The sequence below is a fragment of the Streptomyces sp. NPDC059010 genome (assembly GCF_042740355.1).
GTDB lineage: Bacteria > Actinomycetota > Actinomycetes > Streptomycetales > Streptomycetaceae > Streptomyces.
This window is the reverse complement of sequence record NZ_JBHYJA010000052.1, coordinates 1-81,795: the sequence shown is the minus strand read 5'-3', so window position 1 is coordinate 81,795 and position 81,795 is coordinate 1. Positions and strand designations below refer to the sequence as shown.

The window sequence follows — 81,795 nt, the reverse complement described above, 5'->3', positions numbered from 1 at the left end:
CAGCGCGCGTCCCGCGCCCTGGCCGAGTTCCAGGTCGAGGGCATGGCCACCGCCATCCCCTTCCACCGCGCGGTCGTCACCGACCCCGCATTCGCGCCCGAAACACATGACCAGGACGGCCCGTTCACGGTCCACACCCGCTGGATCGAGACCGAGTTCGTCAACGACATCAAGCCCTTCGCCGCCCCCACCGACACCGAACCCGACACCGATCCCGGCCGGGACACGGTCGTCGTGGAGGTCGGCGGCAAGCGCCTGGAGGTCTCCCTGCCGGCCTCCCTCGGCATGGCCCTGGCCCGTACCGGCCTGGCCGCCGGAGCGAGGCCGAAGCGGCGGGCGGCTCGGAACTCCGGGCCCGTGGTCTCCGGGGACACGCTCGCCTCGCCGATGCAGGGGACCGTCGTCAAGGTCGCGGTCGAGGAGGGCCAGGAGGTCGAGGAGGGCGACCTGATCGTCGTACTCGAAGCGATGAAGATGGAACAGCCGCTGAATGCGCACAAGTCCGGCACCATCAAGGACCTGTCCGCCGCGGTCGGCGCCTCTCTCACCTCCGGTGCGGCCATCTGCGAAATCAAGGACTGAAAGTCCCCAGGGAGGTGTGACGCACATGTACTTCGAGACGCGGGACGACGACGAGTTCGACGCGCCCCCGCCCCCGCCCCAGGCGCCCGCCTGGCGTCTGGCCGGTGAGGACGACGAGTACGACAGCGACCATCCGCACATATGCCGGGGCATCGACTGACGCCGGCCCCTTTTCCGAATTCCAAGGAGAGTTCATGCACAGCACCTTGATCGTGGCCCGGATGGAACCGGGCTCGGCGGTCGATGTCGCCAAGTTGTTCGGCGCGTTCGACGAGACCGAGATGCCGCATCTGATGGGCACCCGGCGCCGTCAGCTCTTCCGCTACCGGGGCCTGTATTTCCATTTGCAGGACTTCGACGCGGACAACGGCGGTGAGCTCATCGAGAAGGCCAAGTCCGACGAGCGTTTCGTGCGCATCAGCGAGGACCTGAAGCCCTACATAGAGGCGTACGACCCCGCCACCTGGCGTTCCCCGGCCGACGCGATGGCCACGCGCTTCTACAACTGGGAGGCGTCCCGATGAGCGGAGGTCGCGGCGGCCGTCGGGTCGTCATCACCGGGATCGAGGTCCTCGCGCCCGGCGGCGTCGGCAAGGACGACTTCTGGACCATGCTGAGCGAGGGCCGTACCGCGACGCGCGGGATCACCTTCTTCGACCCGAGCCCCTTTCGTTCGCAGGTCGCGGCGGAGATGGACTTCGATCCCGACCAGCACGGGCTCACCCCGCAGGAGGTCCGCCGGATGGACCGGGCCGCCCAGTTCGCGGTGGTCGCGGCACGCGGCGCGGTCGCCGACAGCGGCATCGACCTCGCGGCCCACGAGCCGCACCGGGTGGGTGTCACCGTCGGCAGCGCGGTCGGCGCCACGATGGGCCTGGACGAGGAGTACCGGATCGTCAGTGACGGCGGCCGGCTGCACCTGGTGGACCACGAGTACGCCGTACCGCATCTGTACAACTACTTCGTCCCGAGCTCCTTCTCGGCCGAGGTCGCCTGGACGGTCGGCGCGGAGGGCCCCAACACCGTGGTGTCCACGGGCTGCACCTCCGGTATCGACTCGGTCGGTTACGCGGTCGAGCTGATCCGCGAGGGCTCGGCCGACGTGATGGTCGCCGGTTCGTCGGACGCGCCGATCTCGCCGATCACCATGGCCTGCTTCGACGCCATCAAGGCGACGACCCCGCGCAGGGAGGACCCCGAGCAGGCCTCGCGCCCGTTCGACGGCACCCGCAACGGGTTCGTGCTCGGCGAGGGCTGCGCGGTGTTCGTGCTGGAGGAGCTGGAGAGCGCCCGGCGGCGCGGGGCGCACATCTACGCCGAGATCGCCGGCTACGCCACGCGCAGCAACGCGTACCACATGACCGGTCTCAGGCCGGACGGCGCGGAGATGGCGGAGGCCATCACGGTGGCGCTGGACGAGGCGCGGATGAACGTCGACCAGGTCGACTACATCAACGCCCACGGCTCCGGCACCAAGCAGAACGACCGGCATGAGACGGCCGCGTTCAAGAAGAGCCTCGGCGACCACGCCTACCGCACCCCCGTGAGCTCCATCAAGTCGATGGTGGGGCACTCGCTGGGCGCGATCGGCTCGATCGAGATCGCCGCGTCCGCGCTGGCCATGGAGCACCACGTGGTGCCGCCCACGGCGAACCTGCACACCCCCGACCCGGAGTGCGACCTCGACTACGTGCCGCTCACCGCTCGTGAGCAGCTGACCGACGCGGTGCTGTCGGTGGGCAGTGGGTTCGGCGGTTTCCAGAGCGCGATGGTGCTCGCCCGTCCCGAGAGGAGCTTGGCATGACCGCGGTGGTGGTGACGGGGCTCGGCGTCACGGCCCCCAACGGCCTGGGCGTACAGGACTACTGGGAGGCGACGCTCGCCGGGAAGAGCGGCATCGGGCGGATCACCCGCTTCGACCCGTCGCAGTACCCGGCGCGGCTGGCCGGTGAGATACCCGGCTTCGCGGCCGAGGAGCATCTGCCGAGCCGGCTGCTGCCGCAGACCGACCGGATGACCCGGCTGGCACTGGTCGCCGCCGACTGGGCGCTCGCGGACGCCGGGATCCAGCCGAAGGAACTGCCCGAGTCCAGCATGGGCGTGGTCACGGCGAGTTCGTCGGGCGGCTTCGAGTTCGGCCAGGGCGAGCTGCAGGCGCTGTGGAGCCGGGGCAGCCAGTACGTCAGCGCGTACCAGTCGTTCGCCTGGTTCTACGCCGTCAACAGCGGCCAGATCTCCATCCGGCACGGGATGAAGGGCCCGACCAGCGTGCTCGTCAGCGACCAGGCGGGCGGGCTGGACGCGGTGGCGCATGCCCGCCGGCAGATCCGCAAGGGGACCGCGGTCGTGGTCTCCGGCGCGGTGGACGCCTCCATCTGCCCGTGGGGCTGGGTCGCCCAGCTCGCCGCGCAGCGGCTGACCACCCGGGACGAGCCCAGCCAGGCGTATCTGCCCTTCGACGGGGCGGCCGACGGGTATGTGCCGGGCGAGGGCGGCGCGCTGCTCGTCATGGAGTCCGAGGAGTCGGCGCGTGCGCGCGGTGCGCGGATCTACGGCGAGATCGCCGGGTACGCCGCCACCTTCGACCCCGCGCCGGACAGCGAGCGTCCGCCGGGTCTGCGCCGGGCGATCGAACTCGCCCTGGACGACGCCGGGTTGGGCGCCGACGAGGTGGACGTGGTGTTCTGTGACGCCGCGGCCGACCCCGAGCTCGACCGGATCGAGGCGGACGCGGTCACCGCGGTGTTCGGCCCCGGCGCCGTCCCGGTCACCGCACCGAAGACCATGACGGGCCGCCTCTACTCGGGCGCGGCACCGCTGGACCTGGCCACCGCCTTCCTGGCCATCCGCGACGGGGTCATCCCGCCGACGGTGAACGTGACCCCGTCCCCCGACTACGCCCTCGACCTGGTGGTCGACCGGCCCCGCGAGGCCCCCGGCCTGCGCACGGCGCTGGTCCTGGCCCGCGGCCACGGCGGCTTCAACTCGGCCGCGATCGTACGGGCCGCCGCCTGACCGACCACCCCGTCACCAACCGCGAATACCGCACATGACCTGAGAGGAACCCCACGTGGAAACGCAGCAGTTCACCCTCGACGACCTCAAGCGCATCCTGATCGAGGGCGCCGGCGCCGAGGAGTCCGTCGACCTCGACGGCGAGATCCTCGACGAGGACTTCGAGCACCTCGGCTACGAGTCGCTGGCCCTGCTGGAGACCGGCGGCCGGATCGAGCGCGAGTACGGCATCGTCCTGGACGACGACGTCCTGTCGGAGGCCAACACGCCGCGCGCTCTGATCGACGCGGTCAACGCCCAGCTGGGGGGCGGGTCCCAGGCGGCCGCCTGACGGTGCCGCCCGACGCTTCGCGATACCCGACATTTCATGATCCTGCCGCCGCCGGTACCCCATTCGACCGGCGGCGGCGTCCACCCGAGGGAGTTGGAAGAAACATGCCGCAGCAGACGCAGCGGGTCGCACTGATCACCGGGGCCACCAGTGGCATCGGACTGGCCGCGGCCCGGCAGCTGGGCGCCGCCGGGCACCGTGTGTTCATCGGCGCGCGGAACGCCGACAACGTGGCCGAGACCGTCAAGCAGCTCCAGGAGGAGGGCATAGAGGCGGACGGCGCCGCCGTCGACGTCCGTTCGCCGGACGCGGTCCGCGCCTTCGTGCAGGCCGCCGCCGACCGGTTCGGTGCCGTCGACATCCTGGTCAACAACGCCGGCCGCAGCGGTGGCGGAGTGACCGCCGACCTCGCGGACGAGCTGTGGGACGACGTCATCGACACCAACCTCAACAGCGTGTTCCGGATGACCCGCGAGGTGCTCAACACCGGCGGCATGCGCGACCGCGGCTGGGGCCGGATCATCAACATCGCGTCCACCGCGGGCAAGCAGGGCGTGGTCCTCGGCGCCCCCTACTCCGCCTCCAAGCACGGCGTCGTCGGTTTCACCAAGGCTCTCGGCAACGAGCTCGCGCCGACCGGCATCACCGTCAACGCCGTCTGCCCGGGCTATGTCGAGACGCCCATGGCGCAGCGCGTCCGCCAGGGATACGCCGCCGCCTACGACACCACCGAGGACGCGATCCTGGAGAAGTTCCAGGCCAAGATCCCGCTCGGCCGCTACTCCACGCCGGAGGAGGTCGCCGGGATGGTCGGCTACCTCGCCTCCGAGCCCGCCGCCTCCGTCACCGCGCAGGCGATCAACGTCTGCGGCGGGCTGGGCAACTTCTGAGCCCCGCGCCGGCCCTCTGCCCGATCCCCGCGCCGGGCCCCTGCCCGATCCCCGCCCGGACCGCAACAGCACCCAACCAGACGAAGAGGACGAGGACGTGACCACGACGGAAGCAACGACCCGCGAGGTGGCGCACGAGATCACCGTCTCGGCCCCCGCAGACGCCGTCTACCGCCTGATCGCCGAGGTGGAGAACTGGCCGCGGATCTTCCCGCCCACCATCCATGTGGACCACCTGGAGAAGGGCGAGCGCGAGGAGCGCATCCGCATCTGGGCCACCGCCAACGGCGCCGCCAAGAGCTGGACCTCCCGCCGCACCCTGGACCCCGTCAGCCGCCGCATCACCTTCCGCCAGGAGGTCTCCGCACCCCCGGTCGCCGCGATGGGCGGCGCCTGGGTGATCGAGGAACTGCCGGGCGGCGAGTCACTGGTACGGCTGCTGCACGACTACTCCGCCATCGACGACGACCCCGAGAGCCTCACCTGGATCGACGAGGCCGTCGACCGCAACTCCCGCTCCGAGCTCGCCGCCCTGAAGGAGAACGTCGAGCGGGCCCACGCCACCCGCGAGCTGACCTTCTCCTTCGAGGACACCGTGCTGATCGAGGGCTCGGCGAAGGACGCCTACGACTTCATCAACGAGGCCGACCTCTGGGTGGACCGGCTGCCGCACGTGGCCCGCGTCCAGTTCGAGGAGCCCACGCCCGGTCTCCAGGTGCTGGAGATGGACACCAGGGCCAAGGACGGCTCGACCCACACCACCAAGTCGTACCGGGTGACCTTCCCGCACCGCGCGATCGCCTACAAGCAGGTCACCCTGCCGGCCCTGATGACCCTGCACACCGGCCTGTGGACGTTCGAGGAGTACCCGCGCGGCGTCGCCGCCACCTCGCAGCACACGGTCGTGCTCAACCCGGACAACATCCAGCGCATCCTCGGCCCCGACGCCACCGTCGAGGACGCCCGCGAGTACGTCCAGGGCGCGCTGAGCACCAACAGCCGGGCCACGCTGGGCCACGCCAGGGACCACGCGGAGAAGAGCCGCTGACCATGGCCACCGACACCTCCCGGGCCACCCGGGTCATCGTGGTGGGGGCGGGCCCGGTGGGCCTGTTCCTGGCCGGCGAGCTGCGCCTCGGCGGCGCCGACGTCGTCGTACTGGAACGGCTGCGCACCCCCACCACGGAGTCCCGCGCCTCCACGCTGCACGCCCGCACGGTGGAGCTGTTCGACTGCCGGGGTCTGCTGGACGCGCTCGGCGACCCGCCGCGCGAGCCCCGCGGCCACTTCGGCGGCGTACCGATGGACCTGACCGTGCCCGGCCCGTACTCGGGCCAGTGGAAGGTGCCGCAGACCAGGACCGAGGAACTCCTCCAGGACTGGGCCGGGGCCCTCGGCGCCGACATCCGGCGCGGCTGGGAGGTACGCGAACTCACCCAGTCGGACGGCGCCGAGGGCGAGGACGGGTTCGTGGAGGTCACGGCCGACACCCCGGACGGCGTACGGCGGCTGCGGGCGGCGTATCTCGTCGCCTGCGACGGCGAGGACAGCACCGTGCGGCGGCTGACCGGGGCGGCGTTCCCCGGCAGCCCGGCCGGGCGGGAGCTGCTGCGGGCGGACATCGCCGGGGTGGACATCCCGAACCGGCGGTTCGAGCGCCGGGAGCACGGGCTGGCCATCGCGGCCCGGATGCCCGGCGGGGTCACCCGGGTGATGGTGCACGCCTTCGGCCACCCGGCCCGGCGGCGCACGGGTCCGCCGGAGTTCGCCGAGGTCGTCGACGTATGGCGGCAGGTCACCGGAGAGGACCTGAGCGGTGGCCGACCCGTGTGGCTCAACGCCTTCGGTGACGCCAACCAGCAGCTGGAGCGGTACCGCCACCGGCGGGTCCTGTTCGCCGGGGACGCCGCCCACCGGCAGATGCCGAGCGGCGGCCAGGCCCTCAACCTCGGCCTCCAGGACGCGGCCAACCTCGGCTGGAAGCTGGCCTCGGTGGCCTGCGGCCGGGCCCCCGAGGCGCTGCTCGACACCTACGACGACGAGCGGCACGCGGTCGGGCGCCGGGTGCTCGCCAACATCAGGGCCCAGGCGCTGCTGCTGCTCGGCGGGCCCGAGGTGGAGGCGGCGCGCACCCTGCTCGGCGAACTCATCGCCGCAGGTCCGACACGGGACCACCTCGCGGCGATGATCACCGGGCTCGACATCCGCTACCCCGTGGGCGGCGGCACCCACCCCCTGCTCGGCGCCCGGCTGCCGCTCGGCACGCTGCCGACACCGGACGGCCCGGTCGGCGTCGCCGGGCTGCTGCGCGACGGCCGCGGACTGCTGCTCGTCTCCGACTCCGCCCGGGCCGAACTGCGCTGGGTCGGCAAGGTCTGGTCCGACCGCGTCACCCCGGTGGCGGTACGACCGGACACCGCCGAACCGCTGCACGGCGCCGAGGGCCTGCTGGTCCGTCCCGACGGCCATGTCGCCTGGGCGGGCGCGGACCCGTGGGCGGTGACGGCGGCGATACGGCACTGGTTCGGGCGGCCGGATCCGGGGCTGTGACCCTGCGCGATCTCAGAACACCAGAAGTCAGCGCAAGTCGTACATGATCATATTTGGGCGATGCTCAGAGAGGGAAGCACTGTGGACACGGATGTGATCGTCGTCGGTGCCGGGCCGACGGGCCTGATGCTGGCCGGAGAACTGCGACTGGGCGGCGCCCGGGTCGTCGTGGTGGAGAAGCTGGCCGAGCCGACCGGGCAGTCCCGGGGGCTCGGGTTCACCGCCCGCGCGATGGAGGTGTTCGACCAGCGGGGGCTGCTGCCGCGCTTCGGCACGCTGGAGAAGAGCCCGATGGGCCACTTCGGCGGCGTCCAGTTCGACTACACCGTCCTGGAGGACGCCCACTTCGGCGCGCGCGGTGTCCCGCAGTCCCGGACCGAGGCCGTGCTGGAGGAATGGGCCGCCGAGCTGGGCGCGGACATACGGCGCGGCTGGGAGCTGACCAAGCTGGCCGACGACGGCGACGGCGTCGAGATCGTGGCCGCCACCCCCGAGGGCGAGCAGCGGGTGCGCGGCGCCTACCTGGTCGGCTGCGACGGCGGACAGAGCGTCGTACGCAGGGCGGTCGGGTTCGACTTCCCCGGGCTGCCGGCCACCCGCCGGATGTATCTCGCCGACGTCACCGGCTGCGACATCCGGCCCCGCTTCCTGGGGGAGCGGCTGGACAACGGCATGGTGATGGCCGCGCCGCTGGCGCCCGGCGTCGACCGGATCATCGTCTGCGAGGACGGCACCCCTGCCGGGGACCGGCCGCAGGCGGTCGAGTTCGACGAGGTCGCCGCCGCCTGGGAACGCATCACCGGCGAGTCGCTGGCCGGGGGCGGCGCCGACTGGGTCAGCTCCTTCACGGACGCCACCCGCCAGGTCTCCGCCTACCGCAAGGGCCGGGTGCTGCTCGCCGGGGACGCCGCGCACGTCCATCTCCCGGCCGGGGGACAGGGGCTCAGCACGGGCGTGCAGGACTCGGTCAACCTCGGCTGGAAGCTGGCCGCCGTGGTCCGCGGGGACGTCGCGGACACCCTCCTCGACAGCTACCACGACGAACGGCACCCCGTCGGCGCCCGGCTGCTGATGAACACCCGGGCGCAGGGCATGATCTTCCTCGGCGGCCCCGAGGCCGACCCGGTGCGCAAGGTGTTCGGCGAGCTGATGGAGCTGGAGGACGTCCGCCGCCGCCTCGCCGGCGTGGTCAGCCACCTCGACGTCGCCTACGACTTCGGCTCCCGCCCCGGCAGCCACCCCCTCGTCGGCCGCCGCCTCCCCCCGCGCCCGCTCCAGCTGCCCGACGGCACGCGGACCACCACGACGGCCCTGCTCCACCCGGCCCGCGGCGTCCTGCTCGACCTGGCCGACGACGCCGGCCTCCGCGAGAGCGTGGCCGGTTGGGCCGACCTGGTCACCGTCGTCACGGCCACACCCGAGAGCGCCGAGGTGTTCTCCGGGGCGACGGCCCTGCTGGTGCGCCCGGACGGGCACGTGGCCTGGGCGGCGGGCGGGGACGACCCCACCCCCGAGGCCGCCGACGCCGACCTGTCCACCGACCTGGCTGCCGGCATCGACAGCCTCGTAACCGCCCTGCACCACTGGTTCGGCACCCCGGAGGTGGCTTAGCACGATGACCATCACGTCCCTGTCCGTCGGCCCGAGCGTGCGGCGGATCACGCTGGATGCCGCCGGGCACACCCTGTCGGCCCTGCTCAGCGCACCTCAGGGCACGCCGCCGCGTGCCACCGTCGTCGCGCTGCACGGGGCCGGGATGAGCGCGGGGTACTTCGACGGCGGGGCCCGGCAGGACGCCTCCCTCTGCGCGTTGGGAGCGCATCTGGGGTTCCAGGTCCTCGCCGTCGACCGGCCCGGCTACGGCGACTCCGCCGCCGGGCTGCCCGACGGCCTGGGCCTCGCCGGGCAGGCCCGTGTCCTGCGGGCCGCGCTCGACGGCTTCGCCACCGAGTACGCCGTCGGCACCGGCACCTTCCTGCTCGCGCACTCCTTCGGCGGCAAGCTCGCCCTGACCCTGGCCGCCGAGGCCCCGCCGCCCGGGCTGCTGGGCCTGGACATCTCCGGCTGCGGCCACCGCTACGCCGAGGGCTCCGCGGAACTGCTCAACGGGACCGACCGGGCCCGCTGGAGACACAACTGGGGCCGCCTCGGCCTGTATCCGCCCGCCACCTTCCACAGCAGCGCCGACTTCGTGAAGCCGGTCCCGCAGCGGGAGTTGCGGGACGCCTCCGACTGGCCGGAGGCCTTCGACGTGCTCGCGCCACGCGTGCGCGTGCCCGTGCGTCTGACGTTCGCCGAGCACGAGCTGTGGTGGCGGCACGACGCCGACGCCCTCGACGACCTGCGGGCGAGGCTGAGCGCCGCGCCGCGCGTGGTCGTCGACCGGCAGCCGGACGCCGGGCACAACATCAGCCTGGGCCGCACGGCCCGCGCGTACCACCTGCGCGCGCTCGCCTTCTTCGAGGAGTGCCTGCCGGAGCGGGACGGTCCATGACTCCGTCCGAACGGTCCATGCCCCCGCCCGAATCCAAGCCCCGAGGACTGTCACGCAGGCTGCTCGCGACCGGCCTGCGCTCGCTCACCGTACGCAACTTCCGCCTCTTCGCCACCGGCCAGATAGCCTCCGCCACCGGCACCTGGATGATGGTCGTCGCCCAGGACTGGCTGGTGCTGGAACTGACCGGCGACTCCGGCACGGCCCTCGCCACGGTCACCGCGCTCCAGTTCACGCCGATGATGCTGCTGACCCTGTACGGCGGCCGGATCGCCGACCGCTACGACAAGCGCGCCCTGCTGACCGGGGCCAACGTCGTCTCCGGGGTGCTGGCGCTGCTGCTCGGCCTGCTGGTCACCGGTGACGCGGCCCGGCTGTGGCATGTCTACGTGTTCGCGCTGGCCCTCGGTGTGGCCAACGCCGTGGAGGTGCCGGCCCGGCTGTCCTTCATCGCCGAGCTCGTCGGACCGGAGCTGGTGCCCAACGCCTCCGCGCTCAGCGGCGCCTACTTCAACATCGCGCGCGTGCTGGGCCCCTCGCTGGCCGGGCTGCTGATCGAGGCGGCCGGCACCGGCACCGTGATGCTCCTGAACGCGGCCAGCTACGCGGCGACCGTGGCCGGACTGCGCGCCATGCGGCCGGGCGAGCTGCACCGCCCGCCCCGGCCCGCAGCCCGCGACGCCAAGGTCACCGAGGGGCTGGCCCATCTGCGGTCCCGGCCCGACCTGGTGGCGACGCTGTCCCTGCTCGCGGCGGTGTCGCTGTTCGGCCTGAACCTCCAGCTGACCCTGCCGCTGATGGCCCGCACCGTCTTCCACACCGACGCCGCCGCCTTCGGCCTGCTCACCGCCGCGCTCGCCGCCGGTTCACTGCTGGCCGCCTTCACCGGCACCCTGCGCCGGGGCCGCCCCCGGGCCCGGCTGGTCATCGGCTGGGCCTGCGCGTTCGGCACCCTGGCGGCGGCCACCGGCTGGGCGCCGAACCTGCCGACGGCACTGGTGCTGCTCGTACCGACCGGCTTCGCCTCCCTGTACTTCGCACAGGCCGCCAACCACCGCGTCCAACTGGGCAGCGACCCCGCCTACCGGGGCCGCGTGATGGCCCTCTACACCCTGATCCTGCAAGGCAGCGCCCCGCTCGGCGCCCTGTTCGTGGGCTCCGTCACCCAGTACCTGGGCACGCGCTCCGCGCTCTGGGCGGGCGGCCTGCTCTCCCTCGCCGCCGCCCTGGTCGCGGCGCTCACCGACCGCAGCGACACCCGGGCCGCGGCAGCGCCACCCAAGGCCGAGCGGACCCAGCACCACCCGACCGAAACCGGGAGCCGCCCATGAACCTCCCCCGCATACCGAACACCCCCCACGGCTCCCGGCAGTTGGGCCCGTCGGACCTGCACCTGTGGCTGCTGCCACCGCCCGACTCACCACGCGCCGCCCCGCTCGCCGAACTGGACGTGCAGGAGCGGCAGCGCGCCGCCGCCTACCGCCGCCACAGCGACCGCCAGATGTACGTCGCCGCCCATGTGGGCCTGCGCCGGGTGCTGTCGGTGTACACCGGCATCGCACCACACCGTCTGGTCATCGGCCGGGAGTGGTGCGAGGAGTGCGGGGAACGGCACGGGCGGCCCGTCCTGGTCGACGTACCGGGCGCCCCCGAGTTCTCCCTCTCGCACAGCCACGGCCTGGCCCTGGTCGCCGTGGCCCGCACCCGGGTCGGCGCCGACGTCCAGGCGCTGCCGTCGCCCGGAACCGTCGACACCTGTCTGCCCCTGCTGCACCCGGCCGAGCGCCAGGAGATCACCCGCATACCCACCGAGCCCGCCGACCAGCGGCAGTTGGCCTTCGCCCGGCTGTGGTCCCGCAAGGAGGCCTACCTGAAGGGCCTCGGCACCGGACTCGCCCGCGCCCCCGACCTCGACTACCTCGGCGAGGCCGCCGAGTCCTGGCGCCCGACCGGCTGGACGGTGCGCAACATCCCGCTCTGCGAGGGCCATGTCGGCGCGGCGGCGCTGGCCGGCGACAAGGACTGGCGGGCCGCCCTGCACCCGGTGCCCGCCGACTGGCTCCACACCCGGGACGCCGTGGAGCGGATCGCCGCCATCCAGCCGGGCCTGCGCACCGTGCTGCGCGCCCACGACCCGTCCGCCGTCCGCACCCACGCCCTCATCGACACCAGGAACAGGAAGGAAAGGGCCCAGGCATCATGACCGTCACCGACCCGGAAGCTCCCGCGGCTCCCGCGCCCACCACCACCCCGGACGCCCCCGAGGCGGACCGGCTCACGGAACTGCGGACCCTCAAGGAACTCGCCCATGCGGGCCCCGACCCCAAGGCCACCGAACGCCAGCACGCCAAGGGCAAGCTCACCGCCCGCGAACGCATCGAACTCCTCCTCGACACCGGCTCGTTCACCGAGGTCGAGACCCTGCGCCGACACCGGGCGACCGGCTTCGGCCTGGAGGCGAAGAAGCCGTACACCGACGGTGTCATCACCGGCTGGGGCACGGTGGAGGGCCGCACGGTCTTCGTCTACGCCCATGACTTCCGCATCTTCGGCGGCGCCCTGGGCGAGGCCCACGCCGCCAAGATCCACAAGCTGATGGACATGGCGATCGCGGCGGGCGCCCCGCTGGTCTCGCTCAACGACGGCGCGGGAGCCCGTATCCAGGAGGGCGTCTCGGCCCTCGCCGGGTACGGCGGCATCTTCCAGCGCAACACCAAGGCGTCCGGCGTCATCCCGCAGATCAGCGTCATGCTCGGCCCGTGCGCGGGCGGCGCGGCGTACAGCCCGGCGCTGACGGACTTCGTCTTCGCAGTGCGCGAGATCTCCCAGATGTTCATCACCGGCCCGGACGTGGTCAAGGCCGTCACCGGCGAGGAGATCACCCAGAACGGCCTGGGCGGCGCCGACGTCCACGGCGCCACCTCCGGAGTCGCCCACTTCGTCTACGACGACGAGCGCACCTGCCTCGAAGAGGTCCGCTACCTCCTCTCCCTGCTCCCCTCCAACAACCGCGAACTGCCGCCCGCCCACCCCGCCGACGACCCGGCGGACCGCCCCGGCGACGCCCTGCTCGACCTGGTCCCCGAGGACGGCAACCGTTCCTACGACATCCGCAAGGTGATCGAGGAGATCGTCGACGACGGCGACTTCCTGGAGGTCCACGCCGCCTTCGCCACCAACATCGTCTGCGCACTGGCCCGCCTCGACGGCCACGTCGTCGGTATCGTCGCCAACCAGCCCGCCTCCATGGCCGGTGTGCTCGACATCAGGGCGAGCGAGAAGGGCGCGCGGTTCGTGCAGTTCTGCGACGCCTTCAACATCCCGCTGGTCACCCTGGTCGACGTGCCCGGCTTCCTGCCCGGCGTCGACCAGGAACACGAGGGCATCATCAGGCGCGGCGCGAAGCTGCTGTACGCCTACTGCAACGCCACCGTGCCCCGCGTCTCGGTCGTCCTGCGCAAGGCCTACGGCGGCGCCTACATCGTCATGGACTCCCGCTCCATCGGCGCCGACATCGCCCTCGCCTGGCCCACCAACGAGATCGCCGTGATGGGCGCCGAGGGCGCCGCCAACGTCGTCTTCCGCCGGGAGATCGCGGCCGCCGACGATCCCGAGGCGATGCGCCGCCAGAAGATCGAGGAGTACAAGACCGAACTGGTCCACCCCTATTACGCGGCCGAACGCGGCCTGGTCGACGACGTGATCGACCCCCGCGAGACCCGCCTGATCCTCAGCCGAGCCGTGACGATGCTCGCCGCCAAGTCCGCGGCCCTGCCCACCCGCAAACACGGCAACCCGCCCCAGTAGGAGACACCATGAGCGCGACGCCGACCCAGACTCCGACCCCGACGACCTCCGACATGCTCGCCGCCACGTCCTTCCGGGTCCTGCGCGGCGAGCCGAGCGCCGAGGAACTCGCGGCGTTCACGGCCGTGTTGACCCTGCGCCTGACGGCCCCGGACGAACCGACCTCACGACGCCCGACCACGGCGGGCTGGTCCCGCCCGGAACGCCTTCGCGCCTACAACTGCCCGAGGGCTTGGCACAGTTGAGGCGTCAGCCGCAGCGCTGCCCGTAGCTGTCCGTTGTTGCACGACGGCACGCTGTAGCCGGTGGTATCTGCGGCTGTGACGCACCTTTTGGGTGCGTCCTCCCTTCCGGGTCCCGTCCCCTCGGGGCCCGGCCCGATGAGAGCGGCTCCGGGACCGTGGCTGGCCGCCTCACATCGAAGGGAGGACGCCCCGGCATGGGCTGTCACGAGGAGCGGAAACCGACTCTCGTCATGCGGCTGCTCCGGCTTCTGCCGGAGCGTGCGGCAAGGCATGCGAGGAGGTGGCTGCTCTGGTGGCTCAGCAGGTAGCCGGATATCCCCATAGGGCCTGGGAAAGTATGTGCGACCCCGGGGTGAGTCAATGGGACCGCGTGGGAATCGGAGTGCCATGACGATGACGACAACAGCCACGCGGGCCCCGATCGTGACGGGCAGTCCGCTACTGGGCTCGATGAGCGACCTGCTGAACGATCCCCTCGCCACCTATCTGCGGGCCCGCCGCGACCACGGCGACGTCGTGCGCTTCCGGGCCGGGCCGCCCGGGCTGCGGTCCGACATCTACGCGGTGTTCTCCGCCGAGGGCGCCCAGCAGATACTGGCCACCCAGGCCGCCAACTTCCGCAAGGACAACGTCTTCTACGAGGAACTGCGCCGGTCGGTCGGCAACGGGCTGCTCACCAGCCAGGACGACACCTATCTACGGCAACGCCGCCTGATACAGCCGCTGTTCACCCGCCGCCGGGTGAACGGCTACGCCCATCAGGTCGCCGAGGAGGCGGCCGCCCTGGCGGACACGTGGCGTGCGGCGCCCGAGGGGCCGCAGGGCCGGACCGTCGAACTGGTCGGTGAGATGCACCGGTTCGCCCTGCACGTCGTAGGCCGGATCCTGTTCGGCACCGACGTGGACAAGGCGTACCAGGTGATCGAGCGCAGCCTGCCCCCGCTCCAGGAGTACTCGCTCAAACGCGGCTTCTCGCCGGTCAAGGCGCCGCGCAGCTGGCCGACCCCCGCCAACCGCCGGGTCGGCCGCCTCCAGGCCGAGCTGCACGCCCTGTGTGACGGCATCATCGACAGCCGCCGCGACCGGGACGACCAGGACGACCTGGTCACCCTCCTCGTGCACACGGAGAACGCCGAGGACGGCAGCCTGGACGCCGCCGAACTCCGCGAGCAGGTCCTGATCTTCCTGCTGGCCGGCCATGAGACGACCGCCACCGCGCTCGCCTTCGCCCTGCACCTGCTCGCCCGGCACCCCGAGGAACAGCGGCGGGTACGGGACGAGGTGGGCCGGGTGCTCGGCGGTCCGGGCGGACGGGCGCCGACCGCGGCCGACATGGACGAACTGCCGTATCTGACCATGGTGGTGAAGGAGGCCATGCGGCTGTACCCGTCCGCGCCCGTGATCGGCCGCCGCTCGGTCGCCGACGCGGAGGTGGACGGCGTACGGATACCGGCCGGGGCCGACGTCCTGGTCAGCCCCTGGGTGACGCACCGCCACCCCGACCACTGGCCGGACCCGGAGCGCTTCGATCCCACCCGCTTCACCCCGGAGGCCGAGGCGGGCCGGCCGCGCTACGCATGGTTCCCCTTCGGGGGCGGGCCGCGTGCCTGTATCGGCCAGTACCTGTCGATGCTGGAGTCGGTGCTCGGGCTGGCGGTGCTGGTGCGGGAGTTCGGGTTCGAGGACGCGGAGGCGGGGGCCGTGCCGCTGGGGGCGGGGATCACGCTGATGGCCAAGGGCCCTGTGCGGGTTGCGCTCCGCTAGGAGGGCCGGGAGGGGTTGTGTTTTGTGGGCGGCGCCGTTGTGGCTGGTCGCGCAGTTCCCCGCGCCCCTGAGGGCGTTGCTGCCAGCGCGATCAGCAGTGCCGCTGCCGCTGCCGTGATCGGTACTCCGTACCCGGCCGTCGGCGACAGATGCTCCGCCATCCATCCTCCGGCCGCGCTGCCGCAGGCGATGCCGCCCAGCAGTGCGGTCACCGCGAGGGTCATGCCCTCGTTGAGGCGGCCCTCCGGGGTGCGGCTCTGGACCAGGGACATGTTGGTGATCATCGTCGGGGCGGTGGCCATGCCGGAGATCAGCAGGGCGGCGGACAGGAGCAGGAGGGAGCCGGTGAGGGACGTGGCGAGCAGGGGCAGCGTCAGCAGTGCGGTCATCGCCGCCAGGCACCACGGGTAGCGGCGCTCGGCGGGGCCGGCCGGCTTCAGCGCGCCGTACAGCAGTCCGGCCGCGCAGGAGCCGGCCGCCTGGAGGGCGAGGATGGCGCCGGCCGCCGTACTGTGCCCCCGCGCGTCCGCGAACGCGATCGTGACGACCTCCATGGACCCGAACACGGCACCCATGGCGAGGCAGGCGGCGAGCAGCGGAGGCATGCCGGGTGCGCGGTACGGCGGCTCGGCGGCCGTCGCGGACGGCCGGACCGGCGGCTCGGTCGAGCGCTGGGCGGTGAACAGGGTCATGCCGGAGACCAGGAGTACGACTCCCACGAGCGTGCCCGCCTCGGGAAAGAAGGTCCCGCACAGGAACGCCGCCAGGACCGGGCCGAGCATGAAGCACAGCTCGTCCGCGGCCTGCTCGAAGGAGTTCGCGGTGTGCAGCGCGGCCGGGTCGCCCTCCAGCAGGTGGGCCCACCTGGCCCGGGACATGCCGCCGGTGTTGGGGGTGGTCGCGGTGGCGGCGTATGCGGCGAAGAGGGTCCAGGCGGGGGCGCTGTAGCGGGTGCAGACCAGCAGCGTGAGGCCGCCCAGCGCCGCGAGGAGTGTGGCGGGCAGGGCGACGCGGGACTGTCCGTACCGGTCGACGAGCCGTGCGGTCCAGGGGGCGACCAGGGCGGTCGCGGCCAGGCCGACCGCGACGACGGAGCCGGCGAGGGCGTACGACCCCCGGGTACCGGCGATCATCACCACCGCGCTCACGCTGAACATCCCCATGGGAAGACGGGCCAGGATGCTTCCCGCCAGGAACGAGCGGGCGCCGGGCAGGGCGAACAGCGCGCGGTAGCCGGCGGTCGGCTGCGGTATGGAGCGGGAGGCGGATTGCGGCATGGAGCAACCGTCACCCGGAGTGGATCAAGGGGTCCAACACCTGCTCGGCACGGATTCACGCACCTGTGTTGTAAGTCCGCCTTGTAAGTTCGCCGCATGTCCGCTCCCACCCATCTCGACCCCCGTCTCCTGCGCGCCTTCCTCGCGGTGGCGGAGGAGCTGCACTTCACACGCGCCGCGGCCCGGCTGTACGTCGCCCAGCAGGCGCTCAGCCGGGACGTGCGGCGGCTGGAGCGGGAGCTGGGTGCCGAGCTGTTCGTGCGGACGACCCGGCAGGTCACGCTGACCGCCGACGGCGAGCGACTGGTGCCGCACGCCCGCCGCGCCCTCCAGGCGCAGGACGACCTCCTCGCCGCGTTCGGACCGGCCCGCGCCCTGCTGGTGGACCTCAACTCCCCGGGCCTCGGCACCCCGCGCCGCGTCCTGCACCGGGCCCGGGAACTCGCCCCCGAGCACGAGCTGATGGCCCGCTACGAGAGCGGTCTGGCGGGAGCGGTCGGCGAGCTGGTCGCCGGACGGCTGGACGCGTCGTTCGGCCGGTTCGCGGGCCTGGACCCGGCGCTGCGGGCGGGCCTCGACCATCAGCCGGTCCGCTACGAGCCGATGGCGATCCTGCTCCCCGAGGGCGATCCGTTGGCCGAATCGGACCGGGTGCCGCTGGCCGCGCTGGCCGGCCGGACCGTGTACGCCGGGGCCGGCAACGCCCGTACGCCGGAGTGGACCGACCTCGCGCACCGGTTGTTCGACGGACGGGGCATCGAGGTCGCCGCGCCCTCCCCGCTCGCGGTGGGTGACGAGGAGTTCCAGCGGATCATGGCCAAGACACCGACCCCGATCCTCGTCGTCGTGGACTTTCCGGCCATGCCCCGGACCGTGCTGCGCCCGCTGATCGATCCCGTGCCGCTGTCGCCGGTGTCACTGGTGTGGCGAAAGGGCCTGGTGCACCCAGCATTCGACGCCCTTCGACGGGCGGCGGCGCAGATCGCGGCCGAGGAGGGATGGCTGCGGCGACCCGCCGAGGGATGGATTCCAGCCATCGATTTGGCCACGATGAATGTCCACAAGTGACACGCGGCAACCACGAAACCTCCGCGTGCGCTACATTCGTGGCCTGAGCACGGTGTGGTAAAGGGGGGCGCTCGGCCGGGTGGGGGCTCGGTACGACGACGGGTGCTCAGTGTCGTGCGCGCACCCGGAACGGTCCCGTGGGGGGATGTGCGTGCGCGTGAAGAAGTGGCGAGAAGAAGCCCAACCGGAGTGGCCCGAGGTGGTCTCGGGGTCCGGTGGCGGTTCTTCCGCAGAGGGTTCGAGGGGTGACACCCAGGCCTTCCCGGCGACCGGGGAGACCGGGGTGCGGGGTCAGGGCCATCGCTCCCGACCCGAGGCAAGGGAGACGGAGATACTCCACGGTGGCGGGCGTTCTTTTTCGAACGCCGACGAGACCCAGTTCATCCGAGGCGGTTCCGCGGCGTCCGCTTCCGACGCCGACGAGACCGCGGTGCTGCCGACGGTCGGGAGACCGGCGGACGCACACCGGCCCGCCGGTAGATGGGACGCGCACGGGCCGACCGGCAGACCGGACGCGCACCAGCCCACCGGCAGACCGGACACCACCCGGCCCACCGGCATGACCGACGGCTGGTCGGCCTTCGACCGTCCCTCGGCCGCCGCTTCCGGTCCGAGAAGAAACGACTCGGTCCCGCCTTCGCCTTCCGTGAACGACACCTTCGCGGTGCCCCGCGACACCCAGGTGTTCCCGGCGACCCCCGGCGAGACGACGCGTACGCCCGTGGCCCGCGACCCCTGGGCGGAGCCCGAGGCGTCCGGGGAGTCCGAGGGCCAGGCGCGTACCGCCGCCCCCGGCGGCGCGACCCACGACCCGCACGAGGTCACCATCCAGCTCGACAGCGTCGGCCTGCAGCTGGACGGCAGGCTGCGCGCGGCCAAGGACGCCCCGGGCGGCGGCGACGGCTCCGAAGGGCCCGTGTTCGTCGACGAGTCGGGCCGCCGCAGCCGGCTCTACCGCCGGATCGGCATGGCGGTCGGCCTGGCCTGCGCGGTCTACGCCCTCGTCATCGTCGCCACCCTGCTGTCCGGCAACTCCGACGCGCCCTGGCTGCCCGTCGAGAACCCCAAGGAGCAGCCGGCCGGGCAGGTCGACACCCCGCCGCTGCCCGCGGAGTCGGCACCGCAGCCCTCCGGCACCGGCAGCGCCTCCCCGGGCACCTCCCCGACGGCCAGTGCCGACACGTCCCTGTCCCCGGGCGCCGACACCACCGCGCCCGGCGCGTCCGCGAGCACCGGCACCGGCAGCTCCGCCGCCCCGAAGCCGAGCGCCACCAAGTCCACCACGAACCCGGGCACGAATCCCACCGCGGACCCCGAGCCGACCACCGACCCCACCGTCCCCGACCCCGACCCGACCCCGACGGACGGCGGCGGCCCCACCGAGGGACCCACCGACCCGCCGACCACCGTCGACCCCGCCACCGACACGGTCGCGGACGGTCCGAACAACCCGAACCCCATCGCGCTGGAGCCGGACGACACCGCCTCCTCGTCCGCCCCGTCCCCGGAGTACACCCTCTGATGGCATCCCGCTCCCGCCGTCACGGGCCCGCGAAGGGAGCCCCCGACGGCTCCCGGCGCCGCCGCGTGCCCATGCGCCTGCTGCTTCCCTCGCTCGTCCTCGTCGCATTGATGGCGATGCTGATGCTGCGGGGGTACGTGCACAACGAGATCCTGGCCGACCACCGCGTCCAGCCCGCCTCGGCCTCCGACAAGGTGCCGCAGAAGATCCTGGAGGGCGGCCCGGTCATCGACACCCGCAGCGGCCGCACCGAGAGCCTGCGCCTCCAGGACCACCGGCTGGTCCTGACCTTCGACGACGGCCCGGACCCGACGTGGACCCCCAAGGTCCTGGACATGCTCAAGAAGCACGACGCGCACGCCGTCTTCTTCGTCACCGGCACCATGACCTCGCGCTACCCGGACCTGGTCCGGCGCATGGTCGAGGAGGGCCACGAGGTCGGACTGCACACCTTCAACCACCCCGACCTCTCCTACCAGTCGAAGAAGCGCATCGACTGGGAGCTGTCCCAGAACCAGCTGGCGATCAGCGGCGCGGCCGGTATCCGTACGTCCCTGTTCCGCCCGCCGTACTCCTCCTTCGCCGACGCCATGGACAACAAGTCCTGGCCGGTGACGGAGTACATGGGCAGGCGCGGCTACATCACGGTCGTCAACAACACCGACAGCGAGGACTGGCAGAAGCCCGGCGTCGCCGAGATCATCCGCCGGGCCACCCCCAAGGGCGGCAAGGGCGCGATCGTCCTGATGCACGACTCCGGTGGCGACCGGCACCAGACGGTGCAGGCGCTGGACAAGTTCCTTCCGCAGATGCAGGCCGAGGGCTACGAGTTCGACAACCTCACCGAGGCCCTCGGCGCCCCCAGCGCCCACACCGAGGTCACCGGCCTCGACGAGTGGAAGGGCAAGGCCTGGATCTTCCTGGTCCAGGCGTCGGACAACATCACGGGCGTCCTCGTGGTCGGCCTCGCGGTGATCGGCTTCCTGGTCATCAGCCGCTTCGTGCTGATGCTGCTGCTGTCCGGCATCCACGCCCGCCGGGTGCGCCGCCGGGGCTTCCGCTGGGGCCCGCCGGTCACCGAACCGGTGTCGGTGCTGGTCCCGGCGTACAACGAGGCCAAGTGCATCGAGAACACCGTCCGTTCCCTGATGGCGAGCGAGCACCCGATCGAGGTGATCGTCATCGACGACGGATCGAGCGACGGCACGGCACGCATCGTGGAGGCGATGGGCCTGCCGAACGTCCGCGTCGTCCGCCAGCTCAACGCGGGCAAGCCCGCCGCGCTCAACCGGGGTCTGGCGAACGCCCGTTACGACATCATCGTGATGATGGACGGCGACACCGTCTTCGAACCGGCCACGGTCCGCGAGCTGGTCCAGCCCTTCGGCGACCGGCGCGTGGGCGCCGTCGCCGGCAACGCCAAGGTCGGCAACCGCGACTCCCTCATCGGCGCCTGGCAGCACATCGAGTACGTGATGGGCTTCAACCTGGACCGTCGTATGTACGACATCCTGCGCTGTATGCCCACGATCCCGGGCGCGGTGGGGGCCTTCAGGAGGTCCGCCCTCGAACGGGTCGGCGGCATGAGCGACGACACGCTCGCCGAGGACACCGACATCACCATGGCGATGCACCGGGACGGCTGGCGCGTCGTCTACGCCGAGAACGCCCGGGCCTGGACCGAGGCTCCCGAGTCGGTCCAGCAACTGTGGTCACAGCGCTACCGCTGGTCGTACGGCACGATGCAGGCGATCTGGAAGCACCGCAAGGCCCTGGTGGAGCGGGGCACCTCGGGCCGCTTCGGGCGGGTCGGCCTGCCGCTGGTGTCCCTCTTCATGGTCCTGGCCCCGCTGCTGGCCCCCCTGATCGACGTCTTCCTCCTCTACGGCCTGATTTTCGGCCCGACGCAGAAGACGATCGGCGCCTGGCTGGGCGTCCTGGCCATCCAGGTGGTCTGCGCGGCGTACGCCTTCCGCCTGGACAAGGAACGCATGACCCACCTCATCTCGCTCCCGCTCCAGCAGATCCTCTACCGCCAGCTGATGTACGTCGTCCTGCTCCAGTCCTGGATCACCGCCCTCACCGGCGGCCGCCTGCGCTGGCAGAAACTGCGGCGCACGGGCGTGGTGGAGGCCCCGGGAGGTCCCGTACCGCGGCAGCGGGCGGCGGGTACGGCGGGCACGCGTGACGGTGATCGGAGGCCGGTGGGATGACGCACGGATATCAGCCGACGGCGCCGTACGGCGTCCCGCAGCAGCGCACCGAGCCGGAGCCGGCCCCTGTCGCTCCCGCCGAGGCGCCCGCGCCGAAGAAGCCGGGCCGGGACCGCTACCTGGACCTGCTCCGCTCCATAGCCCTGGTCCGAGTCGTCGTCTACCACCTCTTCGGCTGGGCCTGGCTGACGGTGCTGTTCCCGTCCATGGGCGTGATGTTCGCGCTGGCGGGCTCGCTGATGGCCCGCTCCCTGAACCGCCCGGCGTGGGGCGTGATCAGGGGCCGTGTCCGCCGCCTTCTGCCTCCCCTCTGGGCGTTCAGCGCGGTGGCGCTGGCGCTGATGTTCGGGGGCGGCTGGAACCCTCTGAAGGACCCGGACCACGGCGGCGGCACCTGGGTGCTGCTCGACCTGATCAACTACATCATCCCCGTCGGCGCACCCCCGTTCCCCTGGCACATCGGCTCCAAGTCGGGCCTGCTGGAGGACACCTGGGCGGTACAGGCCGCGGGTCCGCTGTGGTACCTGCGGGCCTACCTGTGGTTCGTGGTGGCATCCCCCGTACTGCTGTGGGCCTTCCGCAGAGCCCCTTGGCCGACGCTGCTCGCTCCGCTCGGCCTGACGGCGGTGGTGGGCACGGGACTCGTCTCCATCCCCGGCGAGACGGGCAACGCGGTCACGGACTTCGCCGTCTACGGCGGCTGCTGGATCCTGGGCTTCGCCCACCACGAGGGCGTCCTGGCGAAGATCCCGCGCTATGTGGCGGTGTCCTGCGCGGCCCTGGTGATGGCCTTCGGCCTGTGGTGGGCCTCGGGCCACCTGGGCCCCGACGGCTGGGACCTGAACGACATCCCACTGGCTCAGGCGACCTGGTCCTTCGGTTTCGTCGTCATCCTGCTCCAGTACTCCCCGTCCTGGCAGGAGCTGCCGGGCAGACTGGCGAAATGGGACAAGCTGGTCACGCTGTCCAACAACCGCGCGGTCACCATCTACCTCTGGCACAACCTCCTGATCATGGCCACGGTCCCGATCCTCGACCGCCTCTACGACCTCCCCTTCATGCAGGACGAGCGAGCGACGGCCGCGCTCGACTCGACGTACATGATCTGGATGTTCTTCCTGGTCTGGCCACTGATCGGCCTGATGATCGTGGCAGTGGGCTGGATCGAGGACATCGCGGCCAAGCGCAAGCCGCGACTCTGGCCGAACGGCGCCCGGAAGAGACGCACACACGCCAGGTAGCGCACGCCGGGCCCCTGTTGTGCGGGGGCACCCGGCCGCCGGTCTCCTCGACTGGCGGCCGGGTCCCACGTCATCCGAGCCATCCGAATCATCCGATCGCGATGCGTGTCTTCCAGTAACCCGCCGGCGCGATGATCTCCGCCCCGGACCCCGCCACCACGGCGGTCCGGCCGCCCGAGTAGAGCCGTACGGATCCGTCCGACCGCACGCCCCATATGTCGGGGACGGCGTCGCCGTTGACGTCGGGGGTGCCCATCACCAGCGGAAAGTTGCTGACCGCCCAGCCGGCGGCGGCGTACTCGGTGTCGACGCCCCCGGCCGAGCTTCCGGCGTTGCCCAGGGAGCCGAGGCCGACCCCGCCGCCCGACGCGGCGATGCCCTTGCGCAGCAGGAGCCTGCCCGTGTCGGACCGGTAGACGAGGTCGGTGACGCCGTCGCCGCTGACGTCCAGCGCGGTGACGATGTCCCGGCTCGTCCAGCCCGAGGCCGACAGTCGCGTCGCCTGGTCGATGGACGCCCCGTGGTAACCGGTGAACGCCCACAACTCGTCGCCGATGGTGGCGAAGAAGTCGGTCCGGCCGTCTCCGGTTGCGTCGCCCGCCGACACGAACTGGGTCAGGTCGGCGGGGCTGGGAGCGCCGTCGGGGAGGAGGATCTCGCGGCGCTTGTCGATGTTGACGGCGCCGTAGCCGTCACCGGGGTACACCCAGAGCTTTCCTCCGACGCGGACGACCAGGTCCTGGAGGCCGTCACCGCCGTAGATGTCGCCGTTGTGGGTGATCAGGGCTCCCTTGAAGTGACCGCCCGGCGCGGGCACATAGGGCGGCAGATCGTCGCCGTTGGGGTCTTTGTCGGGGTTGCCCCGGTAGGCGCCGGGCATCGAGTAGTTGAGGTCGCCGGTGCCCTTGTTGAGGTCGGTGGTGCTGGCCTCCGAGGGATACATGCCCAGGTTGCCGGCCTCGGTGACGACCATCATGTCGGGCAGCTTGTCGCCGGTGAAGTCGCCGGGGGAGTCGGCCTGGTCGCGGGGCGTGACGTAGAAGAAGTACTTCGTCGGTTCCGAGGGGTTGCCCGCGCTGTCGACGGCCCTGACGTAGAGCACGTTGGGCCCGGCCGCCGGCGGTTTGGCGTTGGAAAGGGTGGCACTGACGCTGGTGGCCGTGCCGACGGTGCGGGGGAGGCTGTTGGAGTAGGTGGGCGAGTTGTAGCCGTACTCGTAGCGCGCGACGTCGCTGTTGAGCGCGCGGACCGTGAACGACCCGGGTGTGCCGAATTTCTTGGTGGACCAGTTGGCGTCCTCGGCGTCGTTGCCGAAGCCGTTCTCGCTGCCGTCGGCGTTGGGGAAGTCGGTGGAGCTGACCTTCGGCGGCCGGGGCGCGGTGGTGTCGAGGACGAAGCGGCAGGGCGTCTTGGCCGGCGCGTAGCCGGAGCTGGTGCCGGCGTCGTCGACGGCGCGCACTCGCCACGAGTAGAGGGTGCCGTTGGTCAGTTTGCTGGTGGAGAAGCCCGTCGTCGTGCGTAGTGCGGTGTCCTTGTCACCGCCGACGGAGACCTTGCCGGCTGAGCCCAGCAGGTCGCCGGTCGTCCCCCACTTGCCGTGCGGCCACAGGTCGAAGTCGAGGTGGTCGAGGTTCTTGTCCTTGTCGGACGCCCGAGCGGTGAACGTCAGGTCGCCCGAGCCCATGCGGACGTACGGCTGCGTGGTGGTGCACTTGCCGTCCGGGCCGAGATCGAGCGACTTGGCGTCCACGGTCGGTCTGCGGTTGTAGACGAGCTCCACCACAGGTGCGTGGTCCCCGTTGGCCTGGAACTTCTTCCACGCGTACTGCGAGTGCTCGTCCCGTGCCCGCAGGCCGAAGGTGATCGTGTCCTTGCCCTGGTCGGCCTGCTTCTGGGCCGCCTTGCGCACATCGAACTCCTCGTACGCGTCCCGGCAGCCGGACTTGTATCCGTGCGCGAAGCTCTTGGTCGCGAACTTGTTGCCGTCGTGCAGCCTGGGTGCGTTCTTCCAGTTGGTCCTGGCGCTGACCGGGCCGGTGAGGTGCACGCTCATCGAGCGGGCGCTGCAGGACCAGGAGTACGTCTCCAGCATGCGCAGCTTCGCGCTGGTGATCTTCGTGCCCTTGAGGTCCTTGTCGAAGGCGATGTTGAAGTACGAGCGCGAGGTGCCCCAGGTGTCCGACTCGAAGCCGACGCGGGCCTCGTGCGTTCCGCCCTTGTTGAAGCCCTTGCCGTTGTAGAACGTGGCGTTCGGATGGCGGCTGTAGGCGGTCGTCCAGTTCTGGGTGTGCTTCTTCACCGACGGGTCGATGAAGACCGGGTACGTGGTGGCGGGGTCGTCGAGGAAGGCCAGGTCGGGGGTGAGGGTCCAGTTCGCCCCGGTCAGGCTGGGCTCCACCAGTTCGCCGCGCGAGTCGGGCGAGGGCCCGTCGAGCCCGGGAAGACCGAGCGTGGCCGCCGAGCCGGTCTGCGAGGGGGCGGGCGTCGGCTCGGCCGGGGCGGACGGCAGCGGGGACTCGGCGACGGAGGGCTCGGGGCCGTCGGTGGCCGCCGGCAGGGTCTCGGGGGCGGTGTCCGCCTGCTCGTCGGTCTCGATGAGCTCCTCGGTCGGGCTCGGGCTCTCGCTCGGCCCGTCGGTGGCCGACTCGGCCGGTGCGGGGCTCTCCGACGCGGTCGGCTGGGCGGTGGCGCCGACCGACCCGTCGGTGACGGCCGGCCGGCCGCTGTTGTCCCACATCAGCGGGGTCGGCGACATCGCGACCTCGTTGGCGAAGGCGTCCTCGGCGGTGAGGACGCCCGTGACCGGATCCAGCCGGAAGTTCAGCTGGGCGGAGGTGATGCCGTACGAGATCTGCCGCGCCCGCGGATCGGCCGCGGCCTGCCGGTTCTTCAGGACCAGCAGCTGGGCGAACCCGTCGTCGTCGGCCGTCAGCACCAGGTCGGCGCCCGGGAAGATCTCGGGGTACAGGGCGCGCGAGCCGTCGATGATGGGGGTGGGCACCGTGCCCGGCCAAGTGAGCTGTATCTCGTGGCCGTCGACGGTCAGGGCGACCAGGGGGCTCGCGGTCTCGTCGGCGGCGCTCTTCGGCCCTTGGGCCAGGGAGACCCGGCGCACGCCGGAGCGTGAGGCCCGCTGTTCCCCGTCGTGTGCCCCGGAGCCGGCCGAGAACACCATGCGCGTGTTCGTGGCCCTGGGCTCCCAGCCGGCCTTCGTGCGGTGGAGGTCGTAGTCGATGCCCCGCCATTCGCCGCCCACCTTGGCGTGGACCGGCGACGAGTACAGCTTCTTGGCCAGCTGGCCGTCGGGCCGCGCCCACGTGCTGGAGCGCGCGGTGCGCAAAGCGGTGACCTCGACGGACTTGCCGGTCTTCGTCGCCCGCGCGATCGCGGCGGCCTCGGTCACGGGCCTCGCCTTCGCCTCCCGGTCCGACCCGTCACGCGAACCCGGGTCGTCCAGGCCGAGGCCGATGAAAGTGATGCCGGTGGCGACGAGCGCCGCGGTCAGTACGGCGGCGGTGGTCCGACGTCCGGGCACACGGCGCCAGTTGCGCGTCTTGCGCGTCATCGGGCGAGCTCCCCTTCCCCCCTTGGAACCGGCACGGCACAGGGTGCGGCCGGGCGACCAGATGATGACCCATGAGCGGCCTGTCGTCACGCTTCGGATACCGGCGGCCGAGCTGAGTCGATCAACCGGGCGAGCCGTAAAGGTGGTTGGGCGTGCCGGTCCACAACTGGTCGGAGCCGCACCGCCCTTGGGGCAAATCGCCGCGAACCCTCCCCCAAGTTCCGGAATTCCGGGGCTATTTATCAGTGAGTCGGATGGATTGGGCGAATGATCGCGGAGCGGTGAGGGTGTCCGTTAACTCGGGAAAGCGCTGCCTGTTCCCTCACATTCCGCTATGAATCCTTACGCACCGTGATGGTCATCACATTCGCACAGTTGATCTAGCGGAACTCCACGGCATCGTCACAAAATCTGCCATCTGATACGCCATCACGCGTGGTCCGATCCCGGTCCCGCCTCAGTGGTCCGGGGGGACCTCGTCGTGTTCGGTCGTTCTTCGCATGTCCGTCGCCGTGGCCGTCGTCTGCGTCGTCTGCGCACGGCCGTCGTACCCGCCCTCGGCGCCGCCCTGCTGGTGGGTCTCCTGCCCGCGCAGTCGCTGGCGCTGCCGCCCGACCCCGCGGTGGAGGAGAAGGGCCGCGAGACCCTGGACCTGGAGACGCTCGACCAGGACGAGCCGGTCGTCGGCGAGACCTTCCGCCAGGACTTGGAGACCCTGAAGGTCGAGGTCCCGGAGGACCAGGAAGCGGCTCCCGCGGGTACGGCCACCGCTCCGGCCGCCGGCTCCGGGACGATCAGCTTCGGCTCCACGGCTTCGGCCGCGACCCAGGCCTCGGCCCGCACGGGCACGACCGCCCGGCAGGTCGCCCTGAGCCCCGTCGAAAACCTCCCCGTCAGCCTCGGACAGGCCCCGGACCAGCCGGCCCCCACCGGCACCTGGTCCGTCCAGGTCTTCGATCGCACCGCGCCCGTCTCCCAAGGCGTCGACGGCGCCGTAGTCAAGGTCCAGGCCCCGGACACCGGTTCGGTCCCGATCTCGGTCAAGCTCGACTACGCCAAGTTCAAGAACCTGTACGGCGCCGACTGGGCCTCCCGGCTGCGCTTCGTCCAGTTCCCCGAGTGCTACCTGACCACGCCGGACGTCGAGGCGTGCCAGACGTACGAGGAGCTGGAGACGACCAACGACACGAAGACCCAGTCGATCACGGCGACGGTCGACACCGCGGCAGACGGCACCGTGACGCCGGCCTCGGCGCCGACCGGCGACTCCGACGGCGGCCCGTCCATCGCCCAGGCCGCGTACCGCACATCGGCCACCCCGGTTGCGGCGACCGGAGACGCCGCGGTCGTCGGCGCGGTCGACTCCGGCGGCGGCGCGGGCGGCACCTTCAAGGCCACGCCCCTGACCTCCAGCGGCAAGTGGGAGGCGGGCGGTTCCTCCGGCGCGTTCAGCTGGTCGTACCCGCTGCTGGTGCCCGCGGCCCCGGCCGGCCCGGCCCCCGCCATCTCCCTCAACTACAACTCCCAGACGGTGGACGGCCGTGTCGCGGTGTCCTCCCCCCAGGCCTCCTGGATCGGAGAGGGCTGGGACTACGACCCCGGCCACATCGAGCGCCGCTACCGCACCTGCCAGGACGACCGCAAGGCGTTGAAGTCCGGCACGCCCAACAACACGGCCAAGAAGGACAAGACGTCCGACCTGTGCTGGGTGTCGTACAACGCGGTGATGTCGCTGGGCGGCCGGAGCGTGGAGCTCGTGCGAGACGCACCGGCGGGCAGCAACCCCGAGACCGACACCGAGATCTACCGCCCCCAGAGCGACGATGGAACCCGTGTGGAGCGCCGGACGGGCGGCAGCAACGGCGACGACAACGGCGAGTACTGGATCGTCACGCAGAGGGACGGCACGAAGTACTACTTCGGCCTCGACCAGGTCGGCGGCGGCCACGCCGACACGACCTCCGTTTCCACGGTCCCGGTCTTCGGCAACCACCCCGGCGAACCCTGCCACGCCACAGTCTTCGCCGACTCCCGCTGCGGCGCCGGCAAGAAGCAGGCCTGGCACTGGGGCCTGGACAAGGTCGTCGACGTGCACGGCAACACGATGGTCGTCAACTGGAAGCAGGAGACGAACCACTACGCCGTCAAGAAGAAGTTCACGGCTCCAGAACAGTACGACCGCTACGCCTACCCGATGTCGATCGAGTACGGCATGCGCCCGTCCGACCTGACCAAGCCGTCCGCCACCGTCGAGTTCGGCGCCGAGCAGCGCTGCCTGAAGTCGGTGGCCGCCTGCGCCTCGACGAACTTCGCCAAGACCGACGACCCGGGCGCGTACCGCCCCTGGTGGGACACGCCCGGCAACCTCAACTGCAAGGCCACGTCGAAGCTGTGCCCGTCGTTCCCGTCCTTCTGGACGCAGATGCGCCTGGACACGGTGACGACGAAGGCCGCCCGCGCGGGACAGACCGGCCTCGGCAAGGTCGACACGTACCAGCTCCACCAGTCCTTCCCCGAGGACTGGTACGACACGGCCCCCGGCCTGTGGCTCAACTCGATCACCCGTCGCGGCTTCGCCCCCGGCGACACCACGGGCACCCTCCAGCACGGGGACGGAGTCAGCTTCGCCGAGTACTCGGTCGGCTCCACCTCGCCCCTGCGCGACCGCCTGAAGGATCGCCAGCTGCCGAATCTCGTGCCGAGCGGCCGGAACGACCAGCGCCCCGCGTTCACCCGCCCGCGCATCGGCACGGTCGCCACGGAGTACGGCGGTGACATCGAGGTCGAGTACACGGGCGGCTGCGCCACCGAGCCGTCCGAGGACAAGGGCGAGCGGAACGGCACCTGTTACCCCGTCCGCTGGTCGCCCGACGGCGACGAGAAGACACCCGCGAAGTCCTGGTTCAACAAGTACGTCGTCGACTCCGTGACCGAGACCGACAAGGTCACCTCCCACGGCAAGCCCGTCCACACCACGTACAGGTACACGGACCCCGCCTGGGCCAAGAACGACGACGAGTTCACCCGCCCGTCCCTGCGTACGCACAGCGTCTGGCGCGGCTACCGCCAGGTGGCCGTCACCAAGGGCAGCAGAACCAGCAACCAGCTGAACTTCCCGCAGGCCCAGTCGTACTCCGAGACCCGGTACTTCCAGGGCGTGGGCGGGACGGTCAAGGACTCCACGGGCACGTACACGCTGCTCGCCGACGACGCACCGCAGTACGCGGGCATGACGGCGGAGACCATCAGCTACCGGGACGCCGACAAGCGGCTCCACAAGCGCACGCTCAACTACCCCTGGTCCAAGCAGACCGCGTCACGCTCGCGGGAGGCCGAGAACGGCACGGACATGGATCCGCTGCTCGCACACCGCAGGGGGGTCGAGCGTACGGAGGAGATCCAGCCGGTCGACAAGGGCTGGCGGGCGGTCCGGACGCTGACGACGGTCGACGACACCTACGGCCTGCCGGTCCAGGTGGAGACCGCGGTGGTCAAGCCGAACGGCAGCGCCGGTGAGACCCTCTCCGACCAGACCTGCACCAAGACGTCGTATGTGCACAACACGTCCGCGTGGCTGATCGGTCTGCCGAAGGAGCAGCGCAGCACGGGCACCTCCTGCGCGGCCCACGACACGGCGGACCCGGCTACCAAGCTCATCAAGGCGGTGCGGAACAGCTACGACGACCTGGGGTACGGCGAGACACCGACGAAGGGGCGGGTCACCTCCGCTGCCGGGATCAACGGCGCCGGAACCTCCTACTCGGTCGTCACCAAAACCACGTACGACCCACTGGGCCGCACCCGCACCGTCACCGAGCCGGAGGTCGGCACCACAGAGACGCAGTACACGCCTGCGGACACGGGCGGTCCGGTCACCTCGGTGAAGACGATCAACGCCAAGGGCCATGCCGTCACCACGACCTTCGACCCGGGCCGCAGCCTGGCGCTGACGGTCACCGACGCCAACGGCCGGGTCATGCGCCACGAGTACGACGCCCTCGGCCGCCTGGTGAAGGGCTGGTCGCCGTCCCGTTCCTCGGGCGGCAAGTCCCCGGACGTGGAGATCGCGTACCAGGCGGCGGTGGCCACCTCAGCCGAGACCAGGCCCGCCGCTGTCACCATGAAGACGCTGAAGGACGACGGTACGTACAGCCGTCAGGTGGCGATCTACGACGGCCTGATGCGCCAGGTCCAGACCCAGTCCGAGGCGCACGGCCCCGGCCGGATCATCACCGACACGAAGTACGACGACCATGGCCTGGCCCGTGAGCAGACGAGCGGCTACCTCGCGAAGGGCGAGCCGACGGCCGAGTTGTTCGAGCCGAGATCGAAAGCGCTGATCCCGAGCCGTGTCACGTACGGCTACGACGGTCTGGAACGGCCGGCGATCCAGCTGACGTACCACGGCGATGCCTACCGGTACGCGGCGTACACCTTTCACACGGACACCAGCGCCTTCACGGACCCGGCGGGTTCGACCGCCCCGCAGACGCGCACATACACCGACGCCCTCGGCCGGGTCACCGCGATCCGCCACTACAAGGACAACGCGGCCACGACCAACTGGGAACCGGCCACCTCCGAGAGCAGCGGCCGCAAGACGACGTACGAGTACGACGCCCGCGGCTACCGCACGAAGGTCACCGACCCGGCGGGCAACACCTGGACCTACACGTATGACGCCCGGGGCCGAGTGACGTCGACCACCGACCCGGACACCGGCAGGACGGAGACCTCGTACGACGACGCCGACCGTCCGGTCAAGGTGACGGACGCCGAGGCGCGGACGACGTACACGGACTACGACGAACTCGACCGGGTCACGCTCGTCCGTGAGGGCTCGGCAACCGCTCCGCCGGTCAAGTCGTTCACATACGACTCCCTGCCGGGCGCGCTGGGCCAGCCGGTCGCCTCGACCCGGCACACGTCGGGCGGCGACTACATCAACCGGGTCACCGGCTACGACACCGACTACCGGCCCACGGGCAGTGAGACGGTGATCCCGTCGAACCCGCTGACGGCAGGTCTGGCGGGCACCTACCCGTCCGCATACACCTACACCCAGACCGGCAAGCCACAGTCGGTCACCTTGCCCGCCGTGGGGGGACTGGCGAAGGAGAAGGTCGTCACCCGCTACAACGGCGACGGCCTGCCCGAGTCGACCTCGGGACTCGCCTGGTACACGTCCGACGCGACGTACTCGCCGTACGGCGAGGTCCTGCGGACGGTGTCCAGCTCCCAGCCCTACCGGGTCTGGACGACCAACTTCGTGGACCCCCACACGGGCAGCCTCCACCGCACGGTCACCGACCGCGAGACCTCCGGACCGCACCGCATCACGGACAGCTACTACTCGTACGACGCGTCCGGCACCATCACGTCCAACTCCCGCAAGCTGTCGGAGGCTTCCGGTTCGACGTGGGACACCCAGTGCTTCACGTACGACGTGATGGGCGAGCTGGTGAACGCCTGGACGTCGAACATCACCCCGGGCGGCAACGCCACCGGTTGCAAGGCGTCGAACGGCACGACGTGGGGCTATCGCACTGACTACCGCAACTCCTCCGGCCCGGTGGCCCACGCCCCGGACACCGCGAGCGACAAGTCGAGCCCGGACGCGTCCTTGTCGTCGACCCTGGCGGCTACGGCTCCCGACACGACGACTGTTGCCTCGGGCACGACGGCGTACCACCAGTCCTTCACCTTCGACTGGCTGGGCAACCGCGCCACGCTGACGGAAAACGACCCCGCGGACGCGACCAAGAACGTCACCTACACGTACGGCTACGGCACCACCGCGCAGCCGCACACCATGAAGTGGATCAGCTCCAACCCGTCGGGCAAGGGCAGCAGTTACACGTACGACGACGTCGGCAACACCGAGACTCGTGATCTGCCCGCCAGTACGCAGAGCCTGACCTGGACGTCCGAGAACAGGCTCGACACGATCACCGACGACGGCAAGAAGACGACGTACGTCTACGACGCCGCCGGCAACCGCATCCTGGAGAACTCACCGTCGGGATCGACGCTCTACCTGGGCGAGACCGAGGTGACGACGAACTCCACGGGTGCGATCACCAAGGCTTCCCGCTCCTACGCCCAACCCGGCGCACCTACGGTGACCCGCACCACGAGCAACGGCGCGACGACGGGCCACAAGCTGAACGTCCTCCTCGCGGACCACCTCGGTACGGCGAACACATCCGTGGAAGAGTCCACCGGCCAGCCCGTCACCCGCCGCGAGTCCAAGCCGTACGGCGAGCCCCGGGGCACCAAGCCGACCAACTGGCCCAACAAACGCGGCTACCTGGGCGTGGGCATCGATGACGCGGCCACCGGCCTGACCCACATCGGCGCCCGCGAGTACGACCAGAACTCCGGCCGTTTCCTGTCGGCGGACCCGGTGATCGACTTCGCGGACCCGCTCCAGATGAACGGCTACATCTACAGCAACAACAGCCCGGTCTCGCACGCTGACCCCACGGGCCTGTGGATCGACGACGGAACGGGCCACAGCGAGCCGCATCCCGAAGCCACTTCGCGGCCGAACAACCCTGGTGTCCCCACCGGTGGTACCGGCCCCGGTGGCTGCTACTACACCTGCGGGGACTCCGTTGGCAATGGTGGAGGAGGGCAGTCCGTCGCCGTCGACCTCGGCAACGGCAAGCCTGCTCTGCCGCCGAAGAAGATCTACCAGCAGTACCAGAAGAAGCTCCCAAGCATTGGACAGCTTCAGCGGAACAGCGTCTACTTCAGTGACCTCAGCTATGAGTTGATGGTCGAGCTCTATTTCCGTGAGCGATGCACGGCCGGTACCAGCGCGATTGACGAGTGCGGCGCACTCCGCAAGTTCTACGACGGCTGGAAGCACGTCGACAGCATCAACACCATTGACACATGTCCGATATGCGGCAACGTGGGCTTCCAGTCGATCATGACGTATCTCGGTGCGCGCGGGGTCGGGAAGGTGAAGTGGGGCTGTGCCAGGTGCTTCCTGGCCGGCACGGATGTCCTCATGGCCGACGGCACCACCAAGGACATCGAGGACGTCGAAGTCGGCGACAAGGTCCTGGCTACTGACCCACAGACCGGCAGGTCGGGCCCCAGAAAAGTCACCCGCCTCATCGTCACCGAGGACGACAAACACTTCAACGAGCTGTCCATCGCAACAGCGGACGGCATCGAGAAACTGACGGCCACGCATGAACACCCGTTCTGGTCCCCGTCGGAGCGAGAGTGGGTTGCAGCGAGGAACCTCAAGCCGGGCATGACCCTGCTCACCGACAAGGGTGACACCGTCATCGTCACGGCCAACCGGTCTTTCACCAGGCATGCACGAACTTACAACCTCACAGTTGATGACCTGCACACGTACTATGTGCTGGCTGGGGCAACTCCGGTCCTCGTTCATAACAGCAACTGCCTCTTCGGCTCCCCGCTCAAGGAAGGGATCTTCGGCCAGAGCAAATCCGCAACCCGGAGCAGAGTCCAAGAGGTCGTTGACTTCTATGACATGAATGGGCGACCGCCTGCCATGACGCATCAGGGCGGCCGGAGGGGTCGACCTGCCGGAGAGTACGGCAATGGAAATAGGCAGCTTCCCGATAGGCCGCTCGGCTACTACACGGAGAGCGATGTTTGGCCTTCCGGTAGAGGGACGGGAAATCGAGGGATGGAGCGTCTCGTATTCGGGCGGAAGGGTGAGGTGTATTACACCTCCAATCACTACGACAATTTCATCCGGCTTCGATGAGGGGTTGGCGAAAGGTTGAGGGAACGTGCAGTGGCGACCGATCTCTAGTGTCATCCCAGGGCTGTCTGCCCCGCCCTATCTGCTTCCAGAGGTTCGCCAGGATGAGGTCAGGCGTCGCGTAGAAGGCCAGGGATTCGGGGTCCGATGCGTCGATGCCTCACGCTTCCAATCCGAGCGTGACGCCTCTCTAGCGGTTGGGCGGGAGCTTGACTTCCCGAGCTACTTTCGTGGTGGCTGGGATGGGTTCTTCGACTTGCTGTCTGCCGAGTTTCAGGAGAAGCCGCGCCGATTGGTCGTGGGACTTCTGAACTCGGATGTTCTTGCGGGTTGGGATTTGCGCCTGTTCGTCAACACGTCGTGGCATCTTCAGAATGCGTCGGAAACGATCGAATCTGAGGGTGGCGGTGAATGGCAGCTGGAATTCTTCTACTGGGGGACTTGGCGCCCAGAGGGGGAGTGAGGTTGGCCCTCAGCCCGTGATCGCGTCGTGAGCGATAGCGAACTATAGGCCCCGCCGGAGCCTTCCGGTGGGGCCTGTGCGGTGTCTGACGGCAGTAGTTGACGGCAACGTCAGCGGACGATGGCTCCGCACAGTGGCGGGTCGTTGCCGTCGTCGCGGGTCGGATCGTGGCCAACAGGACCGTCGAGCCCCGATGTGGGCGTGACCCAACAGCTCCTTGATCACGACGAGGTTGACGCTGTTCCAGGAGCAGGGTGGCGGTCGAGTGGCGCAGGTCGTGGAGGCGGATGCGCCGGAGCCCGGCCCGGTCAAGGAAGTTGAGGAAGCGGCGGGTGGGGTTGGCTCTTGTTCCTGCTGCTGCTTGTGCTCCTTGAGGGAGTGGGTGCACTCGGTCGGGAGGTCGATGTGGCGTTCGGAGGCTCGGGTTTTGGTGGGCAGGTGGGTGAGGCCGCCGGTTCGGGTGCGCTGGAGTGAGTGGCGGATGGCGGCGGTGCCTGAGTTGGGGGCCAGGTCGTCCCAGTGGAGGCCGAGGAGTTCGCCTTTCGGAGGCCGGTGCGCAGGGCGAGTTCGTACAGTGCGTGCAGCCGGTCGGCCCGAGCTGAGTCGTCGAGGAGTGCGGGGTTCGAGCTCCCCTTCAATATCTGAACTGCGAATCTGGTTTGGCTTATGGGGCCTCACTGGAGCTTTCCGGTGGGGCCCCGCAGGTCATCGGTGTCGACGGTGGCGGAGCTTCGCCAAGCGATGTGATGACGACGGAGGACACCGACTGCTCGGATGCCGGCCGCCTCTCCGCATGATCCGCGAAACCGACACTTCATCCCTGCGGCGAGGTTCCACCAAGACCCTGTGAAGCACCGCCACCCAGGTTCCGACCCTCAGACCCCGTGAAACACTGACGATGGTACGGAAGTGAACGGGGCCCCAGGGTGGCCCGGTGGGGAGTGGACGGCGATGAGTAAGCGGCAAGTGCAGAAGATGCTGCGGCTGATGGCGGGCGGGGGGCCCGTCGAGCTCACCAGTCCCATGGCCTCCGTGAAGAAGCTCGCCACGCTCGCCTTCACCGCCCAGCAGTTCGGGTACGAGTACGTGGACGTACGGCAGAGCGGCGGCCGCAACAACGCGCTCGTCATGATGATCGCGCCCGACCCCAGCCCCCAGGCCCGTGCCCGCGCCGCGCAGAACTGGGCGCAGTATCCGGACGCCCACGACGGGGTCTCCGTACCGCCCCTCGTGCCCGACGCCTTCGAGCTCCTCAAGGCCCGCATCAACTTCGACCTCACCGGCAAGCACGCCGAGAAGCGGATGGGCTACGCGGCCATCGGCCTCACCGTCGGCGCCGGGATCCTGGGGGTGCGGCTCGGCGCGGACGCCGGCGCCTGGGTCGCGGCGTTCCTCACCTGGGCGTTCTTCATGGCGATCGTCGGCATCGGCTTCGCCGTCAACCGCAAGCGCAACGTCAAGTTCGCGGCCCGGCTCCAGGCCGCCGGGTTCATGCCGATCACCGACGAGGGCGGTCGGGTGCGGTATCTGCCGCCGGGTGCGCAGATGCCGGGGCAGTACGCGGGGCAGGCACCCGGGCAGATGCACGGGCAGGGGAACCCCTTCGCCGCCGGGCCCTACGGCCGGCAGGCCCCCGGCGCCTACCCGGGTCAGCCCGCCGCCCAGGCCCCGGGTGCGTACCCTCCCCAGCCCGCCGCCCCGGGCCAGTACGGCAACCAGCCCGCCCCGGGCCCCTACGCCACACCGCAGCAACCCCAGCCCCAGCCGCCCTACGGCCAGCCCCAGCCGCCCTACGGCCAGCCCCAGCAGCCGTACGGCCAGCCGCAGCCCTACCCCCGACAGGCTCCCCAGCAGCAGACCCCCCAGCCCCCATACCCCCAGCCGCCGTACCCCCAGCAGAACCCCCACTGGCAGCCCCCGCAGCGCTGACGCCCCCGTCCCTATATCTCGCCCTTATATAGGGACGACTGCCACAACCTCTCATCCGCCCTTCCCGCCGGGTGAGAGCAAAGTTCCCTTCCGGTCACCCGTCGCCACAGCCCGGAAACGAGCCCTCCCTACCTTCGGGACCAGCCACTCATAGCGAGACCGAGCCCCGAAGCACCGTGGAGGCGTCATGACAGCCCCTAGCACAGCCCCCGCCGCAAGCAGGGGAGGCCGCTGGATCGATCACTGGGACCCCGAGAACGAGACGTTCTGGAACGAGACCGGAGAGAAGATCGCCCGCCGGAACCTCTTCTTCTCCGTCCTCTCCGAGCACATCGGGTTCTCGATCTGGACCCTGTGGTCCGTGATGGTGCTCTTCATGGGACCGGAGTACGGGCTCACCCCCGCCGACAAGTTCTTCATCGTCTCGATGGCCACGCTGGTCGGCGCCATAGTCCGCGTGCCCTACACCTTCGCCGTCGCCATCTTCGGTGGCCGGATGTGGACGGTCATCTCGGCGAGCCTGCTGCTCCTGCCGACGGTCGCCGCGTTCGCCGTGATGGAACCGGGGACCTCGTTCAACACCTTCCTGCTGTGCGCGATGCTGGCCGGCGTCGGTGGCGGTAACTTCGCCTCCTCCATGACCAACATCAACGCCTTCTTCCCCCTGCGCAAGAAGGGGTGGGCGCTCGGGCTCAACGCCGGCGGCGGCAACATCGGCGTACCCGTCGTGCAGCTCGTCGGTCTCGCGGTCATCGGTGCCAGCGGCGGCCCGCGTCTGCTGCTCGGGATCTACATCCCGTTCATCGTGATCGCCGCCGTCCTCGCGTGGCTGAACATGGACAGCATCTCGTCCGTGAAGAACGACACCGGCGCCGCCAAGGACGCCGCGAAGGACGCCCACACCTGGATCATGTCCTTCCTCTACATCGGCACGTTCGGTTCGTTCATCGGCTACAGCTTCGCGTTCGGACTGGTCCTGCAGACCCAGTTCGGCCGTACGCCGCTCCAGTCCGCCTACGTCACCTTCATCGGCCCGCTGCTCGGCTCCCTGATCCGCCCCGTCGGAGGCTGGCTCGCCGACCGGTACGGCGGTGCGAAGATCACGCTGTGGAACTACGTCGCCATGGCCGCCGCGACCGGGGTCGTCGTCGTGGCCTCGATGCAGAAGTCGCTGCCGCTGTTCACCACCGCGTTCATCGCCCTGTTCGTCCTGTCCGGCCTCGGCAACGGCTCGACGTTCAAGATGATCCCCGGCATCTTCCACGCGAAGGCCCTCGCCAAGGGGCTCGAAGGTGAGGAAGCCGCGGTGTACGGCCGCCGGCTCTCCGGTGCCTCCATGGGCCTCATCGGTGCGGTGGGCGCGCTCGGCGGACTCGGCATCAACCTCGCCTTCCGCCAGTCCTTCCTCACCGTGGGCTCCGGCACCGGCGCCTTCGTCTCCTTCCTCGCCTTCTACGGCCTCTGCTTCGTGGTCACCTGGGCCGTATACCTTCGCCGCCCGGCCGCCTCCGAGACCCACGCCACATCAGCGACCGAGGCAAAGCCGCAGCTCAGCTACGCCGAGGTGTGACGTAACACTGCCGACATGAAGTCGAACCGAGCCTGTCACGCACCGTTGACAGGCTCGTTCGGCATGCAGGTGGACCACTCTGGGTGAAGTCAGGAACTCCCTCGGTGCAACCGCCTGGCGCAAGGCACCACAACTCAAGTGCGGGACGAGAGTTTATGTACGACGAACAGCAGCAACCGGAACACGGCCCGCTCGCGGGATTCACCGTGGGCGTGACCGCCGCGCGCCGGGCCGACGAGCTCGGGGCGCTGCTCCAGCGCCGCGGCGCCGCCGTCCTGCACGCCCCTGCCCTGCGGATCGTGCAGCTCGCCGACGACAGTGAGCTGCTGGCCGCCACCAAGGAGATCATCCAGCGCACGCCCGATGTCGTGGTCGCCACGACCGCCATCGGGTTCCGGGGCTGGATCGAGGCCGCCGACGGGTGGGGACTGGGCGAGGACCTGCTGGCGCGGCTGCGCGGGGTCGAGCTGCTCGCGCGCGGGCCGAAGGTGAAGGGCGCGGTCCGCGCCGCCGGGCTGACCGAGGACTGGTCGCCGTCCAGCGAGTCCATGGCCGAGGTGCTGGACCGGCTGCTGGAGGAGGGCGTCGACGGGCGCCGTATCGCCATCCAGCTGCACGGTGAGCCGCTGCCCGGGTTCGTGGAGGCGTTGCGGGCCGGGGGAGCGGAGGTGCTCGGGGTGCCGGTGTACCGGTGGCTGCCGCCGGAGGACATCGGCCCGGTCGACCGGCTGCTGGACGCCGCCGTGTCCCGTGGCGTCGACGCCATCACCTTCACCAGCGCCCCGGCCGCGGCCTCGCTGCTGTCGCGGGCCGAGGAACGCGGGCTCCTTCCCGAACTGCTCTCCGCCCTCCACCACGACGTCGTTCCGGCCTGCGTCGGTCCGGTCACCGCGCTGCCGTTGCAGGCCCGCGGCGTCGACACGGTCCAGCCCCAGCGCTTCCGGCTCGGGCCGCTGGTCCAGCTGCTGTGCCAGGAGCTGCCGACCCGGTCGCGCTCGCTGCCGATCGCCGGGCACCGGGTGGAGATCCGCGGTCACGCGGTTCTGGTCGACGGGGCGCTGCGTCCCGTGCCGCCCGCGGGCATGTCCCTGCTGCGGGCCCTGTCCCGGCGGCCGGGATGGGTGGTGGCGCGGGCGGAACTGCTGCGGGCCCTGCCGGGAGCCGGCCGCGATGAGCATGCGGTGGAGACCGCGATGGCCCGGCTGCGGACGGCTCTCGGGGCGCCGAAGCTGATCCAGACGGTGGTGAAGCGGGGGTATCGCCTGGCGTTGGATCCGGCGGCGGACGCGAAGTACGCGGACGCGTGAGCGAGGCACCCGGCGTCGGTGTCGCCCTCGCCGGGGGCTGCCGCCCCCAGACCCCCGCTTCGGCCCTGAAGGGCCTCGTCCTCAGACGCCGGACGGGCTGAGAGATACCGACCGACCCCGGCCGTATCCCACCAGCGCCCTCGCCAAGCACCCCGACGCCACCGTGGACAAAGCCCCCCGCACCCCGTTCCACACCACCCAGGGCCCCTCGAACTCCTCCCGCAGCGCCCCCGGATCACCGGCCCCCGCAAGCCCGTCGTTCAGCGGGATGTTGAAGGCGACCGTGACCACGAAGGCCAGCGCGTACGCGGCCGTCGCCGCCCACACCCAGCGCCGGTACGGCTCCCCGCGCAACTGCCACGCGGACACCGCCGTCAGCACCAGCGCCCCGAGGAAGCTCAGCAGGAACACCGGGTTCTGGATGACGTCGTTGATGTCGCGCATGACCTCGACGTAGACCCGGTCGTCGCTGCGCGCCAGCCCCGGCATCACCGCGCAGGCGAAGACATAGAAGGCCCCGGCGATCAGGCCCATGGCGACCGTGGCCGCGCCCAGTACGGTTCCGGCGATCCTGTCGTTTCGTGTCATGCCCCTCAGTCAACGGACCCGGCCGCTCCCGGAACATGGCCGTCACGCGCAGCCGCACACGCGGTCGTCCAGCGCCCCTCGACCGGTACGAGGGGTTCCGGCCCCGAGAGCGGGCAGGCACTGTTAGAGGGAAACGGTCCCCCAGCCCTCCTGACGGCAGCACGGCACGCTCGGCAGCACGGCACGCACCATTCCGGCACGCACCAATTCAGGGCCCGCACCAATTCAGGGCACGCACAGCATTCACGGCATTTCACGGCACGCACGGCACCTCACCGACCCCTCCTGACCGGGCTAACCCCCTAGGCGGTGACAGGCACATGGCACTGGCTACGGCCACGGACGCGTACGAGCTGCGGTTCGACGCCGGGCGGATCTGTCTGGATCTCCTCGCGACCACGCACCCCGAGGAACGGTTCGACTCGGCGGAGGTGCTGCGCACCTGGATCGCGCGGTCCGGACTCGTCCCGCCGGACACCCCGCTCGCCCACGCCGACGCCACCTGGCTCGTCGGGTTCCGTGAACTGCGCGGACTCGTCGGCCAGTTGGTGCGCGGGGGTCTCAATCCCGAGCCCTGGCCGTCGTACGACATCGCGCTCGCCCGGGTGAACGACATCGCCCGTGCCGCGCCGCCCGCCCCGCGTGCCGTACGCCGTGAAGACGGCACTCTCGTACGTGAGTTGGATCACCCGCCCGAGTGCGCCGCCCTGCTCGGTGCCGTCGCCCGGGACGCTCTGGAACTGCTCACCGACCCCGTCGCGCGGGCCGGTCTGAGGGAGTGCGAGGGCGACAACTGTCCGATCGTTTATCTCGATACGTCCCGGGGGCGCAGGAGGCGTTGGTGCTCCAGTGAGGTCTGCGGGAACCGGGAAAGAGTCGCCCGGCATCGTCGCCGTGCCGCTCTCTCGCGCGCCTGACAGTCCGTTATGCGGCTTCTGTGAAACGGCTGTCGAAGTGATTTCGATTACACGTCGTTTACCTACGCCACCGTAGGGAAGCCGCGGATCGATCTTGCCGATGTGGTGGAAATGTAAAGATCGCACGGTGGGAATGTGCTGCCATGTCCCGCTCGTCACGTCATCCCGAAGAAAAGTGTCGCCTCACTTTGAACACCCAACGGACCGCTTGCGTATGGGTGATCGAGCGACCGACTGGGGGAACCCCCGGACATCGGAGGTGGGCGTGCGCAAGGATTCCGTCGTGGCCAATGAACGTGGATCGAGGGCCCGACATCGCATGTCCCAGCCCTCGGAACCTGATGAGGAGCTGATGCGTGCGCTGTACAGAGAGCACGCCGGACCCCTCCTTGCGTATGTCCTTCGACTGGTCGCCGGTGATCGGCAACGAGCAGAGGACGTCGTGCAGGAGACGCTCATCCGTGCCTGGAAGAACGCCGGACAGCTCAATCGAGCGACCGGATCGGTACGCCCCTGGCTGGTGACGGTCGCCCGGCGCATCGTCATCGACGGCCACCGCAGCCGGCAGGCCCGGCCGCAGGAGGTCGATCCGTCGCCGCTGGAGGTCATCCCCGCGGAGGACGAGATCGACAAGGCGCTGTGGCTGATGACGCTGTCGGACGCACTCGACGACCTGACGCCCGCCCACCGCGAGGTGCTCGTCGAGACGTACTTCAAGGGACGTACCGTCAACGAAGCGGCCGAGACGCTGGGCATACCCAGCGGAACCGTCCGCTCCAGGGTGTTCTACGCCCTGCGGTCGATGAAGCTGGCTCTGGAGGAGCGGGGGGTGACGGCGTGATGAGTGTTTACGGGGGAAACCAGGGATTCGGGATGGGCGGTTCGGGTATGTCTGGACCCATGCAGGGACATCCGGTTCCGAGCGAGCACGAGACCGTCGGCGCCTATGCCCTCGGGATTCTCGACGACGCCGAGGCAACCGCTTTCGAGGCACATCTCGCGACCTGCGAATGGTGCGCCCAGCAACTGGACGAGCTCGCCGGGATGGAACCGATGCTGGCCGCGCTCGCGGACCTGCCCGGTTCCGGGTCGCCCGCCATCGGCGAGTCCCTGTCGGCGAAGCCCAGCCCGCGGCTGGTGAACAAGCTGGTCGACGAGGTCGCCGAGCGCCGCGCCCAGAAGCGCCGGCGCAGCTTCTACATGGTGGCCGCGGCGGCCGCGCTGATCGTCGGCGGCCCGTTCGCCGCGATGGCGGCGAGTGGCGGAGACAGCGGCGGTGCCGAGGGCAACCGGGTCCTGTCGACCGCCAACCCCGCCAAGGACCTGTTCACCGGCATCAAGAACAAGGTCTCGGGCAGCGACTCCAAGACCGGGGTCAGCGCGACCGTCGCCCTGGACGAGAAGCCCTGGGGCATCCAGACCGGTCTTGAGCTCAAGGGCGTCAAGGGGCCGCTCAAGTGCTCCCTGATCTTCGTCGGCAAGGACGGCCAGCGCGAGACGGCCGCCTCCTGGTCCGTCCCGAAGTGGGGCTACGGCATTCCGGACGCCAAGACCGAACAGGCCAGGAACCCGCTCTACGTCAGTGGCGGCGTGTCCATGGCCCCGGACGACGTCGATCATGTCGAGGTCATGGACTTCGACGGAAACAAGCTCGTCGAGGTCGACGTGTAGTCGCCGTAGCTTTTCCGGGTCCCCTTCGCGTACGGTTGACGGCTGCCCAGCACGTCAGAAGGGGGCCCGGTGGCCGCTCAGGCTCAACAGGAAACCGCGCTCGAAGACTCCCTCAGAGATCGCGAGATCAGCGTCGAACAGGAACACCTGGACCGGGTGTACCGACGCCTTGAGGAGAAGATCCACGAGGCCGAGTTCCTCATGAACGACGCGGCCAAACGCGGCCAGGTCGGCACGCCCGGAGCGCTCGCCGAGCGGGACGCCCAGGTCTTCCGGGCCGGCGTCCACCTCAACCGGCTCAACAACGAGTTCGAGGACTTCCTCTTCGGCCGGATCGACCTGCTGCTCGGCAAGGACGGCAAGAAGGGGCCCGACGGCGCCTACACCGCCGTCGAGCCCGCCGAGGGCGCGGTCCGCGACGACAACACCGCCGACATCGCCGAGACCCTGCACATCGGCCGCATCGGTGTGCTCGACCAGGACTACGCCCCGCTGGTCATCGACTGGCGGGCCCCGGCCGCCGCGCCCTTCTACCGCTCCACCCCGGTCGATCCGGGGCGGGTCGTACGGCGCCGGGTCATCCGCTCCAAGGGCCGCCGCGTGCTGGGCGTCGAGGACGACCTCATGCGCCCCGAGCTCAAGGCCTTCCTCGACGGCCGCGAACTGGCCGTCATCGGCGACGGCGCCCTCATGGCCGCCCTCGGCCAGGCCCGCGGCCACACCATGCGGGACATCGTCGCGTCCATCCAGGCCGAGCAGGACCTGGTCATCCGCGCCCCCGCCGCCTCGGTGACGTACGTCGAGGGCGGGCCCGGCACCGGCAAGACCGCCGTCGCCCTGCACCGCGCCGCCTACCTGCTCTACCAGGACCGGCGCCGCTACGCCGGCGGCATCCTGATCGTCTCGCCGACCCCGCTGCTGGTGGCGTACACCGAGGGTGTGCTCCCGTCGCTCGGCGAGGAGGGCCAGGTCGCCATCCGCGCCATCGGCTCCCTGGTCGACGGCGCCGAGGCCACCCTGTACGACTCCCCGTCCACGGCCCGCGCCAAGGGCTCGTACCGCATGCTCAAGGTGCTGCGGAAGGCGGCGCGCGGCGCGCTGGAGCTGGGGCCGGGCGGCGCGGCCGCTCCCGGCCGACGGGCCTCCGGTCACGCGGGGGCGAACGGCACGGGCCAGCTCGCCTTCGGTGACGACGGCGACACGGACACCGCCGCTTCCCCGCAGACCCCCGCCGGACCGCCCACCCGGCTGCGCGTCGTCGCCTTCGGGCGCCGCCTTGAGCTGGAGGCCGACGCGCTGGACCGTATCCGCCGCAACGCCCTCAGCGGCACGGCACCCGTGAACCTGCTGCGCCCGCGTGCCCGCAAGCTGCTGCTCGACGCCCTCTGGGAGAAGTCCGGCGGTCCGAGCCGCCACAGTGACCCCGAGCTCGCCGCCGAACTGCGCTCCTCCTTCGACGAGGACGTGACCACGGAGGACAGCTTCATCGGCTTCCTCGACGCCTGGTGGCCGGAGCTCACCCCGAAGGCGGTCCTGGCGGCCATGGCCGACGAGCGTCGCCTCGGCCGCTGGGCCCGCCGGATCCTCAACCCCGGCGAGGTCCGCAAGGTGGCCCGCTCCCTCAAGCGGGACGGCCTCACCGTGCACGACATCGCCATGCTGGACGAGCTCCAGGCCGTCCTCGGCGTCCCGGCCCGCCCGAGGAAGAAGCGCGAGCTGGACCCGCTCGACCAGCTCACCGGCCTTGAGGAGCTGATGCCGGTGCGCGAGGAGACGCAGCGCGAGCGCGCCGAGCGGCTGGCGGCCGAGCGCACCGAGTACGCCCACGTCATCGTGGACGAGGCCCAGGACCTCACGCCGATGCAGTGGCGGATGGTCGGGCGCCGGGGCCGGCACGCCACCTGGACGATCGTCGGCGACCCGGCCCAGTCGTCCTGGTCCGACGTGGACGAGGCGGCCGAGGCACGCGACGAGGCCCTCGGCACCCGCCCGCGCCGCCGCTTCCAGCTCACCGTGAACTACCGCAACCCGGCCGAGATCGCCGACCTCGCGGCCAAGGTCCTGGCCCTCGCCATGCCGGGCTCGACGGCCCCGTCGGCGGTGCGCTCCACCGGCGTACAGCCGCGCTTCACGGGCGTGCGGGATTCCCTCGCGCAGACGGTCCGGGAGGAGGCCGCCCGCCTCCTCGACCAGGTCGACGGGACGGTCGGCGTGGTGGTCGCCATGCAGCGGCGCGAGGAGGCGGCCAAGTGGCTGGCCGGACTCGGCGACCGGGTGGTGGCGCTCGGCAGCCTGGAGGCCAAGGGCCTGGAGTACGACGCCACGATCGTCGTCTCCCCGGCGGAGATCGCGGACGAGTCCCCGGCCGGCCTGCGCGTGCTCTACGTCGCGCTGACCCGGGCCACCCAGCAGCTGACGGTGGTGTCGAGCGAGCGGGACGAGCCGGACGCGTCCGGGGTGCCGGACCTGCTCCGGGATTGATCCGGATGCGCCATCGAGCGGATGAACCCACCGGGACGGGAATGGCCTTACGGGATCGGTTTGTTAGCCTGGGTGTGGCACCGGCTCGATCCAAGCCCCCGGGCCCAACCTTCGTCGCTACGAGCGACCACTTGCCGCGAGGCGAGCATGGCGGGCCGGTGTCATGAACGATGGAAAGGGACCCACGTCACCATGTGACGTGGGTCCCTTTTCTTGGGAAGACGTGGCGAACAATACGTTCGCAATCCACGACCGGCTAACTCCTACTCAGCGGTAGGTGCGACGATCGGACGGCATACCAGCCACACGGTGAAAGCAGAGGAAGTCGGCCATGGCAACGGCGCCCAGCGTCTCCTACTCGATGACGGTCCGGCTGGAGGTGCCCGCGAGCGGAACCGCGGTCTCCCAGCTCACCACGGCCGTGGAGTCCCACGGAGGCTCGGTCACCGGCCTCGACGTCACCGCCTCCGGGCACGAGAAGCTCCGGATCGACGTCACCATCGCCGCGACCTCCACCGCGCACGCCGACGAGATCGTCGAGCAGCTGCGCACCATCGAGGGCGTCACGCTGGGCAAGGTCTCGGACCGTACGTTCCTGATGCACCTCGGCGGCAAGATCGAGATGGCGTCCAAGCACCCCATCCGCAACCGTGACGACCTGTCCATGGTCTACACGCCCGGCGTGGCCCGCGTCTGCATGGCCATCGCCGAGAACCCCGAGGACGCCCGCCGCCTCACCATCAAGCGCAACTCCGTTGCGGTCGTGACGGACGGCTCGGCCGTGCTGGGCCTGGGCAACATCGGCCCGAAGGCCGCGCTGCCCGTGATGGAGGGCAAGGCGGCCCTCTTCAAGCGGTTCGCCGGCATCGACGCCTGGCCGATCTGCCTCGACACCCAGGACACCGACGCGATCGTCGAGATCGTCAAGGCGATCGCCCCGGGCTTCGCGGGCATCAACCTGGAGGACATCTCCGCGCCCCGCTGCTTCGAGATCGAGGCGCGGCTGCGTGAGGCCCTCGACATCCCCGTCTTCCACGACGACCAGCACGGCACCGCGATCGTCGTCCTGGCCGCCCTCACCAACGCACTTCGCGTGGCGGGCAAGGCCATCGAGAACATCCGCGTCGTCATGTCCGGTGCCGGCGCCGCCGGTACGGCCATCCTCAAGCTGCTGCTCGCCGCGGGCGTGAAGAACGCCGTCGTCGCCGACATCCACGGCGTCGTGCACGCGGGCCGCGAGGACCTGGTGGACGCCGCGGCCGACTCGCCGCTGCGCTGGATCGCCGACAACACCAACCCCGAGGGCCTGACCGGCACGCTGAAGGAGGCCGTGCGCGGCGCCGACGTCTTCATCGGCGTCTCCGCCCCGAACGTGCTCGACGGCGACGACGTGGCCGCCATGGCCGAAAACGCGATCGTGTTCGCGCTCGCGAACCCGGACCCCGAGGTCGACCCGGCAATCGCCCGTCAGACGGCCGCAGTTGTGGCCACGGGCCGCTCCGACTTCCCGAACCAGATCAACAACGTGCTGGTCTTCCCGGGTGTCTTCCGCGGTCTGCTGGACGCTCAGTCCCGCACGGTCAACACCGACATGATGCTCGCGGCCGCGAAGGCGCTGGCGGACGTGGTGACCGAGGACGAGCTGAACCCGAACTACATCATCCCCAGCGTCTTCAACGACAAGGTCGCCGGCGCGGTGGCCGGGGCGGTGCGGGAAGCCGCGAAGGCGGTGTCCGCGACGTCGGCCGAGTAGCCGGCCGGTGACGGTGCCTCACAGCCCGGGAAGGGCCCCGGAACAGCCCGGAATGGCCCGAAAAGTGTGTGTGGGCTGTGAGGATCGCCACGGCAAGCCCTTGTGACGGCGCGTCGTGGAACCTGGGGCCTCCGACAGCCGTTTATCGTGACGGCCAAGCTCAGGCCCTCTCTTCGTGTGACTCCCAAGGGTGTTCTCACGACTCCTCCGGGCGCCGGATTGGCTTTCCCGCCGCAGGTAGGGGCAGGATGCGTCCCTGGGCGCGAGGGTCAGACCAAGGACCCGGGTCCGGGGACCCACCGAGGACCCTGGCAGCATCGACATCGCTGTGCCCGACATGCGGCTCCGCCGCGTGGCACGCCTCAAGGCAAATGAACACGGGAGTAACAACATGAACCGCAGTGAGCTGGTGGCCGCGCTGGCCGACCGCGCCGAGGTGACCCGCAAGGACGCCGACGCCGTGCTGGCCGCGTTCGCCGAGGTCGTCGGCGACATCGTCTCCAAGGGCGACGAGAAGGTCACGATCCCCGGCTTCCTGACCTTCGAGCGCACCCACCGTGCCGCTCGCACCGCCCGCAACCCGCAGACCGGCGACCCGATCCAGATCCCGGCCGGGTACAGCGTGAAGGTCTCCGCGGGCTCCAAGCTCAAGGAAGCCGCGAAGGGCAAGTGACCTTGCCGTCTGTATGCCACGGGACGGCGTACGGCTTGTAGAACGCCAATGGGGCGGCCCCCGGTTATCGGGTGCCGCCCCATCGTGGTTTCGCTTGCCAACGGCCTCATGCGCCGGCCGGGCTGGGGGCTACCCCAGCGCCTTGCCCGGCAGTTCGACCTTCGCGCCCAGCTCGACGAGCTTCTCCATGAAGTTCTCGTAGCCGCGGTTGATGAGGTCGATGCCGTGGACCCGGGACGTGCCCTGGGCGGCCAGGGCCGCGATGAGGTACGAGAAGCCGCCGCGGAGGTCGGGGATGACCAGGTCGGCGCCCTGGAGCTTCGTGGGGCCCGAGACGACCGCGGAGTGTAGGAAGTTGCGCTGGCCGAAGCGGCAGTCGGAGCTGCCCAGGCACTCGCGGTAGAGCTGGATGTGGGCGCCCATCTGGTTCAGCGCGGAGGTGAAGCCGAGGCGGGACTCGTAGACCGTCTCGTGGATGATCGACAGGCCCGTCGCCTGCGTCAGGGCCACCACCAGCGGCTGCTGCCAGTCCGTCTGGAAGCCCGGGTGCACGTCCGTTTCGAGCGCGATGGACTTCAACTGGCCACCGGGGTGCCAGAAACGGATGCCCTCGTCGTCGATCTCGAAGGCACCGCCCACCTTCCGGTAGGTGTTGAGGAACGTCATCATCGAGCGCTGCTGGGCGCCACGGACGTAGATGTTGCCCTCGGTCGCCAGCGCCGCGGACGCCCAGGAGGCGGCCTCCAGCCGGTCCGGCAGGGCGCGGTGGTTGTAGCCGCCCAGCTTGTCCACACCGGTGATGCGGATCGTGCGGTCGGTGTCCATCGCGATGATGGCGCCCATCTTCTGCAGAACGCAGATGAGGTCCTCGATCTCCGGCTCCACGGCCGCGTTCGACAGGACGGTGACGCCTTCGGCGAGCACGGCCGTCAGCAGCACCTGCTCGGTCGCGCCGACAGACGGGTACGGCAGCCGGATCTTCGTGCCGCGCAGCCGCTGCGGGGCCTCCAGGTACTGCCCGTCCGCCCGCTTCTCGATCGTCGCGCCGAACTGGCGCAGCACCTCGAAGTGGAAGTCGATGGGCCGGCCGCCGATGTCGCAGCCGCCGAGACCGGGGATGAAGGCGTGGCCGAGGCGGTGCAGCAGCGGGCCGCAGAACAGGATCGGGATACGGCTCGAACCCGCGTGGGCATCGATGTCAGCGACGTTCGCGCTCTCCACGTGCGACGGGTCCATCACCAACTCGCCGGGTTCCTCACCCGGACGGACCGTCACCCCGTGCAGCTGGAGCAGGCCGCGTACGACACGGACGTCACGAATGTCCGGCACGTTGCGCAGTCGACTTGGCTCGCCGCCCAGCAGAGCGGCGACCATCGCCTTCGGTACGAGGTTCTTCGCACCGCGGACACGGATCTCGCCCTCCAGCGGGGTTCCGCCGTGGACAAGCAGGACATCGTCGTTGACGGTCATGTATCTCGCGTTCCGATGAGTTGGGCAGGGGCCAGGAGGGAAAGGGTAATCGCCGCCGACCCCCCTTCAGTAAGCCCAAGACCGGCTCAGGTACGTCATAGCTCTGTCACAACACGAACGGTTCCGCGTCGGGCACGAGCGGTGACCATGGCGGCCGTGCGCCGTGGACGCTTCTTTCCGCCCTGAGCTGCGTTCACGCGCGAACCGGGATTGCCTCCCCAAGGGAAGGGAAGATGCGGGATCATGTCTGGCATGACCGAGGTGTCCTCGCTCACAGGGCGGCTGCTCGTGGCAACGCCCGCCCTGGCGGACCCGAACTTCGACCGCGCGGTGGTGCTCCTTCTCGACCACGACGAGGAGGGCTCCCTCGGTGTCGTCCTCAACCGTCCGACCCCCGTCGACGTGGGCGACATCCTGGAGGGCTGGGCGGACCTCGCCGGCGAGCCCGGCGTCGTCTTCCAGGGCGGCCCGGTGTCCCTCGACTCGGCGCTCGGCGTCGCCGTCATCCCCGGTGACTCGACCGGCGAGAGCGCCCCGCTGGGCTGGCGCCGGGTGCATGGCGCGATCGGGCTCGTGGACCTGGAGGCCCCGCCGGAACTGCTCGCCTCGGCCGTCGGCAGTCTGAGAATCTTCGCCGGATACGCCGGCTGGGGGCCCGGCCAGCTGGAGGACGAGCTGGTCGAGGGCGCCTGGTACGTCGTCGAGTCCGAGCCGGGCGACGTCTCCTCGCCGTCCCCGGAACGGCTGTGGCGCGAGGTGCTGCGCCGCCAGCGCAACGAGCTCGCGATGGTGGCCACGTACCCGGACGACCCTTCGCTCAACTGAAACAGGTCAGCTTCAGTACTCTTGGCGTTATGAGCACTCTTGAGCCCGAGCGCGGGACTGGTACGGGGACCCTCGTAGAGCCGACGCCACAGGTGTCCCACGGCGACGGTGACCACGAGCGCTTCGCCCACTACGTCCAGAAGGACAAGATCATGGCGAGCGCCCTCGACGGCACCCCCGTCGTGGCGCTCTGCGGCAAGGTCTGGGTGCCTGGTCGCGACCCGAAGAAGTACCCGGTGTGCCCCATGTGCAAGGAGATCTTCGAGTCCATGGGTGCGGGCGGCGACGACAAGGGCAAGGGCGGCGACAAGAAGTAGTCCTGCCTTCGGCCTGAGGTTCTTTTCGAGGCCCCCGGGGCGCGTTCCAGCGCGCCCCGGGGGCTTTTGCCGTGTCACGAATGTTGTGTCACGAAGTGGTTGAGACCTCTTGTCGGCATGTTCATGTAGTCCATAGCCTCCGTTGTGCAGAGCGAAACAGTCATTGCACATGTTGCAACGCACTCTCGGAGGGCCACTCCATGAAGCTGTCCCCACGCCTCGCCGTCCTGCTCTCGGCCCTGGTCGTCACGGCCTGCGCCCCCCAGACCTCCGACAACTCCGCCTCCGACAAGGACGAGAAGAGCGGCACCCTGCGTGTGTGGCTCTTCCAGGAGGTCGGCAACCAGCCCAAGGAGAAGGTCGTCGACTCCGTCGTCGCCGCCTTCGAGAAGGAGCACACGGGCACGAAGGTCGAGGTCGAGTACATCCCGGTCGAGACCCGCGCCCAGCGCGTCAAGGCCGCCTTCAACGACCCGAAGTCCGCTCCCGACGTCATCGAGTACGGCAACACCGACACCGCCGGCTATGTGAAGGACGGCGGACTCCTCGACGTCACGAAGGAGTTCGGCGACTGGAGCGAGGCGAAGGACACCGACCCCACGGCCAGGCAGTCCGTCACCGTGGACGGCAAGGTCTACGGCGCGCCCTTCTACGTCGGTGTCCGCGCCCTGTACTACCGCACCGACATCTTCGAGAACCTCGGCCTCGAAGTGCCGAAGACCATGGCCGAGTTGGCGACCGCGGCCCGCAAGATCCGCGCCGCCGAGCCCGAGCTGTACGGGCTCGTGGTGGGCGGGGCGTACACCTACGGCGCGATGCCGTTCGTCTGGGCCAACGGCGGTGAGATCGCCACCGGCAAGGGCGGCTCGTACGCCTCGGCGATCGACAGTCCGGCCGCCCAGAAGGGCATCAAGGCGTACACCTCCCTCTTCTCCGACGACAACTGTCCCGCCGCCAAGTGCGCCGGCATGGGCGGCAACGACACGGTCACCGCGTTCGCGGCCGGCAAGGCGGGCATGGCGATCGGAGGCGACTTCAGCCATGCCGCGGTGGAGGCCGGGAAGGTGAAGGGCAAGTACGCGGTGGTGCCGCTGCCGGGAGTGAAGGCCGGGTCCGTCGCGCCGGCCTTCGCCGGGGGCAACAACATCGGGGTGCTGAAGAGCACGTCGCACCGGACGCTGGCGGTTCGGCTGATGGAGCGGTTGACGTCCAAGAAGACCCAGGCCTCCATGTTCGAGGCGATGGGCTTCCTGCCGACGTTCGGGGACGTGCGGGAGAAGGCGGCGAAGGAGGAGCCGTTCGTGAAGCCGTTCGTCGAGACCCTGTCGTCGGGGACGAAGTTCGTTCCCGCCTCGCCCGCGTGGTCCGAGATCGACTCGTCGCTCGTGCTGCCGACGATGTTCCAGGAGGTCATCAGCGGTAAGAAGGATGTCGCCGGGGCTTCGGGGGATGCGGCGAAGAAGATGGACGCTGCGTTTGGCTCCGCCGGATGACGCCGGTGACGCCTAATAGCTCGGGGGTCGTGGAGCGTCGGCGGGTGCGGGTGGATCGTGGTTTCTCGCGCAGTTCCCCGCGCCCCCAGGAGCGTCCCCGTCGCCGGAATCAGAAGACACCCTGGCTCTATCTCGCCCCCGCCCTGGTCGTGCTCGGTGGGCTGCTCGTCTATCCCGTCTATCAGCTCGGGCTGATCTCGTTCTTCGAGTACACGCAGGCCCAGGTCAGTGGCGGTGAACCCACCACCTTCCAAGGGTTCGGGAACTACTCGGCGCTGTTCTCGGACCCGCAGTTCTGGCAGGTGCTGCTGGCGACCGTGCTGTTCGCGGCAGCGTGCGTCGTGTCCACCCTCGCCGTCGGGTGTGCGCTCGCCGTGCTGCTCACGCGCGTGCGTGCCGTGCCGCGGCTGGCGCTGATGCTGGCCGCGTTGGGGGCGTGGGCGACGCCTGCCATCACCGGGTCGACGGTGTGGCTGTTCCTGTTCGACCCGGACTTCGGGCCGGTGAACCGCATGCTCGGGCTCGGTGACTTCTCCTGGACGTACGGGCGCCTCAGCGCCTTCTTCCTCGTCCTGCTCGAAGTGGTGTGGTGCTCCTTTCCGTTCGTGATGGTCACCGTGTACGCCGGGATTCGTGCCGTGCCCGCCGAGGTGCTGGAGGCCGCCGCGCTGGACGGCGCCTCGCAGTGGCGGATCTGGCGGTCGGTGCTGGCGCCGATGCTGCGGCCGATCCTGGTGGTCGTGACCATCCAGTCGGTCATCTGGGACTTCAAGGTCTTCACGCAGATCTACGTCATGACGAACGGCGGCGGCATCGCGGGGCAGAACCTCGTGCTGAACGTGTACGCCTATCAGAAGGCGTTCGCTTCCTCGCAGTACAGCCTGGGCTCGGCGATCGGCGTGGTGATGCTGCTGATCCTGCTGGCGGTGACGCTGGTGTATCTGCGGTTGCTGCGCAGGCAGGGGGAGGAGCTGTGAGTTCCATGAGTTCCATGAGCCCGGCGAGGTTCGTACGGCGTCCCTGGCGGCTGCTGGCCGAGGCGTCCGCGCTGCTGATCGCCGTAGTGGTGGCCTTTCCGCTGTACTGGATGGTGCTGGGGGCCTTCAAACCGGCCGGGGAGATCGAGTCGAGCGAGCCGCGGCCGTGGACGCTGGACCCTTCCCTGGATTCCTTCCGGCGGGTCTTCGAGCAGAACGAATTCGGCCGTTACTTCGTCAACAGTCTTGTCGTCGCGTGCAGTGTCGTGATCGTCTCGGCGTTGATCGCGTTTCTCGCGGCGACCGCGGTGACACGATTCCGGTTCCGGTTCCGGACCACCTTGCTGATCATGTTTCTGGTGGCCCAGATGGTGCCCGTGGAGGCCCTGACGATCCCCCTGTTCTTCCTCATGCGGGACTTCGGCCAACTGAACACGCTGGGCTCGCTGATCCTGCCCCACATCGCCTTCTCGCTGCCCTTCGCGATCTGGATGCTGCGAGGGTTTGTGAAGGCCGTTCCGGAGGCCCTGGAGGAGGCCGCGTACATCGACGGGGCGAGCCGGTCGCGATTCCTGTGGCAGGTCCTTTTCCCGCTGGTCTTCCCGGGGCTGGTGGCCACAAGCGTTTTCTCCTTCATCTCCGCCTGGAACGACTTCCTGTTCGCCAAGTCCTTCATCATCAGCGACACCTCGCAGTCCACCCTGCCGATGGCCCTGCTCGTCTTCTACAAGCCGGACGAGCCGGACTGGGGTGGGGTGATGGCGGCCTCGACCGTGATGACCATTCCGGTACTGGTCTTCTTCGTACTCGTACAGCGGCGCCTGGTGTCCGGGCTCGGCGGCGCGGTCAAGGACTGAAGGGTCTGATCATTCATGCATCTCATTCCGGCACCTGGCCAGATGGAGCGGGCCGAGGGCTTCTACGAACTCGGCGACGGCTTCGGGATCGAGGCCGGGCCGGGCACCGAGGGCACCGCGCGCTGGCTGCGCGCGACGCTCGGCGCGGCGACCGGGCTCGCGCTGCCGCCCAAGAAGGGGGACGAGTACGACGTCCTCCATCTGTCCGTCCGGCCAGGCCTCGACGCCGAGGCGTACCGCCTCGTCATCGCCCCCCACGGCCTCCACATCCAGGGCGGCTCGCCCGCCGGTGTCTTCTGGGGTGCCCAGACGCTGCGCCAGCTCCTCGGCCCCGACGCCTTCCGGCGCGCACCCCTTTCCGACCGCACGTGGCGGCTGCCCCTGACGGAGATCCGGGACGCCCCCCGATTCCGCTGGCGCGGCCTCATGCTCGACGTCGCCCGGCACTTCATGCCCAAGGACGGCGTGCTGCGCTACCTGGACCTGATGGCCGCCCACAAACTCAACGTCTTCCACTTCCATCTGACGGACGACCAGGGCTGGCGCATCGAGATCGAGAAGTACCCCCGGCTCACCGAGGTCGGCTCCTGGCGGGCGCGCACGAAAATCGGCCATCGGGCCTCCCCGCTGTGGGACGAGAAGCCACACGGTGGCCACTACACCCAGGACGACATCCGCGAGATCGTCGCGTACGCCGCCGAGCGGCATATCACCGTCGTCCCCGAAATCGACGTACCCGGCCACTCGCAGGCCGCCATCGCCGCATACCCGGAACTCGGCAACACCGACGTCATCACTGCATCCATTGAGGGGAGCACCGCCCTCTCCGTCTGGGACACCTGGGGGATCAGTCCGAACGTACTCGCCCCCACTGACAACACCCTGCGGTTCTACGAGGGGGTGTTCGAGGAAGTCCTGGAGCTGTTCCCCTCGGAGTTCATTCACATCGGGGGTGACGAATGCCTCAAGGACCAGTGGCGGCAGTCGCCCACCGCACAGCGGCGCATCCGGGAACTCGGGCTGAACGACGAGGACGAGCTCCAGTCGTGGTTCATCGGCCACTTCGACAACTGGCTCTCCGCGCGCGGGCGCAGGCTCATCGGCTGGGACGAGATCCTGGAGGGCGGGCTCGCCAAGGGCGCGGCGGTGTCGTCCTGGCGCGGGTACGCGGGCGGTATCGCGGCGGCCCGCGCGGGCCACGACGTCGTCATGTGCCCCGAGCAGCAGGTGTATCTGGACCACCGCCAGCACGAAGGCGCGGACGAGCCGGTCCCCATCGGCTACGTCCGCACCCTGGAGGACGTCTATCGGTTCGAGCCCGTTCCCTCGGAGTTGACGCCGGACGAGGCCCGGCACGTGCTCGGCACGCAGGCCAACGTGTGGACCGAGGTGATGGAGGACCACACACGCGTGGACTACCAGACGTTCCCGCGCCTCGCCGCCTTCGCCGAGGTGGCCTGGAGCCGCCTGTCCGCCCCGGCGGAACGGGACTTCGCCGGCTTCGAGCGGCGGATGACCGCCCATTACCGGCGACTTGACGCCCTGGGGGTCGCCTACCGGCCGCCCACGGGGCCGCGGCCCTGGCAGAAGCGCCCCGGAGTGCTCGGCCGGCCGATCGACGGCCCGCCCCCGAACAGGTAATGGAAAAAAACCGGCAAGGGGTCACCGAAGAGTGTCAATCGGTGCGCACCGGAGATGCCGTGCGAAAACGGACCATCCCCCTGATCACGTGGGCGAATGCCTCCTAGCGGACCCCTGTCTTCGTGCCCTGCGAAGATGTGCCAGAGTTGCCACGTCCGCCCTGTCAGCACGTACCGTACGGCAACACAGGTGGGACCAGGTGGGGCAGCGGGAAGGGGCAGTCGGTTTGACCACGAGCGCACCGCAGGCGGCGCAGGCCGTCACGCTGCCCACGACGCTGGACGAAGCCGTGGCGGCGCTCACCGCCATGCCCGCCGCCGTGCCGGTGGCGGGCGGCACCGACCTCATGGCCGCCGTCAACTCCGGACAGCTCAGGCCCGCGGCACTGGTCGGCCTCGGCAAGATCAGCGAGATCCGCGGCTGGCAGTACCAGGACGGCCACGCCCTGCTCGGCGCCGGCCTCACACACGCACGCATGGGCCGCCCCGACTTCGCGGCCCTCATCCCGGCGCTCGCCGCCGCCGCGCGCGCCGCGGGCCCGCCGCAGATCCGCAACGCCGGCACCCTCGGCGGCAACATCGCCTCGGCGTCCCCGACCGGTGACGCGCTGCCGGTCCTCGCCGCCCTCGAAGCGACCCTGATCATCGCGGGCCCGGGCGGAGCCCGCCGGGAGATCCCGGTGTCGCACCTGCTGGCCGGCATGGAGATGCTGCGCGCCGGCGAACTCATCGGCTACGTGCGTGTGCCGCTGCTGCACGCCCCGCAGGTCTTCCTCAAGGCCACCGGCCGCACCGGCCCGGGGCGTTCCATGGCGTCCGTCGCGGTCGTCCTCGACCCCGCCCGGCGCGGAGTCAGGTGCGCCGTCGGTGCCATAGCGCCGATGCCGCTGCGGCCCCTGGAGGCCGAGCACTGGGTCGCCCAGCTGATCGACTGGGACAACAGCCGCGCGATCGTCCCGGAGGCACTCCAGGCCTTCGGGGAGTACGTCGCCGCGGCCTGCATCCCCGACCCGACACCGGCCGAGGACGGCTCCGTAACTCAGCATCCGCCCGCCGTACTGCACCTGCGGCGCACCGTCGCCGCGCTGGCCCGACGAGCACTGGGGAGGGCGCTGTCGTGACCGACGACCAGCACGGAGAGGGCATGCCCCAGGGCGCGGGCCCGGGCCGCTGGGACCCGCTGCCCCAGGGCGAGTACGACGACGGCGCCACCGCCTTCGTCAAACTCCCCGAAGGGGGCATCGACGCCCTCCTGGCCTCCTCCGACACCCCGCTGGCCGCACCGGGACACGGGTACGTCCCGCCGCGGATAGCGGCTACGCAGGCCCCGGACGCCGACCCCGCGGCCCCCGGCGGCTGGCCGGTCGCCGGCGCGCCCGCCGAGGGCGCCCAGTGGCCCGACCCGAACGCCGCCGCGCAGGACACGGGCAGCGGCCAGTTCGCATACAACCCCGGGGCCACCCAGCAGTGGAACTTCTCGGAGACCGCGGCAGGTCAGGCGGGCCTGGCGGGCCAGGAGGCCGCCGCGGCGCCCGGGCACGACGTCACCGGGCAGTGGTCGATCCCCGTCGCCGACGGTGACCTTCCCGACGAATCGGGCGAGTTCACTACGTCGTCGCTGGTCGAGCAGTGGGGCGGCACCCCGCCGGCCACGCTGCCGGGCGGCGCGCCCGCGCCATGGGCCACGCAGGCCACCGGGCAGCCGTGGGGCCAGCAGGCGGAAGCCGCACAGGCCCAGGCTGCGGCACACGGCGCCGACCTGTCCGTCGCACAGCCCGACACACAGGCCCCGGCGCACCCGCAGCACACACCCGGCCGGCACCCGGACGGGCGGGCGCCGGGCCACTCCGGCCCCGACGCGCACACGCGTGTGGCGCCCTCCGCCCCGCACGCGCGTGTGGCGCCCACCGGGTCCGACCCGGCCGGGCACCCGCACGAGCGGTCCGCCGAGCCCGTCGGGGAGGTGTCCGCGGAGGCGTTCACCCGCCCGCGCCCCGAGGCCGCGCAGCCCGCTGCCGGGGCCCCTGAGGCCACGGACGACACACCGGGTGCCCCGGAGACCCGGCAGCCCGCGGAGGCCGCCGACGACTCCGCCGAGTCCCCTGCGGACGCCGCCCCCGACACCGCCGTGGGCGCCGAGCCCGAGGCGGAAGCCGCCCAGGAGCCCAAGCAGGCCGAAGCCTCCGACGACGTACCGCCGCCCACCGGCGAGGAACACCCCCTCGCCTCCTACGTCCTGCGGGTCAACGGTGTCGAGCGGCCCGTGTCGGACGCCTGGATCGGTGAGTCGCTGCTCTACGTGCTGCGCGAGCGGCTCGGCCTGGCGGGCGCCAAGGACGGCTGCTCGCAGGGCGAGTGCGGGGCGTGCAACGTGCAGGTCGACGGACGGCTCGTCGCGTCCTGCCTGGTGCCCGCCGTGACCGCCGCCGGCAGCGAGGTCCGTACCGTCGAGGGCCTCGCCGAGGACGGGCAGCCCTCCGACGTGCAGCGGGCGCTCGCGCGCTGCGGCGCCGTGCAGTGCGGCTTCTGCGTGCCGGGCATGGCGATGACCGTGCACGACCTGCTGGAGGGCAACCCGGCGCCGACCGAGCTGGAGACCCGCCAGGCGCTGTGCGGCAACCTGTGCCGCTGCTCCGGCTACCGCGGTGTCGTCGAGGCCGTCCAGGAGGTCGTCGCCGAACGCGAGACGCAGACGGCGGCCGACGAGCCCGAACGGGACGGCGACGAGCCGCGTATCCCTCACCAGGCGGGCCCGGGGGCCGGCGGGGTCAACCCGTCGGCGTTCGAGGCGCCCGGTGCCAGGGGACCGCATGGCCAGGCGTACGGACAGGACGGAGGCCAGGCGTGAGCAACGAAGCCGCCACCGCGACCACAGCCGCGGAGGCAGCACCCGCCCCCGAGCCGATCCCGCACGGCATCGGCGCCGCCCTGCCGGCCGCCGACGCCCGCGCCAAGACCGAGGGCACCTTCCCGTACGCGGCCGATCTGTGGGCCGAGGGCCTGCTGTGGGCGGCCGTACTGCGCTCGCCGCACCCGCACGCGCGCATCAAGTCCATCGACACGTCCCACGCGCGCGAGATGCCCGGTGTCCGGGCCGTCGTCACGCACGAGGACGTACCGGGCAGCCCGCTGTTCGGCCGTGGCAAGGCAGACCGTCCGGTCTTCGCCTCCGAGGTCGTACGCCACCACGGCGAGCCCATCGCCGCCGTCGCCGCCGACCACCCGGACACCGCGCGGCTGGCCGCCGCCGCCGTCATCGTCGAGTACGAGGTGCTCGACCCGGTGACCGACCCCGAGCAGGCCTTCGAGGCCGAGCCGCTGCACCCCGACGGCAACCTGATCCGCCACATCCCGCTGCGCCACGGCGACCCCGACGCGGCCGGCGACATCGTGGTCGAGGGCCTCTACCGCATCGGCCGCCAGGACCCGGCGCCGATCGGCGCCGAGGCGGGCCTCGCGGTGCCGCGCCCCGACGGCGGCGTGGAGCTCTACCTGGCCTCCACCGACCCGCACACCGACCGCGACCGGGCCGCCGCCTGCTACGGACTGGAACCCGAGCGCGTCAAGGTCGTCGTCACCGGCGTCCCCGGCGCCACCGCCGACCGCGAGGACCAGGGCTTCCAGCTCCCGCTCGGCCTGCTCGCGCTGAAGACCGGCTGCCCGGTGAAGCTGACGGCCACGCGCGAGGAGTCCTTCCTCGGCCACACCCACCGGCACCCCACCCTGCTCCGGTACCGCCACCACGCGGACGCCGAGGGCAAGCTCGTCAAGGTCGAGGCGCAGATCCTGCTGGACGCGGGCGCCTACGCCGACACCTCGTCCGACGCCCTGGCCGCCGCGGTCGGCTTCGCCTGCGGGCCGTACGTAGTCCCGAACGCCTTCATCGAGGGCTGGGCCGTACGCACCAACAACCCGCCCTCCGGCCATGTGCGCGGCGAGGGCGCCATGCAGGTGTGCGCCGCCTACGAGGCGCAGATGGACAAGCTGGCCAAGAAGCTCGGTGTGGACCCGGCCGAGCTGCGCCTGCGCAACGCCATGGCCACCGGCGACGTACTCCCGACCGGCCAGACGGTGACCTGCCCGGCCCCGGTCGCGGAGCTGCTGCAGGCCGTCCGCGACTACCCTCTCCCGGCCCTCCCCAAGGACACCCCCCAGGACGAGTGGCTGCTGCCCGGCGGCCCCGAGGGCGCGGGCGAACCGGGCGCCGTGCGCCGTGGCGTGGGCTACGGCCTGGGCATGGTGCACATGCTCGGCGCCGAGGGCGCGGACGAGGTCTCCACGGCGACGGTGAAGGTCCACGACGGTGTCGCGACGGTGCTGTGCGCGGCCGTCGAGACCGGCCAGGGCTTCACCACGCTCGCCCGGCAGATCGTCCAGGAGACGCTGGGCATCGACGAGGTGCACGTGGCGCCCGTCGACACCGACCAGCCCCCGGCCGGTGCCGGCTGCCGTGGCCGCCACACCTGGGTGTCGGGCGGCGCGGTGGAGCGGGCCGCCAAGATGGTCCGTACGCAACTCCTCCAGCCCCTGGCGCACAAGTTCGGCATGTCCACCGAGCTGCTCCAGATCACCGACGGCAAGATCACGTCGTACGACGGCGTCCTGTCGACCACCGTCACCGAGGCGCTGGACGGCAAGGAACTGTGGGCGACGGCCCAGTGCCGCCCGCACCCGACCGAGCCGCTGAACGAGGTCGGCCAGGGTGACGCCTTCGTCGGCATGTCCTTCTGCGCCATCCGCGCGGTGGTCGACGTCGACATCGAGCTGGGCTCGGTGCGTGTGGTCGAGCTGGCGCTCGCCCAGGACGTCGGCCGGGTGCTGAACCCGGCCCAGCTGGAGGCGCGTATCGAGGCGGGCGTGACGCAGGGCGTGGGCATAGCGCTCACGGAGAACCTGCGCTCGGCCCGCGGCCTGATCCGCCACCCGGATCTGACGGGCTACTCCCTCCCGACGGCCCTGGACGCCCCCGACCTGCGGATCGTGAAGCTGGTCGAGGAACGGGACGTGGTCGCCCCCTTCGGCGCGAAGGCGGTGAGCGCGGTGCCGGTGGTGACATCACCGGCGGCCATCGCGTCGGCGGTACGCGCCGCCACGGGCCGCCCGGTGAACCGCTTGCCGATCCGCCCGCAGGCGGCGGTGGTGACGGGGCAGTGACCTCGTCATGACCTCGTCCCGGCCGTCCTGCCGATGGTGGCGGCCGGGAAGCCGACGGTGGCGTATGCGTTGAGCGTTTGACCATGGGGGCTTCGGGCTTCCCGCCGCCCTGAAGGCGGTGGGGAGATCGTGGAAGCGATTGCGGTGGGGCGGGAACGCGCGAGGGTGTGCTGAGCGTCCTACTGGTGTGAAGCGCTGTCAGTGGGCGCGCAGGGGCGGGGCGTCGGCGGTGGGCGCGCTGGTTCGGGGGCGTTGTCAGTGGTGGCGCGTAGTGTTCTGAGCAGTGGGACGGCCGCTGAACCCGGTGGGCTGGTCGATCGGCCGTGTCCTGCCCGGGGGCTGCGAGCGAGCACATGCGGGGGAGTCCATGAGCACGACGATTACGACTTACGCCGGTGATACGGCGATCATCCTGACCGAGACCGACCTGGATCCGTACGTCACGGACGCGTCGACGCGCCGCTGGCTGACCGGCCCCGGACTGCCGTGCGACAGCGGCGTGTTGAGCTTCGCCGAGCTGTGCCGCGAGGGCCTGCGGACGGTGGCGGACTCGACGGGTGACCCGGACGGCCGGCTGGCCGCGGAGCTGCGGGAGCAGCTGGTGATAGGCGGACTGCTGGGCCCCGGCGCCCTGGAGACCGAGTCGGTCCTGCTGGACGGCGCGACGGGCGAGATCTCGACGACGTACTTCCTGCACGACCGCCCCGACCTGATGGACCGACGCCCGCTGGCACCGTCCCTGCGGACGCTGGTCCGCTTCGCGGAGGCGACGGATGAACTGGCGGGCCTGCGCGGCCAGTTCGCCTCCTACGTCGGCCGCTACGGCCCGAAGGCGGTCGCGGACGCGTCGCGGCACCTGCTGGCGGTGTTCGAGGACGGCACGGACGGCGAACCGGCGCCGTTCTGGAAGATGGCGGCCCTGATCCGCCCGCTCGCGCTCGTGGCGGGCCGGGCCGGAGCGTCGGGCCTGGCCCTGGACCTGCCCCGGCGGCTCCTGGACCAGGAGTTCGGCCAGGGCAAGGTGGTGCGTTTCGAGGAGGTCGACTTCCCGGCCACGCTCACCCATGAGCCGACCCGCCGCTTCCTGCGCGAGGTGGGCCTGCCGGAGGACGGCTACCTGTTCTCCCTCGACACGGACGTCCCCCTCGCGACGCTGGCCGAGTACTACGCCGACGTCGCCCCCACGGCCGAACTCCCCTCCCACGCAGGCCACTTGATCCGCCTCGGCCACCTCATCGAGGACAACAGCCTCGTCATCGACGGCGAGACGGGCGCGGTCCTGAACTGGAGCGAGCCCGAGGCGAGGCTCTTCCCCCTGAACACCGACGTCTCGACCCTCGCCTTCACACTCTGGCTGCTCCACCGCGAGCAGGCGATAGACGAGGAGTCGGGCCACGAGCTGTCGACCGAGACCTACGACCAGCTGGCCATGACGATGCTCCAGGTCCTGTCGACGGTCGACCCGACCGGCGTCGCCGCGGCGGGCAGGGACGGCCGGCACTACTGGACGGAGGTGTTCCAGGACGAGGCGAGCGGAGTGCTGGAGTCGGTGGGCGGGGTGCGGTGAGTCCGGTCGACCGTGATCCGGCGGACGACGTGATCGTCCGCCCGGCCGAACCTGGGGAGTTGGCGGCCGTCGCCGGACTGCGGTGGCGGTGGATCCAGGAGAACGACGGTGCCGCACCGGAGGCCGTCGGCCGAGAGGACTTCATACGCCACTTCGTCACCTGGGCGGAGGAGAACACGTCCTCGCACCGCTGCATGGTCCTCGTCAGCGGTGACCTCGGGATCATCGGCATGGCCTGGCTCGCGGTCGTCCACCGTGTACCGACGCCGCACGCGCTGCACCGGGCGTCCGGTGACCTCCAGTGCGTGTACGTCGTCCCGGAGGCGCGCGACGCCGGGCTCGGCGGTCGGCTGATCACCGAGACCCTGGCCAGGGCGAAGGACCTGGGGCTGGAGCGGGTCACGGTCCACTCCACACCCCGCGCGATCCTGGCGTACACCCGCCAGGGCTTCGAGAACTCCCCGCGCCTGCTTCAGGCGCGGGTGGCGGGGGCGGCGTCGTAGGTCGCAGCGCTAGGAGTTGGGGGTTGCGCGGCGACGGCGTACGGCGATGACGAGCACGCCGCCGAGGGCCGCTGCGGCGGCTGCGGTGCCGGCGAGGAGCGGGGTGTTGTCGGAGCCGGTGCTGGCCAGGTTGCCGTTGACGGATCCGGATGTGGAGCCGGTGGTCGAGGTGCCGGCCGATGAGGAGCCGGTGGTTCCAGTCCCGCCCGTGCCGCCCGAGCTGCCGGTGCCGCCGGTGGACTGGCCGTCGGGGGCGTTGCCGTCGCCGCCGGTGCTGGAGCCGCCGTCCGTCGGGTCGTCGGACGGGGTGGGATCGGCCTCGTTGTCTGTGGGGATGGCGACGCGGATCTGGGCCTTGTCGTTGGCGGGGTTCTTGTCGAAGGCGGGGTGGATGTCGTACACGGAGGTCGCCTTCACCTCACCGGTGGTGGTCTTGGTGTCGTCCCCGATCTCCAGCATGAAGGTGAAGGAGAGGGACTCGCCGACATCGATGGTGTGGTCGGCGGGTTGGCACACATACCGGGGCTTGCCCGGCGTTCCCCCGGGCCCGGAGGGGCCGTCGATCCCGAACGGTGCGCAGTCCCCGGGCACTTGGGAGGCGATGGTGCCCGGCGGGATCCGCACCAGGAGTGCCGGCTGGTCGTCGCTCTCCTGGTTCTGGATCCAGCCGGGGCCGTCGTTGCGCAGTTGCACCGTGACGGACTGCCGGTTGCCTGCGAGGGCCTCGGTGTCCTCACCGACGGCGACGAGGTCGGCGGAGCTGTCCGCGGTCAGGCTCAGCCGCCGGTGACTGTCGTCGAACCCCTCGCCCGGGGCCTCGCCGGTGGGGCCGGTGCCGTACTCGACGGCCTCCATCAGCGCATGGGGCAACGCCTTGAACCGGACCGGCGTCTCGACGGAGGCGCCGGGCGCGATGACGGTGTCGAGCTCGCAGACGGCTTGTCTGACCTGGTCCTCGACGGCCGAGTAGGTGCAGCCCTGCACAGTCTCGGGGAAGTCGAGCCCCCGGGTCAGCCGGATCCGGAAGGTGAGGCCGTCCGCAGGAGCGGTGCCGTTGTTGGTGACGACGACTTTCTTGTCGTACACCTCGCCGGGCTTGGGAGACGTACGCGGCAGTTCCGAGATCACCAGAGAGGGCTTCCCCTCCTCGGCGTACGCCGCCGGAGCGGCGACAGCGGGGACGGCACCGACGATCGCGGCAGCGGCCACGAAGGCCGTCGACGGGCGGATGAGCGGGCGCGACTGCTGACGCACGGTTGGTCTCCTCGTCGGAACAGAGAGCACGACGACCGGACGTTTGCCGTCCAGTCGTGTTCTGGACACCTGACCGGCGTCCAGGGTTGTGCTCCTGTTCGAGGAGAGAAAGAACTGGAGGCCGTGGCGGGAATCGAACCCACGTAACTCGCTTTGCAGGTTTGTCGGCGCTGGTCAGGGCACTATCCGGATGGGGCCGTCGCAGTTCAGTCCCATACGAACGCCGCATCCGCCGGGGCTACCTGAACTGCTCCGTACGGCGATGAACGAGACGGAAACTGAGACGGCCGTCCCCTCTTTCCTCGTGAGTGATCGTTCAGCGCTGCTGAAACCACCACAAGGCCGCGCTGATGGTGGCCGCCCCCGCCGCACTCGCTGCTCCCTTGAGGAACTGAGTGGTGAGGAGTCGGCCATAGCTGCCACTCAGCCGCTTCCACGTTCGTTTGCTTCCGCTCGGGGCGTGATCCGAGGCGTTGGGGCTAGAGTCGACGGTCATGGGCCTTCCTTTCTGTGTGTGGATGCGCTCTCGGGCAGGGGAGGACCTTCGGCTGAGCCGACCAAAGCATGCAGTCGAAGGGACTTCCTTGCTCAATCCCGAGCCTAGATAAGACAGTTGGGTGCACGACCCCAAAGACGGCCCCCACCGGTGGCGAAGGCGATGTAATTTCCAAGCGTGGAGCCCTGGAGCAGAATCACAGAACCTGGCACGATCGATGACCTTGTCGCCGATGCTGGTGAGGTCGGCCACAAGGTGACGGCGCGCCTTGTGCACGACTGGGTTGCCAAGGGTTTGCTGGACAAGCCGACCCGCAGGCCGAAAGGACGGCGCGGATCGGACAAGGCTCTCCACGCAACGAATCAGCGCAAGTTGTTCCTGCTGCTGCTCGAAAAGCGTCAGCAGATGCCTAAGATCCCCAGCCTGGCGTTGGTGCCGCTGAACCTGTGGTTGTACTGCGGCGATGAGTACGTCCCGACACGTCAGGCCGTGAAGGCACTGCGCACGTGGCTTAGGGATGGGCTGCGCAACAAGGATGTCGCGAGAGAGGGTGCCCGTGGGATCTTGCAACAGCTAGATCACCCACTCGCGACGGACACGGCCCGCAACCGGCTCTTGCGCCTACTCACAGACGTCAGTTACACCGGGCGCTTCAACCGGGAGGAACTTGCCGGGGCGGCCCGTGCGGTGTTTGAGCCCTCCAGCGCGTTCGCCGGAGCCAGCCTCATCCGTGCTGTGGGACACCCAGAAGCAGCACTTACGCTGGAGAGCTTCCTGACCCACCTTGAAGCCAAGTGCAAGGCGATCCGTTGCGTCCGGGACGGAGACCTCGACACCGGCCTCTTCGAGCGTGTCCGGTTGGTGCACCGAGATTCCAAGTCCGAGTACCTGGCCCGGCGCCCTGAATTCGCAGCAGCTGCCTCGGAGACACTGGCCGCAGCCTTCGCCGAGCCGACGCTAAACGACCTGGCCAACGACTGCGGCCGGGAGCTACTAACCATCGTCGGTTACGAAATCCTGCGCGCTGAGGGTCGCTTGGGGCACGCGGCCTAGCCCGCGCGTTCCTGAGGAACGGGGAGGGCTTTGGGATGCTAGGAGCAAGAGATACAGGTCCGGCTGATGGCTACGTTGCCCAGCCCCACCAACAAGGTCAGCCCTACGGCTTGGCGCTAGGCGCTCTTCGGCTTGCACCTGGGGCACGGGACCAGTCCCGTCTGCAGGGCTTCGTACAGGGTGATCTCCTCCGGCCGGTTGCTCGGGCGACAGCGCTCCGCCCCCGTGTGGAAGACGGTGCCGCGCCCCATCGGGCCGCTGGGCGCATGCCGCCATTGCGAGGCAACCACCGTCGTCTCCACTTGCTTCAGTTGCTGCTGGACCTGCGCCAGTTCACCCTGTAGTTCCTGCTGGCGTGCGCGAAGCCGTTCCTGAGCGGCGGTGGCGGATTCCATCTGGCCTTCGGATCCTCTCAAGGCGTGCCCGGCGCTCTCGGCGCGCTCAGCCTGAACGTACACTGTGGAGACGGCGCCGCCGTATGTGGTTGTACGCCTCTGTTGATGTCAGCTACTGGTGTCACGACTTTTGGCGACCCTGCTGGCTCGCATGCTCGGGAAACCGGTCGGCGGGCTTCCTCACATGCCCCCACTTGGGGCATCGTTGTGCGGACCTGGCCCGACCGTAGACGAGTCCTGTCTCCCGCGGGCCTTCGACGCTGGCAGGTGGAGTCCGCATGACCACGTACCCATCGGATGGCGATTCCGGGAACACCGTCAACCGCCCGTCAATCCCGTCTGTCGGGCCAATGAACGTGCCCATGCCGCTGCCCATGCCCAGCTCTGGCAGGCACGGCTCCCGTCGGCCGCCAGAGTCAAGGGTCCGCGGGCATGACGACGCATTACCTGTCTCGATCTATCTTTCGGACGAGGCAGCTCAACATGACGTTCAGTTGGCAGTCCTGAGGCTGTTGGACCGTGTGGGTCTTACTGTGATCGAGGCGGATGACCCAATCATCGGGTCTTGGTTCCGACGTCTATGGGCTCGCAGCGCCACGCTGCGTGAGACTGCGTACACAGCGGCGCATATGGCTGACCAGCGACTCGTCTTGGCTCAAGACGCAGCTGTTACCTCCGCACTGATGCAGCATGTCCCGCCACTGATCGCAGCGCTTGATCCCACCAAAGACGCCGTCGTACGTATCGGTGCAGTACTGATCGTCAAGTTGGACTGGCAGGTGTTCGTACTGCAACTGACGGCCGCTCAACAAGCCACGCTAAATCATCAACCGCAGCTCGTTCGGTCACCTCATGAAGCTCTGCAAGCCCTGGGACAACTCGCCCGGGTGGAACCACCTCCAGGCCCAACCGGGTCTGACGGCGATACCGCGAGTGCGGCTCACTAGCTAGGAAGAACGTACTTCCCCGCCTACCCCCAAACGGTACTGCTAATTCTGGGTGTCCCGGAGCGTGCCGTTATGGGCCTCATGGGGTGGTCGACGACCGCGATGCCGCTCGAAATCATCTGGGAGCGGGATTAGCTTCAAGAGATGAATGGCGCTAGATTCGTGTTGCCTGACTGCCCTCTGAAGTTCTGGGGGCAGTCAGGCGATGGTGATGATTACAGTGACGTGAGCGGCTGCCGGGTTCAGTGACGATTCGACTCCCCTGTCACATCTGGTTTTTTGGTAGATAGTTAGAGTGTGGGGCTGTGTGCAGATGTAACCTCGGAGGTTAACAGCCCTGCGAGACTGGGGGAGTCGCGCACATGAAGAGAGTGCCTAACTGGGCAAATTCCGTAGTGTTCCATGCGCTCAATGCGGCGCTACTTGCTTACTCCGCCGCTTCGCGGCGTACGTCGAATGAGGCTAGCGAGTCAGAAGTTCCAGAAGAAACGTTCGTGGTTTCTGGCAGGCGCGAAACTGATCAATTCTCGGAATGGATTGGTGAGGACGTTCGCCATCTCGACAATCTGCGAAGTGATGTCGAAGTGGTCCGATGAATTACTGTTGCGAGGACGGTAGAGCGGCAATTTCAGGTGGTTGCTGAGAAGAGTTCCGTGATCGAGGGTGCCCTTAAGGCGTCTGGTGCTCTGATTGGTGTTTCTACTGAAATTGAGAGTCGTGTCGAGCGGGCCCACACGGACTCGATGTCGAAATCTCTAACGTTGACCCACAGTGTTGAGGAATATATAGAGTATGTGGTCAATCCTCGCTCGGAACTCACCGTCGCTCTTCAGTGGAAAAGGTTGTGGCAGCGTGGCGAGTACATACTCGACGGATGTTTCGGGACGGTTCTTGCCGTGCCCTACCAAGAGTCGATTGGCCTGAGCTTCGATGTCGCCGTATCTGGCTCATGAGGCACCGAGGCCCTGGATGAGCCAGTCCTTCTCAACGGAGTGAGCTACCGACTGAGACGGGAACTGAGACGGACCACCTTAAGGGCGGCACCTTCGGACGGCGCCGCCCTTACGTTCTGCCTGGTCAGGCATCCAGAGGCCGTGGCGGGAATCGAACCCACGTAACTCGCTTTGCAGGCGAGCCCCTAAACCACTCGGGCACACGGCCACTACCAAGTCCGGTTGTTCTGGGCTTGATCGGTAAGTCGACCGTACGGGCCGGGTCGGGGCGGGCTCAAGGGAATCGGGTGCGGTGCAATGGGACTGCCATGCCGCGTTCATGAACGGGGTGGTCTTACGACCAAGGTCGCAGGGTGGGGCCGGTCTCTCGACAGGGGTCAAAGCTGGTTGTGGCCCTTACGCTGGCGGGCATGAGTGTCGTTGAGCCGCGTGACGCCGGTGTTGCGAAGAGGTCCGATCACGTCCTGGTCGCCGGGTCCGAGGAGAGTGTGCTGAGCAGGTCCTATCGGGCGCTCAGTGTCGGGATCGTCTCCGTCGTGCTGCTCATCGCCTTCGAGGCGACCGCTGTCGGGACGGCGATGCCGGTGGCCGCGCGGGAGCTGGACGGGGTGTCGTTGTACGCGTTCGCGTTCTCGGGGTACTTCACCACCAGCCTGTTCGGGATGGTGCTCGCGGGGCAGTGGTCGGATCGGCGGGGGCCGCTCGGGGCGCTCACGGCCGGGATGGCCGCCTTCGGGGCCGGGCTGTTGCTGGCCGGGACCGCCGGAGCGATGTGGGTGTTCATTCTCGGGCGGGCCGTGCAGGGGCTCGGCGGCGGGCTGGTGATCGTCGCGCTGTACGTCGTCGTCGGGCGGGCCTACCCCGAGCGGTTGCGGCCGGCGATCATGGCGGCGTTCGCGGCCGGCTGGGTCGTGCCGTCGATCGTGGGGCCGCTCGCGTCCGGGGCGGTGACCGAGCATCTGGGGTGGCGCTGGGTGTTCGTCGGGATTCCGGTGCTGGTTGTCTTTCCGCTCGCGATCGCGCTGCCGCAGATAAGGCGGCGGGCGGCAGGGCCGGTCGACGCCGCCGCCGGGAGTGCCTCCTTCGACCGGCGGCGGATCCGGCTCGCCCTCGGTATCTCGCTGGGTGCGGGGCTGTTGCAGTACGCCGCCCAGGATCTGCGGTGGCTCTCCCTCGTACCCGGCATCGCGGGCGCCGCACTGCTCGTGCCGGCCGTGCTGGGGCTGCTTCCGCGGGGCACGTACCGGGCGGCGCGTGGGCTGCCGTCCGTGGTGCTGTTGCGGGGGATCGCCGCGGGGTCCTTCATCGCGGCCGAGTCCTTCGTGCCGTTGATGCTGGTCACCCAGCGGGGCCTGTCGCCCACGCTCGCCGGGTTCTCGCTCGCCGCGGGGGGCGTGACATGGGCGTTGGGGTCGTGGGTGCAGTCGTGGGCGCGGGTCGAGCCGTATCGGGAGCGGCTGATGGCGGTGGGGATGGTGCTGGTGGCGGCGTCCGTCGCCGCCGCGCCGAGTGTGCTGATCGACTCCGTGCCTGCCTGGATCGTCGCCGTGGTGTGGGCTTTCGGGTGCTTCGGGATGGGGCTGGTGATCTCGTCCGCGAGCGTGCTGCTGCTCCAGCTCTCCGCGCCCGAGGAGGCCGGGACCAACTCCGCCGCCCTCCAGATCTCCGACGCCCTGTCCAATGTGATTCTGCTGGCCGCGGGCGGCGCCGCCTTCGCGGCCCTGGGGGGCGGCACGGTGAGCCATGCGGGCGCGACGGCGTCGGGTTCGCATCCGGGGGCGTTCGCGGCGGTGTTCCTGCCGATGGCGGGGGTGGCGTTGGTGGGGGCCTGGGTGGCTACGCGGTTGCGGGTGCGGTGAGTTGCCGAGGTGTGGCTGTGACGTCCGTCCCACCCGTGCGGGACCCGGCCTTGTCCGCGCCTGGACACCGCCGGACCGCCGGTAGGGTGGCCCGGTTGTCATACGTAGCCGAGTCGCCTACGTCCCGGCCACCGAGCCACCGCCCCTGCATCCGACCCCCTTGCGGAGACCGTGACTACCACCGCCGCCTCCTCCCACCACCTTTCCCCCGCCTTCCCCGGCCGCGCCCCCTGGGGTACCGCCAACAAGCTGCGTGCCTGGCAGCAAGGGGCGATGGAGAAGTACATCCAGGAGCAGCCGCGTGACTTCCTCGCGGTCGCCACGCCGGGCGCCGGAAAGACGACCTTCGCCCTGACGCTGGCCTCCTGGCTGCTGCACCACCATGTCGTGCAGCAGGTCACCGTGGTCGCGCCGACCGAGCATCTGAAGAAGCAGTGGGCGGAAGCGGCGGCGCGCATCGGCATCAAGCTCGATCCCGAGTACAGCGCGGGGCCGCTCGGCAAGGACTACCAGGGCGTCGCCGTCACCTACGCCGGTGTCGGCGTACGGCCCATGCTGCACCGCAACCGGGTCGAGCAGCGCAAGACCCTCGTCATCCTCGACGAGATCCACCACGCCGGTGACTCCAAGTCCTGGGGCGAGGCCTGTCTGGAGGCGTTCGAGCCCGCCACGCGTCGGCTCTGCCTCACCGGTACGCCCTTCCGGTCCGACACCAACCCCATCCCCTTCGTGCTGTACGAAGAGGGCAACGACGGCATCCGGCGGTCCGCCGCCGACTACACGTACGGCTACGGCTCCGCGCTGTCCGACGGAGTCGTGCGGCCCGTCATCTTCCTCTCCTACAGCGGCAACATGCGCTGGCGGACCAAGGCGGGGGACGAGATCGCCGCCCGGCTCGGCGAGCCGATGACCAAGGACGCCGTCAGCCAGGCCTGGCGTACCGCCCTCGATCCGCGCGGCGAATGGATGCCCAGTGTGCTGCGCGCCGCCGACCAGCGGCTGACCGAGGTGCGCAAGGCCATTCCGGACGCCGGGGCCCTCGTCATCGCCTCCGATCAGGACTCCGCCCGCGCCTACGCCAAGCTGATCCGGGAGATCACCGGCAACAAGGCGACCCTCGTGCTGTCCGACGACGCCGGCGCGTCCAACCGGATCGACGAGTTCAGCGGCAGCAACGACCGGTGGATGGTCGCCGTACGCATGGTGTCGGAGGGTGTCGACGTGCCCCGGCTCGCCGTCGGGGTCTACGCCACCACCATCTCCACGCCGCTCTTCTTCGCCCAGGCCGTCGGCCGTTTCGTGCGGTCCCGGCGGCGGGGTGAGACCGCCTCCGTCTTCCTGCCGACCGTCCCCGATCTCCTCACCTTCGCCAACGAGATGGAGGTCGAGCGCGACCACGCCCTCGACAAGCCGAAGAAGGACGGCGAGGAGGACCCGTACGCCGAGTCCGAGAAGGAGATGGAGGAGGCGAACAAGGAGCAGGACGAGGACACCGGCGAGCAGGAGCAGTTCGCCTTCGAGGCGCTGGAGTCCGAGGCCGTCTTCGACCGGGTCCTCTACGACGGTGCCGAGTTCGGCATGCAGGCCCACCCGGGGAGCGAGGAGGAGCAGGACTACCTCGGGATTCCGGGGCTGCTGGAGCCCGACCAGGTGCAGATGCTGCTGCAGAAGCGGCAGGCCCGGCAGATAGCGCACAGCCGTAAGAAGCCGGACTCCGAGGCGGATCTGCTGGAGCTGCCCGCCGAGCGGCGGCCCGTCGTCTCGCACAAGGAGATGATGGAGCTGCGTAAGCAGCTCAACACGATGGTCAGCGCGTATGTGCATCAGAGCGGGAAGCCGCATGGGGTGATCCATACGGAGCTGCGGCGGGTCTGCGGGGGGCCGCCGAGTGCGGAGGCGACGGCGGGGCAGCTTCGGCAGCGGATCGCCAAGGTGCAGGAGTGGGCTACGCGGATGAAGTGACGCCGCGAGTGAAGTGACGGCGCTTGCGTTTCGGCTGCGGGGCGGTGGGGGCTTGTCGCGCCCACGCGGCGGAGCCGCATATCGATACAGCCCCGCGCCCCTGTGGCGCTTCGCGCCTGCTCGGGGCGCTCCGCACGCCTACACGGGCGCTTCACGCGCCGTACATTCCCGGACGAACGGTTGTGGTCCGTACTCGCCACTGCCCGGATTCTGGACGGAGCCTTCCGCTCAGCGAACCGGCTTCGCTAATGTCCCGCTACGCACACGCCCCGTGGCAGCGCCGCCGCGGAGCGCAGCCGTGAAGCGACGCGGTCCGGTACAGGCCGGGCCGCCGGCCGATCGGCGGCCTCTGAAGCGCGTCACTGGACGGGACTCCGTGACGCATCCGCCGCGAGGGGGCCGTCGACCTCACCACTAAGGAGTGGGCGTCGTGACCGCGGAGACCTCTCAGACGCTCGACCGAGGACTGCGTGTCCTCAAGCTGCTGGCCGATACGGACCATGGGCTGACCGTCACCGAGCTTTCCAACAAACTGGGCGTGAACCGGACCGTTGTGTACCGGCTGCTCGCCACGCTCGAACAGCACGCCCTCGTACGCCGTGACCTGGGCGGACGCGCCCGCGTGGGACTCGGCGTCTTGCGACTGGGGCGGCAGGTGCATCCACTCGTACGGGAGGCCGCGCTGCCGGCGCTGCGGTCGCTGGCCGAGGACATAGGGGCGACCGCCCACCTGACCCTCGTGGACGGCACGGAAGCGCTGGCCGTCGCCGTGGTCGAGCCGACCTGGACGGACTATCACGTCGCCTATCGGGCCGGGTTCCGGCATCCGCTGGACCGTGGGGCCGCGGGGCGGGCGATACTCGCGGCGCGGCAGCAGCCGATGGAGGAGCCCGGGTACACCCTCACCCATGGCGAGCTGGAGGCGGGGGCGAGCGGGGCGGCCGCGCCGTTGATCGGGGTCACCGGGGTCGAGGGCAGCGTGGGTGTGGTGATGCTGGCCGACGCGGTGCCCGAGCGGGTGGGGCCGAGGGTCGTGGACGCGGCCCGGGAGGTCGCGGAGGCGTTGCGCTGACGCGCGTACTAGGCAGGGCCCCGCACCACCTCCGACACTCGTGTCATGACCTCACTGAGCATCCGCACCGTCCACGAGCCCGCCGGGTTCACCGCTGTTGCCGACTACTTCAGTGACGTATGGCAGACGCCCCGCAGCGCACCGCCCCTGCTGCCCGAGACGCTGAACAGCCTCGCCCACGCGGGCGGGGCGGTGCACGCGGCGTACGACGGGGAACGGCTCGTCGGTGCCTGCGTCGCCGTGTTCGGGCCGCCGGCGTCGCGGGAGACGTACTCGCTGCTGGCCGCTGCCGAGCAGGGGCTCGGGCCGCGGTTGAAGCAGGCCCAGCGGGCCTGGGCGGTGGAGCTCGGGGCGCTCACCATGCGCTGGACCTTCGATCCGCTGGTCGGCCGGAACGCCCGGTTCAACTTCGTCAAACTGGGCGCCACCGGTACCGACTACCTCATCGACTTCTACGGCCCCATGGCGGACGGCGTGAACGACGGCGACGAGAGCGACCGGCTGGAGGTGGCCTGGGACCTGGTCGGGCCGCCGCGAGGACAGGCGGACGACGCCGGGCCCGGCATCCCGGATCGCGAGGCCGCGCCCACCACGCACACGGCCCCCGACGGCGGGCCGCTCGCCCGCCGGGACGTGTCGGACCGGTATGTCTGGTGCCGTGTACCGGACGACATAGTGGCGCTGCGGGCAGCGGACCCGGAGCTGGCACTGGGTTGGCGGCGAGCTGTCCGCGAGGTGTTCACCAAGGCCTTCGCCGAGGGGTTCACGGCGACGGACATGTCCCGCGACGGCTGGTACACGCTCACCCACGACCGGGAGGACGCCACCGCATGAAGCTCGAACGCGTCGAGATCGTCCACATCGCGATCCCGCTCGTCACCCCCTTCCGTACCTCCTTCGGCACGATGACGACGAAGGACACCTTCCTGCTGCACGTCGTCACGGACGCGGCCGAGGGCTGGTCGGAGTTCGCGGGCGACCCCGAGCCGCTGTACTGCTCGGAGCACGTGGCCGGCGCGGAGATCGTGCTGCGCGACTTCCTGCTGCCGCGCGTCGCCGCACTCCCCGTGTTCGATACGGCCCACCTCGCGCCGGCGATGGCGAAGATCAAGGGGCACGAGCTGGCGAAGGCGGCGCTGGAGACGGCGGTGCTGGACGCGGAGCTGCGGTCGTACGGGATGCCGCTGGCCACGTATCTCGGGGCGGTGCGGGAGCGGGTGCCGGCCGGGGTGTCGGTCGGCATCAGACGGACGCTCGGTGAGTTGCTGGACGACGTCGAGGGGTATCTGGCGGACGGCTATGTCCGGATCAAGCTGAAGATCGAGCCGGGCTGGGACCTCGAACCCGTACGGGCCGTGCGTGAGCGCTTCGGGGCGGAGCTGCCGCTCCAGGTGGACGCCAACACGGCGTACACGCTCGCGGACGCCGAGCATCTGCGGCGGCTGGACGCGTTCGGGCTGCTGCTGATCGAGGAGCCGCTCGCGGAGGACAACCTGTACGCCCACGCCCGCCTCCAGCAGCGCATCGCGACCCCCGTCTGCCTGGACGAGTCCCTGCACAACGCCGCCGACACCGCGTCCGCGATCGCGCTGGACGCGTGCCGGGTCGTGAACGTGAAGCCCGCCCGGGTCGGGGGATACCTGGAGGCGCGGCGGGTGCATGACGTGGCGTACGCGCACGGGGTGCCGGTGTGGTGCGGCGGGATGCTGGAGACGGGTATCGGCCGCGCGGCGAACCTGGCGCTGGCGGCGCTGCCCGGTTTCACGCTGCCCGGGGACACATCGGCGTCCGGCCGCTACTTCGCCGAGGACATCACCGAGCCGTTCGTGCTGGTGGACGGTCATCTGCCGGTGCCGAGAGGCCCGGGGATCGGGGTGCAGCCGCTGCCGGAGGTGCTGCGGCGCTTCACCAAGCAGCGGCGAGACCTGTACGTGACCTGAATGGGGCACCCTTGGCAGCTCCGACCTGCGCCGGGCCGGAACTCGCCGCCACGTTAGATTGATCCCGTGTTCTCTCGTCTCTCGCGCCCCCGGGCCGTCGCCGTCTGCGCCCTGCCGGTCGTGGCCCTGCTCGCCACGGCGGCCTTCGCGCCGCTGCCGTTCTCACTGACGCAGCCCGGGCTGACCGCGGACGTGCTGGGGGAGAACAAGGGGGACCCGGTGATCACGATCTCCGGTGCGCCGACCCGCGACACCAGCGGTGAGCTGCGGATGACGACCATCGAGGCCACCTCGCCGGACACGGACGTACGGCTCGGCGACCTGGTCGACGCCTGGTTCCGCACGGACAAGGCGGTCATGCCGCGCGACTCGGTCTATCCGAGCGGGCGCAGCACCCGGGAGATCGAGCAGTACAACACCGAGCAGATGAAGGAGTCCCAGGACGCCGCGACCGAGGCCGCGCTGAACTACCTGGACCTGACCGACAAGAACATCAAGGTCACCCTGAAACTCGCGGACGTCGGCGGCCCCAGCGCGGGCCTGCTGTTCTCCCTCGGCATCATCGACAAACTGAACGACGACGACCTCACCGGCGGCCGCACCATCGCCGGCACCGGCACGATCGACCCCGCCGGCCAGGTCGGCGCGGTCGGCGGCGTATCCCTGAAGACCCAGGCGGCCAAGCGCGACGGCGCGACGGTCTTCCTGGTCCCGAAGGCAGAGTGCTCCGACGCGAAGGCGGAACTCCCGAAGGGCCTCCGGCTGATCCCGGTGACGACCCTGAAGGGCGCGGTGAGCTCCCTGGAGGCGCTGGAGTCGGGGAAGGGCTCGGTTCCGAGCTGCTAGGGGTTTAACGCCGGTTTGGGCGTGGCCAGGCGCAGGCCGACTTCCACGAGCGTCCAGCCGACCCTCGTTCGCAGATCCCGGGCGGGTTTGGCGCGGGTCGCGAGGGCGTGTGCGTGGGCTTCGGCCTGGAGTTCGGCGGCGCGGGTGTGGTGCAGGGTGAGGTGGGTTTCGGGGTGCATGGGGTGGGGCCTCTCAGTCCGAGGTGATGGGGAAGACGTGGGTATGGAGGCGCACCTGCTCCGCGTCCGCGGTGCCTTCGGGGGCGGCGCGTGCGCGGTAGCTTTCGATGAGTTCGTGGATCTTCTCGTTGAGTTCGCTTGCGAGGTCGGGTGTGAGGCGAATCGTGAAGTCACTCACGTCCGAGGCGCTGACCCACACGTCGGGCCACTCGTGCCGGGTGCCGATGAACGTCGAGAGCTCCTGGGTGTGCCAGTTCGCGACCTCATGCATGAACACGGACGCCGCGCCTCGTACCGCCGGATCCGTGTCCCGCATCAGTGACTCGTCGAACCGCACCCCTTGGTGGACCGCCCGCCACCAACGCTCCCGGCCCTTGCCGTGCTCCGGGGCGTCCTCCACGAAGCCGTACGCGGCGAGCTGGCGCAGGTGGTAGCTGGTGGCGCCGCTCGACTCGCCGAGTTTTTCGGCGAGTTGGGAGGCGGTGGCGGGTCCGCCGCGGCGAAGGGCGGACAGCAGCTGCATCCGCAGGGGGTGGGCGAGCCCGCGGAGTGTGCGGGCGTCGAGCTCATGAAGCTTCGGTTCCTCGACCATGGTTACAAAGGTATCGTTGCAAAACTTCCTTTGCAACGGGTTCTTTGGAACCAACTGCCCAGCGACATCCGCTACTTCACGAACCCCTCCTCCTTCATCCAGTCCAACGCCACCTGATGCGGGTCCTCCCCGTCCACATCCACCTTCGCGTTCAGGTCCTGCGCCACGGAGTTGTTCAGTTTCTTGGTGACCGGGTCGAGTACCTGCGCGATGGCCGGCCACTTCTTCAGGGTCTTGGAGTTGATCATCGGGGCGACGTTGTAGTTGGGGAAGAACTTCTTGTCGTCCTCCATGACCACGAGGTTCATGGACTTGATGCGGCCGTCCGTCGTGAAGACCTCGCCGTAGGTGCAACTGCCCTTCGCGACCTGGGTGTAGATGATCCCGGTGTCCATCTGGGTGATGTTCTTCGTGGGCACGTCCATGCCGTACGCCTTCTGCATGCCCGGCAGCCCGTCCGCCCGGTTGGCGAACTCGACCTCCACGCACAGAGTCACGGCGCCGGGGTCGGACTTGGACAGCGCGGCGACCTCGGAGAGCGTGTTCGTGCCGTACTTCTTGTGGTTCTCCTGGTTCATCGCCAGGGCGTAGGTGTTGTTCAGCTCGGAGGGCGCCAGCCAGGTCACCCCGTTCTTCGCGTCCGCCTCGCGCACCGCCTCCCACTGCTTGTGCGGGTCGGGGATCGGCTCGCTGCGGCCCAGGTACGTGATCCAGGCCGTGCCCGTGTACTCGTACCCGGCGTCCGCGTCGCCCTTGCGGACCGCCTCGCGGCTGCCGATGGAGCCCTGGATGCCGGTGCGGTCGAGCACCTCCGCACCGGCCGCCTGGAAGGCGATGCCCATGATCGCGCCGAGGATGAGCTGCTCGGTGAACGACTTCGACGTCACCGTCAGTTCGGCGCCCTTCAGTGGCTCGCCCCGTCCGATCGTGCCGGGCCGTACGTCGTCCACCATCGGGGAGCCGCTGGTCAGGCCGCACCCGGCGGACGCCACCAGCAACCCCGCCGTCAGCAGGACCCCGGGCCGCCTCACAGGTCCAGCCCCCGTGGCCGCAGCAGCACTTCCGCCAGCGACGCCAGCCAGTCCACCAGCAGGGCGAGGGCGACCGTGAGGATCGAGCCCAGGACCAGGACCGGCATGCGCTGGTTGGTGATGCCGGCCGTGATCAGCACGCCGAGGCCGCCGCCTCCGCCGAACACCGCCAGGGTCGCCGTACCGACGTTGAGGACCAGGGCCGTGCGGACGCCCGCCAGGATCAGCGGGACCGCCAGGGGGAGTTCCACCCGGGACAGGACGCCCATCGGGGACATGCCGATGCCGCGCGCGGCCTCCAGCATGGTCGGGTCGTTCGCCTTGAGGCCGGCCATCGTGTTGGACAGCACGGGCAGCACGGCGTACGCGATCATGCCGATCAGGGCCGCTCTGCGGCCGATGCCCAGCCAGATCACCAGCAGGGCGAGCAGGCCGATCGCCGGGGTCGCCTGGCCCATGTTGGCGATCGCCACGGCCACCGGGGTGGCCTTCCGGAATGCCCGCCTGGTCAGCAGGATGCCCAGCGGGATCGCGATGATCAGCACGAAGAAGGTGGAGATCGCGGTGAGTTCGATGTGCTCCCACAGGGCCTGCGAGACCTGACCGTTCGACAGCGCGTTCTCGGAGACCGCGTCGAGGTCGGCCTGCTGGAACCACAGCCAGGTCGCGAGCAGCAGCACCACCAGCATCGCGGGCACGACGGTGAGCTGCTGCCGGCTCAGCCGGGCCGGGGCCCGCACGTGCGTGGGGGAGGGGGCCTCCGTGCCCGCCGCGGGTTCGCCGCCTTCGGGAGCCTCGGATTCCCCGGACGCCTCCCGCACCGGGGACGTCCCGGGGGTCTCGGGACCGCTCACGCCTTCATCCCCCCTCCCTCGCCCTCCTGCTCGGCGTGCGTGCGCTCCGCCCGCGCCCCCTCCAGCTCGTGCTGGGCCTCCAGCGCCTCCAGCCGGTCGGCCTCCAGCAGCTCGTGCACGGAGTTCATCAGCGTCTCCATGTCCACGACGCCCGTGTACTCGCCGCGCCGCCCGGTCACCGCCACCCGGCCCGAGCTGTCCGTGAGCACCGCCTCCAGCGCGTCCCGCAGGGTCGCGTCCTTGGTCACCGTGTCGTGCACGAGCGTGCCCGCCCGCGCCAGCGACCCCTTGGCCCGCATCATGTCGCCGCGCCGGAGCCACTTGTACGGCCGTCGGCGCCGGTCGAGCAGCAGGACCTCGTTGGTGCCGCTCGCCCGCAGCCGGTTGAAGATCTCCTGGAGCGGGTCGTCCACGGTCGCCGTCGGATAGTCGGTGATCTCCACGTCCCGCACCCGGGACAGGTTCAGCCGCTTCAGCGCCGCCCCGGCGCCGACGAAACCGGACACGAAGTCGTCCGCCGGGTTGGTGAGGATGGCCTCCGGGGTGTCGAACTGGGCGATGTGGGACCGTTCGCGCAGAACGGCGATCCGGTCGCCGAGCTTGATCGCCTCGTCGAAGTCGTGCGTGACGAAGACGATCGTCTTGTGCAGCTCGTGCTGGAGCCTGATCAGCTCGTCCTGGAGATGGTCGCGGGTGATCGGGTCGACCGCGCCGAACGGCTCGTCCATCAGCAGCACCGGGGGATCGGCCGCCAACGCCCGTGCCACGCCCACGCGTTGCTGCTGGCCGCCGGAGAGCTGGCGTGGATACCGGCCGCGGAACTCCCCGACGTCCAGCCCGACGAGGTCGAGCAGCTCCTCGACGCGCGCGGCGATCCGGGTCTTCGACCAGCCGATCATCTTCGGCACGAGCGCGATGTTCTGCGCGACCGTCATGTGCGGGAACAGTCCCGCGGACTGGATCGCGTAGCCGACCTTGCGGCGCAGCTTCACCGGGTCGATGTCGGTGACGTCCTCGCCGCCGATGCGGATCCGGCCACCGGTCGGCTCGATCAGCCGGTTGATCATCTTCAGGGTGGTCGACTTCCCGCACCCGGAGGGGCCGACGAAGATGACGACCTCGCCGGCCTTGATCTCCATGTTGACGTCGTCCACGGCCGGCTGCGGGCTGCCCGGATAATGCTTCGAGAGGTTCTCCAGCTCGATGGACGCGCCGTGGTGGCCGTCGTGGCCGTTGTTCTCAGGCACGGATCCCCCTGGGGATGGTCAGCCGCCCGATCAGGACGTACGCGGCGTCGAACAGCAGCGCCAGGATGATGATCCCGACCGTGCCCGCGAGCACCTGGTTCAGTGCGTTCGCGCTGCCCAGCGAGGCGAGACCGCGGAAGATGACGTTGCCGAGGCCGGGGCCGGAGGCGTACGCCGCGATGGCCGCGATGCCCATCAGCATCTGTGTGGCGACCCGGATCCCGGTCAGGATCGGCGGCCAGGCCAGCGGCAGCTCCACCTTCAGCAGCCGGGTGAGCCGCGACATCCCGATCCCCTTGGCCGCGTCCACCAGGGACGGGTCGACCCCGCGCAGCCCGACGATCGAGTTGCGCACGATCGGCAGCAGCCCGTACAGCGTCAGTGCGATCACCGTGGGCGCCACGCCGAGGCCCACGACCGGGATGAGCAGACCGATCATGGCAAGCGACGGAATGGTCAGGATGCCGGAGGTGGTCAGCGTGGCGAGATTGCCGGCCCACTCGGTGCGATAGGTGGCCACGCCGATCAGCACCCCGATCACGGTCGCCACGATCATGCACTGCAGGACGGCGCTGGCGTGCTGGAGGGCGTCGGCGAACAGCTGCTGGTGGCGGTTGCCCAGGTACTCCCAGAAGCTCACATCCGCTCACCCGCTCACCTAGGTCGGCCAGGTCGTCCTGTCCCGGTCCTGGGCCGCCTGCTCCACCAGCGGGATGGTCCGCAGCGGAACGGGGTTCTCCATCACGATCGCGGTGGAGGCCCGGACGATCCCATCGAAACCGACAACCCGGTCGATCACCCGCTGGAGATCGGCGTTGGAGCGCGCCACCAGGCGGCACATCATGTCCCCGGTCCCGGTGGTGGTGTGCAGCTCCAGCACCTCCGGCACGCTCGCCAAGTGCGCCCGTACGTCGGCCCCTTGCCCCTGCCGGATCTGCAGCGTGGCGAAGGCGGTGACCGGATATCCGAGCGCGGCCGGATCCACCTCGGGGCCGAATCCGCGGATGACTCCGTTCGACTGAAGCCGGTCAAGGCGCGCCTGCACGGTCCCGCGGGCCACTCCCAGCCGCCGGGACATCTCCAGCACCCCGATCCGCGGCTCCCGCGCCAGCAGCACGATGATCCGCCCGTCCAGATGATCGATCGCCACAGCAGCCTCCCGAAGCCTCACGAGCGGGGTGGTCAACCTGTACAGACAGCCCGCAGAAACGGACCCTTCGCTGCACAGACTGCCCAGTGAACGAACAAACTATTGCGCACCTTGCCGCACCGGAGTGAGGCTGCGGCTATGACGCAGACCACACACCACACTCCCGACACCGCCCGGCAGGCCGACCCCTTCCCGGTCAAGGGAATGGACGCGGTCGTCTTCGCCGTGGGCAACGCCAAGCAGGCGGCGCACTACTACTCCACCGCCTTCGGCATGAAGCTGGTCGCCTACTCCGGACCGGAGAACGGCAGCCGCGAGACCGCGAGCTATGTGCTGGAGAACGGCTCCGCCCGGTTCGTCCTCACCTCGGTCATCAAGCCCGCCACCACCTGGGGCCACTTCCTCGCCCAGCACGTGGCCGAGCACGGCGACGGCGTCATCGACCTCGCCATCGAGGTGCCGGACGCGCGCCGCGCCTACGCCTACGCCCTCGAACACGGCGCCCGCTCGGTCGAGGAGCCGTACGAGACGAAGGACGAGCACGGCACCGTCGTACGGGCCGCGATCGCGACGTACGGCGAGACCCGCCACACCCTCGTCGAGCGCAAGGACTACGACGGCCCGTACCTGCCGGGCTTCGTCGCCGTCGCGCCGATGGTCGAGCCGCCCGCCCAGCGCACCTTCCAGGCCATCGACCACTGCGTCGGCAACGTCGAGCTCGGCCGGATGAACGAATGGGTCGGCTTCTACAACAAGGTCATGGGCTTCACGAACATGAAGGAGTTCGTGGGCGACGACATCGCGACCGAGTACAGCGCGCTGATGTCGAAGGTGGTCGCGGACGGGACCCTGAAGGTCAAGTTCCCGATCAACGAGCCCGCCATCGCCAAGAAGAAGTCCCAGATCGACGAGTACCTGGAGTTCTACGGCGGCGCGGGCGTCCAGCACATCGCGCTGAACACCAACGACATCGTGGCCACGGTCCGCACGATGCGCGCGGCCGGTGTCCAGTTCCTCGACACCCCCGACTCGTACTACGACACCCTCGGTGAGTGGGTCGGCGACACCCGTGTTCCCATCGAGACCCTGCGCGAGCTGAAGATCCTCGCCGACCGCGACGAGGACGGCTATCTGCTGCAGATCTTCACCAAGCCGGTCCAGGACCGGCCGACCGTGTTCTTCGAGATCATCGAGCGGCACGGCTCGATGGGCTTCGGCAAGGGCAACTTCAAGGCACTGTTCGAGGCGATCGAGCGGGAGCAGGAGAAGCGCGGCAACCTCTGAGGCTCGCGTGAAGCCTGTGAATTCGTAGAAAGCGCAACCATCTCGGCCCGGTCGGGCCTCTCCAGTCGTGTGGGCGCCACGGGGGTGCCCACGCGTCCGGGGAGGGAAGTGTGGCCGACCGCGTCGACCAGTCCACACCCCAGTCTCTTATAAACAACTTAAGCAGCCGACGACAAAGGAAGTGTTTATATCGGGGGGGGGCGGATCAG

64 protein-coding genes, 1 tRNA gene and 1 pseudogene are annotated in these 81,795 nt (G+C 70.0%); 51 read left to right on the top strand and 15 right to left on the bottom strand.

Annotated elements, in window-relative coordinates; all coding sequences use genetic code 11:
* The 16 genes from ACFWYS_RS39190 to ACFWYS_RS39115 form a co-directional block, all read left to right on the top strand.
* Positions 1–582 (top strand): biotin/lipoyl-containing protein (locus ACFWYS_RS39190; RefSeq protein WP_384780031.1); only part of this gene is annotated, 582 nt, incomplete at its 5' end.
* 25 nt (positions 583–607) lie between these two features.
* Positions 608–742 (top strand): hypothetical protein, encoded by a 135-nt coding sequence (locus tag ACFWYS_RS39185; protein ID WP_384780028.1) that lies wholly within the window; start codon positions 608–610, stop codon positions 740–742.
* Between the two features lie 34 nt (positions 743–776).
* A complete protein-coding gene (locus tag ACFWYS_RS39180) occupies positions 777–1,106 on the top strand; it encodes a TcmI family type II polyketide cyclase (RefSeq protein ID WP_384780025.1) in 330 nt (109 codons plus the stop codon).
* Complete coding sequence (locus tag ACFWYS_RS39175; RefSeq protein WP_384780022.1) at positions 1,103–2,386, top strand: beta-ketoacyl-[acyl-carrier-protein] synthase family protein; 1,284 nt, start codon at positions 1,103–1,105, stop codon at positions 2,384–2,386. The genes ACFWYS_RS39180 and ACFWYS_RS39175 overlap by 4 nt, the downstream gene beginning before the upstream one ends.
* Positions 2,383–3,597, top strand: coding sequence for a ketosynthase chain-length factor (locus ACFWYS_RS39170; protein WP_384780019.1), 1,215 nt, complete (start codon positions 2,383–2,385; stop codon positions 3,595–3,597). Before ACFWYS_RS39175 ends, ACFWYS_RS39170 begins: the two co-directional genes overlap by 4 nt.
* Before the next feature lie 55 nt (positions 3,598–3,652).
* Positions 3,653–3,928, top strand: coding sequence for an acyl carrier protein (locus ACFWYS_RS39165; protein ID WP_384780016.1), 276 nt, complete (start codon positions 3,653–3,655; stop codon positions 3,926–3,928).
* Positions 3,929–4,032: 104 nt separating this feature from the next.
* Entirely contained in the window at positions 4,033–4,818 is a 786-nt protein-coding gene (locus tag ACFWYS_RS39160) for an SDR family NAD(P)-dependent oxidoreductase (protein ID WP_384780013.1), read from the top strand.
* Between the two features lie 97 nt (positions 4,819–4,915).
* Positions 4,916–5,866: an aromatase/cyclase gene (locus ACFWYS_RS39155; protein WP_384780010.1), complete on the top strand. Its 951-nt coding sequence runs from the start codon at positions 4,916–4,918 to the stop codon at positions 5,864–5,866.
* Positions 5,867–5,868: 2 nt separating this feature from the next.
* Positions 5,869–7,368, top strand: coding sequence for an FAD-dependent monooxygenase (locus tag ACFWYS_RS39150; RefSeq protein ID WP_384780007.1), 1,500 nt, complete (start codon positions 5,869–5,871; stop codon positions 7,366–7,368).
* A 60-nt stretch (positions 7,369–7,428) separates the two neighbouring features.
* Entirely contained in the window at positions 7,429–8,979 is a 1,551-nt protein-coding gene (locus ACFWYS_RS39145; protein WP_384780004.1) for an FAD-dependent monooxygenase, read from the top strand.
* 4 nt (positions 8,980–8,983) lie between these two features.
* Positions 8,984–9,862 (top strand): alpha/beta hydrolase, encoded by an 879-nt coding sequence (locus tag ACFWYS_RS39140; protein WP_384780001.1) that lies wholly within the window; start codon positions 8,984–8,986, stop codon positions 9,860–9,862.
* Positions 9,863–9,879: 17 nt separating this feature from the next.
* Entirely contained in the window at positions 9,880–11,193 is a 1,314-nt protein-coding gene (locus tag ACFWYS_RS39135) for an MFS transporter (RefSeq protein ID WP_384779998.1), read from the top strand.
* Positions 11,190–12,065 carry a 4'-phosphopantetheinyl transferase family protein gene (locus ACFWYS_RS39130; RefSeq protein WP_384779995.1) on the top strand — a complete coding sequence of 292 codons (876 nt, stop codon included), beginning with the start codon at positions 11,190–11,192 and terminating at the stop codon, positions 12,063–12,065. Before ACFWYS_RS39135 ends, ACFWYS_RS39130 begins: the two co-directional genes overlap by 4 nt.
* Complete coding sequence (locus ACFWYS_RS39125; RefSeq protein ID WP_384779992.1) at positions 12,062–13,669, top strand: acyl-CoA carboxylase subunit beta; 1,608 nt, start codon at positions 12,062–12,064, stop codon at positions 13,667–13,669. The genes ACFWYS_RS39130 and ACFWYS_RS39125 overlap by 4 nt, the downstream gene beginning before the upstream one ends.
* Positions 13,670–13,677: 8 nt before the next feature.
* The gene (locus tag ACFWYS_RS39120) at positions 13,678–13,914 is read left to right on the top strand and encodes an acyl-CoA carboxylase subunit epsilon (protein ID WP_384779989.1); all 237 of its coding nucleotides are present in this window, start codon (positions 13,678–13,680) and stop codon (positions 13,912–13,914) included.
* Positions 13,915–14,301: 387 nt separating this feature from the next.
* On the top strand, positions 14,302–15,678 hold the full coding sequence (locus ACFWYS_RS39115; RefSeq protein ID WP_384779986.1) for a cytochrome P450: 1,377 nt from the start codon (positions 14,302–14,304) through the stop codon (positions 15,676–15,678).
* Here the strand turns inward: ACFWYS_RS39115 and ACFWYS_RS39110 are convergent.
* Complete coding sequence (locus ACFWYS_RS39110; RefSeq protein ID WP_384779983.1) at positions 15,675–16,955, bottom strand: MFS transporter; 1,281 nt, start codon at positions 16,953–16,955, stop codon at positions 15,675–15,677. The two genes, ACFWYS_RS39115 and ACFWYS_RS39110, sit on opposite strands and share 4 nt — an antisense overlap.
* 96 nt (positions 16,956–17,051) lie before the next feature.
* Here ACFWYS_RS39110 and ACFWYS_RS39105 point away from each other — a divergent pair, with 96 nt between their 5' ends.
* From ACFWYS_RS39105 to ACFWYS_RS39090, 4 genes are all read left to right on the top strand, one after another.
* The gene (locus tag ACFWYS_RS39105) at positions 17,052–18,023 is read left to right on the top strand and encodes a LysR family transcriptional regulator (RefSeq protein ID WP_384779980.1); all 972 of its coding nucleotides are present in this window, start codon (positions 17,052–17,054) and stop codon (positions 18,021–18,023) included.
* 283 nt (positions 18,024–18,306) lie between these two features.
* Entirely contained in the window at positions 18,307–19,545 is a 1,239-nt protein-coding gene (locus ACFWYS_RS39100) for a hypothetical protein (protein ID WP_384779977.1), read from the top strand.
* On the top strand, positions 19,545–21,758 hold the full coding sequence (locus ACFWYS_RS39095; RefSeq protein WP_384779974.1) for a glycosyltransferase: 2,214 nt from the start codon (positions 19,545–19,547) through the stop codon (positions 21,756–21,758). The genes ACFWYS_RS39100 and ACFWYS_RS39095 overlap by 1 nt, the downstream gene beginning before the upstream one ends.
* The gene (locus ACFWYS_RS39090) at positions 21,755–22,999 is read left to right on the top strand and encodes an acyltransferase (RefSeq protein ID WP_384779971.1); all 1,245 of its coding nucleotides are present in this window, start codon (positions 21,755–21,757) and stop codon (positions 22,997–22,999) included. The genes ACFWYS_RS39095 and ACFWYS_RS39090 overlap by 4 nt, the downstream gene beginning before the upstream one ends.
* 88 nt (positions 23,000–23,087) lie before the next feature.
* Here the strand turns inward: ACFWYS_RS39090 and ACFWYS_RS39085 are convergent, their stop codons facing one another.
* On the bottom strand, positions 23,088–26,564 hold the full coding sequence (locus tag ACFWYS_RS39085) for a DNRLRE domain-containing protein (protein ID WP_384779968.1): 3,477 nt from the start codon (positions 26,562–26,564) through the stop codon (positions 23,088–23,090).
* A 481-nt stretch (positions 26,565–27,045) separates the two neighbouring features.
* On the opposite strand from ACFWYS_RS39085, the gene ACFWYS_RS39080 reads away from it, so the two are divergent.
* Both ACFWYS_RS39080 and ACFWYS_RS39075 read left to right on the top strand, forming a co-directional pair.
* Positions 27,046–34,320: a polymorphic toxin-type HINT domain-containing protein gene (locus tag ACFWYS_RS39080; protein WP_384779965.1), complete on the top strand. Its 7,275-nt coding sequence runs from the start codon at positions 27,046–27,048 to the stop codon at positions 34,318–34,320.
* A 25-nt stretch (positions 34,321–34,345) separates the two neighbouring features.
* Positions 34,346–34,780: a barstar family protein gene (locus ACFWYS_RS39075; protein ID WP_384779962.1), complete on the top strand. Its 435-nt coding sequence runs from the start codon at positions 34,346–34,348 to the stop codon at positions 34,778–34,780.
* A 189-nt stretch (positions 34,781–34,969) separates the two neighbouring features.
* Here ACFWYS_RS39075 and ACFWYS_RS39070 read toward each other — a convergent pair.
* Positions 34,970–35,385 (bottom strand): annotated as a pseudogene (locus ACFWYS_RS39070) (site-specific integrase); the annotation flags it as partial.
* A 346-nt stretch (positions 35,386–35,731) separates the two neighbouring features.
* On the opposite strand from ACFWYS_RS39070, the gene ACFWYS_RS39065 reads away from it, so the two are divergent.
* From ACFWYS_RS39065 to ACFWYS_RS39055, 3 genes are all read left to right on the top strand, one after another.
* The gene (locus tag ACFWYS_RS39065; protein ID WP_384779959.1) at positions 35,732–36,709 is read left to right on the top strand and encodes a hypothetical protein; all 978 of its coding nucleotides are present in this window, start codon (positions 35,732–35,734) and stop codon (positions 36,707–36,709) included.
* 187 nt (positions 36,710–36,896) lie between these two features.
* On the top strand, positions 36,897–38,279 hold the full coding sequence (locus ACFWYS_RS39060; protein ID WP_384779956.1) for a nitrate/nitrite transporter: 1,383 nt from the start codon (positions 36,897–36,899) through the stop codon (positions 38,277–38,279).
* Positions 38,280–38,434: 155 nt separating this feature from the next.
* Positions 38,435–39,586, top strand: coding sequence for a uroporphyrinogen-III synthase (locus ACFWYS_RS39055; protein ID WP_384779953.1), 1,152 nt, complete (start codon positions 38,435–38,437; stop codon positions 39,584–39,586).
* Positions 39,587–39,667: 81 nt separating this feature from the next.
* Here the strand turns inward: ACFWYS_RS39055 and ACFWYS_RS39050 are convergent, their stop codons facing one another.
* The gene (locus ACFWYS_RS39050; RefSeq protein WP_384779950.1) at positions 39,668–40,174 is read right to left on the bottom strand and encodes a DUF1772 domain-containing protein; all 507 of its coding nucleotides are present in this window, start codon (positions 40,172–40,174) and stop codon (positions 39,668–39,670) included.
* 320 nt (positions 40,175–40,494) lie between these two features.
* Here ACFWYS_RS39050 and ACFWYS_RS39045 point away from each other — a divergent pair, with 320 nt between their 5' ends.
* From ACFWYS_RS39045 to ACFWYS_RS39020, 6 genes are all read left to right on the top strand, one after another.
* Positions 40,495–41,091, top strand: a complete 597-nt coding sequence (locus tag ACFWYS_RS39045; protein ID WP_384779948.1) for a CGNR zinc finger domain-containing protein — start codon at positions 40,495–40,497, stop codon at positions 41,089–41,091.
* 319 nt (positions 41,092–41,410) lie between these two features.
* Positions 41,411–41,932 (top strand): sigma-70 family RNA polymerase sigma factor, encoded by a 522-nt coding sequence (locus ACFWYS_RS39040; protein ID WP_010039908.1) that lies wholly within the window; start codon positions 41,411–41,413, stop codon positions 41,930–41,932.
* Complete coding sequence (locus tag ACFWYS_RS39035; protein WP_384779945.1) at positions 41,932–42,762, top strand: anti-sigma factor family protein; 831 nt, start codon at positions 41,932–41,934, stop codon at positions 42,760–42,762. Before ACFWYS_RS39040 ends, ACFWYS_RS39035 begins: the two co-directional genes overlap by 1 nt.
* Before the next feature lie 69 nt (positions 42,763–42,831).
* Positions 42,832–45,243, top strand: a complete 2,412-nt coding sequence (locus ACFWYS_RS39030; protein ID WP_384779942.1) for a HelD family protein — start codon at positions 42,832–42,834, stop codon at positions 45,241–45,243.
* 331 nt (positions 45,244–45,574) lie between these two features.
* The gene (locus ACFWYS_RS39025; RefSeq protein ID WP_384779939.1) at positions 45,575–46,996 is read left to right on the top strand and encodes an NAD-dependent malic enzyme; all 1,422 of its coding nucleotides are present in this window, start codon (positions 45,575–45,577) and stop codon (positions 46,994–46,996) included.
* Positions 46,997–47,387: 391 nt separating this feature from the next.
* Entirely contained in the window at positions 47,388–47,669 is a 282-nt protein-coding gene (locus ACFWYS_RS39020) for an HU family DNA-binding protein (protein ID WP_004000874.1), read from the top strand.
* 129 nt (positions 47,670–47,798) lie between these two features.
* On the opposite strand, the gene murA is transcribed toward ACFWYS_RS39020, so the two are convergent.
* On the bottom strand, positions 47,799–49,139 hold the full coding sequence (gene murA, locus ACFWYS_RS39015; protein WP_384779936.1) for a UDP-N-acetylglucosamine 1-carboxyvinyltransferase: 1,341 nt from the start codon (positions 49,137–49,139) through the stop codon (positions 47,799–47,801).
* A 252-nt stretch (positions 49,140–49,391) separates the two neighbouring features.
* On the opposite strand from murA, the gene ACFWYS_RS39010 reads away from it, so the two are divergent.
* From ACFWYS_RS39010 to ACFWYS_RS38960, 11 genes are all read left to right on the top strand, one after another.
* Complete coding sequence (locus ACFWYS_RS39010; protein ID WP_272124035.1) at positions 49,392–49,964, top strand: YqgE/AlgH family protein; 573 nt, start codon at positions 49,392–49,394, stop codon at positions 49,962–49,964.
* Positions 49,965–49,993: 29 nt separating this feature from the next.
* A complete protein-coding gene (locus ACFWYS_RS39005) occupies positions 49,994–50,281 on the top strand; it encodes a DUF3039 domain-containing protein (RefSeq protein ID WP_384779934.1) in 288 nt (95 codons plus the stop codon).
* Between the two features lie 200 nt (positions 50,282–50,481).
* Complete coding sequence (locus ACFWYS_RS39000) at positions 50,482–51,774, top strand: extracellular solute-binding protein (RefSeq protein ID WP_384779931.1); 1,293 nt, start codon at positions 50,482–50,484, stop codon at positions 51,772–51,774.
* Positions 51,771–52,751: a carbohydrate ABC transporter permease gene (locus ACFWYS_RS38995; protein WP_384779928.1), complete on the top strand. Its 981-nt coding sequence runs from the start codon at positions 51,771–51,773 to the stop codon at positions 52,749–52,751. The genes ACFWYS_RS39000 and ACFWYS_RS38995 overlap by 4 nt, the downstream gene beginning before the upstream one ends.
* Before the next feature lie 5 nt (positions 52,752–52,756).
* Complete coding sequence (locus ACFWYS_RS38990) at positions 52,757–53,608, top strand: carbohydrate ABC transporter permease (protein ID WP_384779925.1); 852 nt, start codon at positions 52,757–52,759, stop codon at positions 53,606–53,608.
* Positions 53,609–53,623: 15 nt separating this feature from the next.
* Complete coding sequence (locus ACFWYS_RS38985; RefSeq protein ID WP_384779922.1) at positions 53,624–55,249, top strand: beta-N-acetylhexosaminidase; 1,626 nt, start codon at positions 53,624–53,626, stop codon at positions 55,247–55,249.
* Between the two features lie 226 nt (positions 55,250–55,475).
* Positions 55,476–56,369: an FAD binding domain-containing protein gene (locus ACFWYS_RS38980; protein ID WP_384779919.1), complete on the top strand. Its 894-nt coding sequence runs from the start codon at positions 55,476–55,478 to the stop codon at positions 56,367–56,369.
* Positions 56,366–58,096 carry a 2Fe-2S iron-sulfur cluster-binding protein gene (locus ACFWYS_RS38975; RefSeq protein ID WP_384779916.1) on the top strand — a complete coding sequence of 577 codons (1,731 nt, stop codon included), beginning with the start codon at positions 56,366–56,368 and terminating at the stop codon, positions 58,094–58,096. Before ACFWYS_RS38980 ends, ACFWYS_RS38975 begins: the two co-directional genes overlap by 4 nt.
* On the top strand, positions 58,093–60,402 hold the full coding sequence (locus tag ACFWYS_RS38970) for a xanthine dehydrogenase family protein molybdopterin-binding subunit (protein ID WP_384779913.1): 2,310 nt from the start codon (positions 58,093–58,095) through the stop codon (positions 60,400–60,402). Before ACFWYS_RS38975 ends, ACFWYS_RS38970 begins: the two co-directional genes overlap by 4 nt.
* A 367-nt stretch (positions 60,403–60,769) precedes the next feature.
* Complete coding sequence (locus ACFWYS_RS38965) at positions 60,770–61,969, top strand: SUKH-4 family immunity protein (RefSeq protein ID WP_384779910.1); 1,200 nt, start codon at positions 60,770–60,772, stop codon at positions 61,967–61,969.
* Complete coding sequence (locus ACFWYS_RS38960; protein ID WP_384779907.1) at positions 61,966–62,472, top strand: GNAT family N-acetyltransferase; 507 nt, start codon at positions 61,966–61,968, stop codon at positions 62,470–62,472. The genes ACFWYS_RS38965 and ACFWYS_RS38960 overlap by 4 nt, the downstream gene beginning before the upstream one ends.
* Positions 62,473–62,481: 9 nt before the next feature.
* On the opposite strand, the gene ACFWYS_RS38955 is transcribed toward ACFWYS_RS38960, so the two are convergent.
* Positions 62,482–63,726: an LPXTG cell wall anchor domain-containing protein gene (locus ACFWYS_RS38955; protein ID WP_384779904.1), complete on the bottom strand. Its 1,245-nt coding sequence runs from the start codon at positions 63,724–63,726 to the stop codon at positions 62,482–62,484.
* Positions 63,727–64,399: 673 nt separating this feature from the next.
* On the opposite strand from ACFWYS_RS38955, the gene ACFWYS_RS38950 reads away from it, so the two are divergent.
* Positions 64,400–65,275 (top strand): hypothetical protein, encoded by an 876-nt coding sequence (locus tag ACFWYS_RS38950; RefSeq protein ID WP_384779901.1) that lies wholly within the window; start codon positions 64,400–64,402, stop codon positions 65,273–65,275.
* A 116-nt stretch (positions 65,276–65,391) separates the two neighbouring features.
* On the opposite strand, the gene ACFWYS_RS38945 is transcribed toward ACFWYS_RS38950, so the two are convergent.
* The gene (locus tag ACFWYS_RS38945) at positions 65,392–65,670 is read right to left on the bottom strand and encodes a hypothetical protein (RefSeq protein WP_384779898.1); all 279 of its coding nucleotides are present in this window, start codon (positions 65,668–65,670) and stop codon (positions 65,392–65,394) included.
* A gap of 1,600 nt (positions 65,671–67,270) precedes the next feature.
* On the opposite strand from ACFWYS_RS38945, the gene ACFWYS_RS38940 reads away from it, so the two are divergent.
* Positions 67,271–67,570, top strand: a complete 300-nt coding sequence (locus tag ACFWYS_RS38940) for a hypothetical protein (RefSeq protein ID WP_384779895.1) — start codon at positions 67,271–67,273, stop codon at positions 67,568–67,570.
* Positions 67,571–67,706: 136 nt separating this feature from the next.
* On the opposite strand, the gene ACFWYS_RS38935 is transcribed toward ACFWYS_RS38940, so the two are convergent.
* A tRNA-Cys gene (locus ACFWYS_RS38935) sits at positions 67,707–67,778 on the bottom strand.
* A 202-nt stretch (positions 67,779–67,980) separates the two neighbouring features.
* Between ACFWYS_RS38935 and ACFWYS_RS38930 the strand changes: the two genes are divergently transcribed.
* The 6 genes from ACFWYS_RS38930 (at position 67,981) to ACFWYS_RS38905 (ending at position 75,249) form a co-directional block, all read left to right on the top strand.
* On the top strand, positions 67,981–69,429 hold the full coding sequence (locus ACFWYS_RS38930; RefSeq protein ID WP_384779892.1) for an MFS transporter: 1,449 nt from the start codon (positions 67,981–67,983) through the stop codon (positions 69,427–69,429).
* Between the two features lie 171 nt (positions 69,430–69,600).
* Positions 69,601–71,391 (top strand): DEAD/DEAH box helicase, encoded by a 1,791-nt coding sequence (locus ACFWYS_RS38925; RefSeq protein WP_384779889.1) that lies wholly within the window; start codon positions 69,601–69,603, stop codon positions 71,389–71,391.
* A 430-nt stretch (positions 71,392–71,821) separates the two neighbouring features.
* On the top strand, positions 71,822–72,463 hold the full coding sequence (locus ACFWYS_RS38920) for an IclR family transcriptional regulator (RefSeq protein WP_384779886.1): 642 nt from the start codon (positions 71,822–71,824) through the stop codon (positions 72,461–72,463).
* 45 nt (positions 72,464–72,508) lie between these two features.
* Positions 72,509–73,297, top strand: coding sequence for a chorismate synthase (locus tag ACFWYS_RS38915; protein WP_384779883.1), 789 nt, complete (start codon positions 72,509–72,511; stop codon positions 73,295–73,297).
* The gene (menC, locus tag ACFWYS_RS38910; RefSeq protein WP_384779880.1) at positions 73,294–74,403 is read left to right on the top strand and encodes an o-succinylbenzoate synthase; all 1,110 of its coding nucleotides are present in this window, start codon (positions 73,294–73,296) and stop codon (positions 74,401–74,403) included. The genes ACFWYS_RS38915 and menC overlap by 4 nt, the downstream gene beginning before the upstream one ends.
* A gap of 66 nt (positions 74,404–74,469) precedes the next feature.
* A complete protein-coding gene (locus ACFWYS_RS38905) occupies positions 74,470–75,249 on the top strand; it encodes a PDZ domain-containing protein (protein ID WP_384779877.1) in 780 nt (259 codons plus the stop codon).
* Here the strand turns inward: ACFWYS_RS38905 and ACFWYS_RS38900 are convergent.
* From ACFWYS_RS38900 to ACFWYS_RS38870, 7 genes are all read right to left on the bottom strand, one after another.
* Complete coding sequence (locus tag ACFWYS_RS38900) at positions 75,246–75,428, bottom strand: hypothetical protein (RefSeq protein WP_384779875.1); 183 nt, start codon at positions 75,426–75,428, stop codon at positions 75,246–75,248. The two genes, ACFWYS_RS38905 and ACFWYS_RS38900, sit on opposite strands and share 4 nt — an antisense overlap.
* Positions 75,429–75,441: 13 nt before the next feature.
* A complete protein-coding gene (locus ACFWYS_RS38895) occupies positions 75,442–76,020 on the bottom strand; it encodes an ArsR/SmtB family transcription factor (RefSeq protein ID WP_384779871.1) in 579 nt (192 codons plus the stop codon).
* Between the two features lie 71 nt (positions 76,021–76,091).
* Positions 76,092–77,051 carry a glycine betaine ABC transporter substrate-binding protein gene (locus ACFWYS_RS38890; RefSeq protein WP_384779869.1) on the bottom strand — a complete coding sequence of 320 codons (960 nt, stop codon included), beginning with the start codon at positions 77,049–77,051 and terminating at the stop codon, positions 76,092–76,094.
* Complete coding sequence (locus tag ACFWYS_RS38885) at positions 77,048–77,905, bottom strand: ABC transporter permease (RefSeq protein WP_384779866.1); 858 nt, start codon at positions 77,903–77,905, stop codon at positions 77,048–77,050. Before ACFWYS_RS38885 ends, ACFWYS_RS38890 begins: the two co-directional genes overlap by 4 nt.
* The gene (locus tag ACFWYS_RS38880) at positions 77,902–79,152 is read right to left on the bottom strand and encodes a betaine/proline/choline family ABC transporter ATP-binding protein (protein ID WP_384779863.1); all 1,251 of its coding nucleotides are present in this window, start codon (positions 79,150–79,152) and stop codon (positions 77,902–77,904) included. The genes ACFWYS_RS38885 and ACFWYS_RS38880 overlap by 4 nt, the downstream gene beginning before the upstream one ends.
* Positions 79,145–79,792: an ABC transporter permease gene (locus tag ACFWYS_RS38875; protein WP_384779860.1), complete on the bottom strand. Its 648-nt coding sequence runs from the start codon at positions 79,790–79,792 to the stop codon at positions 79,145–79,147. The genes ACFWYS_RS38880 and ACFWYS_RS38875 overlap by 8 nt, the downstream gene beginning before the upstream one ends.
* Before the next feature lie 18 nt (positions 79,793–79,810).
* Positions 79,811–80,302, bottom strand: coding sequence for an Lrp/AsnC family transcriptional regulator (locus ACFWYS_RS38870; RefSeq protein ID WP_384779857.1), 492 nt, complete (start codon positions 80,300–80,302; stop codon positions 79,811–79,813).
* 138 nt (positions 80,303–80,440) lie between these two features.
* On the opposite strand from ACFWYS_RS38870, the gene hppD reads away from it, so the two are divergent.
* On the top strand, positions 80,441–81,586 hold the full coding sequence (hppD, locus tag ACFWYS_RS38865; protein ID WP_384779854.1) for a 4-hydroxyphenylpyruvate dioxygenase: 1,146 nt from the start codon (positions 80,441–80,443) through the stop codon (positions 81,584–81,586).
* The last annotated feature ends 209 nt before the right edge of the window (positions 81,587–81,795 follow it).

What these genes read in the sequence shown, in the direction of transcription:
- ACFWYS_RS39185 (WP_384780028.1), top strand. Translation starts at nt 608, where the DNA reads ATGTACTTCGAGACGCGGGACGACGACGAGTTCGACGCGCCCCCGCCC.
- ACFWYS_RS39180 (WP_384780025.1), top strand. Translation starts at nt 777, where the DNA reads ATGCACAGCACCTTGATCGTGGCCCGGATGGAACCGGGCTCGGCGGTC.
- ACFWYS_RS39175 (WP_384780022.1), top strand. Translation starts at nt 1,103, where the DNA reads ATGAGCGGAGGTCGCGGCGGCCGTCGGGTCGTCATCACCGGGATCGAG.
- ACFWYS_RS39170 (WP_384780019.1), top strand. Translation starts at nt 2,383, where the DNA reads ATGACCGCGGTGGTGGTGACGGGGCTCGGCGTCACGGCCCCCAACGGC.
- ACFWYS_RS39160 (WP_384780013.1), top strand. Translation starts at nt 4,033, where the DNA reads ATGCCGCAGCAGACGCAGCGGGTCGCACTGATCACCGGGGCCACCAGT.
- ACFWYS_RS39150 (WP_384780007.1), top strand. Translation starts at nt 5,869, where the DNA reads ATGGCCACCGACACCTCCCGGGCCACCCGGGTCATCGTGGTGGGGGCG.
- ACFWYS_RS39145 (WP_384780004.1), top strand. Translation starts at nt 7,429, where the DNA reads ATGCTCAGAGAGGGAAGCACTGTGGACACGGATGTGATCGTCGTCGGT.
- ACFWYS_RS39140 (WP_384780001.1), top strand. Translation starts at nt 8,984, where the DNA reads ATGACCATCACGTCCCTGTCCGTCGGCCCGAGCGTGCGGCGGATCACG.
- ACFWYS_RS39135 (WP_384779998.1), top strand. Translation starts at nt 9,880, where the DNA reads ATGCCCCCGCCCGAATCCAAGCCCCGAGGACTGTCACGCAGGCTGCTC.
- ACFWYS_RS39130 (WP_384779995.1), top strand. Translation starts at nt 11,190, where the DNA reads ATGAACCTCCCCCGCATACCGAACACCCCCCACGGCTCCCGGCAGTTG.
- ACFWYS_RS39125 (WP_384779992.1), top strand. Translation starts at nt 12,062, where the DNA reads ATGACCGTCACCGACCCGGAAGCTCCCGCGGCTCCCGCGCCCACCACC.
- ACFWYS_RS39120 (WP_384779989.1), top strand. Translation starts at nt 13,678, where the DNA reads ATGAGCGCGACGCCGACCCAGACTCCGACCCCGACGACCTCCGACATG.
- ACFWYS_RS39115 (WP_384779986.1), top strand. Translation starts at nt 14,302, where the DNA reads ATGACGATGACGACAACAGCCACGCGGGCCCCGATCGTGACGGGCAGT.
- ACFWYS_RS39110 (WP_384779983.1), bottom strand. Translation starts at nt 16,955, where the DNA reads ATGCCGCAATCCGCCTCCCGCTCCATACCGCAGCCGACCGCCGGCTAC.
- ACFWYS_RS39105 (WP_384779980.1), top strand. Translation starts at nt 17,052, where the DNA reads ATGTCCGCTCCCACCCATCTCGACCCCCGTCTCCTGCGCGCCTTCCTC.
- ACFWYS_RS39095 (WP_384779974.1), top strand. Translation starts at nt 19,545, where the DNA reads ATGGCATCCCGCTCCCGCCGTCACGGGCCCGCGAAGGGAGCCCCCGAC.
- ACFWYS_RS39090 (WP_384779971.1), top strand. Translation starts at nt 21,755, where the DNA reads ATGACGCACGGATATCAGCCGACGGCGCCGTACGGCGTCCCGCAGCAG.
- ACFWYS_RS39085 (WP_384779968.1), bottom strand. Translation starts at nt 26,564, where the DNA reads ATGACGCGCAAGACGCGCAACTGGCGCCGTGTGCCCGGACGTCGGACC.
- ACFWYS_RS39065 (WP_384779959.1), top strand. Translation starts at nt 35,732, where the DNA reads ATGAGTAAGCGGCAAGTGCAGAAGATGCTGCGGCTGATGGCGGGCGGG.
- ACFWYS_RS39060 (WP_384779956.1), top strand. Translation starts at nt 36,897, where the DNA reads ATGACAGCCCCTAGCACAGCCCCCGCCGCAAGCAGGGGAGGCCGCTGG.
- ACFWYS_RS39055 (WP_384779953.1), top strand. Translation starts at nt 38,435, where the DNA reads ATGTACGACGAACAGCAGCAACCGGAACACGGCCCGCTCGCGGGATTC.
- ACFWYS_RS39050 (WP_384779950.1), bottom strand. Translation starts at nt 40,174, where the DNA reads ATGACACGAAACGACAGGATCGCCGGAACCGTACTGGGCGCGGCCACG.
- ACFWYS_RS39045 (WP_384779948.1), top strand. Translation starts at nt 40,495, where the DNA reads ATGGCACTGGCTACGGCCACGGACGCGTACGAGCTGCGGTTCGACGCC.
- ACFWYS_RS39040 (WP_010039908.1), top strand. Translation starts at nt 41,411, where the DNA reads ATGTCCCAGCCCTCGGAACCTGATGAGGAGCTGATGCGTGCGCTGTAC.
- ACFWYS_RS39035 (WP_384779945.1), top strand. Translation starts at nt 41,932, where the DNA reads ATGAGTGTTTACGGGGGAAACCAGGGATTCGGGATGGGCGGTTCGGGT.
- ACFWYS_RS39025 (WP_384779939.1), top strand. Translation starts at nt 45,575, where the DNA reads ATGGCAACGGCGCCCAGCGTCTCCTACTCGATGACGGTCCGGCTGGAG.
- ACFWYS_RS39020 (WP_004000874.1), top strand. Translation starts at nt 47,388, where the DNA reads ATGAACCGCAGTGAGCTGGTGGCCGCGCTGGCCGACCGCGCCGAGGTG.
- murA (WP_384779936.1), bottom strand. Translation starts at nt 49,139, where the DNA reads ATGACCGTCAACGACGATGTCCTGCTTGTCCACGGCGGAACCCCGCTG.
- ACFWYS_RS39010 (WP_272124035.1), top strand. Translation starts at nt 49,392, where the DNA reads ATGACCGAGGTGTCCTCGCTCACAGGGCGGCTGCTCGTGGCAACGCCC.
- ACFWYS_RS39005 (WP_384779934.1), top strand. Translation starts at nt 49,994, where the DNA reads ATGAGCACTCTTGAGCCCGAGCGCGGGACTGGTACGGGGACCCTCGTA.
- ACFWYS_RS39000 (WP_384779931.1), top strand. Translation starts at nt 50,482, where the DNA reads ATGAAGCTGTCCCCACGCCTCGCCGTCCTGCTCTCGGCCCTGGTCGTC.
- ACFWYS_RS38995 (WP_384779928.1), top strand. Translation starts at nt 51,771, where the DNA reads ATGACGCCGGTGACGCCTAATAGCTCGGGGGTCGTGGAGCGTCGGCGG.
- ACFWYS_RS38990 (WP_384779925.1), top strand. Translation starts at nt 52,757, where the DNA reads ATGAGTTCCATGAGCCCGGCGAGGTTCGTACGGCGTCCCTGGCGGCTG.
- ACFWYS_RS38985 (WP_384779922.1), top strand. Translation starts at nt 53,624, where the DNA reads ATGCATCTCATTCCGGCACCTGGCCAGATGGAGCGGGCCGAGGGCTTC.
- ACFWYS_RS38965 (WP_384779910.1), top strand. Translation starts at nt 60,770, where the DNA reads ATGAGCACGACGATTACGACTTACGCCGGTGATACGGCGATCATCCTG.
- ACFWYS_RS38945 (WP_384779898.1), bottom strand. Translation starts at nt 65,670, where the DNA reads ATGGAATCCGCCACCGCCGCTCAGGAACGGCTTCGCGCACGCCAGCAG.
- ACFWYS_RS38930 (WP_384779892.1), top strand. Translation starts at nt 67,981, where the DNA reads ATGAGTGTCGTTGAGCCGCGTGACGCCGGTGTTGCGAAGAGGTCCGAT.
- ACFWYS_RS38915 (WP_384779883.1), top strand. Translation starts at nt 72,509, where the DNA reads ATGACCTCACTGAGCATCCGCACCGTCCACGAGCCCGCCGGGTTCACC.
- menC (WP_384779880.1), top strand. Translation starts at nt 73,294, where the DNA reads ATGAAGCTCGAACGCGTCGAGATCGTCCACATCGCGATCCCGCTCGTC.
- ACFWYS_RS38900 (WP_384779875.1), bottom strand. Translation starts at nt 75,428, where the DNA reads ATGCACCCCGAAACCCACCTCACCCTGCACCACACCCGCGCCGCCGAA.
- ACFWYS_RS38895 (WP_384779871.1), bottom strand. Translation starts at nt 76,020, where the DNA reads ATGGTCGAGGAACCGAAGCTTCATGAGCTCGACGCCCGCACACTCCGC.
- hppD (WP_384779854.1), top strand. Translation starts at nt 80,441, where the DNA reads ATGACGCAGACCACACACCACACTCCCGACACCGCCCGGCAGGCCGAC.